Source organism: Mycobacterium sp. IDUB_36, assembly GCF_055419225.1.
Map to the genome: position 1 here is coordinate 3,625,494 of NZ_JBVAXH010000001.1, position 101,860 is coordinate 3,727,353.

Consider the following 101,860-nt stretch of genomic DNA (forward strand, 5'->3'; position numbering starts at 1 on the left):
ACCGCACTGGCAGCGGACTGGACCGCACTGTTGGCTGGAATCGGTCTGTAACCTCAGCAAAAGAAATCGGGCCCCGAGCATCGCTCGGGGCCCGATTTCTTTGGTGGAATACGGCTCAGCTAATCGGGACCATCTCCACATCTGCTTCACAGGATGGCGGCGCGCCATTCAGGAAAGCCGTCTGACCCATTCATTGTCCGGCGGTTTCGACGTATTGGACACGCGTATGAGAAAAACCCGAGCCGTTGTCAACCCATCCGCGCGGGTGGTTCCTACGAATCCAACATGAACTGAGAGATTCTTAGTGTAAGTTCAGCATGAATTTAGTCCACAGAACGGGGAGGGGGGACGTCATGGAAGCGATTTCACGTCCGTACGTCATGGCGGCAGCTGCGGTGGCGGTGACGAGTCTGGTGGCTATCACACCGCTGGCCGATGAGGCGGCGACCTTGACGGCACAGCTGCCGATCAAGCAGATGGAGGCGCAGCTCGTTGACTTGGGGGAGTCAATCTTCAACGTGCCGCTCAACCTGCTGTACGACGTCATCAACATTCCGGCCAACGAGCTGTACGCCACCCAGTTCTTCACCGACAACCTGTTCATGGCCGGCCCCTGGTTCGTGGTCGGACCGACCAACCTGTGGGGTGTGGACCCGGGCGACCCGACCCACTTCATGTCGGTGACGAACTTCCTGCTGCCGTTTCCGGAGCTGAGCGGCATGAACAACTCCGAACTCGACTTCGACGGAGGACTCGGCCAGCAGATCTGGGGCTACGTCGCCACCCAGCTGCCGTTCAACGGCGGGTGTGACGAGGTCGCGTGCATGCCCTTCGAACCGGCCAGCCCCATCACCGGCATCTCGGGAGCCGACTTCTTCCTCTGGCTGAACTCGATCTTGAGCGGCCAGACGCACTTCGGGCTGTTCGACAACTGGTTCAACCCGCTCGGAGCCGACGGCTCGTACTACTTCGACCCCAGCGCTCCCGGCAGCATCGAGCCCTCGAACCCGATTCCTGGCGGTCTTCCTGACTCGGCGGTGACCACCGGTAACGTCAGTGACTTCTTCGGGTGGTCCCACTACGGCACCTCGGGTGTCCTCGACGGCTCCGGCGGTCTGTTAGGCGGCGAAGGCATTCCGGGCACCACCGGCATCGATGGCACGGGCGACGGGGTCTACGTGCCTTGGGTCGGAGAAACTTTCAAGCCTGATCTGTTGCAACCGTTCGAGAACTACTGGCAGCACCTGCTGGATGCCCCGTCCACCGCCGGTTTGGGCGGCACCGGCATCGACCCGATTTACGGCGACTGGACGGAGATCATGCAGACGTTCCAGTCGTTCCAGGCCGGGCTGGTGATGTTCGACCCGTTCACCCCGGGCAGTCCGTTCTGCCCCGGTGACTGCTCGGATGTTGTCAACGGCCACATGGACATCCCGGATCTGATCAAGCAGATCAACGACATGACGCCCGGTGGCAACCCAGTGATCAACGAGTGGCTGGCGCAGTTTGCGGCCGGGCCGGCCGGCGGATCCGGAGGTGATGCCGGCGCGAACTACCCGACGATGGAAGGGATTCTGCGCTCGATTGCGTTGCTGCAGGACAAGGGTTTCTGGGACTTCGACAACCCGGCCTACCCGGACCAGAACGTGCCGGGCTTCCCCGACTTGAGCGAGGCGGCGCCGCAGTTCGAGCAGTTCTGGACCTCGCTCGGCTTCGACGTCCACGACAACACGCCGTTGACGGCCGCAGAATTGGCAACTGCGTTCAGCCCCGAGCAACTCACGGAGCAGTTCAACACGTTGTTGGCCGGTTTCAGCCCGGAGCAGCTGACGGCCGACTTGGCCGCGCTGGGTACTGCGTTCGATCCGACCCAGATCACCGCCGACTTCACCGCGCTGCTGGCCTCGATCGGCCTGTAAGCGGGCAGTCAACAGTCGGCCCCCGAGCTCAGGCTCGGGGGCCGATCTGCGTTTGGTGTTCTGTCGTCTACTTTTTCATCCCCGCGCGCATGACGCGGTCCCACATGCGGTCGGTCAGCAGCTGTCGCGCGAAGACCGAGGCTTTGCCCGAGGCGCCGACGACGTAGCGTGGTTTCGGGTTTCGCATCTCGGCGGTGCGAACCACGAGGCGTGCGACGGTGTCGGCGTCGATCATCAGCCCGCGAGCCTGGGCCAGCCCATGGGTGGTCGCAGCATAGCGGCGCTTGAACACACCGTACGGGTCATCCTCGGCGTAGGTCGGCGGCGCCGAATCAAGTTGAGATTGGACGAAATTGGTGCGAACCCCGGTGGGGTCGATGAGCACCACGCGCACACCGAACGGCGCCACTTCGGCGCCCAACGACAGCGACAACGCCTCGACGCCGTATTTGACGACGTGATAGGCGCCGGCGCCGGGGCTGGTGAATCGTCCGCCGGTGCTGCCGATCGTGATGATCCGGCCCGCACCCGCAGCGCGCATCCCGGGCAGGACGAGCTGCGACAAGTGAAGGGTCGCAACGACGTTCGTCTCGAACAAGGCCCGCAGGTCGTCGAGAGCCACCTGCTCGAGCGGCGAGGGCAGCGGGTAACCAGCGCTGTTGACCAGCACGTCGACGCCGCCGGCGGCATCGCGGATCTCGTCGACGAGGGCGGCCACGGCTTCTTCGTCGGTGACGTCGAGTGCCCGGGCTTGCAAACCGCGCGACGACAACTCGTCGAGGGCTTGCGGGTTGCGCCCGGCCGCATAGACGAGGTAGCCCCGCTCGTGCAACCGGTACGCCGTCGCCTCGCCGATTCCGCTGGTGGCCCCCGTGATCAGGGCCGTCGGCTTCTTCGTCATCGCGCCAGCCTAGCCCGTCGATCGACGCGAATGAGCTTGGACCCGTCGGCTTTTGGGCCGGTCGGCGGCTCAGAGCCCGAGGAAGTCCAGCGGGTTGGTCAGCAGAGTGCTCAGGTTAGTCAGCAGATCGCCACCGAGCAGCGACGTGATGTCGGTCGCGGCGTTGGCCCCGAACAGCGAGCTCAATTCTGTTGTCGCCCAAGTACTCAGGTCTCCGAAGATCCCGCTCAGATCCGTGTTCGCTCCGGCGGCGTCGGCGAGCGTGCCGGCGGCGGCCAACGCTGCCGCAGCGTCCGGCGTCGTGGAACCCGCTATCAGCCCGGACACGTCGGGTAGATACGGATACATGTCGGGCAGGTCCGACGAGGGAAGCAGGCCCAGGTCGACCTGCGCGGCGATGAGGCCCTGCTGCCAACCGAGCTGCAGGTCGGCGGAGACGTCGGCCCAGTCGATGTTGGGCATCGAGGTCCAGTCCGCGGGCGTCAGCACATCCGCGGGTCCGGTCCGGTCGTAGCCGAGGTCGATGAGCACCCGCATGGCCGGCTGCATCAGGTCGGCCATCGGCTTGCCGATGAAGGGGAGGCCCCGCAGTCCGTCCAGAATCGGCAGATTCTGGGTGGGGATCAGGAAATAGTCGATGTTGCCGTCTTCGAGTGCGGTCGGCAGTTGCACCGCATCTTTGATGGAACCGAAATCGAAGGTGGTGGGCCAGCCGGGGAGGAACGCCGGGTGCAGGTTGACGAAGCCCGCCATGGCGTTGGCGGTGGCCAGGAAGTTCAGCGGGTACTGGGGGAAGTCCGAACTCCCGCTGTACTCGATCGAGTAGACCGCGGTGTCGTACGGGGTGTCGGCGGGAGTAGCCGGGAACGGAATGCCGGCCAGGAAGGGCAACCGCTCCAAAAAGCCACCGTTGGGATTGTTCAGGTTTTCGAAGAGGACGAAGCTCAGCTGGTCATCGCCAGGCCGTTCGCCGACGGGCAGCGCGTTGAGATTGATCATCTCCTGAGTCGCGATGCTGGTGCTCTCGGAGTAGCCGAACACCACGACGTGGTCGTCGGCATCCAGGAGGTGATCACGGATGCCCTGGTCAAGCTGCGCGACACCCTGTGTCAGAACGAGCTGGTAGTTCGCGCCGAGTTCCACGGGTTGAACGACCGGCAGGTAACCGGGGTAGGTCGGTTGCCCGTCGAACAGCGGCGGATCCGGGCTGATGAACAGCTTCATCACCCCGTCGATGTACGACGGCAACGGATCGGGGGAGGCGGCGTAGCCCATCAGTAGGGCGGTGTCGTCCGCCGCGGCCGTGGCTGGATCGAGAAGCGCCGGCATCTCGACAAGCGCAGCGCTTGCACCGATCAGCAAGCCGGCACTGAGCCAGCGCTTACCGCTTCGTGTCATGAATAGTCCCCCGACTTTTGTGAATCCGGCTGCAGCGTCATTCAGTGGTTCGACGTGTCCGCCGGCAACGTATTGCTCAGCAACGAAGTCAGTTTAGGGGGCTGGCAGGAAATTCTCAGAGTGATGGCAGGAAATTCCCAAAATAACCGGCAAGATCGTCGGCGAATCCAGGCAGGAATGTCAGCAGCGTAGGCGCCAGCGGATTGTCCGACGCGGTCAATGCCTCGACGAGCGCGTTGGCCGACGTCGTCGCATCCGCCGTCGCGAGAGCGACAGATGCCGGGTCATGGGACGACAGGGCACCTGCGAACAGGCCGTCGACATCCGGCACATACGGGTACAGATCGACAAGATCGGATTTCGACAACACACCCACGTCGACCAAGGCGGCCATGATGCCCTGATTGGCCCCCGCGAGCAGGTAGGCGTCGACCGCGGTCGCGTCGAAGTCCGGCGTGGCTGTGCTCGCCGGCGTGACGACGTCCGCGGCGCTGGTGTAGTCGTAGCCCAGGTCGATCAGGACCCGCATGTCCGGCTGAATCAAATCTGCCATGGTGTTGCCACCCAAGTCGCGGCTCAGGTCCAGCAGCGGCAGGTTCTGCGTCGGGATCAGGTAGTAATCGGTGTTCACATCGGCGCTCGAAACCGGTTGCAGCACAGCGTTGTTCAGCGACGCGAAGTCGAAACTCGAGGGGTAGCCGGGCAGCAGCAACGGATGCAGTTCGACGAACCCGGCCATGGCGTTCTCGTCGGCGAGCAGATTCGATGAGTATTCGGGATAGTCCGAGCTGGCGCTGTACTGGACCGTGTAGATGGTGACGTCGTACGGCGTGCTCGCTGGGGTTGCGGGAAACGGCGTTCCGGCCAGTTCCGGGAAGCGTTCCAGGTAACCGCCATTGGGGTTGTTGAGATTCTCCAGCAAGACGAAACTCAGGTTGTCCTGGTTCGGGTTTCCCTCCTCGCCCAGGTTGATCAGTTCCTGGGTGGCGATGCTGCTGCTCTCGGAATAACCCCAGACGACCACGTGGTCGCCGGAAGACGACAGGTGGTCTTGGATGGCCTGGTCCAGCAGCGGCGCACCTTGTGTCAATACCGTCCCGTAGTCGGCGCCCTCAGGAGTGGACACCACGACCGGTGCATATCCGGGATACACCGGCTGGTCGGGAAAGTACGGCGACTTCGGATCGATGAACACGCTCATCACCTGGTCCACGTAGGACTGCATCGGGGTGGGTGTCTCGGCGTACCCCAGGATCAGGGCAGTGTCGGCAGCATCGTCTGCATAGCTCAGCGCGGGATCCACCAGCGACGAGAGTTCCATCAGCCCAGCGCTCGCACCGACCAGCAAGCCGGCGCCGAGCCAGCGCACGCCGCGTCGTTTCATGAAATCCCCCGATTGTCGTGAATCCATCTGCGCAATAAAAGATTTTGCGAAGTCTGCGTCTGTCGTTGACGCTGGAATTGCCCTTATTCTGCCTTCCCGAGTCCCTGAGATTCTACTTATTTGCCATATTTGCGCGTGTGAATTTTTGGTATTTGTCATGGCTTTCCTATGACACCGCTCTGTTCGCTCGCACCTGCTCGACTAGGCGGTTAGGGTCGTTGGCATGGGGATCCCGACGCCGGCTGACGACCGGGCGGCTGTGGTCACCGGCGCGTCGTCAGGCATCGGGGAAGCCATCGCCGTCGAACTCGCCCGGCGGGGCCACCAATTGGTGCTGGTCGCGCGCCGCGCCGATCGACTTCATGCGTTGGCTGCCCGGGTGAATCAGAAGGCGCATGTGCTGCCGGCGGACCTTGCCGACAGTGCCGACCGCGCCGCGTTGTTCGAGCGCGTCGCCGAGTTGGGCCTGGTGCCGGACATTCTGGTCAACAACGCCGGTGTCTCGGTGTGTGCACCGATTGCGAAGACGCTTCCCGAACAGCAACTCAATCTGGTGGAAGTGGATGTCGCCGCCGTGGTGGATCTGTGCAGCAGGTTCCTGCCGGGCATGATCGAACGTGATTGCGGTGCCATCCTGAACGTGTCGTCGCTGGCGGGCTTTCTGCCGGTGCCGGGCCAGGCCGCCTACGCCGCAGCCAAGGCCTTCGTGCTGTCTTACACCGAAGGACTGCGTGGCGAGTTGCGGGGGACCGGGGTCACGGCAACCGCCTTGTGTCCGGGTCCGGTGGCGACGGGCTTCGATGACGCCGCGGGGTTCGCGTTCGGGGAACGGGCGGCCGTGTTGCCCGGATTCATGTGGAAGTCGGCCGAAGCGGTCGCGCGGGCGGGCCTCGACGGCTTGGCCGCCGACAAATGCCGCGTTGTCCCGGGCCGGGTCAATCAGATCGTTGCGACGTGCAGTCGATTCGCACCGCACGACCGGCTGCTGCCACTGCTCGCCCGACGGGCGCGAGCCAAGAAGCTCAATTGACGACCTGGCCCGTCCGGCCGATATACGGATTATTGGACACGTGAAGGTTCCCGCCAACTGGAAAGATAGGCTGACGCGGTGCTAGAGGTGATCGAAAAGGGCAGCATCAGCGAGGCGCATCCGGTGCCGCTGTTGTTCGTTCACGGCGCCTGGCATGCCGCGTGGTGCTGGGACGAGAATTTTCTCAGCTATTTCGGCGACAAGGGTTACCGCGCAGTGGCGGTGAGCTTTCGCGGGCACGGCGAGAGCACCAGTGACAAACCACTGCGCGCGTGTTCGGTCGCCGACTATGTCGACGACGTCCGCTCGGTCGCCGAGCAACTGCCGAGCCCGCCGGTGATCATCGGTCACTCCATGGGCGGTCTCATCGTCCAGAAATATCTCGAGCAGTACAGTGCGCCTGCCAGTGTGCTGATGTCGTCCATCCCGCCGCGGGGCAACCTCGGAAACGCCCTGCGCTGGCTGCGGCAGCGGCCGGCGGATTTCGTGAAAATGACGGTCACCGGCAAGGCGTTGCCCTACATCAACCCGCCGGAATTGGCTCGGGAGCGGTTCTTTTCGGCCCACACGCCCGAGGCCGACGTGCGGAAGTACGCGGCACGGATGCAGGAAGACAGCTCGCGCATCGGCATCGACGGTTTGCTGCTGCGGCTGCCCCGGCCCAAGCGGGTGTCGACGCCGATCCTGGTGCTGGGAGCCGAGGAGGACGGCGCCCACAGCCGCGCGGAGGTGGTCGCAACCGCCCGTGCCTACGGGACCCAGGCGGAGTTCTTTCCCAACATGGGGCACAACATGATGCTCGAACCGGGTTGGGCCGCCGTCGCGGAGCGCATCGACGGCTGGCTCGTCTCGCGAGGGCTCTGACTTTCTTCGCTACGCGCTTTTGTCGGGAACCAATTCCAGCGGAAGGTGTTCCAGCCCGCGCATTGTCGGGTTGTCGAGGTAGCGGTACTCGCCGGCCAGCCGGATCTCCGAAACCCTTGGCAGCAGTTGGGAAAACACCCGGGCGCCTTCCAGCCGCGTCAGCGGCACCCCCAGGCAGTAGTGCACACCGCCGCCGAATGCCAGGTGGTCGGTCGGATTGCGGTCCAGGTCGAAGGTGTCCGGGTCGGGGTAGTGGCGCGGATCGCGGTTGGCGGCGGCGAACAGCAGCAGAACTCGCGCTCCGGCCGGGATCGTGTTGGCGCCGACGGTGTAATCCCTTGTCGCCGTGCGGTAGAACCCCTGCACAGGCGAACCCATGCGCAGCTGCTCCTCGACCGCGGCGGGAATCAGCTCGGGGTGGGCGCGCAGCCGGGCGTACAGCTCGGGTCGCTGGGCCAGCGTCAGTAGCAACCCGGACAACATGTTCGTTGTCGTCTCGCTGCCGGCGCCGATCAACATGGCGGCGCTCCAGAAGATTTCGTCGTCGGTGAGCACGTCGTCGGCATCGGCCGGAGTCATCATCGAGATGAGGTCGTCGCCGGGGTTGCGACGACGCTGCGCGATCAGCGGGTCCAGGCTGCGGTGCATCGCCGCGGTCGCCGTGGCCGAGCGTGCCGACAGTCGCATGCCGTGCGGGGTCAGGGGCGCGAATGCACCCGCGACCATGTCGTCCGACCATGCGACGAACTGCGGCTGGTCTTCGGACGGGATGCCCAGCATCCGGGCGATCAGCCGGGTGGGAAGCGGTTTGGCGAGTCCGTTGACCGCCTCGGTGTGGCGCGCGGCGATCACGTTGTCCACGAGTTCGTCGGCGACCTCGTTGATGTTGGTCTGCCAGGCCGCCATCGCCCGCGCGGTGAAGGCGCGGGAGACGAACTTACGCAGTCGGGTGTGGGCCGGCGGATCCGCGGCGTTCATCGACGGCAGGTAGACCCGGAATCGGCTTTGGCTTTCGGCCGACGACAGCTCTTCGTTGTCGCGCAACGCCTTTCGCACATCGTCGTAGCCCGCGATGATCCAGATGCCGCGTTTGCGGTTGTACCAGACATTGGGGACGTCGTCGCCGGAGAGCAACGTCTGGTAGCCCGGGTACGGATCGTGCATGATCGCGGCCGAGAACGGGTCGAACTTGGTGGCGGGCGCGGTCTTTCGGCCGGTCAGCGAATAGCCGTACGAGGTGGCTTTGTCTCTGGCCACGCCGAGCGCGCCGTCGACACCGACCTTCATCAGGCTGGCGCGAAATCGCAGCCTGCGACCCAGCGTCATGCGGACAAACCCCTTCGTGAAGACCTACCGACGCAAAGGCAATCGCCCGGAAGGACTTCAGTCCTTCGTGAGATGGTATGCGCGGTAGTCGATTTCGCCGCGCTCGAGGTCGTTGTAGAACCACGAACCGTCAACCACGGCAAACTCGCGGCCAAACTTCCGCAGGAAGGCCGGCAGGCGAGTGTTGATGATCTCGTTCGACCGGGCCGAGTTCTTCTGCAGTCCGCGCAGAACCTCGTCGTTGATGACCCGCGACGACACCTGGCGCAGACCGGAGTTGGCCATATCCGATTCCCACCCCGCGAAGTTGTCGCGGTTGCGGAAGTCCACGTGCAGGAAGTGCCCGCCGGGCCGCAGCACGCGCCTGACCTCGCTGAGGAAGCGGTCGAAGTGCGGGTAGATGTGCGAGGCCTCGACATTGATGACTGCGTCGAAGGACTCATCCGGGAACGGCAGGTTCTCGGCGTCGCCGTGCACGAAGCTCAGCCCCGGCACCTTGTGCCGCTCGTTGCAGAATTTGACTCCCGCCGCGTTGAAGTCGAGTCCGGTGTAGGAGGCCGGCTTCAGGGTGCGGGACAGGTAGGAGGCGCCGCCGCCGTGGCCGGAGCTGCACTCCAGGACCTTCTTGCCGGCGAGGTCGACGCCGTCCTGGGTCGCGGTCTGGTGGTAGAGCTGGATGCTGTACCGGTTGGGCTCGTCGGCCTCGTCGAGAGGCAGACCCAGTGGGGGTTCTTCCTCATAGCCCCAGTTCAGGAACTGTACGTCGTCCTGATTGTTCAACCGCTTGGTCATCAGGGGGTACCAGTACCGGAAGAGCTTCTTGTACGTCGCCGTCGAACCGATGCGGTAGACGAGACTTGCGCCGACGTTGTCCAATGAAGGGCTACGAACCATGCAGGAAGTATCGCACAGTGTCGGGTGTGCTTGTTGTGGCATGCCTTTTTCAGGTCGTACGCACCGGTGACCGCCGTCAGCTGGTCGCCGCGGGTCAGTTGCCGTTCCCGCAAGTTCAGCTAATGCGTTGCGCGAGAACGCTTTTAAGCTGCGGCCGCCGGGGTGGGCGCTTGCGCGCGCCGAGGCTCACCACGGTAGCGCGACGGTTGGCCGTCGATCTTGCACAACCGCCAGATCAGTTGCGCGAACGGGTTCATCAAACCGACGCCCTCGCACAGCAGCCGCACGTCGCCGTACATGTCGCGTAGCGCCTGACGCGACTCCGGCGCGTCGAAGAAGACTTCTTTGCGCACCGCGCGCGGGATGTCGAACTTCGAGAAGAACCCGCGCGATGGGACGACGATCGCGTGGCCCAGTACCCGCATGACGATCGGCACGTACAGCGACAATACGAATCGGCTCCGCCGGGCCATCCGCGGCACCCGCTTGCTCAGGAACTGGTCGGCGAAGGAGATGTGCCGGGCCTCTTCGGCCACGTGGATGGCCATCACCTTCTCCATCAGCGGGTGCGGTGACCAGTCCTCGCGCAGCATGCTCTTTTGCATGTGGTGGATCGGCAGCTCACCGGCAAGGACTCCGAAGAAGAAGGTGCCGGGCAGCGGTCCGGCGTAGAGCGGGATTGCCGGGGAGATCCACCGCAGCCATCGGGGCATACCGGCGGCATTGACACCGATCCGGTTCACCAACTCCTGGAACATCATCGCGTGATTGCACTCTTCGATGGATTCGTGCACGCAGTAGCGGTATTCGGGGGATCCGTTGGGCACCCAGAACGTGTAGTACATCAGGCCGCGGATGAGGATGCTCTCCAGCTGCAGCGAGACCTTCGCGGTGTTGGCCTGGTGCCACAGGCCGACCTCGATCTGCTTCTCCAGCGGCAGGTCGCGGTACCAGGAATGACCGCCCAGCGGATTGCTCGCCGGCAGGACCCAGCGCGGGTCGTCGGACCGCACGGAAAATTCCGGGTCGTCCCAGTCGATGTCTGTGTACGGGTTGAAGTGACGGCGAACCGACGCTTCAGACAGCGTGTTCAGCGCTTCGCAGTATTCGACGTCATCACTGACGTCCATGTTGCGCCGCCACCGCGTGAGCATGCGAGTCCACGCCAGGAAGAGCAACAAGTTCGCCAGTAGTACAGCACCCAGCACGAGTGTGACCGGCAAACCGAGGCCTCCCTCCGGCTCTGCTCAGCATGCGGATTTCTGCACATGCGCATTTCGGGCACAGTTGGGTTTGGACCTTACCGGGTGAGAGTGAAAGACCTGATACGGAACGGCCTCATTCTCGTGACTATCTGTCTAGTCCCCGGGCGGCCCAACCCAATCCTTGGTTGTGCCCCGAACAGCCAAGATCCATTGAACAGTACACAGTCCCTGTCCGCCTCTCGACCCTTCGGCTGCAAACGCTACGGGATGGGGCCCCCGATATCGCGGAAGCAGCCCGCCGCTGGCGTCCTCCGACGGGACCATCACCCCGGAACAGGCCGAATAGGACCGCGTTATTGGACGTCGATCCAACCGTGGCAACTGGGATCCATTCGACTACGTGCGTTGTCATTTCACCCGTAGGTGCAGCACAAGGTACGTTTAGTGCTTATGGGCGAGGAGCAATTCGATGTCATCATCGTGGGGGCGGGATTCGGCGGAATCGGCGCCGCGATCCAGCTGAGCAGCCTGGGTTACGAGAACATCCTGATCGTCGACCGGGAAGACGACCTCGGCGGGACGTGGCACGTCAACCACTACCCGGGCCTGGCCGTCGACCAGCCGTCACCGACGTTCTCCTACCGCTTCGAGCCGAACCCGTACTGGTCGCGGATGTACGCGCCGGGTTCGGAGCTCAAGACCTACGCGGTGAACGTAGCCGATAAATACGACGTCCGGCGTTTCATGCGGTTCAACACCGCCGTCGAGGGGGCCCGCTGGGACGAGGACGCTCAGCTGTGGCGGTTGGCGCTGGCCGGCGGCGAGACGCTGAGCACGCAATACCTGATCGCGGCCACCGGGTTCCTATGCCAGCCGAAGGTGCCCGACATTCCCGGCATCGACACGTTCGACGGCCGCATCGTCCACACCGCTGTCTGGGACGACGACTTTTCGGCCGCCGGTCGCCGGGCCGCTGTGATCGGGACCGGTTCCACCGGCGTGCAGGTCGTTCCGGAGCTGGCGAAAGAAGTCGCCGAGCTGACCGTGTACCAGCGCACCCCGATCTGGGTGCTGCCGAAATTCGACATGAAGTTCTTCCCGTTGCTACAACGGCTTTTCGCCAAGATACCGGCAACCCAGCGCGCCCTGCGCTGGTACACCGACGCGATTCTGGAATTCTCCATGGTGATCACGATGTGGAAGTTCCGGTACTTCAAGGTCTTCAACAAAGGCATCTCGCAGTTCTCCAGGCTGTACCGGTTGCTGCTCGTGCGTAACCGGGAGCTGTCCCGAAAGCTGGACCCCGACTTCGACTTCGGCTGCAAGCGGCCGACCATCTCCAACGACTTTTATCGGGCGTTCACCAAATCGCACGTTCACCTGGAGACCAACGGGATCGACCGGATCGAACCGGACGGAATCGTCGCCAACGATGGCACCAAGCGGCTGATCGACACCTTGGTCCTGGCAACGGGATTCGATGTCTGGGAGGCCAACCTGCCGGCTATCGAGGTGATCGGACGCGACGGCAAGAACCTCGGGAAATGGTGGCGCGAAACGCAATTCCAGGCCTACCAAGGCATTTCGATGCCTGGCTTCCCGAACTTCCTGTCGATGGCCAGCCCGTACGCCTGGGTGGGTCTGTCGTGGTTCAACACCGTCGAATACCAGATGAAGCACATGGAACGGCTTTTCGGTGAGATGCAGCGTCGCGACGCCCGGACCTTCGAGGTCACCGAAGACGCCAACGCGCGCTTCCTGGACCGGATGATCTCGCTGATGAAGGACTCCGCGTTCGAACTCGGCAGCTGCGTCGGCTCGCGGTCCTACTGGTTCCGGAACCACACCGGTAAGGGCGAAGCGCCGCTGTTCCGTCCGACCTCGGTGCGTAGTGCGGTGAAGGAGCAGGAGACCTTCCCGATCTCGGACTACGCGATCGCCTGAGCGGCGGTCAGTCTTTGATGAACTGGTAGATGCGGTATTCCGCGTCGCCGTTCTCGATCACGTTGTAGATCCCGGTACCCGGCACGCCGGCGAAGTGGCGGCCGAACGGGCGGAACCACTTCGGGAGCTGGGCGCTGATCAGGTCGAGCTTCTGCTGCGCGCTCGCGTCCAGCGACCGGATCACGCCGTCGTTGATCACCCGCTTGGACACCTGACGCAGCGGCATCGCGTCGAGGGCGCCTTCCCAGGCCGGGAACTCGGCCCGGCCGCGGAAGTCGGCGTAGAGCAGGCTGCCGCCCGGCTTCAGCACCCGGTTGACCTCGGACAGGAACTTCTCCAAGTTCGGATAGGCATGCGATGCCTCGACATTCACCACCGCGTCAAAGCTGTTGTCCGGGAACGGAAGATCTTCGGCATTGCCGTGCACGAAGTTCAGACCGGGCAGGTTGTGATGGGAGTTGCAGTAGGCGATGCCGTCCGGGTTGTAGTCCAGCCCGGTGTATTCGGCCGGGGAGAACGCGCGCACGATGTAGGACGCCCCACCGCCGTGGCCGCAGCTGCACTCCAGCACCTTCTTGCCGGCCAGGTCGATCTGCGAGGCAACCTGGTTGTACAGGTTGGTCGAGTAGCGCGTGGCCGCGTCGGCGTCCTCGAGCGGCAGGTTCAGCGGCGGGTCGCCCTCGTAGCCGTAGTTGAGGAAGGTGACGTCCTGGGTGTTGAGCCGACGGGTCAGGAAGGGGTACCAGATCTTGTTCATGAAGGCCTTGTAGCCCCGGTACCCGATGTCGGTGACGCGGTCCTTAGTCGTTGGCATGCCGGGAAGTATGCCAGGCCAGCGTTCGAGTCAGCTGCTGTGGTCGGCGACCGAGACCGAGCCGCGATCGCTGTCGGCGGCGTCGGTGCGGCGGAAGACCACCGCGCGGGCGCCCTTGCCCGGGGCGATCGCCACGCCGCGAAAGTTGCGGCTTTCGTCGGGAGCGTCGGTCGAGGTGAAACGGAACTCACGCAGCAGAGTCCGCAGCGTGATGTCCATTTCCATGTGTGCGAAAGACGCTCCCACGCAACGGTTTATCCCGCCGCCGAAGGGCACCCAACGGAATGACGGCGGCGGGCCGCCGAGGAAACGATCCGGGTTGAACGCCTCGGGGTCGGTGTAGTTGGTGTCCGACTCGTGAGCGAGCTGGAAGTCGATCATGATCGCGGTGTCGGGGGGCAGAACCCAATCGCCGACGCGGACCGTGGTCTTGGTGGTGCGCAGCGAGGCCGCAATGGTGGGGCGGACGCGCTGAATCTCGTAGATGGTCGCCTGCCTCAGGTCGGATCCACCGGCGTCGACTTCCTCGGTGAGTCGCTTCAGGACGTCGGGGTGGCGCCGCAACCGCTCGATGGCCCACGCCAATTGGGAGGCGGTGGTCTCGTGGCCGGCCGCGACCAGGGTGAGCAGCTCGTCGGCGATGTGGCGATCGGAGATCGGCTGGCCGTCTTCGTAGCGAGCCTGCATCAGCAACGCGAGCATGTCGCCGCGACCGTCGAGCGAGGTCTCCGCGCGCGCCTCGGCGAGGAGTTCGTCGATCACCGCGTCGAATCGCCGGCGAAAACCTGCCAGCTTGCTGCCCGGACTCCAGGAGCCGTACTCGCGTCGCACGACGGGCGGCATCCGCTGCATCAGAGAGCCCAGCGTGATCAACGACGGGATGACAGCTTTGAGTTCGTCCAGCGCGTCGGCGCGCTCGCCGAAGGTGGCCCGCATGATCGCGTTGAGCGTCAGCCGGGTCATCGTTTCGAGCGTCTCGAACTCCTGACCCTCCGGCCAATCGGCGGTCTCGCGAAGCACCTCCTGCTCGACGATGCTCTCGTAGTTCTTCACCCGCTTACCGGAGAAGTTGGGCAGCACCAACTTTCGCCGCTCCGAGTGCTCCTTGCCGAGCAGGCTGAAGGTCGAACCGGGCCCGAAAGCCTGACCCAGCACCTTGGTCGGGCGTTCGATCAGGTCGAAGCTGGTGCTGTAGACGTCTTTGACGATGTCGCGGTCGTGGATCACGATCGTCTTGCCGAAGATCGGCAGTTTGATGGTGAACGGGCCGCCATAGTGCCGGCTGAGCCTGGGCGCGACGGAGTACTGCAACGAGGTCAGAAACAGCACGCTCTGGACGATCATGGGCAACGGCAGCGCGGGCGGCAGCCGCACCGGATCGGTGGTTGCCGTTGCCATGTTCCCCCCGTTGTCCTTCTGTCCCAGCAGATTTCAGCGTGCTGAGACGCTGTTAGTCCTTGGTGAACAAGTACACGCGGTAGGTGTACTCGCCCTCGCGCAGCGCACCGTTGAAGGCCCAGTCGGTCATGTCGCTGGCGTAACGGGCGAAGGCGCGGCTGACCGCCGAGCCGTGGTGCTGGCTGATCCGCTCCTGCTTACGCGGGCCGTTCAACTCGTTGCCGCGCAGCACATTGTGGTCGATGATCGCTTCCGACACCTGCCGCAGCCCCGAGTTGGCCCGGTCCGACTCCCATTTGGCTACCTCGGAGCGCGGACGGAAGTCGGTGTAGAGGAAATGGCCGCCGGGCTTGAGTACGCGCTTCACTTCGCTGAAGAACTTCGGCACGTCGGGATACAGATGCGAGGCCTCGACGTTGACCAGCGCGTCGAAAGACTCGTCGGCGAACGGCAGCGCCAGGGCATTGCCTTCGACGAAATCCAGGTTGGGCACGTGGTGCCGGTTCTTGGCGAACTCGACGCCGGCCGGGTTCAGATCGAGCCCGGTGTAGGAGGCCGGGTGCTGGGTGCGCACCAGATATGAGGCCCCGCCGCCGTGGCCGCTGCTGCACTCCAGCACCTTCTTGCCGGCCAGGTCCACCTGGGTCGCGGTGCGATGGTAGAGCTGGATGAAGAACCGGTGCGGTTCGTCGGCCGCGTCGAGCGGAATGCCCATCGCGGGGTCTTCTTCATATCCGTAGTTGAAGAACAACCAGTCGTCGCCGCCGAGCAGCTTGGTCTGGGTGGCGAACCGGTCCTTGGCGTTCGACTGGAAAATCAACCGGAACATGAAGGGATTGATCACCAGTCGGTGCACCAGTGGGCGACGGGTCAGGCGGTTCGCGGTGGCCATCGCGGAAGTATGACAGACGAACGAACCCCAGGAACAACACGGCTGGGACCAGGTGCCGACGGCCCCGTGACCGGATGGCAGGATCTCCCGGAGAATTAGTGGCTCAGGGCTATTGCCGCAGCTGAGAGCCCCCGTGATGGCTGTGGCATTTCTTAGTCAAAGCTTGGAGTAATCACCTGACGCCACGTAGCGGGCCCATGGTTTACTCGTCCCACGGGTCGCTTACGTATCGAAGCGCCACAGGCGTTCGGGACGGGGCAACGAATGGCGTTCGCTGCAGTACTGAGGCGGCTGTGGGTTCCGCTGATTGTGCTGGCGGTCATCGGAGGTGCTGGTTTCACCGTGTCGCGGATCCGCGCAGCCTCGGGTTCCAACAAGTACTCGCCTTACGCCAGTTCCGATGTCGACAACATCGCCCAGCTTCGGCAAAAGACGTTGACATACGAGGTTTTCGGCCCACCTGGTACGGCGGCGGATATCAGTTATCTTGGTGTCAATTCCGACCTGCGACTCGTCCAAGCGGCCCGACTACCCTGGTCACTACAGATCACGACGCGCAGCGCGGCCGTCGTAGCCAATCTGGTGGCCCAGAGTGACGGCAACAACTTGGGCTGTCGGATCATGGTGGACGGTCACGTCAAAGCCGAGAGGATCTCGAACGAATTGAAGGCCTTCACCTTCTGCCGGGTCAACGGCGCATGACCAGCCATCACCTAAAGCAGGAACCTGCCGTCGGCACTTTCGTGGCCCGCGTCGTCCGGCGGCTCGCGGTGCCCGTCATCCTGGGTTGGCTGCTGATCAGCGCGTTCTTCAGCATCGCGGTGCCGCCGCTGGAGCAGGTCGCCCGTGAGCACGCGGTGTCGCTCGGCGTCCACGACGCCCCCTCGGTCAAAGCGATGGCGCGGATCGGCAAGGACTTCAAAGAGTCCGACTCCGATGCGATGGCGATGATCGTCCTCGAAGGCAACCAACCGCTCGGCGACGCCGCGCACCGCTACTACCAACAGATCATCACCCGGCTCAAAGCCGATCACGCCGACGTGCAGCACATCCAGGACTTCTGGAGCGACCCGCTGACAGCGGCGGGGGCCCAGAGCTCCGACGGCAAGGCCGCCTACGTGCAGCTGAACCTGGTCGGCAACCAGGGTGAGACGTCGTCGAACAATTCGGTCGCCGGGGTACGCAAGGTCGTCGACAGCGTCCCCGCGCCGCCGGGTGTGAAGGCCTATGTCACCGGGCCGGCCGCCATCGCGGCCGACGGGAACACCAGCGGCGACAAGACGGTCGTGAAGATCATGGTCACCACCGTCGTGGTGATCTTCCTGATGTTGCTGGTCGTATACCGCTCGGTCATCACGGTGGCGCTGTTGCTGGCGATGGTCGGCGTCGAATTGGCCGCTGCCCGCGGCATTGTCGCGTTCCTGGCGCAGATCGACGTCATCCGGCTCTCGACGTTCGCCACCAACATGCTGGTCTCCCTGGCGATCGCGGCAGGCACCGACTACGGCATCTTCTTCATCGGTCGCTATCACGAGGCGCGGCACGCCGGGCAGGACCGCGAGACGGCGTACTTCACCGCGTATCGCGGTGTGGCACACGTGGTTCTGGCGTCGGGACTGACGATCGCGGGCGCGACGCTGTGCCTCAGCTTTGCCCGTCTTCCGGTGTTCCAGACCCTCGGCGCGCCGTGCGCGGTCGGCATGCTGGTCGCGGTCGCCGTGGCGTTGACGCTGGTTCCGGCGGTGATCGCGGTGGGCAGCCGGTTCGGTCTGCTGGAGCCCAAACGGCTGCACAGTGTGCGCGGCTGGCGGCGGGTGGGCACCGCAGTGGTGCGTTGGCCGGCGCCCATTCTTGCGGCGACCCTGGCGATCACCATGGTCGGCCTGCTGGCCCTGCCGGGTTACAAAGTCAGCTACATCGACCGCGACTACATTCCGGACGACACCCCGGGCAATGTCGGCATGGCCGCCGCCGAACGGCACTTCTCGCAGGCACGGATGATGCCGGAAGTCCTGATGATCGAATCCGATCACGACATGCGCAACTCGGCCGACTTCCTGGTGCTGGACAAACTGGCCAAAGCCATCTTCCGGGTCGAGGGCATCGCCCGGGTTCAGAGTGTCACCCGGCCACAAGGCACGCCGCTGGAACACACATCGATCCCGTTCCTGCTCAGCATGCAGAACGCCGGCCAGCTGCAGAACCTGCAGGTGGCCAAGGGCCGACTCGATGACATGTCGACGCTGACCGACCAGCTGGGCGGCACGATCACCGCGTTGGAGCGGGTCAACGTCCTGATGAACCAGCTGGTCGGCACTACCCATCACATCGCCGGTGTCACCAAGGACACCCTGGCCATCACCAACGAGGTGCGCGACAACATCGCCGACTTCGACGACACTTTCCGGCCGCTGCGCAGCTATTTCTACGCCGACACACACTGCTACAACATCCCGACGTGCTGGGGGATCCGGTCTGCCTACAACGCCACGGACGGCATCGACAAGCTCAGCGAGAAGCTGGGCGAATTGGTCAAAGACGTCGACAGCGTCGACGTGGTGGTGCCGCAACTCGTCGCTTTGCTGCCGCCGCAGATCGCGGCGATGAAGAGCCTGCGCACCATGGTGCTCACCATGCACAGCACGATGTCGGGGATCTTCGACCAGGCCAACGAGCTCAGCAACGATGCGACTGCGATGGGCAAGGACTTCGACGACGCGAAGACCGGTGACTCGTTCTATCTGCCGCACGAGGTCTTCGCCAACCCCGACTTCCAGCGCGTCGAGCGCCTGTTCCTGTCACCGGACGGCAAGGCTGCGCGGTTCATGATCTCGCACAAGGGCGATCCCGCGACGAGCGAGGGAATGTCGCGCATCAGTGCGATCCGGACAGCTGCCTACGAGTCGCTGAAGGGCACCGCGCTGGAGGACGCGAAGGTCTACATCTCCGGCACCGCAGCCACTTTCAAGGATCTGCGCGAAGCGTCCAACTACGACTTCATGATCGCCGGGATTTCGTCGCTGTGCATGATCTTCATCATCATGCTGCTGATCACCCGCAGTCTGGTGGCCGCGCTGGTGATCGTCGGGACCGTCGCGTTGTCGCTGGCCGCCTCATTCGGCATGTCGGTTCTGTTGTGGCAGTACATCATCGGAGTCAAACTGCATTGGCTCACCATGGTGATGTCGGTGATCATCCTGCTCGCCGTCGGATCCGACTACAACCTGCTGCTGGTTGCCCGCTTCAAAGAGGAGATCGGCGCCGGCCTCAAGACCGGCATCATCCGGGCGATGGGCGGCACCGGCAGGGTCGTGACGGCGGCGGGTCTGGTGTTCGCCTTCACGATGGCGTCGATGTTGGTCAGCGACAACCTCGCGGTGGGTCAGGTGGGCACGACCATCGGGCTCGGCCTGCTGTTCGACACCTTGATCGTGCGGTCGTTCCTGATGCCGTCGATCGCGGCGTTGTTGGGCCGCTGGTTCTGGTGGCCGATGAACGTCGCGTCGCGGCCGCCGCGGATTCGGCGTCGACCGGTGACAGTGGGCGACCCTGACGCCACCGGGCCGTTGCCGGCCGGCGGCCACGGTTCGGCCGGCACGTACGAGCCCGCGGTACGCCGCTAAGGCCGTTTCAGGCGGCCAGACCGACGCGAGCGTGCCGCCCACTCGCGGTTGTCCGCGCCAGCGTCGAACTCGGCAACGCTCGCGGCAAACTCAACCGCTCAGCGGAACGCCTCGTCGATGATCTCCTGCTGCTCGACGGCGTGCACCTTCGACGAGCCCGACGACGGCGCTGACATCGCGCGACGCGAAATCCGTTTGATGCCAACCAGTTTGTCGTCGAACAACTCCGGCAGCTCGAGACCGAACCGCGGCCACGCGCCCTGGTTGGCCGGCTCCTCCTGCACCCAGAAGTACTGGTCGACGTTCGGGTAGCGATCCAGCGTCTCCTGGAGGCGGTGGAACGGCAGCGGAGCGAGCTGCTCGATGCGCACGATCGCGACGTCGTCCCGGTTGTCCTTGGCCTTGCGGGCGGCGAGCTCGTAGTAGATCTTGCCGCTGGTCAACAGGATTCGCGTCGCCTTATTGCGGTCGCCGATGCCCTCGTCGTAGGTCGGCTCCTCGAGCACCGAATGGAACCTGTCCTCGGTGAAGGCCCGGATGTCGCTGACCGCGGCCTTGTTGCGCAGCATCGACTTCGGGGTGAACACGATCAGCGGACGCTGCACCCCGTCGAGGGCGTGCCGGCGCAGCAGGTGGAAATAGTTGGCCGGAGTCGACGGCACCGCAATCGTCATCGATCCCTCGGCCCACAGCTGTAGGAAGCGCTCGATACGGCCCGAGGTGTGGTCGGGCCCCTGGCCTTCGTGGCCGTGCGGCAGCAGCAGCACCACGCTGGACAGCTGGCCCCACTTGGCCTCACCCGAGCTGATGAATTCGTCGATGATCGACTGGGCGCCGTTGACGAAGTCGCCGAACTGCCCCTCCCACAACACCAATGCGTCCGGGTTGCCGACGGTATAGCCGTACTCGAAACCCACTGCGGCGTACTCCGACAGCGGTGAGTCGAACACCATGAACTTGCCGCCGGTCGGGTTGCCGTCCTTGTCGATGGTCAGCAGCTGCAGCGGGGTGAACTCCTCGCCGGTCTGACGGTCGATGATCACCGAATGCCGTTGGGAGAAGGTGCCGCGGCGGGTGTCCTGCCCGGACAACCGCACCAGCTTGCCCTCGGCCACCAGCGTGCCCAGCGCCAGCAGTTCGCCGAAGGCCCAGTCGATCTTGCCTTCGTAGGCCATTTCGCGGCGCTTCTCCAGCACCGGGGTCACGCGCGGGTGGGCGGCGAATTCCTCTGGCAGCGCCAGGAATGCGTCGCCGATGCGCGCCAGCAATGCCTTGTCGACCGCGGTGTCCAGACCGGCCGCGAGCATCTGGTTGGACTCCACCGACATGCTGGCCTGCACGCCGTGCTTCTCCAGTTCGCGGACGTCGTTGAAGACCCGCTCGAGTTGGCCCTGGTAGTCGCGCAGCGCGTCCTCGGCCTCTTTCATCGAGATGTCGCCACGGCCGATCAGCGCTTCGGTGTAGGTCTTGCGGACACCGCGTTTGACGTCGACGACGTCGTACATGTACGGGTTCGTCATCGACGGGTCGTCGCCCTCATTGTGCCCGCGGCGGCGGTAGCACAGCATGTCGATGATGACGTCCTTCTTGAACTTCTGCCGGAAGTCGACGGCCAGCTTGGCCACCCAGACGCAGGCCTCCGGGTCGTCGCCGTTGACGTGAAAGATCGGCGCGCCAATCATTTTCGCGACATCGGTGCAGTACTCGCTGGACCGCGAGTACTCCGGCGCGGTGGTGAAGCCGATCTGGTTGTTGACGATGATGTGAATCGTGCCGCCGACCCGGTAACCGGGCAGCTTCGCCAGGTTCAGGGTCTCGGCGACCACGCCCTGACCGGCGAAGGCGGCGTCGCCGTGCAGCATCATCGGCACCACGGAGTTGCCGCGTTCGCCCTCGCCCTTGTCGAGCAGATCCTGCTTGGCGCGGACCAGGCCCTCCAGCACCGGGTCGACGGCCTCCAAGTGCGACGGGTTCGCCGTCAGCGACACCTGAATGTCGTTCTCGCCGAACATCTGGATGTACACGCCGGTTGCGCCGAGGTGGTACTTGACGTCGCCGGAGCCGTGCGCCTGGGCGGGGTTGAGGTTGCCTTCGAACTCGCTGAAGATCTGCGAGTAGGGCTTGCCGACGATGTTGGCCAGCACGTTCAGCCGGCCGCGGTGCGGCATGCCGATGACGACCTCGTCGAGGCCGTGCTCGGCGCACTGGTCGATCGCCGCGTCCATCAGCGGGATGGTGCTCTCGGCGCCCTCGAGTGAGAACCGTTTCTGCCCAACATATTTGGTCTGCAGAAACGTCTCGAAGGCCTCGGCGGCGTTCAGCTTGCTCAGAATGTACTTCTGCTGCGCCACAGTGGGTTTGACATGCTTGGTCTCGACGCGTTCTTCCAGCCAACGCTGCTGTTCGGGGTCGAGGATGTGGGTGTACTCGACGCCGATGTGCCGGCAGTAGGCGTCGCGCAGCAGGCCCAGGATGTCGCGCAGCTTCTTGTTCTCCGAGCCGCCGAAGCCGTTGACCTTGAACACCCGGTCGAGGTCCCACAGGGTCAGGCCGTGGGTCACCACCTCGAGGTCGGGGTGGCTGCGGAACCTCGTGTTGTCCAGGCGAAGTGGGTCGATGTCGGCCATCAGATGCCCGCGGTTGCGGTAGGCCGCGATCAACTCCATCACGCGGGCGTTCTTGTCGACGATCGTGTCGGGGTTGTCGGTGCTCCACCGGATCGGCAGGTACGGCACACCCATCTCGCGGAACAGCTCGTCCCAGAAGCCGTCGGCGAGCAGCAGTTCGTGAATGGTGCGCAGGAAGTCGCCCGACTCCGCGCCCTGGATGATGCGGTGGTCGTAGGTCGACGTCAGGGTGATCAGCTTGCCGATCCCCAACTCCGCGATCCGCTCGGCGCTGGCGCCCTGGAACTCGGCGGGGTATTCCATCGCGCCCACGCCGATGATCGCGCCCTGACCGGCCATCAGTCGCGGCACCGAGTGCACGGTGCCGATGGTGCCGGGGTTGGTCAGCGAAATCGTCACGCCGGCAAAGTCTTCGGCGGTCAGCTTGCCGTCGCGGGCCCGCCGGACGATGTCCTCGTAGGCCGCGACGAACTGACCGAAACTCATCGCCTCACACCGCTTGATGCCGGCGACCACCAGCGATCGCTTGCCGTCCTTGCCCTGCAGGTCGATGGCCAGACCCAAGTTGATGTGGGCGGGGGTCACCGCGTTCGGCTTGCCGTCGATCTCGGCGTAGTGCCGGTTCAGATTCGGGAAGCTCTTGAGCGCCTGCACCAGGGCATAACCCAGGATGTGGGTGAATGACACCTTGCCGCCGCGGGTGCGTTTCAGCTGGTTGTTGATCACCACGCGGTTGTCGATCATCAGCTTGGCCGGGATGGCCCGAACGCTGGTCGCCGTCGGGAGCTCCAGCGACTGCGACATGTTCTTCACGACCGCTGCGGCCGCTCCCCGCAGTATCTGATTCTCGTCGCCTTCGGCGGGCGGCGGACCGGACGGCTTGGCGACCGGCTTCGGGGCTTCGGCGGCCGGCGGGGTGGCCGGTTTCGGGGCGGTGGCTGCGCCGTTGCCGGACGCGGCGGGAACGGACCCTGCCTGCGGGGGAGTGACCGCGGGTGGGGGAGCTGCGGCAGGCGGCGGCGGCGGCTTGACCGGCTTCACTTCGGCGGGCGCATCGCCGCTCGGGTCGGGGTTGTAGTCGACCAGGAAGTCGTGCCAGCTCGCATCGACCGAGGACGGGTCGTCACGGAATTTGCGGTACATCTCCTCGACCAACCACTCGTTCTGGCCGAATGGTGAACTCGTACTGCTCACAGCAGCTGCTCGCCTCGATTCCTCTGTCCGGAAAGCGCTCTCCCACGCTTGTCATTGGCCCCATAAAGGCTAACCCTTCAGCGGCGATCCGCCATGTGAGTTCGATCAGCGCCCAGCTCAGCGCGCGTCGGACGCCGACGGCAGCAGGTGCAGGGTGACCGGCCACTTCGCCGGTGGCGTTCCGAAGGCCTGGCGCGCGTTCTGGACGATCGTCCTACCCGCCAGCCGGTTGCCCACGGCGCCGATGCCGGCGCCGATCCCGACCGGCAGGACCTTGCCGAAGAGCAGCGCGCTGCGACGCAAGGTGAACCGCCGGACCGCCCGCTTGAGCAGACGCGAGTTCAGCTGCGACAGAGCCGGCATCGGGAGTGATGCCATCCCCTCCGACAGCCACGCCCCGCTGGTGCGGCCGCCGCCGATCAGTTCGGACATGGCGTGCTTGCTGTCGTCGCCGACCAACACCGAGAGCACCAGCGTGCGTCGTCGTTCCCGGTCGTCGGTCGAGATTCCGTACACCGACGCGACCGCCAGCGCGTAAAACGCCGTTGCCTCCAGGAACACCGCCGTCTCACCGGCGGACGCCGACAGCGCCGCCAGCGTGCCCAGCCCCGGCAGCACCGCCGCCGAACCGACGGCCGCGCCAGTGGCGGTCACGGCGGTGACGTAACGCTTCTCCAGCTTCGCGACGACCGCAGCCGGGCTGGCGTCGGGGTCGGCACGGCGTAGCCGCTCCACATAGGCGGCCGCGGCAGGTCCCTGGATGCGGGAACTGCGCTCGATGATGCTGGCCAGCGCCCGCGCCGACCTCTTGGGCTTGCCGTCGGTGGTTGCGGGCAGCGACTCGGCCGATGACCGTTTCCGTCGGACGCGCATGGATGCCTCCGGGTCGTGGTGGACCCGGTTCGTCCCCGGGCCGCTGTGCAGCCCGCGTCGTCACCCGGCGGCAGAAGTGCATTCCCCGGGGTCCTTCGCGGGCCGTGACGTTATCTCAGGCTAGCGCCGGCATCAGACGACGTGGGGCCACCCGTCCCTTCATATAGCCCGTTAGGAATAATCCGCAGCAGACAGGTGTGAGGACAACCGCGGATTCGCTCCGGTCGAAGAGATCGACCTGGACGATCCGCCGAACACAACGGACAGCCGATGGCCTACCAACTCACGGCACTGGGTATCTCGGTGCTGGCGCTGCTCCGCGGGCGCCCGATGCACGGCTACGAGATGGTCCAGACGCTGGTCGAGCGGCATGCGGACCGCATTGTGAAGGTTCGCCCCGGGTCGCTGTATCACGTGGTTGACCGTCTCACCGACGAAAAGCTGATCCGCCGTGCGGGTACGGCACGGGACGGCAAACGGCCCGAGCGGGCCATTTACGAGATCACCGACGCCGGTGCCGAAGCGCTGGCCGATCGGGTCGGTGAACTCATCGCGGTGCCGGCGCACGAGTTTCCCCAGTTCGCGGTTGCCCTCGCGGAGATCGATACCCTGGACGACGACGCCGCGGCGAATGCGGTGGAAGACCGTGTCGGGGCGCTGGAGTCCCGCGCCGCCGAAATCATGGCGCTGCGGGACGCCGGCATCACCCCCGCCGGATATCTGGTGGCATTCGACTACCTGCTGGCAACCACGCGGGCCGAACTGGCTTGGCTGCGAGGATTCGCCGACTCGATGCGATCCGGTCGGTCGCGGCCACGAACGGACGGGGTGCGGATATGACCACGGCGACTGCGGGTCGGCGGCCGGGTGGTGAACCGGCGTGGAACCATGCCGACGAGGTGAAGCCGTGGAACGCGCTGTGGGCCATGATGGTCGGCTTCTTCATGATCCTGCTGGACTCGACGATCGTCGCGGTCGCCAACCCCAGCATCATGGTCAAGCTCGGCACCGGCTACGACACCGTCATCTGGGTGACCAGTGCCTACCTGCTGGCCTACGCCGTCCCGCTGCTGGTGGCCGGTCGGCTCGGGGACCGGTTCGGTCCGAAGAACCTGTACCTGATCGGTTTGACAGTCTTCACCGCCGCATCGCTGTGGTGCGGACTGTCCGGCACCATCGGGATGCTCATCACCGCGCGGGTGGCCCAGGGCATCGGCGCCGCGGTGATGAGCCCGCAGACGCTGTCGCTGATCACCCGGATCTTCCCGCAGCAGGGCCGCGGGGTGGCGATGAGCGTGTGGGGCGCCACCGCCGGAGTGGCCACGCTGGTCGGGCCGCTGGCCGGCGGCGTGCTGGTGGACGCGATGGGCTGGGCGTGGATCTTCTTCGTCAACGTGCCGATCGGCCTCATCGGGCTGGGGTTGGCCTACTGGTTGGTGCCGGAACTGCCCACCCAGAAGCACCGCTTCGACCTGATCGGGGTGGCCCTGTCCGGGGTGGGGATGTTCCTGATCGTGTTCTCCCTGCAGGAGGGCCAGTCCCACCACTGGGCGCCGTGGATCTGGGCGGTGCTGGTCGCCGGGATCGGGTTCATGACAGCGTTCGTCTACTGGCAGTCGATCAGCCACTACGAGCCGCTGATCCCGCTGGAGATCTTCCGCTTCCGCGACTTCGGCCTGTGCAATGCCGCGGCGGTGGTCATCGCGTTCGCGGCCACCGGGATGATCCTGCCGCTGATGTTCTACGCCCAGGCGGTGTGCGGATTGTCGCCCACCCGAGCGGCGTTGTTGACCGCGCCGATGGCGATCACCAGCGGCATGCTGGCACCGGTCGGCGGGAAGCTGGTCGACCTGGTCCACCCACGCCCGGTGGTCGGATTCGGGTTCTCCTGTCTGGCAATCGGTCTCACCTGGCTGTCGATCGTGATGAGGCCGACCACCCCGATCTGGGAATTGGTGCTGCCGTTCTTCGTCCTGGGTATGGCGATGGCTTTCATCTGGGCGCCGATCACCGCGACGGCGACCCGCAATCTGCCGCCGCAGTTCGCCGGCGCCAGCTCGGGGGTGTTCAACGCGACCCGTCAGGTGGGCGCCGTGCTGGGCAGCGCGGGGATGGCGTCGTTCATGACGTCGCGCATCACCGCCGAGCTGGGGCCGATGTCCGACGGCGGATCAGGCCCGCCGGCCGGCGGCGGCCTGGAGCTGCCGGAGTTCCTGCACGTGCCGTTCGCCGCCGCGATGTCGCAGTCGATGCTGCTGCCGGCGTTCGTCGCATTGTTCGGGATCGGTGCGGCGATCTTCCTGGTCGGATCCGACGGGGAGACGTGGGACGGCGAAGCGCCGGCCGACGAAACCGTGACGGGCGGTCCGGGCGCGCCGACTCGTCGGGTTCGGGTACGGCCCAGCACTCCGGAAGGCTTCGCCAGCGGTTTCGACGGCTACCGGGAGGGCTTCGACGATGACGACGACTACGTCGAGTACACGCTGACCCCGCCGCGGCCCGCGGTGCCGCGACCGGCCGAGCGTCCCGCTCCGCCGCAGGCCCGGGGGCGCGCCGTCGAGCCGCTCACCGAGCCGCTGGCCACCCATCGGGAGCCGCCCCGGGCGGCGCCGGTCGAGAGCTGGCACAGCGCGCCGGTCGAGTCGTGGCACAGTCTGCTCGACGACACGACCGCGACCACCGAGATCGAGGCGATCAGGGATGCCCCCAGCGGTGCTCGCTACGAGGACGACCAGCGCTTCGGTCCGGTCGAGGAATTCCCGCCGCTGGAGCGTCGCGCCGTCGAGCCCCGGGAGCCGTTTTTCGACGACATCATCGACACCTACGGCGGGGCGCCTTCTCCGAGTGACGGGCGCAACGGCCAGCACCGTCCACCGCCCAGCCGGCGACCCCGCCCCGATCCCGACCAGGGCCCGCGACGGCGCTAGGCAGCACCGTCGGGTGTCGTCAGCGCCAGGAAGGCGCCGAGTTCCACCAGGCCACTCGGCGCGGTGGGCAGATACTCGGTGAGCGCGGCCGCGCGCACGACGACCGCGGTGTACTGCGCTCGGCTGATCGCGACATTGAGCCGATTTCGGTTGAGCAGGAACGGGATTCCGCGCGGGATGTCGTCCACGGACGACGCGGTCATCGAGACGATCGCCACCGGCGCTTCGGCGCCCTGGAACTTGTCGACGGTCCCGACCCGCACATCGCCGAGCCCTGCGTCGGCCAGGTGCCGACGCAGCAACACCACCTGAGCGTTGTACGGCGCCAGGACCAGCACGTCGGTGGGCGTCAGGGGGCGGGTGCCGCGCTCGGTAGTCCACGCCCGGCCGACCAGGGTCTGAATCAGGTCGACGATGGCGTCGGCTTCCTCGGGACTCTCGGTCGAGTTGCCCTCATGATCAACGCGGAGCACCTGTAGCCCCGGCAGGTGTCCGTCGAGCCGGCGTGCCGCGGTGACCTCGGTGAACGGCTGCAACCGGCCCTCGTAGGCCAGTGCCGAGACCGGGGCGCACACCGCGGGATGCATGCGACGCGAACGGTCCAGGAAGTAGCCGCGTTCGGCGGGCAGGGTGCGGTGTTGTTCGACCAGCCAGCCCAGCGCGGAGCCGTCGACCGGTTCAGGGTGCGTGCCTTGGCTGACCTGCGGCAGCTGCTGTGGGTCGCCGAGCAGCAGCAGGTTGGCGGCCGCGGCGGCCACCGCGATGGTGTTGGCGAGACAGAACTGGCCGGCCTCGTCGATGACCAGTAGGTCCAGACTGCCCGGCGGAACACGGCCCGGGTTGGCGAAGTCCCACGCCGTCCCGCCGATCACGCATCCCCCCGATCCGCCTGTGCCGCTGATGAATCCGGCATACTCGCTGTCGTTGATCTGCTGCCAGTCGACGTCGCCGCGGTCGGCCTTCTTCTTGGCGACCCGCGCCGGGTCGATGCCGGCGTCGATGGTGCCCTGCAGCAGGTTCTCCACCACGGCGTGTGACTGCGCGACCACGCCGATGCGCCAGCCGGATTCGGCGACGAGCCGGGCGATCACGTGCGCGGCTGTGTAGGTCTTGCCGGTGCCCGGCGGCCCGTGCACCGCGAGGTAGGACGAGTCGAGGTCGGCTACGGCGGCGGCGATGTCGTCGATGGCGTTGCCGCGTCGCGGAAGGCCGGCGCCGCTGCGCGTCCGGGGCGGGCGGCGCAGCAGGATGTCCATCGCCGCGGTCCGGGGGAGCTGTGGCAGTGCCGCGGCGACGTCGACCGCGGCGCGTTCGATGGCCTCGCGCAGCGGCTTCTTGCCAATCGGCGCGCCTGGAGTGAGCGCGAACGGGAGGTCGTGAAAGGTGCTGCCGTCAGGGGGAGTTCGCTCGCAGATGATGACCTCGGTCGGCACGCTCGGATCGTTGACCTCGACCACCTCGGCCCGGCCGGTCGCGCGTCGATCGGGATCGTCGGTCAGGCCGGACGGCGCCGGTGGGTCGTAGAGGGCGTAGACGTCCGCACCGAGAACCCCACGGGCCAGCTCGCCGGTCAACTGCACCCGTCGCTGCAATTTCTGCGCGCGCGGTGGCTTGTGCCAGTCGACCGCAACCTTCGCCTGGTCGACGATGAAAACGTCTGCCTCGTCCGACCATTCGTCGACCGGATAGTTCAGCCGATTGAAGTGTGCCCACCAGAATGGCTTGTCCTCGCGGCGGTGATAGCCGCGTGCGGCCGCGACCAGGGCGACCACCGTCTGCTCGGCGGTCCGGTCGGGACTCGCCGCAACCCCGGAGAACCGCTCGAGCGTCGCCGCGAGATCGTCCGCTTCGTCGACGGAGCCGCCCTCGGCAACCGGTTGCGCCCCAAGCGGAGTCACGCCGCTCTCGAAGGCGCGCAGCAACAGCCAATCGCGCAGCTCGCGGGTCGATTGGCAGTCGTACCGGTTGTACTCTTCGATCCGCCGGAGCGCGGCTGACGCGGCGTCGAGCTCACCGTTGACGCGCAACTCGCTGTATCGCGCGTACTGGGTGATCGAGTCGGTCGCCGTCGTGACATCACCTGACCGTGACTGCGAACCCATGTACAGCGGCTCCAGCGCTTTCAGGCTCAAAGATTCGGAGCCGGTCCGAATGCTCTTGCGCACAATCGGATACAGGTCGACCAGCGTGCCGCTGCGCAGCAGGTCGTCGACCTCGTCCTCGCCGACGCCGTGGCGCCCGGCCAACCGCAGCAGCGCCGTCTTCTCGTAGGCGGCGTAGTGGTAGATGTGCATGTTCGGATATCGCTTGCGCCGCTTGGCCACCAGCGCGAGAAAGTCGATCAGAGCTTGCCGCTCGTCGGGCCGGTCGTGTGCCCACAGCGGGTGGAACTTTCCTGCCTTTCCGCCCTCGAGGACGCCGAACAGATACTCCAGGCCCCAGTCGACGCCGTCGGCGGTCCACAGCGGGTCGCCCTCGAAGTCGAAGAACAGGTCACCCTCGTTCGGGTTGGGCAGCAGGGTCAGCGGTTGCGGGTCGGCCACCTCGAATTGCGGTGTGCCGCTCTCGCGTTGGCGGACCTGCAGGCCGGCCTGGGCGATCATGGCGGCCAGCGAGCGATTGGACACGTTGGCCACCGGGCCGTCGTGAGCTGCCAACTCGGCGACCGTCGTGATGCCGGCCTCGAGCAACTTCGCGCGCTGGGTGACCCGCAGGCCCGCGACCAGCAACAGATCGTCGGCCGCGCGTACCTGCTCCTCGCAGGCCGGGCAGCGGAAGCAGGCCCGCACGCTCACGTCGTCCCAGCTCACCGGGGAGCCTTGGGCGAGGTGCTCGTCGAGAAGGCGCTGCAATCGTGCGCGCTGTTCGCGATACACCGGGATCAACTCGTCGACCTGGTAGGTGACCACGGAGCCGTTGCCGAGAATCAGTTCGGCTTCCGGGTGTACCGCAATTCCGGCCTGGCTCAACGTGTCTGCGTAGGCGGCGAGCTGAAGAAGCGCGGTGACTTTGGCGGATCGGGCCAGCTTGGTGTCGGAGACCTGGTACATCCCGTCGCGGCGCACCAGGAAGTCGGCGAACCCGACGAAGCGCCCGTCGAACATCGCGGCCTGGTAGACGACGGCGGCGCCGCGCTCGATGGCCCGCCGGGTCTGGTCGGCCGCCGCGGTGACGTTGTCGACGGTGAACGGCACCGGCCGGCCGATGACCGCGACCTCGCTGTGCTCGTCGCGAAGCTGATCGAGGCGGCGTTGCTCATGCTCGTCACCGAGAGTCGCGGTGCGATCGAGTAAGTCATCGGTGACCGTGACGCGTTGACCCCGACCGAGTTTCGCGTCGAACTCCCGCAGCAGGGCGTATTCACAGCGCGCGGCTGATGCGAGATCCGACGCACTGTAGATGACGCTGTCGCGTGCCATGAACACAGCAGCCACTGTAGGCGGCGATACCGACAAATCAGCCGGCGTTGGCGATCAATTCCACCCCGTTGCCGTTCCAGCGGAACTTCACCACGCTGGGCAGGCCGATGCCACCGGAATAGCTCAGCGCGACCGTGTCACCGGTGCACTGCGAGTTGTCGAGGCCGTTGAAGCCGTAGGTGTCCGGCACGCCCTGCGGTGGAATCAACTTGCCCAGGTGGAACAGCACGGCTCTGGTGTTGGGGCTCTCGGCGTTGGTGTTGGCCTTCACGATGACCGCGGACAGCTGCGCGCACTGGTTGAAGTTTCCGGCCAGCGGCTCGGGGCTCCACGGCTGCTGGCTGCGCGGGTCGTGCGGCAATTCGGACACCCCGCGGGCGATGGCGGGATCGGCGAGGTTCACCGCACACGGATCGACGGGTCCGGCGCTGTTCGGGGGAGCGGCGGTCGCCGACGAGGGCGCCGGCGCCACCGTCGAGTGGGGTGTCGTGGCGGCATGGGTGGTGGGCTCCGGAGTCTTGGCGACGGTCGAATCCCCTGATCCGCACCCACTCAGGGTTACGGCGAGCAGTGCGGCAGCGGCCGGCCCGGTCAGGTAGCCCAGGCCGCCCGAACTGCACAGTCGTGTCCACACAACGCCGCACGGTACCTCGACCTGCCCGGTCGACGCGGCAGGCGTGGCCGAGCGACGGCAGAACACGCCGTAAACTTTTTCCCGACATGGACGCCCCGCATGATGACACCGTGACCTTCGCCGACCTGCAGATTCACCCCTCGGTGCTGCAGGCGCTCTCTGACGTCGGCTACGAGTCGCCGTCAGCCATCCAGGCAGCGACGATTCCGGCCCTGATGAACGGCTCGGACGTGGTCGGGCTGGCGCAGACCGGCACCGGCAAGACGGCGGCGTTCGCGGTCCCGATCCTGTCGAAGATCGACACCGCCAGCAAGGTCACCCAGGCGCTGGTTTTGGCGCCGACACGCGAGTTGGCGCTGCAGGTGGCCGAGGCCTTCAGCCGGTACGGCACGCACCTGCCGCAGATCAACGTGCTGCCGATCTACGGCGGGGCGTCGTACACGACACAGCTGGCCGGGCTGAAGCGCGGCGCGCAGGTGGTGGTCGGCACGCCGGGCCGGGTGATCGACCACCTCGAGCGCGGGACGCTGGACCTGTCCCGGGTGGACTACCTGGTGCTCGACGAGGCCGACGAGATGCTCACGATGGGCTTCGCCGAAGAAGTCGAACGGATCCTGGCCGAGACGCCGGAATACAAACAGGTGGCGCTGTTCTCCGCGACGATGCCCCCGGCGATCCGCAAACTCAGCAACAAGTATCTGCACGACCCGATCGAGGTCAAGGTGGCGGCGAAAACCGCCACGGCGGAGAACATTTCGCAGCGCTACATCCAGGTGGCCGGGCCGCGCAAGATGGACGCGCTGACCCGGGTCCTCGAGGTCGAGCCGTTCGAGGCGATGATCGTCTTCGTCCGCACCAAGCAGGCCACCGAGGAGGTCGCCGAAAAGTTGCGTGCGCGTGGGTTTTCCGCGTCGGCGATCAACGGTGACATCCCGCAGGCCGTGCGCGAGCGGACGATTGCCGCGCTGAAAGAGGGCGGCGCCAAAGGTATCGACATCCTGGTCGCCACCGACGTCGCGGCCCGCGGGCTGGACGTCGAGCGGATCTCGCACGTGGTGAACTACGACATTCCGCACGACAATGAGTCCTATGTGCACCGGATCGGGCGTACGGGTCGGGCGGGCCGGTCGGGATCGGCGCTGTTGTTCGTGTCTCCACGGGAACGTCATCTGCTCAAGTCGATCGAGAAGACGACCCGCCAGAAGCTCACCGAAGTCCAACTGCCCAGCGTCGACGACGTCAACGCTCAGCGGGTGGCCAAGTTCGCCGACTCGATCACCGACAGTCTCAGCTCGCCTGGCATCGAGCTGTTCCGCCGTCTGGTCGCGGATTACGAACGCGAGCACGATGTTCCGATGGCCGACATCGCGGCGGCGCTGGCCCTGCAGTCGCGAAACGGCGAAGCGTTCCTATTGGCGCCCGAGCCGCCGCCGGAACGCCGGTCGCGCGAACATGAGGACCGGCCGGCGCGCGCCCCCCGGGGCCCCGGCGAGGGGCCGAAGAAGGGTCTTGCCACCTATCGGATCGCGGTCGGCAAACGGCACAAGGTGGGGCCGGGCTCGATCGTCGGCGCCATTGCCAACGAAGGCGGCCTGCACCGAAGCGATTTCGGCCACATCACCATCAAGCCGGACTTCTCGCTGGTGGAACTGCCTGCCAAGCTGTCCCGCGAGACACTGAAAAAGCTGGAGAAGACCCGCATTTCGGGTGTGCTGATCAACCTGCAGCCCGATCGGGCTCCGGACAAGGGTCGCCGCGAGGCTCGCGGCGCCCCGCGGCGGGAACACAAGGGATGACCGATACCGACACCGCGGATCAGGGCGGACTCGAACAGGTCTCAGGACCGGATCGAATCGCGTCGCTGACCGGTGTCCGTGCCCTCGCCGCGACCCTGGTGGTGGGCACCCACGCGGCGTACGCGACCGGGAAGTACAGCCACGGTTACTTCGGTCTGTTGTGTTCTCGAATGGAGATGGGCGTCCCCATCTTCTTCGTACTGTCCGGCTATTTGCTGTTCCGGCCGTGGGTCAAGGCGGCGGTGACGGGGGCGCCGGATCCCTCGGTCGCCCGCTACGCCAGGCACCGGGTGCGTCGCATCATGCCGGCCCACGTCGTGACGGTGTTGGTCGCCTTTGTCATCTACCACTTCCGGCACGCCATGCCGAACAACGGGCACAGCTGGTTTGGATTGCTGCGCAACCTCACGCTGACCCAGATCTACACGTTCAACTACATGCGGGCCTACATCCATCAAGGTCTCACCCAGTTGTGGAGCCTGGCGGTGGAAGTTTCGTTCTACGTAGCCCTTCCGCTGTTGGCTTACCTGCTGATGGTGGTGCTGTGCCGACGGCAGTGGCGGCCGAAGCTGTTGCTGGGGGGCATCGCCGCACTGGCACTGATCTCGCCGGGTTGGCTGGTCGGCACACACCTGTTGACGTCGGTGTTCAGCGGGACCCGCCTGTGGCTGCCCACCTACCTGATCTGGTTTCTGGCCGGCATGGCGCTGACGGTGCTCGAGGCGATGGGTGTGCGCGTATACGGATTTGTCGTGTTGCCGCTGGCCGTTATCTGCTACCTCATCGCGTCGACGCCCCTGGCGGGCGATCCAACCACCTCGCCGCTCGGATTGTCGCAGGCGATCTGGAAAGCGATCTTGTATGCGGTGATCTCAGCGCTGACGGTGGCACCGTTGGCGCTGGGCAACCGCGGGTTTTACGCTCGACTGCTGGCAAGCCGGCCGGTGGTGTGGTTGGGCGAGATCTCCTATGAAATATTTCTCATCCATTTGATAGTCATGGATTTCGCCATGGTCTACGTCATGCGCGACCACGTCTACACCGGATCGATGGTGGGGCTGTTCTTCGTGACCATGCTGGTCACCATTCCGCTGGCCTGGCTGCTGCACCGATTCACCCGCGTGCGCGACTGACCTTGTCCGCGGGTACCACGACCGGGGCCACGAATTCGGTCAGCATCGCCCGCTCGTCGTCCTCGTCGCGGCCGGGAAAAATCAGCAGTGACGTGATCGCGCGGACCAGCCATCGTCCGCGGCCGGCGACGTTGGCCGGATGGTCGTCGCCCAGCGAGGTGACGAATGCGTTGGCCAGCGCGGTAATCACGTCGGACTGCTCGGCCATTTCGGCGCCCAGTGGGCCCGACGTGGTGGCGAACCAGGCTGACAGCGCAGGGCTTTGGCGAACCAGCCGAAGCGTGGTGATGATGCCGACGACAAGTCGCTCCTGCGGATCGCTGATGTCGTCGACGTCAATCGACTCGGCGAGTCGATGGGTTTCGCGGGCCACGTAGGCGCTGCGCAGTGCTTCGCGGTTCTCGAAGTAGCGGTACAGCGTCGCGCGGGAACAGCCTGCGGCTTTGGCGATTTCGTTCATACCCACCGAGCCCGGGTCCTGGCGGGTGAACAGATCCTCGGCGGCATCGAGGATGCGGTCGGCCGCGACTTCACCGCGGCGCTCGGCGAGCCAGTCGCTGGCCGACATCTAGGGCGTGACCCGGAACGGTACCGACAATGGGCGTCGCACGTAGCTGCCGCCAGCCCAGACGATGCCGTCCTCGTCGACCTCGAAATCGGGGCAGCGGAAGAGCAACTCGGTCAGTGCGACTCGTGACTGCATCCGGGCGGCGGCGGCCCCGAGGCAGTGATGCGCGCCATGGCTGAAGGTCAGCAGATTGCGCGGGTGCCGCTCGACGTCGAGTTCGCCTGCGTTCGGGCCGAATTGACGTTCATCGCGGTTGCCGGAGCCGTAGACCAGCAGCACGCGCCGACCCGCCGGGATGGTGGTGTCTTCGATCGTCACATCGCGGGTCACCGTGCGGGCCAGCGCCTGCGCCGGCGCGGTCAGCCGCAGGAATTCGTCGACCGAGCCCGGGACCAGGTCCGGGTTGTCGGCCAGCAGACGCCGCTGATCGGGTCGCTGATGCAGCAGCTGCACGGCCCCGCCCAACATGCCGGTGGTGGTGTCGTTTCCGCCGGTGATCATCGTGAAGACGAACGCGAGGATGGACAGCGTGCCGGCGATGTCACCATCAGCGCCGACACCAGCGGCGACGAGATGCGAAACGGTGTCGTCCTCGGGTGTGACCCGCCGGCGTTCGATCAGCTCGCCGAAGTAGGCCATCATCGATCCGACCGCTTCACCCACGCTCTCCAGCGCGGCCGCGATACCACCTTCGGCGGTGTTGGCCGCGACGATGGCTTCGGTCCAACCGTCGAATTGGCCACGGTCTTCCGCCGGAACGCCGAGGTAATGCGCCACCACCATCGACGGCAGGGGCTTGAACAGTTCGGTGACGATATCGCCTCCGCCGTCGGCGATCAGCCGGCCGAGGCGTTCGACGACGAAGTCGCGGACCTTGGGCTCGACCGCCTCCACCTGTCGCGGGGTGAACCCGCGGGCGACCAGTTTGCGAAACTCGGTGTGCACCGGCGGATCCTGCATCACCATCGGCGGGTTGTCCTGCAGCCCAATCATTTCCAGGTCGCCGTAATTGATCGTCAGGCCTTGCGCCGAGGAGAACGTCTCGTGGTCCTTTGCCGCCGCCCAGATGTCCGCGTGCCGGGACAGCACGTAGTAGTCGTCCTCGGGCTTGTGCGGCGGCACCACGTGGTGCACCGGGTCGTGGTCGCGGAGCGCCCGGTACATCGGCCAGGGCTCCGCCCACGTCGCAGCGGTGGCCAGCTGAAACCGAGGCGAGTGAGACAAAGTCGTCGTCATGTCTTATTGCTACGACAGATAAAGTGATATGTCAACAGCCGCTGCTGCCGTCACCGTCCCGCTGGGTGCTGGTGTCGAAGGATCTCCAGATGACAACCGATGGCGCGCAACGAAATTCGCTCTGCCACCGGAATTGCGCTGTTACCCGGACTCGGCCTGCCGGGTCAAGTCGCCCATGGTGACGATGCCGCGCAATACCTGCGCAGTGAGTGTGGCCTGATCGGCAGCGAGGTGTTCGGACAGGTTGGCGTTCAGTGCCAACGTCGCGAGGCCGTGCGACGCTGACCATCCCGCCAAGACCAGGCCTTCGACGCCCTCGTCGGTGGCAGCTCCGGGGCGATGCGCCTCGAGGCTGGCCCTGGCGCTGCCGTACATCACGTCGAAGGCGGCAGCCTTGGCGGCAACCAGATCCGGGTCGTCCCTGCGGTAGAGGTTGGGGCGGAACATCACCTCGAAGTAGCCGCGGTGCGTGAGCGCGAAGGCAACGTAGTTTTCGCCGCCTCGAACAAAGCCGTCGGGGCCCTGCGCGCCGGCACCGATCATCTGGGCGGCGAGGCGAAATCCCTCGGTGGCCACCGCGGTGAAAATGCCCGCCTTGTCGCCGAACTTGTAGGCCAACGCGGCATGCGACACCCCGGCACGACGCGCGATGCGACGCATGCTCACCGAGGCAACCCCCACGGTTTCCACTTCTTCGACAGCACCGTCGATACCTGCGCGACCGAGTTGCCCGTGGTGGTAGCGCTTCGCGGGTCCTCCGGTCACAGCGACTCAGTCTACTCCCGATCTAACCATTGATAAGTTCTCCGCCGTGACGCAGAATGGTCGACAGTAGATATCTATCCACCGGTAAGAATGCAGGCCAGGGGACTCTGATGGGCAATGAATACGCGATCACCACGACGGACGGACGGAACTCAGCCCTGCTCGCTCGGTGGGCCGGAATCCTCGGTGTGCTCATCCCAGCCGTCGCGATTCCGATCTATCCGATTTGGTTCTTCCCCTCGACCCAGACATCCGGCGCCGAGATCGCGCTCTGGGCTTCGGCCCACCGTGACCGTTTGGTCGTCACGCAACTGCTCTACACCTTGGGCGTCGGACTCTGGCTGGTCTTCGGCGCGGCGGTATGGACGCATCTTCGAAACCGACTGCCGACCGGGTCACCGCTCGCAGCTGGATTCGGCGTCGGTTTCGTTGGTCTCGTCACGTTGATCCTCGGCGGATTCACAGTTTTCGACGTCCAGATATACCGGCCTCGCAGCCCCGAACTGTCAACGCTTCTCTACGATCTCGCGTTCGCGATGTTGGCGATGTCCGGAATTCCTGCTGCCGTTGCGTTGGGTTGTTTCGCGACAGCGGTCTATCGCCACCACGTGATGCGAAGATCTACCGCACACATCGCGGTCGTCGCTGCGGTCGCGCACGCCTTGCTTCTCGTCGCGTTCATTGCCCCAACCGGTCCGCTGTCTCTTCAGGGTTTCCTTGTCATCTGGGGAATTCCGCTCCTGTTGTTCGCGTGGATTGGTCACACCGCCAGTGCGCTCACGGCCGGGACAACGGTAGAGAGCTGAGACGGGATTCGTCTACACAACCGGCGCAGGTTCGGGATGAAGACCAAGCCAGTTGACACGCAAAGCTTCTCGCGATCGCTGCCCTAGGTTCTGAGGCATTCGCATCCGAGGGTGTGATCACGGTGATGCGGGGTATCCACACCGGTATGAAAGATATGACGCAGCAGTTCATTGCTGCCCTCGACGACTTGCACCGACACCGCGACGTCGATGGCCTGGTAGCCCTCTTCGGAGACGAGGCGACGCTCGACAAAGCCGGGATGCCGCATGGTGAACAGGGGAAGGACGGCGCGAAAACTTTCTGGGAGCAGTACCGCGACGTGTTCGGCGTCATCGACGCATCGTTTCGACACCAGTTCGACAGTGACGAGATCGCCTTCTTGGAGTGGACGTCGAAGGGCACGCTGAGCAACGGCACCGCGATCAGCTACGACGGTGTCAGCGTCCTCGAGTCACACAGCGACACCATCGACGCGTTCCGCACCTACTACGACACAGCCGCGTTCCTGAAGGAGCAAGGCGCCATCAAGACTTGACCCATGCCAGCGCCCACCGACCTCGCACCCGCGTTTGACAACCGGTCGGTCGGGGGTTTGCTTGGCTCAGTTGAAAATGCAGCTGGCCTGGGGGCGCCGTCGAGAAATCTGTTGCGGCACAGAGGAACTTGTGACACTGCCCAGTTTCTGACCTGGCTCTCCTGGCATCGAATGCTTCCGCACATGTCAATCACTGCTTGTTACCGATCCCCGATCGCCGAACCAATGCGGAACTGTGTGACAGGTCCGAAATCACTGTGTCACAACGACCTTCGTTGGAGCAGGTCGTGAATGACGCAGTCACGGTCTCGGCCCGGGGTAGTCGAACCGTGACCGTGGTCAGCATCAGCGGTGAAGTCGACATCAGCAACCTCGACGACGTCTCCGCCTTCGTCACCCGCTCCGTTTTACTGGGCAACCCATTGCTGCTGGATCTCAGCGGCGTGACGTTCTTTGCGGTGCAGGGAATTTCCGTGCTGTTCGCCGCTCAAGACGCCTGCCGTCGAACCGGAATCCCGTGGGCCCTGGTCGCCGGCGACGTAGTCCAGCAGATGCTGCGATACAGCCAACAGAGAAGCGCTCTGCCCATCGCGCGCTCGATGCCCGCGGCGATGGCATACTTCGCCCACCTCGCGTACATGCCGACTGGTCCGCGAACGTCACCTCGGCATCACCCGCCGCCGCACCGGAACTCCACGACTCCGGTGGGCGTCCACCGCCGATGGGGTCCACGAATGTAGGGCTCGGGACTGGGTCAGGCGGGTGTGGCGCCTTTGATAAAGACTTCGACGGCCGCATCTGCGGCTTGTTCAGGTGTCAGTTGCCCGGTCACCGCGAGCACCAAAGCGCGGCCGACGAGTGCGTCATACATGGCGAAGAGCGCTCCATCGGGCAAATCGGCCCGCAACTCGTCGTTGCGTATGCCGCGTTCGATGGCCTCGCGCACCGGCGCGATGGCGCGTTCGTGCGGCGGGTGCTCGGAATGTGCGTCGTTCCGGCTGACCACCGCGGCGTACTTGGCTCCGGTGCGCAGGAAGACGTGAGTGATGCGGGCGATGGCCCGGTCAGCGGGGAGGGTGGCGAGATCGGCTGCGTCGAGGGCATTGAGCAGTTCGGTGACGCCGACATCCTGAACCCCGCGGATGAGCGACTCACGGGTAGGGAAGTGTCGGTACAGGGTGGCTCGTCCGACGCGGGCCTCCTCGGCGATGTCGCTCATCGCCGCGTCGGTTTTACGGCCTAGTACCCGTCCCGCGGCGTCGAGGATCGCACGTTTGGTGCGCTCGGTTGCGTCTTCGCGGGCCATGTTTCTCATCCTACGTCTCATAGTGAGACATTCCTGTCTCGACGCTGATAGTTGCGTCCAGCCGGACGTCGAGGCGCCGAGAACTATTTGGCTCATGATGAGACATTAATGTCTCATCATGATGTACGCTGATCTCGAAGGGCGAAAGCCGCGACGCAACGACGTCAATCTGTTGACTATGAGGAGAAGCAGTGACTACCCACGACGCACAGTTCGCCGGGAAGCGGGTTCTGGTTACCGGCGGAACCCGAGGCATGGGTGAGGCCATCACCCGGCGACTGGCCTTGGCAGGCGCCGCAGTGTTCGTCGCAGCCCGCGATGGTGCTCCAAAAGATCTGCCCGCGATGGCATTTCGCGTCGACCTGTCCACCGCCGAGGGAGTCTCCCAGCTGGCGGAGCAGGTTACCGACGCCGCCGGCGGCGTCGACGTGCTGATCAACGTCGCCGGCGCAGCCGGGGCACTGGCCACGGCACTGGCCACCTCCGACGACAACTGGCGCGACACCCTGGACCTCAACCTGCTGAGCGCCGTACGCCTGGACCGTGCGCTGGTCCCTGGCATGATCGCGCAAGGCTCGGGTGTCGTCGTGCATGTCTCCTCGGTCCTGAGCCGTCAACCCCGAACCGGCCAGGCCGCCTACGCCGCCGCCAAAGCCGCACTCAATGTCTACAGTCGCCAGCTCGCCACCGAAGTCGGCCCCGCCGGCGTGCGTGTCGTCTGCGTCGTGCCGGGCATGATCGACACCCCTGGATCATCGGCGTTCTTGCAGAAGATGGCCGACCAGCAAGGTATTGACGTCGCACAACTCCAAGCCGGCCTGGCCGACGAACTCGGCCCCTTAGGCCGGGCCGGGGCACCGGAGGACGTCGCCGAACTGGTTGCATTCCTGATCTCACCCAACGCCAGCTTTCTCACCGGCGCTCAGTTCCGCATCGACGGTGGACTCCTCACCGCCGTCTGACAGACACCCTGTTTACGATGCCCGGCCAGCCCGGGAGTCGAACCGGCCTCGCGCACTCATCGAAAATCCATATGTCGTGCCGGGCGGTGCCTCATCAGCCGGTTGAGCAGGGACGGTGCCTACCGGACGTGCAGCGGAGGGGGCGCTGGCCGACCGCGCACGGCAACTTCCACCATGCCGTCCAGCGGCGCGGTCATTAGGCTCGGGGCTACTCCCGCCGAAGGTGAATCTGACACGCATGCAACCGATTAACGACCACACCGGCCCACGGCTGCCCGCCCGCGGGATCGTGCTCGGTGCGAGCACAGTGTTGGCGCTGACGGCGGGATTCGTCAACGCCGTCGCGTTGCTCATCTTCGCGCTGCCGGTCGGTAATCTCACCGCGGTCACCACCCAGCTCGGAATGAAGACCGCCAACCCCTGGCTCTACGAAGGGCACGTGCTGTTGGCGGTGCTGACCGGATTCTTTCTCGGCGCCCTGGCGGCCGGTGTGGTCTTACCCGCGGAGCCGATCATGGCGGGGATCCGACCAGCGGCGGTCCTGGTGGGCGAGGCTGTCCTGCTGCTCCTGGCCACGGCCGCGGTAGAGGACACGTTCGTCCGGGACATCCTCGACGGCACAGGTGTTGAGACCCAAGCGGTTCAGGCTCTCTTCGCAGCCTCGGCGCTGGGCCTGCAGAACGGACTGACATCGAGCTTCCGCGAAATGGCGGTACGCACCACCCACTTCACCGGAACAGTGACCGACCTGGGCCTGATGATCGGACGCAGCCGCGTCAAGAAGATCGATCCGTGGAAAGCCTGGACGTTAGGACTGACGCTGCTGCTGTTCTTGGTAGGCGGCGCGGCCGGACTGGTGGCCGGAGCCCGGTGGGGCGGTTACGCATTGGTGGCTCCGGCCCTGTTATGTGTCACCGTGGCCGCCGGTAGCGCTATGTGGGTTGACGTGGGCCGCGCGGTTGCTGGGCTCGGCACGCGCCGGGAGTCCGTGCAGGCTTAGTGCGGCGTCGCGCCCGGCGACTGAACAGCGGGATCAGCGTGCGGCTCGACGCGGGACCGCCGCGACGACTCTTTGCCAGCTTGCGGCGATGATGCACACGTCGCCGATCCGCGCGATTGCCGCCGCTTCACAGTGCCCGCAGTCGCACTCGCTCGGATGCGTGAGCAATTCGTCGATGACCCGCCGTGCGAGCGTCTTGGTCACGGGTTCGCCGGCGGACTGGGCGACATTGAAGCAGTCGATTGCGATCAGGTTGTCGGCGTCGGCCATCCGCATGCTTGCCAGTGTGCGGGGGGGATGCGGCCCGCGCCAGCAGCGACACCTACCAAACTGCTGGCAGCTGCTGTGCGGCCGCTTCCAGCGTGCACGCCGTCACCCTCGCGCTCGATGACGCCGCCGTGTTCGCGGCGTGCTTTCCGCACCGCTGACCCACCCGCCGCCGCCCGCCGAAGTTTGCGTAATCGGACTCGTGCGGTTTCGCTTAAAATTTGCCCATGGCGCAGACGCCGGGTTTTCGGGTAAAGGTGCTGGCTAATGGGCTGCATCAGCTCGCCCGGGCGTGCGAGAAGCTCAGCGGAGAGCTGGCCGCGGAGGCCGCGCCGCCGTCGATGTCGGTATCGGGGTGGCAGTCGAGCGCGAAGACGGCGCGGGTACTGGCCGAGCGCGTGGGCCAAGACGTATCGGCGGTCGCGACGCACATCGAGAAGCGGGCGGCGTGGTTCAACGCCGCCGGTACGGCGATCACGAACCACGAAGCCCGCAGCGCCGACCGCATACGTCGGGTCGGGCGCTGATGGCCGCGACAACGGGATTTCCGACGCTGTCGCAGCTGCGGGCGTCCGACTACTCCTACTTCGGCCAGTTGGGGGGTTACCTGCACAAGATTTCACCGAAGGTGCAGGGCGCCGTCGATCAGTTCGCCAAGGACGTGCAGCACCCCGGTGGCGCCGAGTGGGAAGGCAGAGCCGCCGACGCGGCCATCGCGGCCGCCGGTTCCGACGTGTCGAGGGTGCGTCCCTTCACCTGGAGTTGGGACGACGTGGCGGGTTCGACCCAACGTTGGCAGGGTGAACTGGAAGCCGGGACCCGCAGCGCACTGGACGCGGTTCACGACGCCGAGAGCGACGGCTTCGAAGTCGGCGAGGACTACACGGTCCGCGATACCTACGAGGCCGAAACCGAAGAGGAATACGAAGAGCGACTCGAGCAGGCCGAGGCGCATGCCGGTTTGATCGGTCACCGCGTGACGATGCTCGTCGGCAACGAACACCGCATCAACGGTGAGCTGCGGGCGATGTCGGCTGGATGGGGGATGCTGGATTTCAAAGAAAGTCCGGGCGCCGGCGGGCTGGGCGACGATCCCGGCGAGCACGATCCCACCATCGTCGGACCGGGAACCGACCCGACCCAAGAGAACCAGACCGGCTCGCCCTACGACCTGGGCGTGACGATTCCGGGGACGGGCATCGTGATCACCGGCGACCCCGAGACCGGCCACCCGCAGCTGCACATCCCGGGGACACAGTGGAACGGCGACAACCCGTTTCCGGTTCCCGACGGTCAACGACCGTTGCCCACCGGCACCGCGGTCGGACCCGACGGCCGGCAGTATGCGTTCTACAGCGTCAAGCCCTACGGTCCGGGGACCGACCCGAGTGCCTTCATCGCACCGGAGTCGCACGTGCAAGACCTTGCCGACCCGACCCGCGATCTCGGGCCGCTGCAGGGAACGATGCTCAATTCCGGTCAACGGGTGGGTATTTCGCAAGCCAGCGGTGTCTATGACCCGAAGACCAACCGGATGGTCATCGTCGGCAACATCGGGGCCGACGGACAGCGCGCGTTGTGGCAGTCCGATCCGATCAAACCCGGTGACGCGCCGAACGCATGGATGAACAACATGCATCAGACCGGCACCTTCACCAACGTCGGCGCCGGCGACCGGGAAAACCAGATCGTGGGTCTGCCCCAAGGCGGTTATCTGCTCACCAGCGCCAGCAACGGGCAGCCGGTGGTCGGCCTGACCGCCGCCACCCCGGACGGTCTGCTCGGCGCCGCACCTCAATCCCTCACTCCCGCATCGATTCCCAGCGGCCCGGGCATGCAAGCAGGCGTACCGTACGGACCGACCGTCACCAAGATCGACGTCCTGCCCAACGGGCAGGAACAAGTCACGCTGCGGACCAGTACCTGGCCGGCCCCGGAAGGCTGGCCGACCGGACCCGGTGCCCCGCCGGTGCCCTACCATCCCCGCACCTACACCTCGACATTCGACATCAACCCTTGACCAGGAGAACGCGATGAACACCGCCGCAGTGAGCCCGATGCGTATGTTGACCGCCGCCGTCGTCGGCGCGGCGCTGAGCCTGCTGGGCTGCGGGCAGCGCGCGGCCGCCCTGCCGCCCGGGTTCCCCGACCTCGACAGCTTCGCGCCGGTTGCGGTCGACGACTACATCGCGACTGGACCCAAAGGCCCGGGACGATTCGTGGCCTTCTCGACCCCCTACAACATCCAGTGCGGGTTCACCGCCACCGTCGATCCGTTACCGGCCGGCAAGTCCCAAGCCGTCCATTGCGAGGGCGACATTCCGGGCGTCGCGTCAGGTCCGTCGATCACCGAATCGTGCGCGTCGGGCGTCGTCAATTCCATGGGCGCGGCGGGCTTTCGGGTCGAACGACAGCTCAGCGGCTGTCCCGTCGGTTCGTTCAACGCCGGCGCACCGCTGGGCGTCGGGCAGAAGCTGACGTACCAAAATGTCACGTGCGCAGTCGGAGGCGACGGTTTGGTCGCCTGCCTGGACAGCAGCCTCGGACAACACGGCTTCGCGCTCCAACCGTCGGGAAACGTGACGTTCTAGACGCCGACACCGGGATTCAGCAGACCCTGCGGGTCGAGCGCGTCCTTGATGCGGCGATTGAGCGCCATCGCCTCCGGGCCGAGGTAGCCGTCCAGCCATGGTCGCTTGAGCCGGCCGACGCCGTGCTCGCCGGTGATCGTGCCGCCCAGATCCAGCGCGAGGTCCATGATCTCGCCGTAGGCCAACTGGGCGCGCTCGGTCATCGCGACGTCGTCGGGGTCGTAGACGATCAGCGGGTGGGTGTTGCCGTCGCCCGCGTGTGCGATCACCGCGATCAACAGGTCACGCTGCTCAGCGATGCGGGCGATCCCGCCGACCAGATCGGCCAGTGCGGGCACCGGCACGCCGACGTCCTCGAGAAGCAGCGGTCCCTTGTCCTCGACAGCCGGGATGGCGAACCGTCGGGCGGCGATGAACGCCTCGCTCTCGGCGGGGTCGTCGGTCGAAAACACTTCTGTCGCGCCGTATTCGGCGAAAGTCGCAGCCATGAGTTCGGCGTCTTCACTGCCCGCGCTGCCGCGTTCGTCGGATGCGGCGACCAGCATGGCGGCGGCGGTGCGGTCCAAGCCCATCCGCAGTTTGTCCTCGACGGCGTTGATGCTGGCCGCGTCCATGAATTCCAGCATCGCCGGGCGCAACCGTGACGTGACCCCGAGTACGGCGTTCGCGGCGGCTTCGACCGACGCGAAATAGGCCACCACCGTCGCCAACGGCTGCTGGGCCGGCACCAGTCGCAGCGTCACCTCGGTGATCACACCGAGCGCACCCTCGCTGCCGACGAACAGCTTGGTCAGGCTCAGTCCGGCAACGTCTTTCAGGCGCGGGCCGCCGAGTCGGACGGCGGTCCCGTCGGCCAGCACCACCTGCACACCGAGTACGTAGTCGGTGGTCACGCCGTACTTGACGCAGCACAATCCGCCGGCGTTGGTCGCGATGTTGCCGCCGATACTGCAGATCTCCCACGAGGACGGGTCCGGCGGGTACCACAGGCCGTACTCCGCGACGGTCTTCTTGACCTCGGCATTGAGCAGTCCGGGCTGACAGACCGCGGTGCGGGTGACCGGGTCGACCACGATGTCGCGCATCTTCTCGGTCGACAGCACGATGCCGCCGTCGATCGCGGTGGCGCCACCGGACAGGCCGGTGCCCATCCCGCGGGTCACCACCGGGACCTGGTGGGCGGTGGCCCAGCGCAGCACGGTCTGCACTTCTTCGGTGCGCAGCGTCCGCACGACAGCCAGGGGTTTTCCCGCCGTCGGGTCTAGGGCACGGTCCTGCCGGTAACCCTCGGTGATCGCGGGATCGGTGACGACCATTCCCTCGGGCAGCTCGGCGATCAGGCCGGCCAGCGCATCTGCGGCCATGGGGGCGATCCTACGGACACCCGTCGCGACGCTCGTGCACAGTGGAGCGGTGAACTTCGCCCACCCACGTACCGGTGTGTCGTTCGGCTCGCCGGTGCCGCCGGGTAGCGGTTGGCCGGGCGATCTTGCGACCGCTCGCACGGCGGCCGCGGCGACCCCGGCGCAGGTGGTCGAGCTGGCCCGGGCCGCCGGTTCGCTCGAGCGGCTCGACGCTGAGATCTCGGTGTGCCGGGCCTGCCCGCGGCTGGTCGAATGGCGCGAGGAGTCCGCCCTGACCAAGCGGAAGTCGTTCGCCGACCAGCCGTATTGGGGCCGGCCGGTCCCGGGCTGGGGAGACGCCAATCCGCGCATCATCGTCATGGGCCTGGCCCCGGCGGCCAACGGCGCCAACCGGACCGGCCGGGTGTTCACCGGTGACCGGTCCGGCGATTTCCTGTACGCGGCGCTGCATCGAGCCGGCCTGGCCAATTCGCCGATCGCCGTCGACGCCGCGGACGGCTTGCAGCTCAACGACATTCGGGTGGTGGCCGCGGTGAGATGCGCGCCGCCCGCCAACGCCCCCACCCCTGCCGAGCGTTCGACCTGCGCGCCGTGGCTGGATGCCGAGTGGCGTCTGGTCGGCGCCGACACCCGGGTGATCGTGGCGCTGGGCGGATTCGGCTGGCGGTCTGCGCTGGACATGGTTCGCGCCGGCGGTGGGCAGGTGCCCCGGCCGCAGCCGAAGTTCGGTCACGCCGCGACCGCGACCCTGCGGGCGGCCCACGGCGAGGTGGTCTTGTTGGGCTGTTACCACCCCAGCCAGCAGAACACCTTCACCGGCAAGCTGACCCCTGCGATGCTCGACGACATCTTCGCCACCGCGAAGAAGGAGGCGGGCCTGCGCTGACTCCGGCGCGGGAACGAACGGCAGACGGAAGGCGTTGACCCCCTCATGCGGCTTTCTGTCCTCGATCTCATCCCCGTCCGCACCGACCAGACCACCGCGGACGCGCTGGCCGCCACGGTTCGTCTGGCGCAGACCGCCGACCACCTGGGTTTCACCCGCTACTGGGTCGCCGAACACCACAACATGCCGTCGGTCGCTGCCACCAGCCCGCCGGTGGTGCTGGCCTATCTCGCGGCGCAGACCAGCCAAGTTCGGCTGGGCTCCGGCGGCGTGATGCTGCCCAACCACGCGCCGCTGGCGGTAGCCGAGCAGTTCGCACTGCTGGAGGCAGCCGCCCCGGGGCGCATCGACCTCGGCATCGGCCGAGCGCCCGGCTCGGATCAGGTGACGTCGGTACTGCTGCGCGGGGCCGCGGGCCGCGACGACCGCGACATCGACCAGTTCCCGAATTACCTCGACCACGTGCGCGCGATGATGAGCGCCACGGGCGTGCCGGTGCAGCTGCGCGACGGTGACTACATCCTCAAAGCCACCCCGGCGGCGGCCGGCGAGCCGCGGCTGTGGCTGCTCGGGTCGTCGATGTATTCGGCGCAACTGGCCGCCGCGAAGGGCTTGCCCTACGTATTCGCCCATCACTTCTCCGGTCAGGGCACCGAGGAGGCACTCGAGCTCTACCGGTCGCAGTTCGTCCCCAGCGAGCTGACGTCCGAGCCGGTGACCTTCCTGACCGTCAACGCCGCGGTCGCCGAAACCCGGGACGAGGCAATGGCTTTGATGCTGCCGAACCTGCACATGATGGCCCGGTTGCGGACCGGTCAGCCGCTGGGCCCCGTCGAACTCGTCGAAGATGTCCGCGGCGCACAACTCACGCCGCAGCAGCAGCACATCGTCGACAGCGGTCTGGAGCGAGCCGTCGTCGGGTCTCCCGCCGAGGCCGCCGAACAGATCAACGCGCTGGCGCAACGTTTCGGCGTCGATGAAGTGATGGTGCACCCGGTTGCCTCGGCGCATCGCGGCACCGATCCAGCGACTGCCCCCGCTCGCGAGACGACGCTGGAGCTGCTGGCCAAGGAGCTGTTCTGAGCGGAACTAGGCGGACTTGAGCCGGACGACCGGAATGGGTCGCGTCGTCTTGGCTTGATACGCCTCGTAGCGGTTGCTGTTCTTCTTGTTGACGATCTCCCAGAGCCGTTTGTAGTCCGCGTCCTCCGGCAGCACCGGTTGTGCGGTGACACGGAAACGCTTTGGCCCGACATTGATCTCGACGCTCGGGTTGGCTTTCAAATTGTGATACCAGCCCGGAGCTTTGGGATCGCCGCCCTTGGACGCGACGACCAGGTAGTCGTCGCCGTCGCGGGCGTAGCTCAGCGCCGCGGTGCGCGGTTTGCCGGTCTTGGCGCCGACGGTGTGCAGCAACAGGCTGGGCACCAGCAGCAGGTGGTGCCCGATCCAGCCATTGGTCTTCTGGTAGACGATGTCGTGGACTCGAACGATGTTCGGAAGCAAGGTCTGTTCGAACGGAATGGCCATGCGACCAGTATCAGCCCGCGGCGTCGAGCTGCGCCAGCGCGTCCCGCAGGATCCGGCCGGTCGACTCGCGATCGGGGTCGCGGCGTAGTAAGAGCCCCTTGGCGACCGACAGTTTGTCGCCGTTGCGCCGCGGCAGCACGTGCAGATGGATGTGGAAGACCGTCTGGAAGGCGGCCTGGCCGTCGTTGATCCCGATGTTGGTGGCGTCGGCCAACTCGGTCGAGCGGACCGCCTTGGCGATCCGTTGCCCGACGGTCGCCATGCCGGCCAGCGTCTCCGGGGGCGTGTCCGTCAGGTCCACCGAGTGCTGTTTGGGCACCACCAGGGTGTGGCCGCGGGTGAACGGGCGGATGTCGAGGAAGGCCAGAAAGTGATCGTCTTCGCAGATCCGGATGGCCGGGGCCTGGCCGGCGACGATCGCACAGAACACACAGGACATGTCGTCACGGTAGCGGTCCGCCGGGGTGGCCGAGTGAGTAGTCTGCCTCGACGTGGACGCAACAGAGCTGGCCTTCGCGGGTGCCGCCGAACAGGCGAGGATGCTGGCCGCGGCCACCATCACCGCGCCGGCGTTGCTCGAGGTCTATCTGGAACGCATCGCGCGGCTGGACCCCCAGTTGCGGAGCTTCCGGGTGGTGCTGGCCGAGTCCGCGCGCCGGGAGGCGCTGGAGGCGCAGCGGCGCCTCGACGCGGGCGAGCGGCTGCCGCTGCTGGGTGTGCCGGTTGCGATCAAGGACGACAACGACGTCGCCGGTGAACTCACGACCTGCGGCAGCAGCGCGGTCACGACGCCGGCGACGCACGACGCGGAGGTGGTCCGCCGACTGCGCACGGCGGGTGCGGTGATCCTCGGCAAAACCGCCGTGCCGGAACTGATGATCTTTCCGTTCACCGAGACGGTGACGTTCGGCGCTACCCGCAACCCGTGGGACACCGCGCTGTCGCCGGGCGGTAGCAGCGGCGGCAGTGGGGCCGCGGTGGCCGCAGGCCTGGCGCCGCTGGCGCTGGGCTCCGACGGTGGCGGCTCGATCCGCATCCCGTCCGGCTGGTGCGGGCTGTTCGGGATCAAACCGCAGCGCGACCGGGTCTCGCTGGCGCCGCACGACGACGCCTGGTGTGGGTTGTCCGTCAACGGGCCGCTCGCTCGCACAGTGGAAGACGCCGCGCTGTTCCTGGACGTGACGACGACGCTGCCCGCTCCGGACGGAGGCTTCGTCGCCGCTGCCGCCAAGCCACCGGGTCGGTTGCGAATTGCGTTGAGCACCAAGGTTCCACCGCCACTGATCGCCCGAATCGGCAAGGAGCAGCGAGCGGCGGTCGATGCGGCCGGCGCACTGTTGCGCGACCTCGGTCACGACGTCGTGCGCCGCGACCCGGACTATCCGCCGTCGGCGGTGTACGGCCACTTCCTGCCTCGTTATTTCCGGGGCATCTACAACGACGCCCGCACGATGCTGCTGCAGGACCGGCTCGAGAAGCGGACCCGCAACATGGCGCGCATCGGGTCGCTGATCCCCGAGGGGCGAATGGCGAAGATCCGCGCCGCGGAATCCGTTGTGGCCGATCGGATTCAATCGATCTTCGACGACGTCGACGTGGTCCTGACGCCCGGTAACGTGACCGGGCCGTCCCGCATCGGTGCCTATCAACGGCTCGGCGGCATCTCGACCCTGCTGGCCGTGTCGCAGCGGGTGCCCTTCTTCGAGCTGTGGAATCTCACCGGTCAGCCCGCCGCGTCGGTGCCGTGGGGGCTCGACGACAACGGGATTCCGGTATCGATCCAACTGGTCGGCCGCCCGAACGACGAGGCGACGCTAATGTCGCTGGGCGCACAGATCGAGGCCGCCCGGCCGTGGGCGCAGCGCCGCCCGCCGGTGTCATGACGGCGCGATGACCCGCCAGGCCTGTAGCTTCTGGCCGGCCCGCATCGCGCGCGCGGGACTGGTCGAGGGTAGGAGTTCACAGTCGACTGCGGCGTCGACCAGTCGTTCGTAAAGCTGTTGCGCCGCGGTGCCGTTGAAGTACACCCGCTCGATCGACGGGTAGTCGGTGAATAGTCGACCGAAGTCGTTGGCCACCACACTCTTCGGTTCGATCTTGGCGTCGGCGCTACCCTGCCGTCGGCAGCTGTGCAGGACGTCCCACAGCGCCACTCCCACCGATTGCAGTGCAGCCAAACGGGTTTCGTAGGACGCTGAGGGGTCGAAACCGAACAGCTCGCCGGTGATCGGCCAGAACGCATTGCGTGGATTGCCGTAGTACTGGCCGCTGGACAGGGACAGCACGCTGGGGAATGACCCCAGGATCAGCAACGTGGCGCGGCCGTCGATGACCGGCGGGAATCCCTGCAGCAGCGGTGTGACCATCGGATACCCATGATGCCCTGCCGCGTTATAGCTTGACCACGTGACGGACACCGAGATCGACAAGCTGCTCGATGGCCTCGACGGCGACGCGCGTACCGAGCGGGCCGAACTGGTCGAGTGGCTGCTGGAGCAGGGCATCACCGCCGAGGAGATCCGCACCTCGCCGGTGCCGATGCTGGTGGCGTCGCGGCGGCTGATCGGTGACGACGGCAATTACGTCTCGACGCGCGAGATCAGTGAGGCCAACGGTATCGACATCGAACTCCTGCAACGTGTGCAGCGCGCGATCGGGTTGGTACGGGTCGACGACCCCGACGCGGCGATTCATCTGCGCGCCGACGGCGCCGCGGCCGCGCACGCCAAGGACTTCCTCGACCTCGGTATCGACCCCGATCAGATCGTGCAGGTGGTTCGCGTTCTCGCGGAGGGACTTTCACACGCCGCGGAGGTGATGCGCTATACGGGGCTGTCGGCCATCATGCGTCCCGGTGCGACTGAACTCCAGATCGCCCAGGCGTCGCAAGCACTGGTTGGGCATTTGGCGCCGTTGCTGGGCCCGATGATTCAAGACATGTTGTTGATGCAGTTGCGGCATCAGATGGAGACCGAAGCCGTCAATGCCAGCGAGCGCGCGGCCGGGGCTCCGCTGCCCGGCGCGCGACAGATCTGCGTCGCATTCGCCGACCTGGTCGGATTCACCCGGTTGGGCGAAGAGGTGCCGGCCGAGGAACTCGGAAAGCTGGCCAGTCGGCTCGCCGACCTGGCCCGCGATGTAGCCGTGCCACCGGTTCGATTCATCAAGACGATCGGTGACGAGGTGATGTTTGTCTGCACCGAACCGGCGCCGCTGCTGGACGCGATCATCAAGCTCGTCGACATCACCGACGGCGACGACAACTTCCCGCGGCTACGAGCGGGCCTGGCCTCCGGGTCGGCGGTGAGCCGGGCCGGTGACTGGTTCGGCAGCCCGGTGAACACCGCCAGCCGGGTCACCGCCGCGGCGCGACCGGGAACGGTGCTGGTCGCCGAGTCGGTTCACGACGAACTCGGCGACGACGCCGGCTTCAGCTGGTCGTTCGCCGGCGCGCGGCGGCTCAAAGGCATCAAAGGTGAGACGAAGCTGTTCCGCGCTCGCCGCGGCGACGCCGAGGACTGATTTCGCCGCGAGTGAAAAGCCTGTGACAACGGTTGTAACGCTGTAATCATGTAAGCATGAGACAACATCATGGACATGGGCGGCGGCACGGTCGCCCCGGCGGCTGGCAGCAGGCCGGCCAACCCGAAGCGGGCGACGCGGCCGACTGGTTCGCCGGTCGACTCCCCGACACCTGGTTCGACGGCGACCCGACCGTCGTCGTCGACCGCGAGGAGATCACCGTCATCGGCACACTGCCGGACGCGGACGGCGCGGAGAGCGCCGAGAGCGCAGCCCACGCCGAGGGCCGGGCCTCGCGTTTCCGCGAGGAGACACGCTCCGAGCGGATGAACATCGCCGACGAGGCGCAGAGCCGCTATGGCCGCAAGGTGTCCTGGGGTGTGGAGGTGGCCGGCGAGCCGGTGCTGTTCACCCACATCGCAGTCCCTGTGATGACGCGGCTGAAGCAGCCGGAGCGTCAGGTCCTCGACACCCTGGTCGACGCGGGCGTCGCACGGTCCCGGTCCGACGCGCTGGCCTGGTCGGTCAAGCTGGTCGGCGAGCACACCGAGGAATGGCTGGCCAAACTGCGCGACGCGATGTCCGCGGTCGACGACCTGCGGGCCGAAGGCCCTGAGCTCTAGGCCTGGGTCATCCGGTAGTAGGCGCCACGGCGGGCCAGCAGCTCGCCGTGGTCGCCTTGCTCGATGATCTTGCCTGACTCCATCACCAGGATCACGTCGGCGTCGCGGATCGTCGAAAGACGATGAGCGATAATGAAACTCGTGCGATCGCGGCGAAGCTCGTGAGTGGCCTTGGCGATCAGCAACTCGGTGCGGGTGTCCACCGAACTCGTCGCCTCGTCCAGCACCAGCAACTGCGGCCGGGCCAGGAACGCCCGCGCAATCGTGATCAACTGCCGTTCCCCGGCGCTGATGTTGCTCCCGCCGTCGTTCACCTGGGTGTCGTAGCCGTTCGGCAGCGTGTGGACGAACCGGTCCACGTGGGCCGCTGTGGCCGCCTCGATGACCTCGTCGTCGCTGGCGTCGGGCCGCCCGTAGGCGATGTTCTGCGCGATCGTGCCGCTGAACAGCCAGGCGTCCTGCAGCACCATCCCGATACGTGACCGCAGCGAATGCCGACTGATCGTGGTGATGTCGACGCCGTCGACCAGGATCCGTCCGGCGTCGACCTCGTAGAACCGCATCAGCAGATTCACCAGCGTCGTCTTGCCCACCCCGGTCGGGCCGACGATGGCGACGGTGCTGCCCGGTTCGGCGACGAACGACAGGTCGTCGATCACCGAAACACCGGGCTGGTAGCCGAAGCTGACATGCTCGAATTCCACCCGGCCCGAGGAGCCGTCGCCGACGGGCAACGGCAGTGTTTCGGAACGGTCCGGCGATTCCTCGACCTCGTCGAGCAACTCGAACACCCGCTCTGCGCTGGCCACCCCGGACTGCAGCGTGTTGTACATCGAGGCAACCTGATTCAGCGGCGCATAGAACTGCCGCACGTATTGAATGAACGCCTGGATGCTGCCGACGGTGATCTGCCCGGTCGCCACCTGGATGCCGCCGACGACCGCGACGGCGACATAGCTGAGATTGCCGATGAACGTGGTGGCCGGCCCCACCATCCCCGAGATCAGCTGGGCGCCGAAGCTCGCCTGGTACATGTCGTCGTTCAGCCGGCGGAACTCGTCTTCGATCCGTGCGCGCTGGCCGAACGTCCGCACCAGGGTGAAACCGCTGTAGCTCTCCTCGATGTGGGCGTTGAGGCGCCCGGTGTTGGTCCACTGGGCGACGAACAGTCGCTGGGAACGCCGCGCGATAGCGCGGGTCACCACGACCGACAGCGGCACGGTCAGCAGAGCGAGACCGGTCAGCAGCGGCGAGATGCTGAGCATCATCAGCAGCACTGTCGCGACGGTGAGCACGGCGCTCAGCAGTTGGGTGATGGTCATCGACAGCGACGTCTGCAGATTGTCGATGTCGTTGGTGACTCTGCTGAGCACCTCGCCGCGCTGCCGGGTGTCGAAGTATGCCAACGGAAGTCGATGCAGCTTGTCCTCGACCTGCGTGCGCAGCGCCTGCAGCGAGCGTCGCACGGTCACGTTGAGCAGCCGGGCCTGCGTGTAAATCATCACTGCGGCAACCAGATACATGCCCAGCGCCAATGCCAGCGTGCGGGCGATCGCCCCGAAGTCGACACCGTGGCCGGGGATCACGTGCATCCCGGAGAGCAGGTCGGCGAAAGCGTTGTCGCCGCGCGCCCGCGCCGCGGCGACCGCCTGGTCCTTGGTGAGGCCCGCGGGCAGGCGCCGACCGATCACGCCGTTGAAGAGCAGATCGGTGGCGTGACCCAGGATGCGCGGCACCACGACACCGATCACCGTGCCCAGGACGCTCAGAACCATCACCGCGGCAGCCGTGTACCGTTGCGGCGCAAGCAACGTCACCAGGCGCACGGTCGAGCCCGCGAAGTCTCGTGGCCGCATGGCCGGGGGAGCGGCGGTCCGCTTCGTCGCTGACGTCACCGCGGGCCACCCACTTCGGCGTCCAGCGCCTGCGACTCGGCGAACTCCCGGTAGGTCGGCGAATCCCCGAGCAGCGACTCATGCGTGCCGGTCTCGAGCAGCTGACCGTCCTCGATGACGATCACCTGGTCGGCGTCGATGATGGTCGAAATACGTTGCGCTACAACGATCACTGTCGCATCCGGTGTGATCTCGGCCAACCTGGCCCGCACCAGCGCGTCGGTGTGGACATCGAGTGCGGAGAACGCGTCGTCGAACACGTAGATCGCCGGGCGTCGGATCACCGCGCGGGCGATCGCCAGGCGCTGCCGCTGCCCGCCGGAGAAGTTGATCCCACCCTGGGCGACGCGCATCTGCAGGCCGTCGGGATGCGCCCGGACAAAGTCGTCAGCGGCGGCGACGCGCAGTGCTTCCCAGATCTCGTCCTCGCTGGCTTCTGCTCTGCCGTAGCGCAGATTGTCGGCGACTGTCCCGGAGAACAAGTAGCTGCGCTGGGGTACCAGGCCGATGGTCGACCACAACTCTTCGACGTCGCGGTCGCGTACGTCGATGCCGCCGACCTGGACGGTTCCCTCTGTCGCGTCGTAGAGCCGGCAGATCAGCGCCACCAGCGTCGACTTCCCTGAACCGGTGCTGCCGATGACGGCGGTAGTGGATCCGGGCCGTGCGCTGAGCGAGATATCGTGCAGCACAGCACGATCCGCGCCCGGAAAGCGGAACGCCGCGTGGTCGAGCCGGACCAGTCCCCGCGCATCGGGCGACGGGTGCAGGGGAGTGTCCGGGTTGCCGACCGACGGGGTCGTCGACAACACCTGGGTGATCCGTTCGGCGCAGACCGCGGCCCGCGGCAACACCATGATCGTCATCGTCGCCATCACCACGGCCATCAGGATCTGGGCGAAGTAGACCAGGAACGCGATCAACGAGCCGACCTGCATCTGGCCGCGGTCAATTCGTAAGCCGCCGAACCAGATCAGCGCCACGCTGGAGAAGTTGATCGTCAGCGTGGTCACCGGCAACAGCAACGCCTGCCAATTGCCGGCGTCCTGCGTCGTCGTCGACAGTGCGACGTTGGCCTCGTCGAACCGCTGGCGTTCGAACGGTTCGCGCGCGAAGGCGCGCACCACCCGCACACCGGACAACTGCTCGCGCATGACCCGGTTGATGTTGTCGATGAGCCGCTGCATGCTGCGAAACAGCGGCAGGGTCTTGCCGATGATCCAATAGTTGGCCACCACCAGCACCGGGACGCTGACCACCAGCAGCCATGACAGCCCGGCGTCTTGATGGATGGCCATTGCGATTCCGCCGACGCACATGATCGGCGCGGCCACCAGCACCGTGCAGCCCATCTGCACCAGGAACTGGATCTGGCGAACGTCGTTGGTGGTGCGGGTCAGCAGCGTCGCTGCGCCGAACCGGGAGGTTTCGTGTTCGGAGAAGGTCGTGACGTGGTGGAACATCGCCGCGCGGAGGTCGCGACCGAAGCCCATTCCGGCGCGGGAACCGAAGTACACCGCACCCACCGCGCACAGCACCTGCAGCGCCGTCACAGCGAACATCAGGCCACCGAGTCGGACGATCGCGGCGCTGTCGCCCTTGGCGATCCCGTCGTCGATGATCGTGGCGTTCACTGTCGGCAGGTACAGCGAGGCGAGGGTGCTGACCAACTGCAATGCCATCACCGCCGCGACCGGCCATCGGTACGGCCGCACGAACTGGCGCAGCAGTGCCACGAGCATCTGGTAACTGTTGCATACAAGAAAGCACAGCTCACCGCGTGTGCGATGGTTGCCCAAAGGTGGTGCCGCTACAGTGCATCCTGTGCGGCATAACCTGGCGGTGCTCGCCCTGGCGGCGGCGGCTCTGATACCGATGGCGTCCGCGTGTTCTGATTCCGGCTCCAACCAATCCCAGGCTCCCGGGTCGACGGCACCCTCGTCCGGCAACGGAAGCCACGGACCGTCGTTTCCGCAGTGCGGCGGCGTCAGCGACGAGACAGTGAACAAGTTGACGCAGATCAACGGGCTGGTCAACACCGCCAAGAACTCGGTGGGCTGCCAGTGGCTGGCCGGCGGAGGGATCCTCGGCCCGCACTTCTCCTTCTCCTGGTACCGCGGCAGCCCGATCGGCCGCGAGCGCAAGACCGAGGAACTGTCCCGCTCCAGCGTGGAGGACATCAACATCAGCGGTCACGGGGGATTCATCGCCGTCGGAAACGACCCCCAACTGGGTGATTCGCTGTGCGAGGTGGGGATCCAATTCAACGACGACTTCTTCGAATGGTCGGTGAACTTCAACCAGAAGCCGTTCCCCGACGCCTGCAACATCGCCAAAGAGCTGGCGCGTCAGACGATTGCGAACGGCAAATGAGCAACGGCATGCGTCGTCGAATTATGGTGAGTGTGGCCGTGCTGGCCACCGCGTTGTCCATGTCGACCGGCTGCACCAAATCGGTCGGCGGTACAGCGGAGAAAGCGGGCGCCGGCGACACCCAGCGCAACAACAATTCCGAACAGCAGTACCCGAACCTGCAAAAGGAATGCGAAGTCCTGACCACCGACGTGCTCGCGAAGACCGTGGGCGCCGACCCACAGGACATCCAGAGCACCTTCGTCGGCGCGATCTGCCGCTGGCAGGCGGCCAATCCCGGAGGTCTGATCGACATCACCCGGTTGTGGTTCGAGCAGGGCAGCCTGGCCAACGAACGCAAGGTCGCCGAATTCCTGAAGTACAAGATCGAGAACAAGACGATCGCCGGCGTGGCATCGATCGTGATGAAGCCCGACGATCCGAACGGCGCGTGCGGTGTGGCCAGCGACGCCGCCGGTGTGGTCGGGTGGTGGGTCAACCCGCAGGTGCCGGGGATAGACGCGTGTGCGCAGGCCCTCAAGCTAATGGAGCTCACGCTCTCCACCAATTCCTGATCTCGAACTCCGAACGCTCGGTGCGCTGGTTAACCGCGCCGTCGCATCGGTTTTCGCGTCTCATATGCGGATATCGCCACCAAAGCGGTTGAGAGAGTTAATTTTAATTGACCCGCGAAAGGGTTACCGGCCAATACTTGCGGCCTATACGATCGACGAATGTCTGAAACACCCTCACACGAGCCATCGTCCGCTCCGGCGGACGTCACCGAGTCGGTCGCCGCACCGACGCCCGCGCCCGCAGCGACAACGACGACGACGCCCGTGGCGCGCCCGTCGAAGTTCGCCAAGTGGGGCACGGTGGCGGCCCTGGTGCTGGCGATCCTTGCCGTCGCGGGTGCCGCTTATGGGTATTTCTTCCCGAACGAGAGCGCGGCGGCCGCTGGAAAGTACAGCGACAGCCAGCGCAACGACGCCAAGAAGCACATCTGTGAGACCTTCAAGATCGTTGACCGCGCAGTCGTCCGCAACTCACACCTGAAGAACCCGGACAACGGCGGACCGATCGGTGCGCTGTCGGTCGCGACGGCCCAGCGGTTCGCGTTCTACGACGGCGGCGCCTTCCTCAAGGATCAGGTCGCCGCGGAGCCTGCGACTCCCAAAGACCTGGCGGAGAACTCCACCTCGCTGGGAACTCAACTCCAACAGCTCAGCATCGGCTACCTCGCCGGCGCACAGGACTTCGCCCAGGACGAGCTGCGGCAGAACCTCGACGACAAGATCAAGAAGATCGTCGAGATCTGCAAGTAAACCTTCGACGCCGCGGTCAGCGCGGCACGTGAAAATCGGCTAGCTGGGCGGACCCGAGTTCGAGGTCCGCCCAGTTGCCGTTTACCCGCAGCACGGCCATTGCCGACGTGGGGTATTTCGTCGAGATGCGTTCGGCGGCATCGGTGTTCGCGGTGGCTGGATCGGCCAATCCGAGCGCCAGCTGCGTCATGGTGGGCTCGTGTCCGATCACCAGCAGAGCAGACACGTCGGCACCGACGCCGTTGATCCGGCCGATCACTGTGCCCGGCGTGGCGTCGTAGAGCCGTTCGTCGTAGTCGACCGGACCGTCAATGCCGGTGCGCGCCAACGTCTCACGGGTGCGGGTCGCTGTCGAGCACAGCACCGCGTCGATCGGGGGCAGGTTGGCGCGGAGCCAGTCGCCGGCCAGGCCGGCTTCGCGTCTACCGCGCGGCGCCAACGGTCGGTCGTGGTCGGCGACGCCGTCGGGGTAGGCCGATTTGGCGTGCCGCAGCAACACCAGGATGCGGTCGTGGTCGCTCATCCGGTCGACGTTACCCGGCCCGACCGCGAGACCGGTGTGGCTGACGTGACACCTGCGTATCGGTGAGGTTCGGTCGCCTCGATGCACGCCGGACCTGCCGATCGACGTCCCGGACTTGTCGGCGGCCCGTCCTAAACTTCGCGGTGGCCTCCTCACCACGGCCGCACACCAGCAGAAAGGACGGGATGGCAATGCGATTCGTGCATACTGCCGACTGGCAACTCGGCATGACCCGTCACTTCCTCGCCGGCGAGGCCCAGCCGCGTTACTCGGCGGCCCGGCGCGATGCGGTGGCCGGGCTCGGTCCGCTGGCGGCCGGGGCGGGCGCGGAGTTCGTCGTGGTTTCCGGTGACGTTTTCGAGGACAACCAGTTGGACCCGACCGTCATCAGCCAGTCGCTGGAAGCCATGCGCGCCATCAGGATTCCCGTCTACCTGTTGCCCGGCAACCACGACCCGCTGAACGCGGCATCGGTCTACACCAGTGCATTGTTTACCGCCGAACGCCCAGCCAACGTCCGAGTGCTCGATCGCCCGGGCGTCCACGAGGTCCGGCCCGGCGTGCAGATCGTGGCGGCGCCGTGGAAGTCGAAGGCGCCGACCACCGACCTGGTTGCCGACGTGCTGGCCGACTTACCGAACGACGGAGTCATCCGCGTTCTGGTCGCCCACGGTGGTGTCGACGCGCTCGACCCCGATCCCACCAAGCCGTCGCTGATCCGGCTTGCCGGGGTGGAAGATGCGCTGTCGCGCGGTGTGATTCACTACGTGGCGCTCGGCGACAAGCACTCGCTGACCGACGTCGGCGGCACCGGACGCATCTGGTACTCGGGCTCACCGGAGGTCACCAACTACGACGATGTCGAGGCAGATCCCGGCCATGTGCTGATTGTCGACCTCGACGAGGACGTTGCCCAGCATCCGGTGACGGTCGATGCCACGCGCGTGGGCCGGTGGCGGTTCAGCACGCTGAACCGCCACGTCGACAACAGTCGCGATATCGCCGATCTGGACATGAACCTCGACCTGATGCCGGACAAGGACCGAACTGTGTTGCGGCTGGCCCTGATCGGCTCGTTGACCGTTACCGACCGCGCCGGGCTGGACGCCTGCCTGGACAAGTACTCCCGGTTGTTCGCCTCGTTGCGGGTGTGGGACAGCCACAGTGACCTCGCAGTGCTGCCGGCCGACGGCGAATTCAGCGACCTGGGGATAGGCGGATTCGCCGCCGCTGCGGTCGAGGAGCTGGTTGAGGTCGCCCGCGCGGGCGACGCGCAGACCGCGGGTGACGCGCAGGCGGCACTCGCCTTGTTGTTGCGGCTGACCGATCACGGTCAGCAGGGTCGGGGTGCGGCATGAAATTGCATCGGCTGGTCTTGAAGAACTACCGCGGTATCGCCTACCGCGAGATCGACTTTCCGGACCACGGGGTGGTCGTGGTGTCCGGCGCCAACGAGATCGGTAAGTCGTCGATGGTCGAGGCGCTCGACCTGCTGCTGGAATCCAGGGACCGGTCGAACAAGAAGGAAGTCAAACAGGTCAAGCCGACGCACGCCGACGTCGGCGCGGAGGTGACCGCCGAGATCAGCGCGGGCGCTTACCGTTTCGTGTATCACAAGCGGTTCCACAAGAAGTGCGAGACGCAGCTGACGGTCCTGGAGCCGCGCCGCGAACAGCACAGCGGCGACGAGGCGCACGACCGGGTGCAGGCCATGTTGGCCGAGACCGTCGACACCGGATTGTGGCATGCCCAAAAGGTTCTGCAGTCCGCGTCGACCGATGCGGTGAATCTGTCCGGCTGCGATGCGCTGACCCGGGCGCTCGACGTCGCCGCCGGGGATACGGCAGCGCTCTCGGGCACTGAGCCGTTGCTGATCGAACGGATCGACAGCGAGTACGCCCGCTACTTCACCCCGACCGGCCGTCCCACCGGCGAATGGACGGTGGCGATCAAGGCGCTGGAGGCGGCCGATCAGGATGTCGACCGATGCCTCGCGGCCGTCGCCGAGGTCGAGGAGCGGGTGCAGCGGCATGCCGCGCTGTCGGTGGAGCTGACCGGGCTGACCGAGCAGCAGGTGTTCGCCGTATCCCGGCGGTCTGCGGCGCAGGCCGCCGCGGATGCCATCGCCCGGTTGGTCGAACAGCTGCGTGAGGCCGAGCTGGTCGCCGCGGCCGCGACCGCGACCAGCGCCGCGTCGACCGCCGCCCACGCCGAACGGGCCAGGCTACTCGCCGAGAACGGTGCGCGCGCAACCACAATCGCCGCGCTGGAAGCCGAGGCAGGCAAGGCCGCCGAAGCGCAGGCACTGGCCCGCGACGTGACGGTCGAGGCCGACGCGGCCGTCGAGAGTGCCGACCAGAGTCTGGTCGCCGCCCGGCAACGCGCCGAGACCGCGCGGCAGCTCGTCGACAACCTCGCCCGCCGCGAGCAGACGCAGCGACTGACCACCAAGCTCGCGAAAATCGATGCCGCGCTGCGCGAACGGGACGAGATCGGCCAGGAGCTCTCGACCATCACCGTGACCGATGAGCTGTTGCGGAAGATCGAACAGGCCGCTGCCGCCGTCGAGCGCACCGAAAGTCAGCTCGAATTGGTGTCGGCAACAGTCGAGTTCGTCGCCGCCACCGATATCGAACTGCTCGTCGGTGATCAACGTGTATCGCTGTCGGCCGGCCACAGCTGGTCGACAGTCGCGAACGCCGAGACCGAGGTCGCGATCCCCGGACTTGTGACCGCCCGCGTAACGCCCGGCGCGTCCGCACTCGACATCCATGAGAAGCACGCTGTCGCCGTGGAGAAGCTCGCGGCGTTGCTGGCGGCGGGCCATGTCGCTGACCTGACCGCTGCCCGCGAGGCCGAACTGCGCCGCCGCGAACTGCAGGGCTCGCAGGACCAGCTCACCGCGACGCTGGCCGGGCTGTCCGGTGACGACGACATCGAGCAGTTGCGCTCTCAGCTCGCGGAATTAGAAGCCCAGCCGGCGGTTCCCGACGATGTGGATGCCGGCGCCGCGCGCGCCGAACTCCTCGAGGCGGTCGCGGCCCGCGCCCAGGCCGAGGTGGACTGTGAGACGCACCGCAAGGTAGCGGCGCTGGCGGTGAAGAAGCTGAACGACATCACCGCGCAGGCAACCCGCGTGCAGGACAAGCTGGTCACCCAACGGGCTGAGCTGGTCACCGTCGCGGATCGGCTGGCCGAACAGCGGGCCGCCGTGCCCGATGAGCAGTTGGCCGCCACCGTCGACGCCCATACTGCCGCGGCGCAGGCCGCCGCCGCCGGCGTTGCCGAGCTGGCCGAAAAGCTGGCCGCGCAGGCGCCCGAGGTGGTGGCCGCCGAGCTCGCCGAAGCCGTCGAGGCGGCCGAGGCGATCCGTGCGCGTCGCGATGAGGTTCAGCGCAGTCTGCACGAGATCGCCGCGCAGCTCTCGGTATTCGAGACCGAGGGCCGTAAGGGCAAGCTCGACGCCGCCGAGACCACCCGCGAGCACGCCCGCGGGCAGCACGACCGGGTCGGTCATCGAGCACGTGCGGTGCAGATGCTGCGCGAGGTGATGACACGGCACCGCGATATCACGAAGCTGCGTTACGTCGAGCCGTTCCGCGCCGAGCTGCAGCGCCTCGGCAAGCCGGTCTTCGGGCCGAGCTTCGAGGTCGACATCAACAGCGACCTGTGCATCCGCACCCGCACCCTCGACGGCCGGACCGTGCCGTACGAGTCGCTGTCCGGTGGAGCCAAGGAGCAGCTCGGCATTCTGGCCCGGCTGGCCGGCGCGGCACTGGTCGCCAAGGAAGACGCTGTCCCGATCCTGATCGACGATGCGCTCGGCTTCACCGATCCCGAGCGGCTGGTGAGGATGGCCGCGGTGCTGGACACTCTGGCCGAACGTGGGCAGGTCATCGTCTTGACCTGCACACCGGCACGATACGACGGCGTCAAGGATGCGCAGCGAATCGAGTTGTGCGCGTAAGGTCAGCGCATGAATCCGATCGCGGTGTAGTCCAGATCGGCCAGCCCGGCCGCACCGAAGTTGGCCAGCGAGCTGTTGACCGCGATGTTGCCGGGGGACTGCACCAGCGGCAGGCTGAATCCCTCGGCCCAGACCAGCTTGTCGACCTCATTGGCCAGCACCCGGGCCTTGTCCGGGTCCAGCTCCTCGAGGGTTTGCTCGATCTTCGCGTCGATCTCGGCGCTGCCGATCTTGCCGAAGTTGCTCTCGCCGCCGGATGCGTAGATCTGCGTCAACGCCGATAGTGGGAAAGCATCACCCATCCAACCGAATTGGGCGATGTCGAACGCGCCGACATTGATGTAATTGGTGAAGAAGCCGCTGCCGGCCTTGGCCATCAGTTCGAGCTTGACGCCGATCGCGGCGAGGCTGTGCTGCGCGATCAGGCCGAACTGCCGGGTGGTCTGCGCGTCGTAGTACAGGTCGCGCACGACGAGTTGCTTGCCGTCCTTCTCGCGGACTCGACCGTTGAGTTTCCAGCCCAGCGCATCGAGGTCACGTCTGGCCTTCTCCGGGTCGTAGGCCACCGCAGCGCTGTTGTCCTGGTAGCCCTGTTGTCCCTCGACGTAGATGTGGTTGTTCAGCGCGGCCGGATGGCTGTTGAGCCCGTGCTGGCTGACCGCGGCGATGCTCTGGCGGTCGATGCCCTCGGCGACCGCGCGGCGCAACCGCGGATCGGCCAGGATCGAGCCGTTCGCGCCGTTGAAGGTGAAGTGGTACCAGCTCGGCGTCGGCGCCCGCCGAATCGAGATGCCCTTGGTGCGCCGGGCGATCGTCATCTGATCCAATCCGGCCAGCCCGGTCGCGTCGATCGCCTTGTTCTGCAGCGCCGGCAAGCGGGCGGCATCGTCGAGCACCAGGAATGTGATCCGGTCCAGCCGGGGGCGCTCGCCCCACCATTTGGAGTTGCGGGTCAACACAATTCGCTGCTTGGTTCGATCAAGCTCGGAGACGACGAACGGACCCGCCGACGGACCCGGCCCGGACAGCTGGGCCTTGTTGAACGCATCCGGGGTCGCGGTCATGCTCTTGGGCAGCAGCATCGTGTTGCCGGAGAACATGCCGCGCCATTCCGCGTAGGGCTTGGCGAAGGTGATCACCGCCTGGCGGTCGTCGACGCCCCGGTCGACCGACTTGACCCGCTCGCTGCCATTGGTGCCCGCGATCGCGAAGTTCTTGTCGGCTCCGCTGGTGGCGTGGATCTGACTGGCGATGTCCTCCCAGCTGAGCGGCGTGCCGTCGGACCAGATCGCCCTCGGGTTGATCGTGTAGGTGACCACCTGCGGGTTGGTGCCGGTGAGTTCGACGCTGCTGAAGTATTCGGTGTTGACCGTGGTCGAGCCGTTCGGCCCGATCACGAAGGCGCGCGGCATGGTGGCTTTCAGCATGCTGGCCACGTCGGCGGAATTGCCGTCGATGTTCAAAGTGTTGAAGTTGGAGGGAAATTCGGAGAGGCCGAGTCGCAGGTCGCCGCCATTGCGCAGCGTCGCCGGGTTCTGCGGATTGATGTCGCTGGTCGCGCCGACGGCGGTGGCGGGACCGCCGGGCAGGTAGTCGCCGCCCGACGAGCAGCCGGCCACCACGAGGACGGCGAACGCCAATGCCAGCGCGCGCTTGAACCGCATCGTCGTCATCAGGCTACCCATGGGCCGAGTCCGGTTGCGGCACAGCGGCCAACAGGCGCTGGGTGTACTCGTGCTGCGGATGGCTGAATATTTCCTCGCTGTCACCCTGTTCGACGATCGCGCCGCGTAACATCACCACGACCCGATGGGCCATGTGCTTCACCACCGAAAGATTATGTGAGACAAACAAGTAGGACAGACTGAGCTCCTGCTGTAGATCCAGCAGCAAATTCAGGATGCCCGCCTGAATCGACACGTCGAGCGCAGAGACCGGTTCGTCGAGGGCGAGGATCTTGGGCCGCAGCGCCAGCGCCCGGGCGATCCCGATGCGCTGCTTCTGTCCACCCGAGAATTCCGACGGGTAACGGCTGGCGTCGGCATGCCGCAGGCCGACGGTGTCGAGTAGCTCGGCGACCCTGGTCTGGGTGTCGGCGTTCGTGAAGCCGTTGGCGCGCAGGGGTTCCGCCAGCAGATCGAAGACCGGTAACCGCGGGTCCAAGGCCGCCGCCGGGTCCTGGAAGATCACCTGGATGTCGCGGCGCAGCTCCCGGCGGCTCGCCGAGGTCAGGGTTGCCACGTCGGACCCCAGTACCTCGATCGAACCCGATTGCGGAGCAACCAGTTCGAGGATCTCGTGCAGTGTCGTCGATTTACCCGACCCCGATTCGCCGACGATCGCCAGCGTGCGGCCCTGCGGTAGTTCGAAACTGATGCCGTCGACCGCGCGGACTTCGCCGACGTTACGGCGGAACAGCAACCCCTTCGTCAAGGGATAGGTCTTGACCAGATCCCGAACGCGGACGACGACCGTTCGTTCGTCGGCCGGGGCCGCTTCGGGCGTCGTACTGACCCCGTAGACCTCCGCTGCGCTGCGCCCGGCGACGTGTTCGGTGCGAATGCAGGCCGCAGTATGGTCGGCGGCCACCGACACGAGTTCTGGCTCCGCGGTGCGGCATTCGTCGACGACGAGCGGGCAGCGCGGTCCGAACGGGCACCCCGGCTCCAGGGCCGTCAACGACGGGGGAGCGCCCGGGATCGGCACCAGCCGGGTGCCCTGCGGGGCGTCCAGCCGCGGTACCGATCCCAGCAGCCCGGCGGTGTACGGCATCCGGCGATCGCGGTAGACGTCGTTGACCGCCGCGGATTCGACGATCCGCCCGGCGTACATCACCAGCGCGCGGTCTGCGAATTCGCCGACCACGCCGAGGTCGTGGGTGATCAGCAGCACCCCGGCGCCGGTCACATCCCGCGCTGTTTTCAGCACCTCGAGGATCTGCGCCTGAACGGTGACATCGAGGGCAGTGGTCGGCTCGTCGCAGATCAGCAGATCGGGATCGTTGGCGATCGCGATCGCGATCACCACTCGCTGGCGTTCACCACCGGACAGCTCGTGCGGAAATGCCTTGGCGCGCTTGTCGGGTTGCTGGATGCCGACCAACTCGAGCAACTCGACCGCGCGCCGACGGGCATCGCGCTTTGCGGTGCGTGGCTGATGTACCTCGATCGCCTCGGCGATCTGGTCGCCGACCGTGTAGACCGGCGTCAGGGCCGACATCGGGTCCTGGAACACCATGCCGATCGTGTTGCCGCGAAAGCGCGACATGGCTTGATCCGGTAATCCGATCAACTCGGTGCCCTGCAACCGGACCGATCCCCGGACATCGGCATACTCCGGGAGCAGCGACACCGCCGCCATCGCCGCGGTGGACTTGCCCGACCCGGATTCGCCGACGAGGGCCACCACCTCGCCGGCGTCGACGTGGAAGTCGATGCCGCGCACCGCCTTCAGCGGCGGACCCTCAGTGGGGAAGCTGACCGCCAGGTTTCGCACGTCGAGCAACCGGCTCACGGGCGGCCGCCCCGCGGTACCGAACTCGAGGGATCGAGGGCGTCACGCAGACCGTCACCGGTCACGTTGGCGCACACCAGGATCAGCACCAGCACCCCGGCGGGGAACAGGAAAACCCACGGGAACGTCGTCGCCGACTGGGTGCCGTCGGCGATCAGCGTTCCCAGCGACACATCCGGAGGCTGGATACCGAAACCCAGGAAGCTCAAACCGGTCTCGGCCAGGATCGCCACGGCGACGTTCAACGCCGTGTCGATGATCAGGATCGAGGCCACATTCGGCACCACATGGTGGACGATGATCCGCCAATTCGGCACACCCATATACCGTGCGGCACGGATGAATTCGCGCTCGCGCAAACTCATCGTCATGCCGCGGACCATGCGGGAGCTGACCATCCAGCCGAAGCCGGCCAGCAGCAGCACCAGCACGATGACGTTGCCGGAACTCTTGGTGCGCGGCGTCAGGATCATGATCAACAGGAACGCCGGCACCACCAGCATGAGGTCGACGAACCACATCAGCACGCGGTCCCGCCAGCCGCCGAAGTACCCGGAGATGGAGCCGACCGTCGCCGCGATGCCGGTGGAGATCAGCGCCACGCACACCGCGATCAGCATCGACTTCTGCATGCCCCGCAATGTCTGGGCCAGCAGGTCTTGGCCGAGGGCGTTGGTGCCCATCCAGTGCCGGGCGTTCGGCGACTGCAGCAGCGCATCGAAATCCAGATCGCTGAAGGAGTACGGCAGAAACGACGGCAGCGTGTAGCAGCCGACGAACAGCACCAGCAATACCAGCAGCGACGCCACCGCCGATCGGCGGCGCAGGAAGCGGCGCAGCACCAGCGTGCGCCGCGAGACGAATTCCGGGGTGATCGTCGCGGTCATGACACCCGAACCCGGGGATCGAGCGCGGCGTAGATGAAGTCGGACAGCAATCCGGCCAGCAACACCACCGCGCCGGCGAACACGGTGATCGCCGCGACGATGTTGGCGTCCTGGGTCGCGACTCCCTGCACCATCCATTCGCCCATGCCGTGCCAGCCGAAGATCTTCTCGACGAACACCGCGCCGGTCACCAATCCGGCAACACCGTAGGCGAACAGCGTCGCCAGCGGGATCAGGGCGGTGCGCAGTCCGTGTTTGATCAGGGCGCGACGGCGGGTCAGCCCTTTGGCGCGCGCGGTCCGGATGAAGTCCTGACCGAGCACGTCCAGCATCGCGTTGCGCTGGTAGCGGCTGAATCCGGCGGCAGTGCCGAGCGTCAGGGTGAGCGTTGGTAAAGCCAAGTGCTGCAACCGATCCACGAACCGGCTCGTCGCGCCGTCGATCAGGGCGGGCGAGGTTTCCCCGGTGTACTGGAACAGCTGCCAACCCAACGCCCAGTTCACCCGCAACGCTCCGAGGATCAACAGATTGGCGATCACGAACGTCGGCGCCGACAACACCAGCAGAGCCAGCATCGTGATGGTGCGGTCACTGATCCGGTACTGCCGGATCGCCCCCCAGGCGCCGAGCGCGACACCGATGAGGGTCCCGGCGACTGAGCCGATCAGTAGCAGCCGAAGGCTGACACCGATGCGTCGCCACAGTTCGCCGGAGACCGGCTGCCCGGTGATGGTGGCGCCGAAGTCGCCGCGCACCGCGTGCGAGGCCCAGTCCGCGTAGCGCAGCGGGATCGGCTTGTTCAGCCCGAGCTGCGCGGCCTTGGCGTCGATCACCGCCTGCGGCGGGCGGGGGCTGCGCTGCATCAGGCTTTCCAGCGGCGAGAACGCCACCGCCGTGAGGCAGAAGGTCAGGAACGACGCCAATGCCAGCAGCACTACGTAGTTGAGCACGCGACGTGCCAGGAAGCGGGTCATGGCTACCGGCCTCGCCCCTGTCGCATTCGCACAGACTAGGAGACGTGCGGCCGCTCGGCGCAGGCAACATTGCGATCGGAGTGATTCGGATCGGTGAACCGACGGCCGTCGAGTCGTAACGTCGGATCAATGACTGTGACCGACAGCTATCTGGCCAACAACGCGGAATACGCGAAGTCCTTCGACGGGCCGTTGCCGCTGCCGCCGAGCAAGCACGTCGCGGTGTTGGCCTGCATGGATGCCCGCATCGACGTCTATCGCGCCCTCGGCATCAACGAGGGGGAGTCGCATGTCATCCGCAACGCCGGCGGCGTCGTCACCGATGACGCGATCCGGTCGCTGGCCATCAGCCAGCGCCTGCTCGGCACCACCGAGATCATCCTGATCCACCACACCGACTGCGGCATGCTGACGTTCACCGACGACGACTTCAAGCGCACGATCCAGGACGAGACCGGGGTCAAGCCGCCGTGGTCGGCCGAGGCGTTCAGCGATCTCGCCGAGGACGTCCGGCAGTCGCTGCAGCGCATCGAGAACAGCCCGTTCGTCACCAAGCACACGTCGGTTCGCGGCTTCATCTTCGACGTCGCCACCGGCAAGCTCGACGAGGTCACGCTCTAGGGCTCTGACGCTTTCATCGCGCCGAACGTGTAATCACGTCGGAGAATCGGCCGGAATCTCGCCGTGAATGCACGTTCGGCGACGCTGGTTGCGCCGGGTGTGCCATCGAGCGATGCCGGGTGTGCCATGGAGCCCCACCCGCCCCTGCCGTCACTGAGCTGGACACGGCTTCTCTTCCGTTTCGTCAGCGCCTTTGACATCGCCGGGCCGTTTGTCGCTCAGAGGTGGGCACATCGAACCCCCAAGCTCCTGCCGAACATCACGATTTCGTTGACAACCCGCGCGGTCGGCTGGTTTCATACTCGGTAATGTCTGTAATCCTGACCAAATCAACCAACTTTACCGAAGATAGGGAGGGTTGATGACGAGCCAAGAAGCACCCGCAGCCGGGCAATACGAGTTGAGCCATCTGCGGTCGCTCGAGGCCGAGGCGATCCACATCATCCGTGAGGTGGCGGCCGAATTCGAGCGCCCGGTGTTGCTGTTCTCCGGCGGCAAAGACTCGATCGTGATGCTGCAGCTGGCCATCAGGGCGTTTCGGCCCGGTCGTCTGCCGTTCCCGGTGATGCACGTCGACACCGGCCACAACTTCGACGAGGTGATCGCGACGCGCGACGAACTGGTCGCCGAAACCGGCGTGCGGATGGTCGTCGCGAAGGTGCAGGACGACATCGACGCCGGCCGGGTCGTCGAGACCATTCCATCGCGCAACCCGCTGCAGACGGTGACGCTGCTGCGAGCCATCCGGGAGAACAACTTCGACGCCGCGTTCGGCGGCGCCCGGCGCGACGAGGAGAAGGCTCGCGCCAAGGAGCGGGTGTTCAGCTTCCGTGACGAGTTCGGGCAGTGGGACCCCAAGGCGCAGCGGCCCGAGCTGTGGAACATCTACAACGGCCGGCACCACAAGGGTGAGCACATCCGGGTGTTCCCGCTGTCCAACTGGACCGAGTTCGACATCTGGTCCTACATCGGCGCCGAGAAGATCAAGCTCCCGTCGATCTATTACGCCCACCGGCGAAAAGTCTTCTCGCGCGACGGCATGCTGCTCGCGGTCGACCGGCACCTGCAGCCGCGCCCCGACGAGGAGATCGTCGAGAAGACGGTCCGGTTCCGCACCGTCGGCGATGTCACGTGCACCGGCTGCGTGGAATCCGAGGCGGCCACCGTCACCGAAGTCGTTGCCGAGACGGCGGTTTCGCGGCTGACCGAACGTGGCGCCACCCGGGCCGACGATCGGATCTCCGAGGCCGGCATGGAAGATCGCAAGAGGCAGGGGTATTTCTGATGGCGACGCTGCTGCGCATCGCAACCGCCGGCTCAGTCGACGACGGCAAGTCGACGCTGATCGGGCGACTGCTCTACGACTCCAAGGCCGTCATGGACGACCAGTGGGCGTCCGTGGAGCGCACCTCCAAGGACCGCGGTCACGAGTACACCGACCTGTCGCTGGTCACCGACGGCCTGCGCGCCGAGCGGGAACAAGGCATCACCATCGACGTCGCCTACCGCTACTTCGCAACGCCCAAGCGCAAATTCATCATCGCCGACACTCCGGGGCACATCCAGTACACCCGCAACATGGTGACCGGAGCATCCACCGCCCAGCTGGCCATTGTGCTGGTCGACGCCCGGCACGGTCTGCTGGAGCAGTCCCGCCGGCACACCTTCCTGGCGTCGCTGCTGGGCATCGAGCACATCGTGCTCGCCGTCAACAAGATGGACCTCATCGACTGGGACAAAGCGACTTTCGAGGCGATTCGCGACGAATTCCACGCCTTCGCCACCCGCCTCGACGTCCAGGACGTGCTCACCATCCCGATGTCGGCGCTGCACGGCGACAACGTGGTCACCAAGTCGCGGCACACCCCGTGGTACGACGGGCCCGCGCTGCTGTCGCATCTGGAGGAGGTTTATGTCGCGGCTGATCGTAACCTCGTCGACGTCCGATTCCCGGTGCAATACGTCATCCGCCCGCAGACCCGCGAGCACCAGGACCACCGCAGCTACGCCGGCACGGTCTCCAGCGGTGTGATGCGCCCGGGTGACGACGTCGTCGTGCTGCCGACCGGCAAGCCCACCCGCATCACCGCCATCGAGGGTCCCAACGGCCCAGTGCCCGAGGCCTTTCCGCCGATGGCCGTCTCGGTCAGTCTGTCTGACAACATCGACATATCCCGCGGCGACATGATCGCCCGGCCCGCGAACGCCCCCCGGGTCGCCCAGGAATTCGATGCGACGGTGTGCTGGATGGCCGATGCCGAGGCACTGGCACCCGGGCGCGACTACCTGATCAAGCACACCACCCGGACCACCCGGGTCAAGGTCACCGCACTGGACTACCGGCTCGACGTCAACACGCTGCGTCGTGACAAAGACGCAACGGCGTTGCAGCTCAACGAACTCGGCCGCATCTCGCTGCGTTCGCAAGTTCCGTTGCTACTCGACGAATACACCCGCAACGCCAGCACCGGTTCCTTCATCCTGATCGATCCCAACACCAACGGCACCGTCGCCGCGGGCATGGTGCTGCGCGAAGCCGCCCCGCTGTCGGCGAGTCCCAACACGGTTCGGCATGCCTCTTTGGTGACGGCCAGAGATCGGCTCACCCGCGGCCGTACCCTCTGGTTCACCGGTCTGTCGGCTTCGGGCAAGTCCTCGGTGGCGATGCTGGTCGAGCGCAAGCTGCTCGAAATGGGCGTTCCCGCTTTCGTTCTCGACGGCGACAACCTGCGACACGGGTTGAATGCCGACTTGGGTTTCAGCATGGCCGACCGGGCCGAGAACCTGCGCCGGCTGGCGCACGTAGCGGCGCTCATCGCGGACTCCGGACAGACCGTGCTGGTGCCGGCGATCAGTCCGCTGGCGGAGCATCGCGAGCTGGCGCGGGGAGTGCACGCCGCTACGGGCCTGGATTTCGTTGAGGTGTTCTGCGACACCCCGCTGGAGGACTGCGAGCGGCGCGACCCCAAAGGCCTCTACGCTAAAGCGCGGGCGGGTGAGATCACGCACTTCACCGGGATCGACAGCCCATACCAGCGACCGAAGAATCCGGACCTGCGACTCACGCCGGATCGCAGTCTTGATGACATGGCGCAGCAAGTCGTCGAGCTGATCGAGGGGCGGAATTGAGCGACCACGGTGACGAGAACGATCACGAGCTGGCCGCGCGACTGGCCACCGAAGCGGGCCAGCTGCTGCTGACGGTGCGCGACGAACTCGCCGACGCGACCGAAGCGGACCGAAAAGCGGCGGGGGACAAGCGCTCCCACGACTACTTGATGGAAGCGCTGGCGCGGGACCGCCCGGACGACGCGGTGCTGTCCGAGGAAGGCGTCGACGATCCGGTTCGGTTGTCCGCACAGCGGGTGTGGATCGTCGACCCGCTGGACGGCACCCGGGAGTTCTCCGAACTCGGTCGCCACGACTGGGCGGTGCACGTCGCGCTCTGGCAGTCCGGCGCGCTGGTGGCTGGTGCGGTGGCGCTGCCCGCCCAGGGCGTCACGTTGTCCACGCCCGATCCGGTTCCGCCACCGGTGTTTTCGGGCCAACCACGGATTGTGGTCTCGCGCACCCGGCCACCGGAGATCGCGCTCACGGTGCGCGAACAACTGAACGGCACGTTGGTGCCGATGGGCTCGGCCGGCGCGAAGGTGGCCGCGGTGGTCCAAGGGCTGGCCGACGTGTACGTCCACGCCGGCGGACAGTACGAATGGGATTCCGCGGCTCCGGTCGCGGTGGCCCGCGCCGCCGGGCTGCACACCTCGCGCATCGACGGATCGCCGTTGGAGTACAACCGCGCCGATCCGAACCTGCCCGACCTGATCGTGTGTCGTCCGGAATACGCCGACGCGGTGCTCGCGATTACCGGCTGATCCGCTACCGGTGGGACAATCTCATTCCATGCGGATGTCGGCGAAGGCGGAGTACGCGGTGCGGGCGATGGTGGAAATGGCCACCCTCGACGACGGCGTGCGAGTGACCACCGACGAACTGGCCAACGCGCAGGGAATTCCGCCACAGTTTCTCGTCGACATCCTCTCCGCGCTGCGAAGCGACCACCTGGTGCGCAGCCATCGCGGCCGCGACGGCGGATACGAATTGTCCCGTCCCGGAACCGAAATCAGCATCGCCGACGTACTGCGGTGTATCGATGGGCCGCTGGCCAGCGTTCGCGACATCGGGCTCGGCGATCTGCCGTACTCCGGGGCCACCGCTGCACTGACCGACGTCTGGCGGGCGTTGCGGGCCAGCATGCGGGCGGTGTTGGAGGAGACCAGCCTGGCCGACGTCGCGTCCGGTGCGCTGCCCGACCACGTCGCCCGGATGGCCGACGACTACCGCGCTCAGGAAACGCGCCGCCGCGGTCCCCGTAGCGCCAGCTAACCGCCCGAGCCGTAGGGCCGGGTGAGGATCTCCAGGTAGTGACCGGCGGGGTCGCGGAAGTAGACCCCGCGTCCGCCGTCGTTGGTGTTGAACTCGCCGGGCCGCCGCCCGGAAGGGTCGGCCCAATGCGGCAGGCCGCGCGAGGAGATCTTGCCGTAAATCGCGTCGAAGTCTGCCTCGGAGACCAGAAACGCGTAGTGCTGCGAGACGATCTCCCGGTCTTCGGGAACATCCGAGTAGTCCAGGCTCGCGCCGTGCTCGAGGGTGACGACCAGGAATGGACCGAACGGCTGCGGGCTCGGTAAACCGAAGAGCTCGCTGACGAACTCGGCGGACTTCCGCTTGTCGTGCGCGGCGACGATGGTGTGATTGAACGCGATCGACATCGTGCCGCCAATTTACCCGGCCGTCGATCGCGGCGAGCCTGTGTTGTTGCCGCGTCGATGACGCTGCGCCGACGGCTGCGTGCCAGAATCGCGTTCGTGCGGGTAGCGATGACCATGCCGGTGATGGAGCCGGACTTGGACGCCGAAATGCTGCGCGACTGGGCCCGCACGATCGACCAGGGCCCGTTCTCGTCGTTGTGCTGGGGCGAGCGGATGGCGTTCGACAACCCGGAAACCTTGACGCTGATGGGCGCTTTGGCGGCCTGGACCGAGCGCGTTCGGTTGGTGACCACGGTGATCGTCCCCCAGTTGCACGATCCGGTGATGCTGGCCAAGGCGCTGGCGACCGGCGACATGATGTGCAATGGGCGGTTGACCGTCGGTCTGGGCGTCGGTGGCCGCGTCGAGGATTACCTGGCGGTGGGCGCCGACCCGGACACCCAGACGATCCGCGGGATGGCCGAGCGGGTCGCCGTCATGAAACGGGTGTGGGCCGGGGAGAAGGTCACCGAGTCGGTGCTGCCGGTGGGGCCCGCTGCGGTTCAGCCGGGCGGTCCGCCGCTGCTGGTCGGGACGATTGGCCCCAAGACGCTGCGCAGCGCCGCGGCGTGGGCGCAGGGCCTGGCCGGCACCACGCTGGACCTCGACGTCACCAAGCAGAACGAGCTGTTCGACGTCGCGCGTGAGGCCTGGGCCCGGGCCGACAAGCCCACGCCGTTGTTGGCCACCTCGTTCTGGTTTGCGCTGGGATCCGCCGACGACGCCCGGCAGCAGGTGCACACTCACCTTCGCCGTTACATGAACTGGATACCGGTCGAGTACGTCGACGCGATGGCACCAACCACAGGCTTCGCCGGAAGTGAGGACGACTTGATCGAAGTGCTGCGCGCATTCGAAGCTATCGGCACCGACGAAATCCAGCTCATTCCAACCAGTTCCGACCTCGATCAGCTCCGTCGGGCGGCGGAGATCGCGAGCGCATTCGATGCCTGAGCGCAACGTGCTGGGTGGCCCCCTGGAACCGTGCGGCAGCGAACCCCTCACCGGGTTCTATCGCGACGGCTGCTGCTCGACCGGACCGGAGGACATCGGCCGGCACACGATCTGCGCGGTGGTGACCGCCGAATTCCTGGAGCACCAACGGGCCATCGGCAACGACCTCTCAACACCCATGCCGCAGTTCAGATTTCCCGGCCTGGTACCGGGTGATCGGTGGTGCGTGACCGCGAACAACTGGCTGCTGGCCTACCGCGAAGGCTTCGCCGCCCCGGTGGTCCTGGCATCCACCCACGAGCGGACGCTCGACATCGTGCCGCTGAAGGCATTGCGGGAGCATGCCGTTGACGTGCCCGATGATCTGGGCGGTCTGTAGCGACTGCCGTGCCCGGACGTCGTATGACGCCGATCAGGCGAAGAGTTGCATCAACTGCTCGACGGCGTCGTCGGCCACCCGTCCACGCTGCTGGAGTTGGAGGATGCAGTAGACCGTGAGGTCGACAGAGCCGTAGATGTGGAACGCGATCATCGCCAGGTGTGAGAGTTGCTCGCTGGTCATCCGTTCCGGGTGGGCGAGGTCGCGGACATAGACGATGTCGGCCTCCAGCACCTGATTGCCCGGCGTGTAGACGTTGTCGTCGAACACCGTCGGCGCGATCGCCCACCGCTTGATGTCGGGGATCGAGTGCGGCATGAAACCTTGTGATCGCAGCTCGTTGTCCACGTCGCCGAATGTTGGCTGCCCCTGGTAGAGCGGGACAAAAGACACCTCGGTGTGTATCGCCACGGCGCCGGCGAGCCGCTGCCGACCGTTCTGAAACACCATCAGTTCCGAACCCTGAGCGTCGATCTTGAGTAGGTCGAAGTCGTCGATGTCGAGGTCGTCGAGACGATGCGTCTGTACGTCGTGGCGCTCGACGACCGCTGCAAGGTCCAGGAACGGCGTGAACAACTGGAGCTGATTGTGGTCGGGGGTGAGCAGACTGGTCATGCCCGACGACTTGGTGATCGTCAGTCGATGCTCGCGGCCGTCGGCGACGACTTCCGGTCGATATTTCTCCAGCGGCCCTTTGCGCTGCTCGAGCACTGCAAGCGCACCCTGCTGCGGCTCGAATCCTGTCACCGTGCACAAGCCGTAACCGAGCATTTCCTTGTACGGCGGATCTCCGTCGATGGGGTTGGCGCCGATGTCGATGATGCTGGTGGGCCGGGAACAGCGCACCAAGTCGCGAAGGAGAAGCGCGGAGGTCATGTGCGGATAATTGCACGGGTGTCGCGCGACGGCGAGAGGGCGAAATAGAATGCAGAGAATGAAGCACGTAATGACCGGAGCGCTGATCGCTGCCGCGCTACTGACCGCGCCGATCGGGCATGCCAATCCTGACCCGCACAAACCCGACCTAGGGGCCCACTACTGCCCGGGGGGCGGAACGCAGGACATGATGTCGCCCGCAGAGCCGTCCTGCGACGGTGTGCCCTACGACGACGGCTCCTACTGGCGCGCGATCAACCGGGGCGCCCCGGGAACGGCCGCCCTGGTCGTCGTGCAGTGCGTCAAGCCGGCACCCACCGGGCTGTTCGCCCCAGCGAACCAGGGCCCGGTGCCGGCACCTCCCGGAAGCTGCCAGTAGCGGGCAGACATCACCGTGGACGGCGGCTCGGTCCCGACGGTGTGAGCATTGGGTGGCGCGGCGAAAGCGTTCTCCCGCATCAGGTTTCGCTACGTCCGAGCACTGCCCCCGCTGCACATCGCGGCTGGAATGCCACCAAGCGCCGGGCGAGACGCACAGCGGGTTCACAGCTGCTCAACGGGCGGCGCTGATGGTGACGGGTTAGCGTTGAGCCAACCGACCAGCATCAGGAGGCCCACCATGAGCAACTACCTGGTCACCATCGAGTTCGACGACGGGCAGCGGGCGATCACGCAGTACTCGTCACCGTCGGACGTGAGGACCAAACTCGCTGAGATCATCGAGGATCTGACCGACGAGCACGGCATCGAGCACTTCCGCAGCGTGACGGTCACGCAGGCGCCCGTCACACTGGCGGCCTGACACCAACGGCCGGACGAGGCCGGGCGATTCAGCCTTCGCAGGCGACGCCGTCACCGTCACGGTCGAGCTTGCTGCGGTAGTCCGGGTCGCCTTTGGGAATGTTGTAGCGGCCGTCGGCGTGCGCTTGCTTGCAGTTGTCATACGGTCCGCCGGCGTATGCGGCGGGCGCGACCGCAGCCGCTCCGACAATGCCCAAGGCCGCAGTGGCAGCGACCAGCAACGTACGAATCACGGAATGTCCCCCAGATGTCGAGCCCGAGTTGCGGGCCGAATGTATCCGCCCGAGGCGCGATTGGCGGCCGAATCGGCGAAACGAACCCTTTGCGTGGCGGACCATTAGCGCGACTGATCTGCTCTGCGGTCATGCGGCCAGGCACGCATTCGAAGCCTGTGAATCGGCGAGGTGGCCGGAAAAGCGATTGACCTGCTAGAACTCTGGTGCCCCCGGCAGGATTCGAACCTGCGGCCTTCTGCTCCGGAGGCAGACGCTCTATCCCCTGAGCTACGGGGGCGCACGCGAAAACTGCTGCGCCAACGGGCCACGACAGACTAACGCATCACAGCGTCCGGCCGAGCATCGGAATGGATTCGAAGCCAGCGGACCTCAGACCATAGGATGGCCTGCGTGAATCCCGCCGATCTGGCCGAGCTGCTGAAGGTCACCGCCACCGCGGTGCTGACCCAGCATGCGCTCGACATCACCGCGCTGCCCGCGGTGATCGCCGTCGAGCGACCACGCAACCCAGAACACGGCGATTACGCCAGCAACTTGGCGCTGCAGGTCGCCAAGAAAGTCGGCGCCAACCCCCGCGAACTGGCCGGATGGCTCGCCGACGCGCTGTCGCAGGCCGACGGGATCTCGTCGGCGGAGGTTGCCGGGCCGGGCTTCATCAACCTGCGGCTGGACGCCTCGGCGCAGGGCTTGATCGTCAACAACGTGATCGACGCCGGCCACCGCTACGGCCACGGCGACGCCGAGGCCGGCCACAAGATCAACCTCGAGTTCGTCTCGGCCAACCCGACCGGCCCGATCCACATCGGCGGTACCCGCTGGGCCGCCGTCGGTGACGCGCTGGGCCGGCTGCTCACCACCCAGGGCGCCGACGTGGTCCGCGAGTACTACTTCAACGACCACGGCACTCAGATCGACCGGTTCGCCAACTCGCTGATCGCCGCGGCCAAGGGCGAGCCCACACCCGAAGACGGTTACGCGGGCAACTACATCGCCGACATCGCCGCGCAGATCCTGCAGCAGGTGCCCGACGTGTTGGGCCAGCCCGACGCCGAGCAGCACGAGACGTTCCGGCGCATCGGTGTCGACCTGATGTTCGCCCACATCAAGAAGTCACTGCACGACTTCGGCACCGACTTCGACGTCTACACCCACGAAGACTCGATGCACACCAGCGGCCGCGTAGACCAGGCGATCGAGCGGTTGCGCGAAAACGGCAACATCTACGAGAAGGACGGCGCAACCTGGTTGCGCACCAGCGCCTTCGGTGATGACAAAGATCGCGTGGTGATCAAGAGCGACGGCAATCACGCCTACATCGCCGGCGATCTCGCCTACTACCTGGACAAGCGCAGCCGCGGATTCGACCTGTGCATCTATATGCTCGGCGCCGACCATCACGGCTACATCTCCCGGTTGAAGGCGGCCGCCGAAGCATTCGGTGACAACCCCGGCACTGTCGAAGTGCTGATCGGTCAGATGGTCAACCTGGTCCGCGACGGGCAGCCGATGAAGATGAGCAAGCGGGCCGGCACCGTGATCACCCTGGACGACCTGGTCGAGGCGATCGGCGTCGACGCCGCCCGCTACAGCCTGATCCGCTCCTCGGTGGACACCCCGATCGACATCGACCTGGCGCTGTGGTCGTCGGCGTCCAGCGAAAACCCGGTCTACTACGTGCAATACGCGCACGCGCGGCTCTCCGCGCTGGCCCGCAACGCCGCCGAACTCGGTCTGATCCCCGATACCGCCCACCTCGACGTGCTTACCCACGACAAAGAGGGTGCGCTGATCCGCAACCTCGGTGAATTCCCCCGGGTGCTGAAAACTGCTGCCGCACTGCGCGAACCGCACCGGGTCTGCCGCTACCTCGAAGACCTGGCGGGCGACTATCACCGGTTCTACGACGCGTGCCGGGTACTGCCGCAGGGCGACGAAGAACCGAACGAACTGCACATTGCGCGGCTGGCGCTGTGCCAAGCGACCCGTCAGGTCATCGCCAACGGCCTCGCCATCCTCGGTGTCACCGCTCCGGAGCGGATGTGAACGCGCACCCAGCCGGCCCCCGTCACGCCGAGGAGTTCCACCACTCAGGTGTGCCGCCGCGACCGGAATCCGCCGAAGAGCTTCTGCGCCTGGCGCCGAATGTATGGCCGCGTAACGCCGTTCGCGGTGAGGACGGCGTCGTCAGCATCGCCGGTGTCTCCCTGCAGTCGTTGGCCCAGGACTACGGCACCCCGTTGTTCGTGATCGACGAGAACGATTTCCGGTCACGCTGCCGCGAGATCGCGGCCGCCTTCGGTGGCGGCGCCAACGTGCACTATGCCGGAAAAGCCTTCCTGTCCAGTGAGATCGCCCGCTGGATCGACGAGGAGGGTTTGTCGCTGGACGTCTGCACCGGCGGCGAGATGGCAGTTGCGCTGCACGCCGACTTTCCGCCCGAGCGAATCGCACTGCACGGCAACAACAAATCGGTCGCCGAACTCACCACCGCCGTCAAGACCGGGATCAAGAAGGTCGTTGTCGACTCGATGATCGAGATCGAGCGCCTGGATGCCATCGCCGGTGACGCGGGTGTGGTGCAGGACGTGCTGGTCCGCGTCACGGTCGGGGTGGAAGCGCATACCCACGAATTCATCTCCACCGCGCACGAAGACCAGAAGTTCGGGCTGTCGCTGGCCAACGGCGCCGCGATGGCCGCGATCCGTCGGGTGTTCGCCGCCGACCACCTCCGACTGGTGGGCCTGCACAGCCACATCGGCTCGCAGATCTTCGACGTCGGCGGTTTCGAGATCGCTGCCCACCGGGTGATCGGGCTGCTGCGCGACGTGGTCGCCGAGTTCGGCGTCGACAAGACAGCGCAGATCTCCAGCGTCGACCTCGGTGGGGGCCTTGGCATCTCGTACTTACCCAACGACGACCCACCACCGGTGAGCGAACTCGCCGACAAACTCAGCGACATCGTCCGTCACGAGTCCGCGGCGGTGGGCCTGCCGGCGCCCCGGTTGGTCGTCGAACCCGGCCGCGCGATCGCCGGCCCCGGAACCATCACGCTCTACGAGGTCGGCACCGTCAAGGATGTCGGCGTCAGCGCCACGGCGAATCGCCGCTACGTCAGCATCGACGGCGGCATGAGCGACAACATCCGTACCTCGCTCTACGACGCGGACTACGACGTGCGGCTGGTGTCACGCACCTCGGATGCTGGACCGATACTCGGCCGTGTCGTCGGAAAGCATTGCGAGAGCGGCGATATCGTGGTGCGTGATGCTTGGGTGCCGGACGACATCGAGCCCGGCGACCTGGTCGCGGTCGCGGCAACCGGTGCCTACTGCTATTCGCTGTCGAGTCGATACAACTTGATCGGCCGCCCCGCCGTGGTGGCCGTGCGCGACGGAGCGTCCCGTCTGATCCTGCGCCGGGAGACGGTCGACGATCTGCTGAGTCTGGAAGTGAGGTGAGCCGTGAGTGACGCGGAAAAGCCGGTCGGTGTAGCGGTATTGGGGCTGGGCAATGTGGGCAGTGAGGTCGTCCGCATCATCGAGGAGAGCGCCGACGACCTCGCCGCCCGCGTCGGTGCACCGCTGGTGCTGCGCGGCATCGGGGTACGCCGGGTGGCCGACGATCGTGGTGTGCCGGCCGATCTGCTGACCGACGACATCGACGCGCTGGTCTCCCGCGACGACGTCGACATCGTCGTCGAGGTGATGGGGCCGGTCGAGCCGTCCCGCAAGGCGATCCTGTCGGCTCTGGAGCACGGCAAGTCTGTGGTGACGGCTAACAAGGCGCTGCTCTCGGTGGCCACCGGCGAGCTGGCGCAGGCGGCCGAAAAGGCCCGGGTGGACCTGTATTTCGAAGCTGCGGTGGCCGGCGCCATTCCGGTGATCCGTCCGTTGACCCAGTCCCTGGCCGGCGACACGGTGCAGCGGGTGGCCGGCATCGTCAACGGAACCACCAACTACATCCTGTCCGAAATGGACAGCACCGGTGCCGGTTACGAGAAGGCTTTGGCCGACGCGGGCGCGCTGGGCTACGCGGAAGCGGACCCGACCGCCGACGTGGAGGGTTTCGACGCCGCGGCGAAAGCCGCGATCCTGGCGTCGATCGCTTTCCACACCCGGGTGACCGCCGACGACGTCTACCGCGAGGGAATCACCAAGATCAGCCCGGAGGACTTCGCCTCCGCGCGGGCGCTCGGGTGCACGATCAAGCTGTTGTCGATCTGTGAACGGATCACCGACGACGATGGGCAGCAGCGGGTTTCGGCCCGGGTGTATCCCGCGCTGGTGCCGCTGAAGCACCCGCTGGCCACCGTCAACGGTGCATTCAATGCCGTGGTCGTCGAGGCCGAAGCCGCCGGCCGGCTGATGTTCTACGGACAGGGTGCCGGCGGTAAGCCGACCGCGTCGGCAGTCGCCGGCGACCTGGTGATGGCGGCCCGCAACCGGGTGCTGGGCAGCCGGGCGCCCAAGGAATCGAAGTATGCCCAGTTGTCGGTCGCCCCGATGGGGGTGATCCAGACCCGTTACTACGTCAGCATGGACGTCGCCGACAAACCCGGTGTATTGGCAACCGTCGCAGCGGAATTCGCCAAGCGGGAAGTCAGCATCGCCGAAGTCCGTCAGGAAGGCGTCGTCGGCGAGGGTGGTCAGCGGATCGGGGCCCGCGTCGTGGTGGTCACCCATACCGCGACCGACGCCGCGCTGTCCGAAACCGTCGATGCGCTGGCCGAACTCGACGTGGTGCAGGGTGTGGCCAGCGTCCTGCGGCTGGAAGGAACCAACACATGACCCCGTCCAAGACCGCCGTTCATCACCAGTGGCCGGGATTGATCGAGGCCTACCGGGACCGCTTGCCGGTCGGCGACAACTGGGTGCCGGTCACGCTGCTCGAGGGCGGCACTCCGCTGATCGCTGCGACGCGACTCTCGGCCGAGATCGGCTGCACCGTGCACCTGAAGGTCGAAGGCCTCAACCCCACCGGCTCGTTCAAGGACCGGGGCATGACGATGGCCGTCACCGATGCGGTGGCCCGCGGCCAGCAGGCGGTGCTGTGCGCATCGACCGGCAACACGTCCGCCTCGGCCGCGGCCTACGCCGCCCGCGCCGGCATCACCTGCGCGGTGCTGATCCCGCAGGGCAAGATCGCGATGGGCAAGCTTGCACAGGCCGTCATGCACGGCGCCAAGATCATCCAGGTCGACGGCAACTTCGACGACTGCCTCGAGGTGGCCCGCAAGATCGTGGCCGACTTCCCGACGATCGCACTGGTCAACTCAGTCAACCCAGTCCGCATCGAGGGCCAGAAGACCGCGGCGTTCGAAATCGTCGACGTGCTGGGCCGCGCGCCCGACGTTCACGCGCTGCCGGTGGGCAACGCGGGCAACATCACCGCGTACTGGAAGGGCTACACCGAGTATCACGCCGACGGGGTCATCGACTCGCTGCCGCGCATGCTCGGCACCCAGGCCGCCGGCGCGGCGCCGCTGGTCTCCGGTGAACCGGTGAAAAACCCGGAGACCATCGCCACCGCGATCCGGATCGGGTCGCCCGCGTCCTGGGGGCCGGCCGTCGCGGCTCAGGAGCAGTCCAACGGGCGCTTCCTGGCCGCCACCGACGAGGAAATCCTGGCCGCCTACCACCTGATCGCAGCCACCGAAGGCGTCTTCGTGGAGCCGGCGTCGGCGGCCAGCGTCGCCGGCCTGCTCAAGTCGGTCGCCGACGGCTGGGTCAAGCCGGGCTCGACCGTGGTGTGCACGGTGACCGGCAACGGTCTCAAGGACCCCGACACCGCGCTGCGCGACATGCCGACAGTGGAGCCCGTCCCGGTCGACCCGGTCGCCGTCGTCGCCAAACTGGGGCTGGCGTAGTGCTGGCTTCCGGGCTGCTGGGCAGTTCGGTAGTTCCGGCCTCCAGCGCCAATCTCGGTCCTGGCTTCGACAGCCTCGGGCTGGCGCTGAGCCGCTACGACGAGATCACGGTCGAGACAACCGATTCCGAGTTGGTCATCGAGGTCGAGGGGGAGGGTGCCGGCGAGCTCATGCTCGACGAGGGCCATCTGGTCGTGCGCGCCGTCCAGCACGGATTACAGGCCGCCGGAGTCAGTGCCGCCGGCTTGAAAGTCCGTTGCCGCAACGCAATTCCTCACTCGCGCGGCCTCGGCTCGTCGGCTGCCGCCGTGGTCGGTGGCCTGGCCGCGGTCAACGGCCTTCTCGCGCAAGCGGGGTTGACGCCGTTGAGTCAGAGCCAGCTGATCCAGCTGTCGTCGGAATTCGAGGGACATCCCGACAACGCGGCCGCCGCGGTCCTGGGTGGCGCCGTCGTGTCGTGGACCGACAACGGCGCCGGAGCGCCGGCATACTCCGCCGCACAGGTGCGCCTGCACCCCGACATCCGGCTCTTCCCCGCGATCCCGACGCACCGTTCGTCGACCGTGGAGGCGCGGGTGCTGCTTCCGACCGAGGTCAGTCACGAGGACGCCCGTTTCAACGTGAGCCGCGCCGCGTTGCTGGTGGTGGCGCTGACCGAGCGCCCGGACCTACTGATGGCCGCCACCGAGGACGTACTGCACCAGCCACACCGCGCGCCCGCCATGCCGGCGTCAGGGGAATACCTGCAGCTCCTGCGCCGTTGTGGCGTGGCAGCTGTGCTGTCCGGCGCCGGTCCTGCGGTGATAGCGCTGACGACGGCACCCCAACTACCCGCCGAGGTGCTCGAATACGCCGCTGCAAACGGTTTCGCGGTCACCGAGATGGCGGTCGGCGACGGGGTCCGTTGGAGTTCCGGAGTGGCTGTCCCCAGCTAGCGTCGCCAGACGCGGCGAAGAGGCTTCTTGCTTCCGGCATCGAAGCACGTTATCCTCGGATCCGTCCAGCAATCGCAGTCAGCTGCATCATGCGCAGACATTGCGCGAACACTAGGACGAATACCAAATTCTTCTCGTGGACGATGGTTAGCCATACACATCGCCAATCTTGGCAATCACCGTTTCAGAGTCGACCTTTGGCAGCACTCGGCGAATTTGCTGAGCGCAACGAACCCCTCGCTTGATTCGATCAGTGAGGGAGAGAAAGGAAATCCGTGACCGATACGGACCTCGTTACGGCTGGCGACAGCACCGAAAATGACAAGCTGTCGGACCCCGTGACTCCAGAAGTTTCCAGCGAGAGCGCCGCCCCTGCAAAGGTGTCCGACGGCTCGCTGGCCACCATGGTGCTTCCCGAACTGCGCGCCCTGGCCAGCCGGTCCGGCGTCAAGGGCACCTCGGGAATGCGCAAGAGCGAACTGATCGCTGCGATCCGCGAATCCCGTCAGAGCGGCCAGTCCAACGGCGCAGCGACCAACGGCGGCGGGTCGGACAACCACGACCTCAAGACCACCCAGGCGCCCGTCGAACCCGCCGCGGAGAACAGCGCCAAGCACGACGACGCTCGTGACAGGCCGTTCGACCACCCGGATGCGGACCAGCACAAGCGGGCCCAGCAGAACGACAACAAGCAGCAGAACGACAACAAGCAACAGAACGACGACAAGCAACAGAACAACAACAAGCAGCAGAACGGCAATAACAAGCCCGCCCGCGACCAGCAGGACAACAAGTCCGAGGACCGCGACTCAGGCGGCGACCAGCAGAATTCCGGTGGCCAGCAGAACCGTGGCAACCAGAACCAGAACCAGCAGGACGACGACGGAGACGGACGTGGCGGTCGCCGCGGACGCCGATTCCGCGAGCGTCGCCGCCGCGGCGATCGTCCCGACGGTGGTGGCGGGGGCGGTAACGACACCGAACTGCGTGACGACGACGTCGTCCAGCCGGTGGCCGGCATCCTTGATGTCCTGGACAACTACGCCTTCGTCCGCACCTCCGGCTACCTGGCCGGCCCGCACGACGTCTACGTCTCGATGAACATGGTGCGCAAGAACGGGTTACGCCGCGGCGACGCGGTGACCGGCGCGGTGCGGGTGCCCAAAGACGGCGAACAGCCCAACCAGCGGCAGAAGTTCAACCCGCTGGTGCGACTGGACACCGTCAACGGCGGCCCGGTCGAAAATGCCAAGAACCGGCCCGATTTCACGAAGCTGACGCCGTTGTACCCCAACCAGCGCCTGCGCCTGGAGACCACCGGCGACCGGCTGACCACCCGCATCATCGACCTGATCATGCCGATCGGTAAGGGACAGCGCGCGCTGATCGTGTCGCCGCCCAAGGCCGGTAAGACCACGATCCTGCAGGACATCGCCAACGCGATCACCAAGAACAACCCGGAATGTCACCTCATGGTCGTGCTCGTCGACGAGCGGCCCGAGGAGGTCACCGACATGACGCGTTCGGTCAAGGGCGAGGTCATCGCCTCGACCTTCGACCGGCCGCCGACGGATCACACCGCGGTTGCCGAGCTCGCGATCGAGCGGGCCAAGCGACTTGTCGAACAGGGCAAAGACGTTGTGGTGCTACTGGACTCGATCACCCGACTGGGCCGCGCGTACAACAACGCGTCGCCGGCCTCGGGCCGCATCCTGTCCGGTGGTGTCGACTCGACCGCGCTCTACCCGCCGAAGCGTTTCCTCGGCGCGGCCCGCAACATCGAGCAAGGCGGGTCGTTGACGATCATCGCCACCGCGATGGTCGAGACCGGATCCACCGGTGACACAGTCATTTTCGAGGAGTTCAAGGGCACGGGTAACGCCGAGCTCAAGCTCGACCGCAAGATCTCCGAACGCCGGGTGTTCCCCGCCGTCGACGTCAACCCGTCGGGTACCCGCAAGGACGAGCTGCTGCTCTCGCCGGACGAGTTCTCGGTGGTCCACAAGCTGCGTCGCGTGCTGTCCGGTCTGGACTCTCACCAGGCCATCGATCTGCTGATGTCGCAGCTGCGGAAGACCAAGAACAACTACGAGTTCCTGGTTCAGGTGTCCAAGACGACACCCGGCATGGACAACGACTAAATCGGTTAGCACACCGCCGCGGGCGGCCGACATGGCCGTCTTGCGTTTCTACCGTTGATGCGACGGTAACCTGCGCCTTGTCGGAAACCGACGGGGAAAGCGGTGAATCGTGGCGGACACTGTTCAACAACTGTTGCGCACGCGCAGTGGCGACTCCACGCCGGCGGTCAAACACGAAGACCGGGTCTGGACCTGGCGTGAGCACCTCGCCGACGCGTCGGCGTCTGCCGCCACCCTGATCGGCATCGCCGACCCCGAGCGCCCACTGCACGTCGGCGCGCTTCTGGGCAACACGCCCGACATGCTCACCGCGATGGCGGCCGCCGCGCTCGGCGGCTACGTGCTGTGCGGCATCAACGACACCCGTCGCGGCGCGGCGCTGGCCAAAGACATCATCCGGGCCGACTGTCAGATTCTGCTCACCCATCCCGCCCACCGCGCGCTGCTCGACGGCCTGGATCTGCCCGGCGTTCGGGTGATCGACGTCAGCAGCGACGAGTGGTCGCACCAGCTCGCGTCGGCCGGACCGCTGGTGCCGCACAAAGAGGTCGTTCCGACCGACACGCTGATGATGATCTTCACCTCAGGCACCAGCGGCGAACCCAAAGCCGTTCAGGTCACTCATCTGACCGTTATCTTCGCCGGCGCCAACCTGATTGGCCGCTTCGACGTCGAATCCTCCGGCGTCTGTTACCTTTCCATGCCGCTGTTCCACTCCAACGCGCTGCTGGCCGGGTGGAGCGTGGCGGTCGGGTCGGGGGCGGCGATGGTGCCGGCCACCTTCTCGGCGTCGCGGCTGCTGGCCGACCTCCGCCGGTACGGCGCCACCTACATGAACTACGTCGGCAAGCCGCTGGCCTACGTGCTGGCCACCCCCGAACAACCCAACGACGCGGACAACCCGCTGCGGGTGGCCTTCGGCAACGAGGCGAGCGACCGCGACATCGCGGAATTCAGCCGGCGTTTCGACTGCAAAGTGTGGGACGGCTTCGGCTCGACCGAAGGCGCGATCATCATCACTCGCGAAGACGGCTGCCCGCCCGGTTCGCTGGGACAGGGCTTTCCGGGCGTCGGTGTCTACAACCCCGACACACTCGCCGAATGCGCGGTCGCGGAATTCGACGACGACGGCACTCTGGTCAACCCCGACGCTGCGATCGGCGAACTGGTCAACACCACCGGCGCGGGATTGTTCGCGGGCTACTACAAGGACCAGGACGCCACCGACGCGCGGTTGCGCAACGGCATGTTCTGGTCCGGCGACCTTGCTTACCGCGACGCCGACGGCTGGATCTACTTCGCCGGGCGCAGCGGCGACTGGCTGCGCGTCGACGGCGAGAACATGACCACCGCGCCCATCGAGCGCATCCTTCAGCGGCTGCCCGCAGTCAGCCAGGTCGCCGTCTACGCGGTGCCCGACCCGCAGGTGGGCGACCACGTGATGGCCGCGCTGGTACTGGTCGACGGCGCCGAACTGTCGCCGTCCGCGTTCAGCGAGTTCCTGGCCGGCCAGCCGGATCTCTCGCCGAAAGCCTGGCCGAGGCACGTCTGGATCACCGAGAAGTTGCCGACGACCGCCACCAACAAGATCCTCAAACGCCAGCTCAGCGCGCACGGCAGTACGCCGCCCGGCGGCCTGCTGTGGACCCGGGCCGGCCGCGACACCAGCTACACCGTCGCCGATCGTTCTGCGAAAGTCCAGGTCAGCTCCTCCTAGCCCCGGGAATGCACGAGCGCGGGCGCGCGTTTAGGGGCATAGCGGCTGAGCTGGCATAATCAACAGCCGACGTTCAGGTTCCGGTTCACGTCCGATCTTCAGCACGATCTGGCGACCCGGCGACCGACTAGTGAAGAGGACACCATGAAAGCTGACATCCACCCCGCCTACGGCGAGACCACTGTGGTCTGCGGTTGCGGAAACACGTTCCAGACCCGCAGCACCAAAGCGAGCGGCCACATCGTGGTCGAGGTCTGCTCGCAGTGCCACCCCTTCTACACCGGCAAGCAGAAGATCCTGGACAGCGGTGGCCGCGTTGCCCGCTTCGAGCGCCGCTACGGCAAGCGCAAGGCCGGCGCCGAGCAGGAAGCTTCGGCCGACAAGTAGCACGATCGACGCCCGGACTGCCGCGATCATCGCGCAGGACGGGCGTCGATTCATGTGTAGGAGAGTTCTTCCGAGGAGGTGAGCATGGCGAAGGCCCCGCAGGCGATTGACACGCTGGTGGCCGAGCATGCCGACCTCGAGCGCCAACTGTCCGACCCTGAGCTGCACAGCGACGCGGCGAACGCGCGCAAGGTGGGCCGCCGGTTCGCACAGCTGGCCCCGATCGTGGCGACTCACCGTCAGCTCACCTCGGCACGCGGCGACTTGGAGACCGCGCGCGAACTCGCCGTCGACGATGCCTCTTTCGCCGACGAGGTCACCGAACTCGTAGCGCGGGTCGACGATCTGGAGACCAAGCTCTCCGACATGCTGGCCCCGCGCGATCCGCACGATGCCGACGATGTGGTGCTCGAGGTCAAATCCGGTGAGGGCGGCGAAGAATCGGCGCTGTTCGCCGCGGACCTGGCCAGGATGTACATCCGTTACGCGGAGCGGCACGGCTGGACCGTGACGGTGCTGGACGAGACCTACTCCGACCTGGGCGGCTACAAGGACGCCACGCTGACGATCGGGAGCAAAGGCGATTCGGCGGACGGCGTGTGGTCGCGGTTGAAGTTCGAGGGCGGCGTGCACCGCGTGCAGCGCGTTCCGGTCACCGAATCCCAAGGCCGCGTGCATACTTCGGCGGCCGGTGTGCTGGTGTACCCCGAGCCCGAAGAAGTGGGCGAGGTGCAGATCGACGAATCGGATCTGCGGATCGACGTCTACCGGTCGTCCGGTAAGGGCGGACAGGGTGTCAACACCACCGACTCCGCGGTGCGAATTACCCACCTGCCCACCGGAATCGTGGTCACCTGCCAAAACGAGCGGTCACAGCTGCAGAACAAGGCTCGGGCGTTGCAGGTGCTCGCGGCCCGGCTGCAGGCGCTGGCCGAGGAGCAGGCCCAAGCCGACGCGTCGGCCGACCGGGCCAGTCAGATCCGCACGGTCGACCGCAGCGAACGGATCCGCACCTACAACTTCCCGGAGAACCGGGTCACGGATCACCGAATCGGTTACAAGGCACACAACCTCGACCAGCTGCTCGACGGTGACGTCGACGCACTGTTCGACGCGCTGGCCGCCGCCGACAAGCAAGCCCGGCTGCAGCAGGCATGAAAACCCGCCTGCGTTGCGCGATCGATTCGGCGACAACGCTGCTCGCGGAAGCCGGCATCGATTCGGCACGCTTCGATGCCGAGGAGTTGGCCGCGCACCTGGCCGGCACCGAGCGCGGACGTCTGGCGATGCTCACCGCACCCGATGAGGCCTTCTTCGAGCACTACCGGCACTCGGTGGCCGCCCGGTCACGCCGAGTTCCGCTGCAACACCTGACCGGTACAGCCGCGTTCGGACCGTTGACACTGACCGTCGGGCCCGGTGTGTTCATTCCGCGCCCGGAGACCGAAGCGATGCTGGAATGGGCGACCGCGCAGCAGCTTCCGGAGTCGGCAACAATCGTCGACCTGTGCACCGGTTCAGGCGCGCTGGCGCTCGGGCTGGCGCGGCACCGGCCCTCGGCTCGCGTGGTCGGGGTCGACGACTCCGAAGACGCCCTCGGCTACGCCCGCACGAATGCCGCCGGCACCACGGTGGAGCTGCTGCACGCGGACGTCACTGCGCCCGGCGTGCTGAGCCAGTTCGACGGACAGGTCGATCTGCTGGTGTCCAACCCGCCTTATGTTCCGGAGGGCGCAGACCTCGAACCCGAGGTGCTCGAGCACGATCCCGCCCACGCCGTGTTCGGCGGCCAGGACGGGATGGTGGTGATCGCCGCCCTCGTCGGGCTGGCCGGGCGGCTGCTGCGCCCCGGTGGACTGTTCGCCGTCGAGCACGACGACACCACGTCGGGGTCGACGGTCGAATCCCTTTCCAAGACAGCCTCTTTCGAGGACATCACACCACGCGTCGATCTCACCGGCCGACCGCGATTCGTCACCGCCCGCCGGATCGGGGGAGGCAATGACTGACACGTTCGACTGCACCGATCCTGAACAGCGTTCGCGCGCAATCACATCGGCGGCAGCCGCAGTGAAGAACGGCGGTCTGGTGGTGCTCCCGACCGACACCGTCTACGGCGTCGGAGCCGATGCGTTCAACGGCACGGCGGTGGCCGCGCTGCTGGCCGCCAAAGGTCGTGGCCGTGACATGCCGGTGCCGGTTCTGGTCGGGTCATGGCACACCATCGACGGCCTGGCCATGTCGGTGTCCACCTCGATGCGCAACTTGGTTCGGGCGTTCTGGCCCGGCGCGCTGAGCCTGGTGGTCCGCCAAGCGCCATCGGTGCAATGGGATCTCGGCGACGCGCGCGGCACGGTGATGCTGCGGATGCCGCTGCACCCGGTCGCCATCGAATTACTGCGGGAGGTCGGGCCGATGGCGGTCTCCAGCGCGAACATCTCGGGGCGCCCGCCGGCGGTGGACGTCAACGACGCGCGCCAGCAGTTGGGCGACCTCGTCGACGTCTACCTCGACGGCGGACCCGCGGCCCAGCAATCCGCCTCGACCATTCTCGACTTGACCGGCCCCGAGCCGCGGATCCTGCGATCCGGCCCGGTCAGCGCCGATCGGATCGCCGAAGTCCTCGGCCTGGACGCCGAAAGCCTGACCGGCTGACCGATCGGGCAGCTCAGTTCGATCTCAGGGCAGTGCAGTACGGTTTTTCGGATGCTCAGCGGTGCCGACAACCCGGCCGGCGGTCTGCTCGCTCTGGCGGATCGCGGCGCCGGGGTCCCGTTGCGTGAGCTCGCCCTCGTCGGCCTGACCGCGGCGATCGTCACCTACTTCGCGACCGGGCCCGTCCGCAAGCTCGCGACCCGGCTCGGCGCAGTGGCTTACCCCCGCGAGCGTGATGTGCACGTACAGCCGACGCCGAGGATGGGCGGGCTGGCGATGTACATCGGTGTGGGCGCCGCGGTCTTCCTGGCATCGCAGCTGCCCGCGCTCACCCGTGGTTTCGTCTACTCCACGGGTATGCCCGCGGTGGTGCTGGCAGGCGGGCTGATCATGGGCATCGGCCTGATCGACGACCGCTGGGGCCTGGACGCGCTGACCAAGTTCGCCGGCCAGATCACCGCGGCCAGCGTGCTGGTCACCATGGGTGTCGCGTGGAGCGTTCTCTACATTCCGCTGGGCGGAGTCGGGACGATCGTGCTGGATCAGGTGTCGTCGATCCTGCTGACGCTCGCGCTGACCGTCTCGATCGTGAATGCGATGAACTTCGTGGACGGTCTCGACGGATTGGCCGCCGGGCTGGGAATCATCACGGCGCTGGCCATCTGCATGTTCTCCGTCGGACTGCTGCGCGATCACGGCGGCGATGTGCTGTTCTACCCGCCGGCGGTCATCTCGGTGGTGCTGGCCGGAGCCTGTCTGGGTTTCCTGCCGCACAACTTCCATCCGGCGAAGATCTTCATGGGCGATTCGGGTTCGATGCTGATCGGTCTCATGCTTGCCGCGGCGTCGACGACGGCCGCCGGACCCATCTCGCAGACCGCCTACGGTGCCCGCGATGTGTTTGCTCTGCTGTCACCGTTCTTGTTGGTCGTGGCGGTCATGTTCGTGCCGATGCTCGACTTGCTGCTGGCGATCGTGCGCCGGACCCGGGCCGGCCGAAGCGCATTCACTCCCGACAAAATGCATCTGCATCACCGCCTGCTGCAGATCGGTCATTCACACCGGCGCGTCGTGCTGATCATTTATCTGTGGGTCGGCATCGTCGCGTTCGGCACCGCAAGCACCATTTTCTTCAATCCGCGCGACACCGCCGCAGTCATGTTGGGGGCGATGGCGATTGCCGTTTTCGCGACGATTATCCCGCTTTTCCGACGCGCCTCCGACGTCTACGACGATGAGTAGTAGAGTCCTCGCCGATGTGGTACGGTGCTGGTAGAACCCGAATTGACCTCGCGGGTTGCCGGCCACCGGCAGTCGGAGTCAGCTCCGATCCTGCCGACTAACGACCGACAAAGGGGAGCTGTCCCTTGGGTGATGCGAGTGCAGCAAATGCGCTCCGATACGCTCAACGGGCCACGCAACGAGCAACAAGGCAACTCCCCCCGAACGAGGACTGAGGTGCTGCAGTGACTACACCAGCGCAAGACGCGCCGTTGGTGTTCCCCTCCGTTGCGTTTCGGCCAATTCGACTGTTCGTCATCTCGCTGGTGTTGACTGCCGCCGCGCTTGCCATCGCCGCCTCACTCGGCGCTCCGAAGGTCGGTGTCTTCTTCGGCGTAGGCCTCATGCTGGGTTTGCTCAACGCTCTCGGCGTGCAGCGGTCGGTGGAATCGATCACCGCGAACGCGCATCCCTTGAAGAAGAAGATGGCGTTGAATTCCGCCACCCGATTGCTGTTTATAACCACGGTCGGATTGGCTATTGCTTTCGTGTTCCGGCCGGCCGGGTTGGGTGTGGTCTTCGGGCTCGCGCTCTTCCAGGTGCTGCTGGTGCTGACGACGGCGTTGCCGGTTGTGAAGAAGCTGCGCGAGGGCACGGACATGGCGTTTGAAGGGACGGGAAACAGCGATGACTGAGGCGTTTCTGGCCGAGGGCGCGATCGAGGTCGGTCACCACAAGACCGCCGAGTGGTTCGGTTTCACCGTCAACGTCGACACCATCACGTCGTCCGCCATCGCGGCCGTCATCGTCATCGGTCTGGCGTTCTTCCTGCGGGCCAAGGTCACCTCGACCGGCGTTCCGGGCGGCGTGCAGCTGTTCTTCGAAGCGATCACGGTCCAGATGCGCAACCAGATCGAGAGCGCGATCGGCATGCGCATCGCGCCGTTCGTCTTGCCGCTCGCCGTCACGCTCTTCATCTACATCTTGATCTCCAACTGGCTGTCGGTACTGCCGCTGCAGTACACCGATCACGAGGGCAAGGCCACCGAGCTGCTCACGTCGGCGGCAGCGGACATCAACTACGTGCTGGCGCTGGCTCTGTTCGTGTTCGTCTGCTACCACGCGGCCGGCGTCTGGCGCCGGGGCATCATCGGACACCCGCTGGCCGTGCTGAAGGGTCACGTCGCGGTCCTCGCGCCGATCAACGTGGTGGAAGAGCTCGCGAAGCCGATCTCGTTGTCGCTCCGACTTTTCGGCAACATCTTCGCCGGTGGCATCCTGGTCGGGCTGATCGCGCTGTTCCCGCCGTACATCATGTGGGCGCCGAACGCGGTCTGGAAGACCTTCGATATGTTCGTCGGCGCTATTCAGGCCTTCATCTTCGCGCTGCTGACGATCTTGTACTTCAGTCAAGCGATGGAGCTGGAGGGGGAACACGAGTAACGCCGCACCACGATCTCTGGCTCCAACATCACGACGAACTTGGTAGACCGCTACCAAATATCAAGGAGGATAAGCAATGAACCCCACAATCGCTGCCGGCGCCCTCATTGGCGGCGGGTTGATCATGGCAGGTGGCGCGATCGGCGCCGGTATCGGTGACGGTGTCGCCGGTAACGCGCTGATCGCCGGCATCGCCCGCCAGCCCGAGGCACAGGGCCGCCTGTTCACACCGTTCTTCATCACGGTGGGTCTGGTCGAAGCCGCGTACTTCATCAACCTGGCCTTCATGGCGCTGTTCGTTTTCGCCACCCCGGTCAAGTAATCCGTCGATATGGGTGACATGAATGTTGTAGTCCTGGCTGCGGGCAGCCAGGCCGAGGGAAACTTCCTCGTGCCCAACGGCACCTTCGTCGTCGAGCTGGTCATCTTCTTGATCGTGCTCGGAGTGATCGGCGCCTTCGTGGTTCCGCCGATCTCGAAGGTGCTCAAAGAGCGCGACAACATGGTCACCAAGACGGCAGCTGACAACAAGAAATCGGCCGAGCAGTTCGCCGCTGCCGAGGAAGACTACGAAAAGGCGCTGGGCGCCGCTCGGGTCTCGGCATCGGCGGCTCGCGACGAGGCTCGGACAGAGGGCCGCAAGGTCATCGACGAAAAGCGCGGACGTGCCGAGGAGCAGGTGTCCTCGACGCTGCAAGACGCTTCCGAGCAACTCAAGCGGGAGGGTGATGCCGTGGCTGCGGATCTCCGGGCGCGAGTGGAGAGCATTTCCACCACGCTGGCGAGCCGCATCCTCGGCGTCGAGATCACCACCTCAGTCTCAGCGGCCTCCGCGACAGATTCGGAGCGGTAAGCGCGAAATGTCGACATTTATAGGGCAACTCGTCGGGTTCGCCGTCATCGTCGCGGTGATCTGGCGATTCGTGGTGCCGCCGGTGCGCAAGCTGATGGCGGACCAGCAGAACAGTGTGCGTCAGCAGCTGGCCGACTCCTCGGCCGCCGCCGATCGACTGGCGGAGGCCAGCCGCGCCCACACCAAGGCGAAGGAAGATGCCAACGCCGAGGCGCAGCGTCTGACCGAGGAAGCGCAGGCGGACGCCGAGCGCATCGGTGAGCAGCTCCGCGCCCAGGCCGACAGCGACGCCGAGCGAATCAAGCAGCAGGGCGTCAAGCAGGCCGAGTTGATGCGTTCACAGGTGATCCGTCAACTTCGCCAGGACATCGGTGCTGAATCCGTCCGGCGGGCAACCGAACTGGTGCGTGGCTACGTCGCCGAACCGGGTCAGCAGTCGGCCACCGTCGACCGTTTCCTGACTGATCTCGACGAGATGGCGACCTCCACCGCCGACGTCCAATACCCGGTGGCCAACAAGATGCGTTCGGCCAGCCGGCTGGCGCTGACGGGTCTGTTGGAGAAGTTCGACGGAATCGCCGACGGTCTCGACGACAAGGGATTGTCCACCCTCGCCGATGATTTGACGTCGGTTGCCGCGCTGCTGATTCGCGAGAGCGTGGTCACCCGTTACCTGACGCAGCCGGCCGAGGACGCCGCACCGCGCGTCCGGCTCGTCGAGCAACTCGTCTCGGGCAAGGTCGGCGACCCCGCCCTCGAGGTCCTCAAGGCGGCTGTCGCCGAACGTTGGTCAGCCGAAGGCGATTTCGTCGACGCCATCGAACTGGCGTCACGGCAGGCCTCGTTGATCCGTGCCGAGAAAGCGGAGCAGGTCGACGAGGTGGAGGACCAGTTGTTCCGGTTCACCCGCGTCCTCGACGCCGAGCCGCGACTCGCGATCCTGCTGGGCAACTACGAGGTCGCCGCGGATACGCGAGTTCAGTTGCTGCGCAACGTCCTCGGCGGCTCCGGTTCCGGTGTCAACGAGATCACGACCGATCTGCTTTCCAAGACGGTCGAGCTACTCCGCGGACAGCCGGCCGAAGTCGCCGTGCAGAACCTGGCCGAAGTAGCGGTGGCGCGACGCGGCGAAATCGTCGCGCAGGTGAACGCCGCGGCCGAACTCAGCGACGAGCAGTACTCCCGTCTCACCGAGGTGCTGAGCCGGATCTACGGCCATCCGGTCACAGCGCAGGTTTCCATCGACCCGGAGCTTCTCGGCGGGCTCGCAATCTCGGTCGGCGACGAGATCATCGACGGCACGCTGTCGTCGCGTCTGGCCGCGGCCCAAACCCAGTTGCCCGACTGACCCTTACACATCGACAAGCAGGAAGAACGAAAAGCCATGGCAGAGTTGACAATCTCGGCTGACGACATTCAGGGCGCGATCGAGGAGTACGTAAGCTCCTTCTCCTCCGACACCACCAAAGAAGAGGTGGGCACCGTCGTCGACACCGGTGACGGTATCGCGCACGTCGAGGGTCTGCCGTCGGTGATGACCCAGGAGCTCCTGGAGTTCTCCGGTGGCGTTCTCGGTGTCGCGCTGAACCTCGACGAGCACAGCGTCGGCGCGGTCATCCTGGGTGACTCCGAGAAGCTGGCGGAGGGTCAGCAGGTCAAGCGCACCGGCGAGGTCCTCTCGGTGCCGGTCGGCGACGAGTTCCTGGGACGGGTGGTCAACCCGCTCGGTGAGCCGATCGACGGCCAGGGCGACATCAAGGCGGAGACCCGCCGTGCGTTGGAGATTCAGGCTCCGTCGGTGGTGCAGCGGCAGAGCGTCTCCGAGCCGCTGCAGACCGGCATCAAGGCCATCGACGCCATGACGCCGATCGGTCGTGGCCAGCGCCAGTTGATCATCGGCGACCGCAAGACCGGCAAGACCGCGGTGTGTGTCGACACGATCCTGAACCAGCGCGAGAACTGGGAGAGCGGCGACGAGAAGAAGCAGGTCCGCTGCGTCTACGTGGCCATCGGCCAGAAGGGCACCACGATCGCGTCCGTGCGTCGCGCCCTCGACGAAGGTGGCGCGATGGACTACACCACCATCGTCGCGGCGCCGGCCTCCGATGCCGCAGGGTTCAAATGGCTTGCGCCGTACACCGGTTCGGCCATCGCCCAGCACTGGATGTACAACGGCAAGCACGTCCTGATCGTCTTCGACGACCTGAGCAAGCAGGCCGAGGCCTACCGCGCCATCTCGCTGCTGCTGCGTCGTCCGCCGGGTCGCGAGGCCTACCCGGGTGACGTGTTCTACCTGCACTCGCGGTTGCTCGAGCGTTGCGCCAAGCTGTCCGACGAGCTCGGCGGCGGTTCGTTGACCGGCCTCCCGGTGATCGAGACCAAGGCCAACGACATCTCGGCCTACATCCCGACCAACGTCATCTCGATCACCGACGGCCAGGTGTTCCTCGAGTCCGACTTGTTCAACCAGGGTGTGCGACCGGCGATCAACGTCGGTGTGTCGGTGTCGCGTGTCGGTGGTGCCGCGCAGATCAAGGCCATGAAAGAGGTGGCCGGTTCATTGCGGCTGGACCTCTCGCAGTTCCGTGAGCTGGAGTCGTTCGCGGCGTTCGCCTCCGACCTGGACGCGACGTCGAAGGCGCAGCTGGATCGCGGTGAGCGTTTGGTGGAGCTGCTCAAGCAGCCGCAGTACCGGCCGTCACCCGTTGAGGAGCAGGTCATCTCGATCTTCCTCGGCACCGGTGGCCACCTCGACTCCGTCCCGGCCGAGGACGTGCACCGGTTCGAGACCGAATTCCTCGACCACATCCGCGGCGCCAAGGACGGAATCCTGTCCGACATCAAGGAATCGCAGAAGCTCAGCGAAGAGACCGAGAAGAAGCTGGTCGACGCGATCAAGGAGTTCAAGAAGGGCTTCGCGGCCACGGGCGGTGGGTCGGTAGTGCCCGACGAGCACGTCGAGGCGCTCGACGAAGACAAGGTTGAGAAAGAAGCAGTGCAGGTCCACAAGCCGGCACCGCCGGAGCAGAAGAAGTAATCGAAAATGGCTGCCACACTTCGCGAACTGCGGGGTCGCATACGTTCCGCCGGGTCGATCAAGAAGATCACCAAGGCCCAGGAGATGATTGCGACTTCGCGCATCGGCAAGGCGCAGGCCCGGCTTCGAGAGGCCCGGCCCTACACCGACGAGATCACCCGCGTGCTCACCACGCTCGCATCGGAGGCCGCGCTCGACCATCCGCTGTTGGTCGAGAAGTCCTCGCCGAAACGGGCCGGCGTGCTGGTCGTCTCGTCAGATCGAGGGCTGTGCGGCGCCTACAACTCCAGCGCCTTTCGCAGGGCCGAGGAGCTCTTCTCGCGGTTGCGCGAGGACGGCAAGAAGCCGGTGCTCTACACGGTTGGCCGTAAAGCGCAGGGTTACTTCAAGTTCCGCAACTGGGAAATCAGCGAGTCGTGGACCGGCTTCTCGGAGCGGCCCAGCTACGAGAATGCCGCAGAGGTGGCCGACACTCTGGTGAGTGCGTTCATGGCCGGGGCCGGCGACGACGAGGAGTCATCGGACGAAGCCGGCGTCGACGAGTTGCACATCGTCTACACCGAATTCAAATCGATGATGTCGCAGTCGGTCGGAGCGCACCGGATGGCTCCGATGAACGTGGAATACGTCGAGGACGACGACGAGCCCAAGACGTTGTACTCCTTCGAACCGGACGCAACGACGCTCTTCGACGCGTTGCTGCCGCGCTACGTGGCGACCCGCGTCTACACGGCACTGCTCGAGTCCGCCGCGTCTGAGCTCGCTTCCCGCCAGCGGGCGATGAAGTCGGCCAGTGACAACGCCGACGACTTGATCAAGTCGCTCACGCTGGAGGCGAACCGCGAGCGGCAGGCTCAGATCACCCAGGAAATCAGCGAAATCGTCGGTGGCGCAAACGCGCTCGCCGACGCTCAATAGGCCCCATCAGGAAGCGAAGAGGATATGGCTGCTACCACCAAACAGGCTGAGAAGTCGACGAACTCGAAGGGCGGCGACACCAACGGCCGCGTGGTGCGGATCACCGGGCCCGTTGTCGACGTCGAATTCCCGCGCGGCTCCGTGCCGGCGTTGTTCAACGCTCTGCACGCCGAGATCACCTACGAGGACCTGGCGAAGACGCTGACCCTGGAGGTCGCGCAGCACCTCGGTGACAACCTGGTGCGCGCCATCTCGATGCAACCGACCGACGGGCTGGTCCGCGGCGTCGAGGTGACCGACACCGGAAAGGCGATCTCCGTTCCGGTCGGCGACGGTGTCAAGGGCCACGTGTTCAACGCCCTGGGCGACTGCCTGGACGAGCCGGGTTACGGAGAAGACTTCGACCACTGGGCGATTCACCGCAAGCCGCCGCCCTTCGACGAGCTCGAGCCGCGCACCGAGATGCTCGAGACGGGTCTGAAGGTCGTCGACCTGCTGACGCCCTACGTGCGTGGTGGAAAGATCGCCCTGTTCGGTGGTGCCGGTGTCGGTAAGACCGTTCTGATCCAGGAGATGATCAACCGTATCGCCCGAAACTTCGGTGGTACTTCGGTTTTCGCCGGCGTCGGGGAGCGCACCCGTGAGGGCAACGACCTCTGGGTCGAGCTGGCGGACGCCGACGTGCTCAAGGACACCGCGTTGGTGTTCGGTCAGATGGACGAGCCGCCCGGCACGCGTATGCGGGTCGCGTTGTCGGCCCTGACGATGGCCGAGTTCTTCCGCGACGAGCAGGGCCAGGACGTGCTGCTGTTCATCGACAACATTTTCCGGTTCACCCAGGCCGGTTCCGAGGTCTCGACGCTGCTCGGCCGGATGCCCTCGGCGGTGGGCTACCAGCCCACGCTGGCCGACGAGATGGGTGAGTTGCAGGAGCGGATCACCTCGACCCGAGGCAAGTCGATCACCTCGATGCAGGCCGTGTACGTGCCCGCCGACGACTACACCGACCCCGCGCCGGCAACGACGTTCGCCCACCTGGACGCCACCACCGAGCTTTCGCGAAATGTGTTCTCCAAGGGCATCTTCCCGGCGGTGGACCCGCTGGCGTCGAGCTCCACCATCCTGGACCCCGCGATCGTCGGGGACGAGCACTACCGGGTTGCCCAAGAAGTGATCCGAATCCTGCAGCGCTACAAGGACCTTCAGGACATCATCGCGATTCTGGGTATCGACGAGCTGTCCGAAGAGGACAAGCAGCAGGTCAACCGGGCCCGTCGCATCGAGCGGTTCCTGTCGCAGAACATGATGGCGGCCGAGCAGTTCACCGGTCAGCCGGGATCGACCGTTCCGCTGAAGGAGACCATCGAGGCGTTCGACAAGCTGGCCAAGGGCGAATTCGACCACATCCCCGAGCAGGCGTTCTTCCTGATCGGCGGGCTGGACGACTTGGCCAAGAAGGCCGAAAGCTTCGGCGCCAAGCTGTGATGTGTTGTCGCCGGCGAGAGTTGAGCGTGGAAGGGCAGGTGTGAGATGGCAACGCTGAATGTGGATATCGTTGCCGTCGATCGGAAGATCTGGTCGGGTGAGGCGTCGTTCCTGTTCACCCGTACCACGGTGGGGGAGATCGGGATTCTGCCCAGTCACATCCCGCTGGTCGCGCAACTGGTCGACGACGCCATGGTTCGTGTCGAGCGTGAGGGCGAAGACGATCTGCGGGTCGCGATCGAGGGCGGCTTCCTGTCGGTGACCGAGGAGAGCGTCAGCATTCTGGCCGAGTCTGCGCAATTCGAATCGGAGATCGACGAGGCTGCGGCCAAAGAGGATTCGGAGTCAGACGACCCGCGCATCGCGGCCAGGGGACGCGGCAGACTGCGCGCCGTCGGCGCACTCGACTGACGGGTCGCTACAGTGAGCGCGCTCATGACGGTCATGGCCGCGCTCGTCGCTGTGCTGGCTGTCGCGGTCGGCGCGTTGAGCTACCGGTTGTGGAAGCTGCGCCAAGGCGGGACGGCAGCCATCATGCGGGATATTCCGGCGGTCGGCGGCCACGGTTGGCGGCACGGTGTAATCCGTTACCGTGGAAGCGATGCCGCTTTTTATCGACTCTCGAGCGTCCGATTGTGGCCGGACCGCCAAATCAACAGGCGCGGGGTCGAGGTCGTCTCGCGGCGCCCGCCACGGGGCGATGAATTCGACATCATGACCGAAGAGATCATCGTGCTGGAGCTGCGCGACACCACGCAGGATCGCAAGACGGACTACGAAATCGCGCTGGACCGAGGGGCTTTGACTGCGTTTCAGTCGTGGCTGGAATCGCGTCCATCGCCGCGGGCACGGCGCCGGAGCCTCTGACCGGCTAGTTGCCGCGCCCACCACCCGGCCGCCACAGCACGTCGCCGTCCGGGTTGACCACTCGGCACAGGATGAACAACAGGTCGGACAAGCGATTCAGGTACTTCGCCGGCAGTGGATTGACATCTGTCGGATGCTCGTCGATCGCGTCCCAAGCGGACCGCTCGGCGCGACGGGCGACCGTGCGCGCGACGTGCAACAGCGCCGACAGCGGTGAACCGCCGGGCAGCACAAACGAAGTCAGCGGCGGCAGGGCTTCGTTGAACTCATCGCACCACTTTTCGAGGCGGTCGACGTACTCCTGGGTGATGCGCAACGGTGGGTGTTCCGGATTTTCGACCACCGGTGTCGAGAGGTCGGCGCCCGCGTCGAACAAATCGTTCTGAATCTGTCGCAGCACGTCGGCCACCCGCTGATCCGGGGCGCCCAGGGCGATCGCCGTGCCGATCGCCGCGTTGGCCTCGTCGCAGTCGGCGTATGCCACCAGTCGGGTGTCGTTCTTGGAGACCCGGGAGAAGTCGCTCAAACCGGTCGTTCCGTCGTCACCGGTCCGGGTGTAGATACGCGTCAGGTGAACGGCCATGACACGAACGTACCTAGCCGACTGACAGGGCGAAACTGCTTCACTAAACTGGCCCGCGTGGCAGAGCGTTTCGTAGTGACCGGTGGAAGCCGGTTGGCAGGCGAAGTCGCTGTTGGGGGCGCCAAGAACAGCGTCCTCAAACTGATGTCCGCGGCGCTGCTGGCCGAAGGCACCAGCACGATCACCAACTGCCCCGACATCCTCGATGTGCCGTTGATGGCCGAGGTGTTGCGCGGTCTGGGCGCCAATGTCGAGCTCGACGGCGCGACCGTGCGGATCACCTCACCGGACGAACTGAAATACGACGCCGACTTCGCAGCGGTACGCCAGTTCCGCGCGTCGGTCTGCGTGCTCGGCCCGTTGGTGGGGCGATGCAAGCGCGCCAAAGTCGCGCTGCCCGGCGGGGACGCGATCGGTTCACGCCCGCTCGACATGCACCAGGCCGGGCTGCGGCAGCTCGGCGCGGTCTGCAATATCGAGCACGGTTGCGTTGTGGCGCAGGCGGATTCGTTGCACGGCGCGGAGATTCAGCTCGAATTCCCCTCGGTCGGGGCAACCGAGAACATCTTGATGGCCGCGGTCCTGGCCGAAGGCGTCACGACGATCCACAATGCGGCCCGCGAGCCCGACGTGGTCGATCTGTGCACGATGCTCAACCAGATGGGTGCGCACGTCGAGGGTGCCGGATCGCCGACGATGACGATCACCGGCGTCCCGCGGCTGTACCCGACCGAACACCGGGTGATCGGCGACCGGATTGTCGCCGCGACCTGGGGCATCGCCGCAGCGATGACCCGCGGCGACGTCACCGTCACCGGCGTGGACCCGGCACACCTGCAGGTGGTGCTGCACAAGTTGCACGACGTCGGCGCCACCGTGACTCAGACGCCGGACAGCTTCCGGGTCACCCAGTACGAGCGTCCGAAGGCCGTCAACGTCGCGACCTTGCCTTATCCGGGCTTTCCGACGGACCTGCAGCCGATGGCGATCGCGCTGGCCTCGATCGCCGACGGCACCTCGATGATCACCGAGAATGTGTTCGAGGCTCGATTCCGGTTCGTCGAGGAGATGATCCGCCTGGGCGCCGATGCCCGCGCCGACGGGCATCACGCGGTCGTGCGCGGTCTTCCGCAGCTGTCCAGTGCGCCGGTGTGGTCCTCCGACATCCGCGCCGGCGCTGGCCTGGTGCTGGCCGGCCTGGTCGCCGACGGGGACACCGAGGTGCACGACGTCTTCCACATCGACCGCGGCTATCCGCTGTTCGTGGAGAACCTGGTGAGTCTCGGCGCGGAGATCGAGAGGGTAGAGTAGGTCGGTAAGTAGTCCGCACGCCTGCTGAAGAGCAGGAGATGGTGCAGTTTGACGGCGCTTTTGCGATGGAGTACAGTTGCAGGGTTGCCCGAAAACGGGTGTTGTTTGAGAACTCAATAGTGTGTTTGGTGGTTTTGTTTTTGTTGTTGTTTTTTGGCCATGCTTTCTGACTT

General features: G+C 66.0%; 94 protein-coding genes and 1 tRNA gene (1 of these 95 running past the window's edge). 61 read left to right on the forward strand and 34 right to left on the reverse strand.

What is annotated here, in order from left to right; all coding sequences use genetic code 11:
• Positions 1–51 carry the final stretch of a hypothetical protein gene (locus ACZYW1_RS17900; protein WP_463787517.1) on the forward strand. It extends 1,428 nt beyond the left edge of the window, so only the last 51 of its 1,479 coding nucleotides appear in the window; its start codon lies off the left edge, out of view; the stop codon is at positions 49–51.
• Between the two features lie 302 nt (positions 52–353).
• Positions 354–1,919 (forward strand): hypothetical protein, encoded by a 1,566-nt coding sequence (locus ACZYW1_RS17905; RefSeq protein ID WP_463787518.1) that lies wholly within the window; start codon positions 354–356, stop codon positions 1,917–1,919.
• A 67-nt stretch (positions 1,920–1,986) separates the two neighbouring features.
• Here ACZYW1_RS17905 and ACZYW1_RS17910 read toward each other — a convergent pair whose 3' ends face one another.
• The 3 genes from ACZYW1_RS17910 to ACZYW1_RS17920 all read right to left on the reverse strand — a co-directional run bounded on the left by ACZYW1_RS17910 (position 1,987) and on the right by ACZYW1_RS17920 (position 5,629).
• Complete coding sequence (locus tag ACZYW1_RS17910; protein WP_463787519.1) at positions 1,987–2,820, reverse strand: SDR family NAD(P)-dependent oxidoreductase; 834 nt, start codon at positions 2,818–2,820, stop codon at positions 1,987–1,989.
• 69 nt (positions 2,821–2,889) lie between these two features.
• Complete coding sequence (locus ACZYW1_RS17915) at positions 2,890–4,218, reverse strand: PE-PPE domain-containing protein (RefSeq protein ID WP_463787520.1); 1,329 nt, start codon at positions 4,216–4,218, stop codon at positions 2,890–2,892.
• Positions 4,219–4,333: 115 nt separating this feature from the next.
• The gene (locus ACZYW1_RS17920) at positions 4,334–5,629 is read right to left on the reverse strand and encodes a PE-PPE domain-containing protein (protein ID WP_463787521.1); all 1,296 of its coding nucleotides are present in this window, start codon (positions 5,627–5,629) and stop codon (positions 4,334–4,336) included.
• Positions 5,630–5,825: 196 nt separating this feature from the next.
• On the opposite strand from ACZYW1_RS17920, the gene ACZYW1_RS17925 reads away from it, so the two are divergent.
• Together ACZYW1_RS17925 and ACZYW1_RS17930 are read left to right on the forward strand one after the other, a co-directional pair.
• Positions 5,826–6,632 carry an SDR family NAD(P)-dependent oxidoreductase gene (locus tag ACZYW1_RS17925; protein WP_463787522.1) on the forward strand — a complete coding sequence of 269 codons (807 nt, stop codon included), beginning with the start codon at positions 5,826–5,828 and terminating at the stop codon, positions 6,630–6,632.
• Between the two features lie 78 nt (positions 6,633–6,710).
• Complete coding sequence (locus ACZYW1_RS17930) at positions 6,711–7,496, forward strand: alpha/beta hydrolase (protein WP_463787523.1); 786 nt, start codon at positions 6,711–6,713, stop codon at positions 7,494–7,496.
• A 9-nt stretch (positions 7,497–7,505) separates the two neighbouring features.
• On the opposite strand, the gene ACZYW1_RS17935 is transcribed toward ACZYW1_RS17930, so the two are convergent.
• From ACZYW1_RS17935 to ACZYW1_RS17945, 3 genes are all read right to left on the reverse strand, one after another.
• Positions 7,506–8,822 carry a cytochrome P450 gene (locus ACZYW1_RS17935; RefSeq protein WP_463787524.1) on the reverse strand — a complete coding sequence of 439 codons (1,317 nt, stop codon included), beginning with the start codon at positions 8,820–8,822 and terminating at the stop codon, positions 7,506–7,508.
• Between the two features lie 57 nt (positions 8,823–8,879).
• The gene (locus ACZYW1_RS17940; RefSeq protein WP_463787526.1) at positions 8,880–9,716 is read right to left on the reverse strand and encodes a phthiotriol/phenolphthiotriol dimycocerosates methyltransferase; all 837 of its coding nucleotides are present in this window, start codon (positions 9,714–9,716) and stop codon (positions 8,880–8,882) included.
• A gap of 143 nt (positions 9,717–9,859) precedes the next feature.
• On the reverse strand, positions 9,860–10,885 hold the full coding sequence (locus ACZYW1_RS17945; protein WP_463787885.1) for an AurF N-oxygenase family protein: 1,026 nt from the start codon (positions 10,883–10,885) through the stop codon (positions 9,860–9,862).
• 486 nt (positions 10,886–11,371) lie between these two features.
• Between ACZYW1_RS17945 and ACZYW1_RS17950 the strand changes: the two genes are divergently transcribed.
• Positions 11,372–12,865 carry a flavin-containing monooxygenase gene (locus ACZYW1_RS17950; RefSeq protein WP_463787527.1) on the forward strand — a complete coding sequence of 498 codons (1,494 nt, stop codon included), beginning with the start codon at positions 11,372–11,374 and terminating at the stop codon, positions 12,863–12,865.
• A 7-nt stretch (positions 12,866–12,872) separates the two neighbouring features.
• Here ACZYW1_RS17950 and ACZYW1_RS17955 read toward each other — a convergent pair whose 3' ends face one another.
• The 3 genes from ACZYW1_RS17955 to ACZYW1_RS17965 are packed head-to-tail and all read right to left on the reverse strand — an operon-like array spanning position 12,873 to position 15,969.
• Entirely contained in the window at positions 12,873–13,679 is an 807-nt protein-coding gene (locus ACZYW1_RS17955) for a phthiotriol/phenolphthiotriol dimycocerosates methyltransferase (protein ID WP_463787528.1), read from the reverse strand.
• A gap of 30 nt (positions 13,680–13,709) precedes the next feature.
• Complete coding sequence (locus ACZYW1_RS17960) at positions 13,710–15,077, reverse strand: cytochrome P450 (RefSeq protein WP_463787529.1); 1,368 nt, start codon at positions 15,075–15,077, stop codon at positions 13,710–13,712.
• Between the two features lie 52 nt (positions 15,078–15,129).
• Positions 15,130–15,969, reverse strand: a complete 840-nt coding sequence (locus tag ACZYW1_RS17965; RefSeq protein ID WP_463787530.1) for a phthiotriol/phenolphthiotriol dimycocerosates methyltransferase — start codon at positions 15,967–15,969, stop codon at positions 15,130–15,132.
• Between the two features lie 264 nt (positions 15,970–16,233).
• On the opposite strand from ACZYW1_RS17965, the gene ACZYW1_RS17970 reads away from it, so the two are divergent.
• Both ACZYW1_RS17970 and ACZYW1_RS17975 read left to right on the forward strand, forming a co-directional pair.
• Entirely contained in the window at positions 16,234–16,671 is a 438-nt protein-coding gene (locus ACZYW1_RS17970; protein WP_463787531.1) for an MmpS family transport accessory protein, read from the forward strand.
• Positions 16,668–19,592: an MMPL/RND family transporter gene (locus ACZYW1_RS17975; protein WP_463787532.1), complete on the forward strand. Its 2,925-nt coding sequence runs from the start codon at positions 16,668–16,670 to the stop codon at positions 19,590–19,592. The genes ACZYW1_RS17970 and ACZYW1_RS17975 overlap by 4 nt, the downstream gene beginning before the upstream one ends.
• A gap of 98 nt (positions 19,593–19,690) precedes the next feature.
• Here the strand turns inward: ACZYW1_RS17975 and ACZYW1_RS17980 are convergent, their stop codons facing one another.
• Positions 19,691–23,413, reverse strand: coding sequence for a multifunctional oxoglutarate decarboxylase/oxoglutarate dehydrogenase thiamine pyrophosphate-binding subunit/dihydrolipoyllysine-residue succinyltransferase subunit (locus ACZYW1_RS17980; RefSeq protein ID WP_463787533.1), 3,723 nt, complete (start codon positions 23,411–23,413; stop codon positions 19,691–19,693).
• A gap of 117 nt (positions 23,414–23,530) precedes the next feature.
• On the reverse strand, positions 23,531–24,286 hold the full coding sequence (locus ACZYW1_RS17985; protein WP_463787534.1) for a hypothetical protein: 756 nt from the start codon (positions 24,284–24,286) through the stop codon (positions 23,531–23,533).
• Positions 24,287–24,556: 270 nt separating this feature from the next.
• On the opposite strand from ACZYW1_RS17985, the gene ACZYW1_RS17990 reads away from it, so the two are divergent.
• Both ACZYW1_RS17990 and ACZYW1_RS17995 read left to right on the forward strand, forming a co-directional pair.
• Positions 24,557–25,126 carry a PadR family transcriptional regulator gene (locus ACZYW1_RS17990; protein ID WP_463787535.1) on the forward strand — a complete coding sequence of 190 codons (570 nt, stop codon included), beginning with the start codon at positions 24,557–24,559 and terminating at the stop codon, positions 25,124–25,126.
• On the forward strand, positions 25,123–27,213 hold the full coding sequence (locus tag ACZYW1_RS17995) for an MFS transporter (protein WP_463787536.1): 2,091 nt from the start codon (positions 25,123–25,125) through the stop codon (positions 27,211–27,213). Before ACZYW1_RS17990 ends, ACZYW1_RS17995 begins: the two co-directional genes overlap by 4 nt.
• Here the strand turns inward: ACZYW1_RS17995 and ACZYW1_RS18000 are convergent.
• Both ACZYW1_RS18000 and ACZYW1_RS18005 read right to left on the reverse strand, forming a co-directional pair.
• The gene (locus ACZYW1_RS18000; protein WP_463787537.1) at positions 27,210–30,638 is read right to left on the reverse strand and encodes a TM0106 family RecB-like putative nuclease; all 3,429 of its coding nucleotides are present in this window, start codon (positions 30,636–30,638) and stop codon (positions 27,210–27,212) included. The two genes, ACZYW1_RS17995 and ACZYW1_RS18000, sit on opposite strands and share 4 nt — an antisense overlap.
• A gap of 31 nt (positions 30,639–30,669) precedes the next feature.
• A complete protein-coding gene (locus ACZYW1_RS18005) occupies positions 30,670–31,254 on the reverse strand; it encodes an LppP/LprE family lipoprotein (RefSeq protein ID WP_463787886.1) in 585 nt (194 codons plus the stop codon).
• Between the two features lie 98 nt (positions 31,255–31,352).
• Here ACZYW1_RS18005 and ACZYW1_RS18010 point away from each other — a divergent pair, with 98 nt between their 5' ends.
• Complete coding sequence (locus ACZYW1_RS18010; RefSeq protein WP_463787538.1) at positions 31,353–33,062, forward strand: DEAD/DEAH box helicase; 1,710 nt, start codon at positions 31,353–31,355, stop codon at positions 33,060–33,062.
• Entirely contained in the window at positions 33,059–34,195 is a 1,137-nt protein-coding gene (locus tag ACZYW1_RS18015) for an acyltransferase family protein (RefSeq protein ID WP_463787539.1), read from the forward strand. The genes ACZYW1_RS18010 and ACZYW1_RS18015 overlap by 4 nt, the downstream gene beginning before the upstream one ends.
• Here the strand turns inward: ACZYW1_RS18015 and ACZYW1_RS18020 are convergent.
• The 3 genes from ACZYW1_RS18020 to ACZYW1_RS18030 form a co-directional block, all read right to left on the reverse strand.
• Positions 34,176–34,763, reverse strand: a complete 588-nt coding sequence (locus ACZYW1_RS18020; protein ID WP_463787540.1) for a TetR/AcrR family transcriptional regulator — start codon at positions 34,761–34,763, stop codon at positions 34,176–34,178. The genes ACZYW1_RS18015 and ACZYW1_RS18020 overlap by 20 nt on opposite strands.
• A complete protein-coding gene (locus ACZYW1_RS18025) occupies positions 34,764–35,999 on the reverse strand; it encodes a cytochrome P450 (RefSeq protein WP_463787541.1) in 1,236 nt (411 codons plus the stop codon).
• Positions 36,000–36,140: 141 nt separating this feature from the next.
• The gene (locus tag ACZYW1_RS18030) at positions 36,141–36,764 is read right to left on the reverse strand and encodes a TetR/AcrR family transcriptional regulator (protein WP_463787542.1); all 624 of its coding nucleotides are present in this window, start codon (positions 36,762–36,764) and stop codon (positions 36,141–36,143) included.
• 110 nt (positions 36,765–36,874) lie between these two features.
• Here ACZYW1_RS18030 and ACZYW1_RS18035 point away from each other — a divergent pair, with 110 nt between their 5' ends.
• The 3 genes from ACZYW1_RS18035 to ACZYW1_RS18045 all read left to right on the forward strand — a co-directional run bounded on the left by ACZYW1_RS18035 (position 36,875) and on the right by ACZYW1_RS18045 (position 38,846).
• Positions 36,875–37,570 carry a hypothetical protein gene (locus ACZYW1_RS18035; RefSeq protein ID WP_463787543.1) on the forward strand — a complete coding sequence of 232 codons (696 nt, stop codon included), beginning with the start codon at positions 36,875–36,877 and terminating at the stop codon, positions 37,568–37,570.
• Positions 37,571–37,716: 146 nt separating this feature from the next.
• Positions 37,717–38,106, forward strand: a complete 390-nt coding sequence (locus ACZYW1_RS18040) for a nuclear transport factor 2 family protein (protein ID WP_463787544.1) — start codon at positions 37,717–37,719, stop codon at positions 38,104–38,106.
• Positions 38,107–38,393: 287 nt separating this feature from the next.
• Positions 38,394–38,846 (forward strand): STAS domain-containing protein, encoded by a 453-nt coding sequence (locus ACZYW1_RS18045; RefSeq protein WP_463787545.1) that lies wholly within the window; start codon positions 38,394–38,396, stop codon positions 38,844–38,846.
• A 14-nt stretch (positions 38,847–38,860) separates the two neighbouring features.
• Here ACZYW1_RS18045 and ACZYW1_RS18050 read toward each other — a convergent pair whose 3' ends face one another.
• A complete protein-coding gene (locus ACZYW1_RS18050) occupies positions 38,861–39,412 on the reverse strand; it encodes a TetR/AcrR family transcriptional regulator (RefSeq protein ID WP_463787546.1) in 552 nt (183 codons plus the stop codon).
• 191 nt (positions 39,413–39,603) lie between these two features.
• On the opposite strand from ACZYW1_RS18050, the gene ACZYW1_RS18055 reads away from it, so the two are divergent.
• Both ACZYW1_RS18055 and ACZYW1_RS18060 read left to right on the forward strand, forming a co-directional pair.
• Positions 39,604–40,374: an oxidoreductase gene (locus tag ACZYW1_RS18055; protein WP_463787547.1), complete on the forward strand. Its 771-nt coding sequence runs from the start codon at positions 39,604–39,606 to the stop codon at positions 40,372–40,374.
• 238 nt (positions 40,375–40,612) lie between these two features.
• Positions 40,613–41,374, forward strand: a complete 762-nt coding sequence (locus ACZYW1_RS18060) for a DUF1275 family protein (protein ID WP_463787548.1) — start codon at positions 40,613–40,615, stop codon at positions 41,372–41,374.
• A gap of 33 nt (positions 41,375–41,407) precedes the next feature.
• Here the strand turns inward: ACZYW1_RS18060 and ACZYW1_RS18065 are convergent, their stop codons facing one another.
• On the reverse strand, positions 41,408–41,644 hold the full coding sequence (locus tag ACZYW1_RS18065; protein ID WP_463787549.1) for a hypothetical protein: 237 nt from the start codon (positions 41,642–41,644) through the stop codon (positions 41,408–41,410).
• Positions 41,645–41,868: 224 nt separating this feature from the next.
• Between ACZYW1_RS18065 and ACZYW1_RS18070 the strand changes: the two genes are divergently transcribed.
• The 3 genes from ACZYW1_RS18070 to ACZYW1_RS18080 are packed head-to-tail and all read left to right on the forward strand — an operon-like array spanning position 41,869 to position 44,232.
• The gene (locus tag ACZYW1_RS18070; protein WP_463787550.1) at positions 41,869–42,168 is read left to right on the forward strand and encodes a hypothetical protein; all 300 of its coding nucleotides are present in this window, start codon (positions 41,869–41,871) and stop codon (positions 42,166–42,168) included.
• The gene (locus tag ACZYW1_RS18075; protein ID WP_463787551.1) at positions 42,168–43,661 is read left to right on the forward strand and encodes a hypothetical protein; all 1,494 of its coding nucleotides are present in this window, start codon (positions 42,168–42,170) and stop codon (positions 43,659–43,661) included. Before ACZYW1_RS18070 ends, ACZYW1_RS18075 begins: the two co-directional genes overlap by 1 nt.
• 13 nt (positions 43,662–43,674) lie before the next feature.
• On the forward strand, positions 43,675–44,232 hold the full coding sequence (locus ACZYW1_RS18080; protein WP_463787553.1) for a hypothetical protein: 558 nt from the start codon (positions 43,675–43,677) through the stop codon (positions 44,230–44,232).
• Here ACZYW1_RS18080 and ACZYW1_RS18085 read toward each other — a convergent pair.
• Positions 44,229–45,596 (reverse strand): FAD-binding oxidoreductase, encoded by a 1,368-nt coding sequence (locus ACZYW1_RS18085; RefSeq protein WP_463787554.1) that lies wholly within the window; start codon positions 45,594–45,596, stop codon positions 44,229–44,231. The genes ACZYW1_RS18080 and ACZYW1_RS18085 overlap by 4 nt on opposite strands.
• A gap of 49 nt (positions 45,597–45,645) precedes the next feature.
• Here ACZYW1_RS18085 and ACZYW1_RS18090 point away from each other — a divergent pair, with 49 nt between their 5' ends.
• On the forward strand, positions 45,646–46,482 hold the full coding sequence (locus tag ACZYW1_RS18090) for a uracil-DNA glycosylase (RefSeq protein ID WP_463787555.1): 837 nt from the start codon (positions 45,646–45,648) through the stop codon (positions 46,480–46,482).
• A gap of 45 nt (positions 46,483–46,527) precedes the next feature.
• Positions 46,528–47,565: an LLM class flavin-dependent oxidoreductase gene (locus tag ACZYW1_RS18095; protein ID WP_463787556.1), complete on the forward strand. Its 1,038-nt coding sequence runs from the start codon at positions 46,528–46,530 to the stop codon at positions 47,563–47,565.
• 6 nt (positions 47,566–47,571) lie between these two features.
• On the opposite strand, the gene ACZYW1_RS18100 is transcribed toward ACZYW1_RS18095, so the two are convergent.
• Entirely contained in the window at positions 47,572–48,012 is a 441-nt protein-coding gene (locus tag ACZYW1_RS18100; RefSeq protein ID WP_463787557.1) for a nitroreductase family deazaflavin-dependent oxidoreductase, read from the reverse strand.
• 10 nt (positions 48,013–48,022) lie between these two features.
• Positions 48,023–48,451, reverse strand: a complete 429-nt coding sequence (locus ACZYW1_RS18105) for an HIT family protein (protein ID WP_463787558.1) — start codon at positions 48,449–48,451, stop codon at positions 48,023–48,025.
• A gap of 52 nt (positions 48,452–48,503) precedes the next feature.
• Between ACZYW1_RS18105 and ACZYW1_RS18110 the strand changes: the two genes are divergently transcribed.
• On the forward strand, positions 48,504–49,895 hold the full coding sequence (locus ACZYW1_RS18110) for an amidase (protein ID WP_463787559.1): 1,392 nt from the start codon (positions 48,504–48,506) through the stop codon (positions 49,893–49,895).
• Here ACZYW1_RS18110 and ACZYW1_RS18115 read toward each other — a convergent pair.
• Complete coding sequence (locus ACZYW1_RS18115; protein ID WP_463787560.1) at positions 49,890–50,378, reverse strand: DNA-deoxyinosine glycosylase; 489 nt, start codon at positions 50,376–50,378, stop codon at positions 49,890–49,892. The genes ACZYW1_RS18110 and ACZYW1_RS18115 overlap by 6 nt on opposite strands.
• 40 nt (positions 50,379–50,418) lie before the next feature.
• Here ACZYW1_RS18115 and ACZYW1_RS18120 point away from each other — a divergent pair, with 40 nt between their 5' ends.
• Entirely contained in the window at positions 50,419–51,534 is a 1,116-nt protein-coding gene (locus tag ACZYW1_RS18120; RefSeq protein ID WP_463787562.1) for an adenylate cyclase regulatory domain-containing protein, read from the forward strand.
• 56 nt (positions 51,535–51,590) lie between these two features.
• Complete coding sequence (locus tag ACZYW1_RS18125) at positions 51,591–52,157, forward strand: hypothetical protein (RefSeq protein ID WP_463787563.1); 567 nt, start codon at positions 51,591–51,593, stop codon at positions 52,155–52,157.
• Here the strand turns inward: ACZYW1_RS18125 and ACZYW1_RS18130 are convergent.
• Positions 52,154–54,013, reverse strand: a complete 1,860-nt coding sequence (locus tag ACZYW1_RS18130) for an ABC transporter ATP-binding protein (RefSeq protein ID WP_463787887.1) — start codon at positions 54,011–54,013, stop codon at positions 52,154–52,156. The genes ACZYW1_RS18125 and ACZYW1_RS18130 overlap by 4 nt on opposite strands.
• 35 nt (positions 54,014–54,048) lie before the next feature.
• Positions 54,049–55,794, reverse strand: coding sequence for an ABC transporter ATP-binding protein (locus ACZYW1_RS18135; protein WP_463787564.1), 1,746 nt, complete (start codon positions 55,792–55,794; stop codon positions 54,049–54,051).
• 133 nt (positions 55,795–55,927) lie between these two features.
• On the opposite strand from ACZYW1_RS18135, the gene ACZYW1_RS18140 reads away from it, so the two are divergent.
• The 3 genes from ACZYW1_RS18140 to ACZYW1_RS18150 all read left to right on the forward strand — a co-directional run bounded on the left by ACZYW1_RS18140 (position 55,928) and on the right by ACZYW1_RS18150 (position 57,729).
• Positions 55,928–56,425 (forward strand): DUF3558 domain-containing protein, encoded by a 498-nt coding sequence (locus ACZYW1_RS18140; RefSeq protein WP_463787888.1) that lies wholly within the window; start codon positions 55,928–55,930, stop codon positions 56,423–56,425.
• Between the two features lie 23 nt (positions 56,426–56,448).
• Positions 56,449–56,979: a DUF3558 domain-containing protein gene (locus ACZYW1_RS18145; protein WP_463787889.1), complete on the forward strand. Its 531-nt coding sequence runs from the start codon at positions 56,449–56,451 to the stop codon at positions 56,977–56,979.
• 159 nt (positions 56,980–57,138) lie between these two features.
• The gene (locus tag ACZYW1_RS18150) at positions 57,139–57,729 is read left to right on the forward strand and encodes a hypothetical protein (protein WP_463787565.1); all 591 of its coding nucleotides are present in this window, start codon (positions 57,139–57,141) and stop codon (positions 57,727–57,729) included.
• 16 nt (positions 57,730–57,745) lie between these two features.
• Here the strand turns inward: ACZYW1_RS18150 and ACZYW1_RS18155 are convergent, their stop codons facing one another.
• Complete coding sequence (locus tag ACZYW1_RS18155; protein WP_463787566.1) at positions 57,746–58,252, reverse strand: SixA phosphatase family protein; 507 nt, start codon at positions 58,250–58,252, stop codon at positions 57,746–57,748.
• A gap of 191 nt (positions 58,253–58,443) precedes the next feature.
• Here ACZYW1_RS18155 and ACZYW1_RS18160 point away from each other — a divergent pair, with 191 nt between their 5' ends.
• Positions 58,444–59,610: a metallophosphoesterase family protein gene (locus ACZYW1_RS18160; RefSeq protein WP_463787890.1), complete on the forward strand. Its 1,167-nt coding sequence runs from the start codon at positions 58,444–58,446 to the stop codon at positions 59,608–59,610.
• Positions 59,607–62,219 carry an AAA family ATPase gene (locus tag ACZYW1_RS18165; RefSeq protein ID WP_463787567.1) on the forward strand — a complete coding sequence of 871 codons (2,613 nt, stop codon included), beginning with the start codon at positions 59,607–59,609 and terminating at the stop codon, positions 62,217–62,219. The genes ACZYW1_RS18160 and ACZYW1_RS18165 overlap by 4 nt, the downstream gene beginning before the upstream one ends.
• Before the next feature lie 2 nt (positions 62,220–62,221).
• Here ACZYW1_RS18165 and ACZYW1_RS18170 read toward each other — a convergent pair whose 3' ends face one another.
• The 4 genes from ACZYW1_RS18170 to ACZYW1_RS18185 are packed head-to-tail and all read right to left on the reverse strand — an operon-like array spanning position 62,222 to position 67,593.
• On the reverse strand, positions 62,222–63,892 hold the full coding sequence (locus tag ACZYW1_RS18170) for an ABC transporter family substrate-binding protein (protein ID WP_463787568.1): 1,671 nt from the start codon (positions 63,890–63,892) through the stop codon (positions 62,222–62,224).
• 4 nt (positions 63,893–63,896) lie between these two features.
• Positions 63,897–65,732 (reverse strand): dipeptide ABC transporter ATP-binding protein, encoded by a 1,836-nt coding sequence (locus ACZYW1_RS18175; protein ID WP_463787569.1) that lies wholly within the window; start codon positions 65,730–65,732, stop codon positions 63,897–63,899.
• Positions 65,729–66,619: an ABC transporter permease gene (locus ACZYW1_RS18180; RefSeq protein WP_463787570.1), complete on the reverse strand. Its 891-nt coding sequence runs from the start codon at positions 66,617–66,619 to the stop codon at positions 65,729–65,731. Before ACZYW1_RS18180 ends, ACZYW1_RS18175 begins: the two co-directional genes overlap by 4 nt.
• On the reverse strand, positions 66,616–67,593 hold the full coding sequence (locus ACZYW1_RS18185) for an ABC transporter permease (protein WP_463787571.1): 978 nt from the start codon (positions 67,591–67,593) through the stop codon (positions 66,616–66,618). The genes ACZYW1_RS18180 and ACZYW1_RS18185 overlap by 4 nt, the downstream gene beginning before the upstream one ends.
• A 129-nt stretch (positions 67,594–67,722) precedes the next feature.
• On the opposite strand from ACZYW1_RS18185, the gene ACZYW1_RS18190 reads away from it, so the two are divergent.
• From ACZYW1_RS18190 to ACZYW1_RS18210, 5 genes are all read left to right on the forward strand, one after another.
• Positions 67,723–68,214 carry a beta-class carbonic anhydrase gene (locus tag ACZYW1_RS18190; RefSeq protein ID WP_463787572.1) on the forward strand — a complete coding sequence of 164 codons (492 nt, stop codon included), beginning with the start codon at positions 67,723–67,725 and terminating at the stop codon, positions 68,212–68,214.
• A gap of 361 nt (positions 68,215–68,575) precedes the next feature.
• Positions 68,576–69,499 (forward strand): sulfate adenylyltransferase subunit CysD, encoded by a 924-nt coding sequence (gene cysD, locus ACZYW1_RS18195; RefSeq protein WP_463787573.1) that lies wholly within the window; start codon positions 68,576–68,578, stop codon positions 69,497–69,499.
• Entirely contained in the window at positions 69,499–71,343 is a 1,845-nt protein-coding gene (gene cysC / locus ACZYW1_RS18200; RefSeq protein WP_463787574.1) for an adenylyl-sulfate kinase, read from the forward strand. Before cysD ends, cysC begins: the two co-directional genes overlap by 1 nt.
• A complete protein-coding gene (locus tag ACZYW1_RS18205) occupies positions 71,340–72,086 on the forward strand; it encodes a 3'(2'),5'-bisphosphate nucleotidase CysQ (protein WP_463787575.1) in 747 nt (248 codons plus the stop codon). The genes cysC and ACZYW1_RS18205 overlap by 4 nt, the downstream gene beginning before the upstream one ends.
• Before the next feature lie 28 nt (positions 72,087–72,114).
• The gene (locus ACZYW1_RS18210; protein ID WP_463787576.1) at positions 72,115–72,597 is read left to right on the forward strand and encodes an Rrf2 family transcriptional regulator; all 483 of its coding nucleotides are present in this window, start codon (positions 72,115–72,117) and stop codon (positions 72,595–72,597) included.
• Here ACZYW1_RS18210 and ACZYW1_RS18215 read toward each other — a convergent pair.
• Positions 72,594–72,983, reverse strand: coding sequence for a VOC family protein (locus ACZYW1_RS18215; RefSeq protein ID WP_463787577.1), 390 nt, complete (start codon positions 72,981–72,983; stop codon positions 72,594–72,596). The two genes, ACZYW1_RS18210 and ACZYW1_RS18215, sit on opposite strands and share 4 nt — an antisense overlap.
• Positions 72,984–73,091: 108 nt before the next feature.
• Here ACZYW1_RS18215 and ACZYW1_RS18220 point away from each other — a divergent pair, with 108 nt between their 5' ends.
• The gene (locus tag ACZYW1_RS18220; RefSeq protein WP_463787891.1) at positions 73,092–73,976 is read left to right on the forward strand and encodes an LLM class flavin-dependent oxidoreductase; all 885 of its coding nucleotides are present in this window, start codon (positions 73,092–73,094) and stop codon (positions 73,974–73,976) included.
• Positions 73,969–74,355 (forward strand): DUF2237 family protein, encoded by a 387-nt coding sequence (locus ACZYW1_RS18225; RefSeq protein WP_463787579.1) that lies wholly within the window; start codon positions 73,969–73,971, stop codon positions 74,353–74,355. Before ACZYW1_RS18220 ends, ACZYW1_RS18225 begins: the two co-directional genes overlap by 8 nt.
• Before the next feature lie 33 nt (positions 74,356–74,388).
• On the opposite strand, the gene ACZYW1_RS18230 is transcribed toward ACZYW1_RS18225, so the two are convergent.
• Positions 74,389–75,231: an FkbM family methyltransferase gene (locus ACZYW1_RS18230; protein WP_463787580.1), complete on the reverse strand. Its 843-nt coding sequence runs from the start codon at positions 75,229–75,231 to the stop codon at positions 74,389–74,391.
• Positions 75,232–75,289: 58 nt separating this feature from the next.
• Between ACZYW1_RS18230 and ACZYW1_RS18235 the strand changes: the two genes are divergently transcribed.
• Both ACZYW1_RS18235 and ACZYW1_RS18240 read left to right on the forward strand, forming a co-directional pair.
• The gene (locus ACZYW1_RS18235; RefSeq protein WP_463787581.1) at positions 75,290–75,610 is read left to right on the forward strand and encodes a hypothetical protein; all 321 of its coding nucleotides are present in this window, start codon (positions 75,290–75,292) and stop codon (positions 75,608–75,610) included.
• 240 nt (positions 75,611–75,850) lie between these two features.
• Entirely contained in the window at positions 75,851–76,033 is a 183-nt protein-coding gene (locus tag ACZYW1_RS18240) for a hypothetical protein (RefSeq protein ID WP_463787582.1), read from the forward strand.
• A gap of 28 nt (positions 76,034–76,061) precedes the next feature.
• On the opposite strand, the gene ACZYW1_RS18245 is transcribed toward ACZYW1_RS18240, so the two are convergent.
• Positions 76,062–76,229 carry an excalibur calcium-binding domain-containing protein gene (locus ACZYW1_RS18245; protein WP_463787892.1) on the reverse strand — a complete coding sequence of 56 codons (168 nt, stop codon included), beginning with the start codon at positions 76,227–76,229 and terminating at the stop codon, positions 76,062–76,064.
• 240 nt (positions 76,230–76,469) lie between these two features.
• Positions 76,470–76,545, reverse strand: a tRNA-Arg gene (locus ACZYW1_RS18250).
• Positions 76,546–76,658: 113 nt separating this feature from the next.
• Here ACZYW1_RS18250 and argS point away from each other — a divergent pair.
• The 22 genes from argS to ACZYW1_RS18360 all read left to right on the forward strand — a co-directional run bounded on the left by argS (position 76,659) and on the right by ACZYW1_RS18360 (position 99,793).
• Positions 76,659–78,311 carry an arginine--tRNA ligase gene (gene argS, locus ACZYW1_RS18255; protein ID WP_463787583.1) on the forward strand — a complete coding sequence of 551 codons (1,653 nt, stop codon included), beginning with the start codon at positions 76,659–76,661 and terminating at the stop codon, positions 78,309–78,311.
• Between the two features lie 50 nt (positions 78,312–78,361).
• Positions 78,362–79,726 carry a diaminopimelate decarboxylase gene (gene lysA / locus ACZYW1_RS18260; RefSeq protein WP_463787893.1) on the forward strand — a complete coding sequence of 455 codons (1,365 nt, stop codon included), beginning with the start codon at positions 78,362–78,364 and terminating at the stop codon, positions 79,724–79,726.
• 3 nt (positions 79,727–79,729) lie between these two features.
• Positions 79,730–81,055: a homoserine dehydrogenase gene (locus ACZYW1_RS18265; RefSeq protein ID WP_463787584.1), complete on the forward strand. Its 1,326-nt coding sequence runs from the start codon at positions 79,730–79,732 to the stop codon at positions 81,053–81,055.
• On the forward strand, positions 81,052–82,134 hold the full coding sequence (thrC, locus tag ACZYW1_RS18270; RefSeq protein WP_463787585.1) for a threonine synthase: 1,083 nt from the start codon (positions 81,052–81,054) through the stop codon (positions 82,132–82,134). Before ACZYW1_RS18265 ends, thrC begins: the two co-directional genes overlap by 4 nt.
• Positions 82,134–83,069 carry a homoserine kinase gene (gene thrB, locus ACZYW1_RS18275; protein WP_463787586.1) on the forward strand — a complete coding sequence of 312 codons (936 nt, stop codon included), beginning with the start codon at positions 82,134–82,136 and terminating at the stop codon, positions 83,067–83,069. The genes thrC and thrB overlap by 1 nt, the downstream gene beginning before the upstream one ends.
• 275 nt (positions 83,070–83,344) lie before the next feature.
• Positions 83,345–85,210 (forward strand): transcription termination factor Rho, encoded by a 1,866-nt coding sequence (rho, locus tag ACZYW1_RS18280; protein WP_463787587.1) that lies wholly within the window; start codon positions 83,345–83,347, stop codon positions 85,208–85,210.
• A gap of 109 nt (positions 85,211–85,319) precedes the next feature.
• Positions 85,320–86,927 (forward strand): fatty-acid--CoA ligase FadD1, encoded by a 1,608-nt coding sequence (gene fadD1 / locus ACZYW1_RS18285; RefSeq protein WP_463787588.1) that lies wholly within the window; start codon positions 85,320–85,322, stop codon positions 86,925–86,927.
• Between the two features lie 144 nt (positions 86,928–87,071).
• The gene (gene rpmE, locus ACZYW1_RS18290; protein WP_463787589.1) at positions 87,072–87,314 is read left to right on the forward strand and encodes a 50S ribosomal protein L31; all 243 of its coding nucleotides are present in this window, start codon (positions 87,072–87,074) and stop codon (positions 87,312–87,314) included.
• Positions 87,315–87,398: 84 nt separating this feature from the next.
• Positions 87,399–88,472: a peptide chain release factor 1 gene (gene prfA, locus ACZYW1_RS18295; protein ID WP_463787590.1), complete on the forward strand. Its 1,074-nt coding sequence runs from the start codon at positions 87,399–87,401 to the stop codon at positions 88,470–88,472.
• Complete coding sequence (prmC, locus tag ACZYW1_RS18300) at positions 88,469–89,323, forward strand: peptide chain release factor N(5)-glutamine methyltransferase (RefSeq protein WP_463787591.1); 855 nt, start codon at positions 88,469–88,471, stop codon at positions 89,321–89,323. The genes prfA and prmC overlap by 4 nt, the downstream gene beginning before the upstream one ends.
• A complete protein-coding gene (locus ACZYW1_RS18305; protein WP_463787593.1) occupies positions 89,316–89,969 on the forward strand; it encodes an L-threonylcarbamoyladenylate synthase in 654 nt (217 codons plus the stop codon). The genes prmC and ACZYW1_RS18305 overlap by 8 nt, the downstream gene beginning before the upstream one ends.
• Positions 89,970–90,020: 51 nt before the next feature.
• Complete coding sequence (locus ACZYW1_RS18310) at positions 90,021–91,211, forward strand: glycosyltransferase family 4 protein (RefSeq protein ID WP_463787594.1); 1,191 nt, start codon at positions 90,021–90,023, stop codon at positions 91,209–91,211.
• Between the two features lie 224 nt (positions 91,212–91,435).
• Positions 91,436–91,885, forward strand: coding sequence for an ATP synthase subunit I (locus ACZYW1_RS18315; RefSeq protein WP_463787595.1), 450 nt, complete (start codon positions 91,436–91,438; stop codon positions 91,883–91,885).
• Positions 91,878–92,633, forward strand: coding sequence for a F0F1 ATP synthase subunit A (atpB, locus tag ACZYW1_RS18320; protein ID WP_463787597.1), 756 nt, complete (start codon positions 91,878–91,880; stop codon positions 92,631–92,633). The genes ACZYW1_RS18315 and atpB overlap by 8 nt, the downstream gene beginning before the upstream one ends.
• Before the next feature lie 76 nt (positions 92,634–92,709).
• Positions 92,710–92,955, forward strand: a complete 246-nt coding sequence (locus tag ACZYW1_RS18325) for a F0F1 ATP synthase subunit C (RefSeq protein WP_293003802.1) — start codon at positions 92,710–92,712, stop codon at positions 92,953–92,955.
• Between the two features lie 9 nt (positions 92,956–92,964).
• Positions 92,965–93,486: a F0F1 ATP synthase subunit B gene (locus ACZYW1_RS18330; RefSeq protein WP_463787598.1), complete on the forward strand. Its 522-nt coding sequence runs from the start codon at positions 92,965–92,967 to the stop codon at positions 93,484–93,486.
• A gap of 7 nt (positions 93,487–93,493) precedes the next feature.
• The gene (locus ACZYW1_RS18335; RefSeq protein ID WP_463787599.1) at positions 93,494–94,834 is read left to right on the forward strand and encodes a F0F1 ATP synthase subunit B/delta; all 1,341 of its coding nucleotides are present in this window, start codon (positions 93,494–93,496) and stop codon (positions 94,832–94,834) included.
• A 36-nt stretch (positions 94,835–94,870) separates the two neighbouring features.
• Positions 94,871–96,523, forward strand: coding sequence for a F0F1 ATP synthase subunit alpha (gene atpA, locus ACZYW1_RS18340; protein ID WP_463787600.1), 1,653 nt, complete (start codon positions 94,871–94,873; stop codon positions 96,521–96,523).
• 6 nt (positions 96,524–96,529) lie between these two features.
• A complete protein-coding gene (locus ACZYW1_RS18345; protein ID WP_463787601.1) occupies positions 96,530–97,441 on the forward strand; it encodes a F0F1 ATP synthase subunit gamma in 912 nt (303 codons plus the stop codon).
• Positions 97,442–97,465: 24 nt separating this feature from the next.
• Positions 97,466–98,926: a F0F1 ATP synthase subunit beta gene (gene atpD / locus ACZYW1_RS18350; RefSeq protein ID WP_463787602.1), complete on the forward strand. Its 1,461-nt coding sequence runs from the start codon at positions 97,466–97,468 to the stop codon at positions 98,924–98,926.
• Positions 98,927–98,971: 45 nt separating this feature from the next.
• Positions 98,972–99,337 (forward strand): F0F1 ATP synthase subunit epsilon, encoded by a 366-nt coding sequence (locus ACZYW1_RS18355; RefSeq protein WP_293003814.1) that lies wholly within the window; start codon positions 98,972–98,974, stop codon positions 99,335–99,337.
• Between the two features lie 24 nt (positions 99,338–99,361).
• Complete coding sequence (locus ACZYW1_RS18360) at positions 99,362–99,793, forward strand: DUF2550 domain-containing protein (RefSeq protein ID WP_463787603.1); 432 nt, start codon at positions 99,362–99,364, stop codon at positions 99,791–99,793.
• Positions 99,794–99,797: 4 nt separating this feature from the next.
• Here ACZYW1_RS18360 and ACZYW1_RS18365 read toward each other — a convergent pair whose 3' ends face one another.
• Positions 99,798–100,376: a cob(I)yrinic acid a,c-diamide adenosyltransferase gene (locus tag ACZYW1_RS18365; protein ID WP_463787604.1), complete on the reverse strand. Its 579-nt coding sequence runs from the start codon at positions 100,374–100,376 to the stop codon at positions 99,798–99,800.
• Positions 100,377–100,433: 57 nt separating this feature from the next.
• On the opposite strand from ACZYW1_RS18365, the gene murA reads away from it, so the two are divergent.
• On the forward strand, positions 100,434–101,687 hold the full coding sequence (gene murA / locus ACZYW1_RS18370) for a UDP-N-acetylglucosamine 1-carboxyvinyltransferase (RefSeq protein ID WP_463787605.1): 1,254 nt from the start codon (positions 100,434–100,436) through the stop codon (positions 101,685–101,687).
• Positions 101,688–101,860: the final 173 nt, after the last annotated feature.

Excerpts from the sequence above, each read along its gene's own strand:
- ACZYW1_RS18015 (WP_463787539.1), top strand. The coding sequence starts at position 33,059 with ATGACCGATACCGACACCGCGGATCAGGGCGGACTCGAACAGGTCTCA.
- ACZYW1_RS18080 (WP_463787553.1), top strand. The coding sequence starts at position 43,675 with ATGAACACCGCCGCAGTGAGCCCGATGCGTATGTTGACCGCCGCCGTC.
- ACZYW1_RS18215 (WP_463787577.1), bottom strand. The coding sequence starts at position 72,983 with ATGTCGATCGCGTTCAATCACACCATCGTCGCCGCGCACGACAAGCGG.
- ACZYW1_RS18210 (WP_463787576.1), top strand. The coding sequence starts at position 72,115 with ATGCGGATGTCGGCGAAGGCGGAGTACGCGGTGCGGGCGATGGTGGAA.
- ACZYW1_RS18035 (WP_463787543.1), top strand. The coding sequence starts at position 36,875 with ATGGGCAATGAATACGCGATCACCACGACGGACGGACGGAACTCAGCC.
- ACZYW1_RS18235 (WP_463787581.1), top strand. The coding sequence starts at position 75,290 with ATGAAGCACGTAATGACCGGAGCGCTGATCGCTGCCGCGCTACTGACC.
- ACZYW1_RS17905 (WP_463787518.1), top strand. The coding sequence starts at position 354 with ATGGAAGCGATTTCACGTCCGTACGTCATGGCGGCAGCTGCGGTGGCG.
- ACZYW1_RS18355 (WP_293003814.1), top strand. The coding sequence starts at position 98,972 with ATGGCAACGCTGAATGTGGATATCGTTGCCGTCGATCGGAAGATCTGG.
- ACZYW1_RS18020 (WP_463787540.1), bottom strand. The coding sequence starts at position 34,763 with ATGTCGGCCAGCGACTGGCTCGCCGAGCGCCGCGGTGAAGTCGCGGCC.
- ACZYW1_RS18050 (WP_463787546.1), bottom strand. The coding sequence starts at position 39,412 with ATGGCCCGCGAAGACGCAACCGAGCGCACCAAACGTGCGATCCTCGAC.
- ACZYW1_RS18165 (WP_463787567.1), top strand. The coding sequence starts at position 59,607 with ATGAAATTGCATCGGCTGGTCTTGAAGAACTACCGCGGTATCGCCTAC.
- ACZYW1_RS17910 (WP_463787519.1), bottom strand. The coding sequence starts at position 2,820 with ATGACGAAGAAGCCGACGGCCCTGATCACGGGGGCCACCAGCGGAATC.
- ACZYW1_RS18070 (WP_463787550.1), top strand. The coding sequence starts at position 41,869 with ATGGCGCAGACGCCGGGTTTTCGGGTAAAGGTGCTGGCTAATGGGCTG.
- ACZYW1_RS18160 (WP_463787890.1), top strand. The coding sequence starts at position 58,444 with ATGCGATTCGTGCATACTGCCGACTGGCAACTCGGCATGACCCGTCAC.
- ACZYW1_RS17985 (WP_463787534.1), bottom strand. The coding sequence starts at position 24,286 with ATGCGCGTCCGACGGAAACGGTCATCGGCCGAGTCGCTGCCCGCAACC.
- ACZYW1_RS18155 (WP_463787566.1), bottom strand. The coding sequence starts at position 58,252 with ATGAGCGACCACGACCGCATCCTGGTGTTGCTGCGGCACGCCAAATCG.
- ACZYW1_RS18180 (WP_463787570.1), bottom strand. The coding sequence starts at position 66,619 with ATGACCGCGACGATCACCCCGGAATTCGTCTCGCGGCGCACGCTGGTG.
- ACZYW1_RS17950 (WP_463787527.1), top strand. The coding sequence starts at position 11,372 with ATGGGCGAGGAGCAATTCGATGTCATCATCGTGGGGGCGGGATTCGGC.
- ACZYW1_RS18125 (WP_463787563.1), top strand. The coding sequence starts at position 51,591 with ATGAGACAACATCATGGACATGGGCGGCGGCACGGTCGCCCCGGCGGC.
- rpmE (WP_463787589.1), top strand. The coding sequence starts at position 87,072 with ATGAAAGCTGACATCCACCCCGCCTACGGCGAGACCACTGTGGTCTGC.
- ACZYW1_RS18225 (WP_463787579.1), top strand. The coding sequence starts at position 73,969 with ATGCCTGAGCGCAACGTGCTGGGTGGCCCCCTGGAACCGTGCGGCAGC.
- ACZYW1_RS18060 (WP_463787548.1), top strand. The coding sequence starts at position 40,613 with ATGCAACCGATTAACGACCACACCGGCCCACGGCTGCCCGCCCGCGGG.
- ACZYW1_RS18190 (WP_463787572.1), top strand. The coding sequence starts at position 67,723 with ATGACTGTGACCGACAGCTATCTGGCCAACAACGCGGAATACGCGAAG.
- ACZYW1_RS18040 (WP_463787544.1), top strand. The coding sequence starts at position 37,717 with ATGAAAGATATGACGCAGCAGTTCATTGCTGCCCTCGACGACTTGCAC.
- ACZYW1_RS18310 (WP_463787594.1), top strand. The coding sequence starts at position 90,021 with ATGCTCAGCGGTGCCGACAACCCGGCCGGCGGTCTGCTCGCTCTGGCG.
- thrC (WP_463787585.1), top strand. The coding sequence starts at position 81,052 with ATGACCCCGTCCAAGACCGCCGTTCATCACCAGTGGCCGGGATTGATC.
- cysD (WP_463787573.1), top strand. The coding sequence starts at position 68,576 with ATGACGAGCCAAGAAGCACCCGCAGCCGGGCAATACGAGTTGAGCCAT.
- cysC (WP_463787574.1), top strand. The coding sequence starts at position 69,499 with ATGGCGACGCTGCTGCGCATCGCAACCGCCGGCTCAGTCGACGACGGC.
- ACZYW1_RS18105 (WP_463787558.1), bottom strand. The coding sequence starts at position 48,451 with ATGTCCTGTGTGTTCTGTGCGATCGTCGCCGGCCAGGCCCCGGCCATC.
- ACZYW1_RS18220 (WP_463787891.1), top strand. The coding sequence starts at position 73,092 with ATGACCATGCCGGTGATGGAGCCGGACTTGGACGCCGAAATGCTGCGC.
- ACZYW1_RS17935 (WP_463787524.1), bottom strand. The coding sequence starts at position 8,822 with ATGACGCTGGGTCGCAGGCTGCGATTTCGCGCCAGCCTGATGAAGGTC.
- ACZYW1_RS18240 (WP_463787582.1), top strand. The coding sequence starts at position 75,851 with ATGAGCAACTACCTGGTCACCATCGAGTTCGACGACGGGCAGCGGGCG.
- ACZYW1_RS18140 (WP_463787888.1), top strand. The coding sequence starts at position 55,928 with ATGGCGTCCGCGTGTTCTGATTCCGGCTCCAACCAATCCCAGGCTCCC.
- ACZYW1_RS18145 (WP_463787889.1), top strand. The coding sequence starts at position 56,449 with ATGGTGAGTGTGGCCGTGCTGGCCACCGCGTTGTCCATGTCGACCGGC.
- ACZYW1_RS18085 (WP_463787554.1), bottom strand. The coding sequence starts at position 45,596 with ATGGCCGCAGATGCGCTGGCCGGCCTGATCGCCGAGCTGCCCGAGGGA.
- ACZYW1_RS18325 (WP_293003802.1), top strand. The coding sequence starts at position 92,710 with ATGAACCCCACAATCGCTGCCGGCGCCCTCATTGGCGGCGGGTTGATC.
- ACZYW1_RS17995 (WP_463787536.1), top strand. The coding sequence starts at position 25,123 with ATGACCACGGCGACTGCGGGTCGGCGGCCGGGTGGTGAACCGGCGTGG.
- ACZYW1_RS17960 (WP_463787529.1), bottom strand. The coding sequence starts at position 15,077 with ATGGCAACGGCAACCACCGATCCGGTGCGGCTGCCGCCCGCGCTGCCG.
- ACZYW1_RS18075 (WP_463787551.1), top strand. The coding sequence starts at position 42,168 with ATGGCCGCGACAACGGGATTTCCGACGCTGTCGCAGCTGCGGGCGTCC.
- ACZYW1_RS17975 (WP_463787532.1), top strand. The coding sequence starts at position 16,668 with ATGACCAGCCATCACCTAAAGCAGGAACCTGCCGTCGGCACTTTCGTG.
- atpD (WP_463787602.1), top strand. The coding sequence starts at position 97,466 with ATGGCTGCTACCACCAAACAGGCTGAGAAGTCGACGAACTCGAAGGGC.
- ACZYW1_RS18230 (WP_463787580.1), bottom strand. The coding sequence starts at position 75,231 with ATGACCTCCGCGCTTCTCCTTCGCGACTTGGTGCGCTGTTCCCGGCCC.
- ACZYW1_RS18335 (WP_463787599.1), top strand. The coding sequence starts at position 93,494 with ATGTCGACATTTATAGGGCAACTCGTCGGGTTCGCCGTCATCGTCGCG.
- ACZYW1_RS17940 (WP_463787526.1), bottom strand. The coding sequence starts at position 9,716 with ATGGTTCGTAGCCCTTCATTGGACAACGTCGGCGCAAGTCTCGTCTAC.
- ACZYW1_RS17965 (WP_463787530.1), bottom strand. The coding sequence starts at position 15,969 with ATGGCCACCGCGAACCGCCTGACCCGTCGCCCACTGGTGCACCGACTG.
- ACZYW1_RS18065 (WP_463787549.1), bottom strand. The coding sequence starts at position 41,644 with ATGGCCGACGCCGACAACCTGATCGCAATCGACTGCTTCAATGTCGCC.
- ACZYW1_RS18095 (WP_463787556.1), top strand. The coding sequence starts at position 46,528 with ATGCGGCTTTCTGTCCTCGATCTCATCCCCGTCCGCACCGACCAGACC.
- ACZYW1_RS17925 (WP_463787522.1), top strand. The coding sequence starts at position 5,826 with ATGGGGATCCCGACGCCGGCTGACGACCGGGCGGCTGTGGTCACCGGC.
- ACZYW1_RS17970 (WP_463787531.1), top strand. The coding sequence starts at position 16,234 with ATGGCGTTCGCTGCAGTACTGAGGCGGCTGTGGGTTCCGCTGATTGTG.
- ACZYW1_RS18170 (WP_463787568.1), bottom strand. The coding sequence starts at position 63,892 with ATGACGACGATGCGGTTCAAGCGCGCGCTGGCATTGGCGTTCGCCGTC.
- ACZYW1_RS17915 (WP_463787520.1), bottom strand. The coding sequence starts at position 4,218 with ATGACACGAAGCGGTAAGCGCTGGCTCAGTGCCGGCTTGCTGATCGGT.
- ACZYW1_RS18360 (WP_463787603.1), top strand. The coding sequence starts at position 99,362 with ATGACGGTCATGGCCGCGCTCGTCGCTGTGCTGGCTGTCGCGGTCGGC.
- ACZYW1_RS18115 (WP_463787560.1), bottom strand. The coding sequence starts at position 50,378 with ATGGTCACACCGCTGCTGCAGGGATTCCCGCCGGTCATCGACGGCCGC.
- ACZYW1_RS18365 (WP_463787604.1), bottom strand. The coding sequence starts at position 100,376 with ATGGCCGTTCACCTGACGCGTATCTACACCCGGACCGGTGACGACGGA.
- prmC (WP_463787591.1), top strand. The coding sequence starts at position 88,469 with ATGAAAACCCGCCTGCGTTGCGCGATCGATTCGGCGACAACGCTGCTC.
- ACZYW1_RS18305 (WP_463787593.1), top strand. The coding sequence starts at position 89,316 with ATGACTGACACGTTCGACTGCACCGATCCTGAACAGCGTTCGCGCGCA.
- ACZYW1_RS18135 (WP_463787564.1), bottom strand. The coding sequence starts at position 55,794 with ATGCTCGTGGCACTGCTGCGCCAGTTCGTGCGGCCGTACCGATGGCCG.
- ACZYW1_RS17990 (WP_463787535.1), top strand. The coding sequence starts at position 24,557 with ATGGCCTACCAACTCACGGCACTGGGTATCTCGGTGCTGGCGCTGCTC.
- ACZYW1_RS18025 (WP_463787541.1), bottom strand. The coding sequence starts at position 35,999 with ATGACGACGACTTTGTCTCACTCGCCTCGGTTTCAGCTGGCCACCGCT.
- ACZYW1_RS18130 (WP_463787887.1), bottom strand. The coding sequence starts at position 54,013 with ATGCGGCCACGAGACTTCGCGGGCTCGACCGTGCGCCTGGTGACGTTG.
- atpB (WP_463787597.1), top strand. The coding sequence starts at position 91,878 with ATGACTGAGGCGTTTCTGGCCGAGGGCGCGATCGAGGTCGGTCACCAC.
- ACZYW1_RS18185 (WP_463787571.1), bottom strand. The coding sequence starts at position 67,593 with ATGACCCGCTTCCTGGCACGTCGCGTGCTCAACTACGTAGTGCTGCTG.
- ACZYW1_RS17920 (WP_463787521.1), bottom strand. The coding sequence starts at position 5,629 with ATGGATTCACGACAATCGGGGGATTTCATGAAACGACGCGGCGTGCGC.
- ACZYW1_RS18100 (WP_463787557.1), bottom strand. The coding sequence starts at position 48,012 with ATGGCCATTCCGTTCGAACAGACCTTGCTTCCGAACATCGTTCGAGTC.
- ACZYW1_RS18150 (WP_463787565.1), top strand. The coding sequence starts at position 57,139 with ATGTCTGAAACACCCTCACACGAGCCATCGTCCGCTCCGGCGGACGTC.
- atpA (WP_463787600.1), top strand. The coding sequence starts at position 94,871 with ATGGCAGAGTTGACAATCTCGGCTGACGACATTCAGGGCGCGATCGAG.
- ACZYW1_RS17955 (WP_463787528.1), bottom strand. The coding sequence starts at position 13,679 with ATGCCAACGACTAAGGACCGCGTCACCGACATCGGGTACCGGGGCTAC.
- ACZYW1_RS18330 (WP_463787598.1), top strand. The coding sequence starts at position 92,965 with ATGGGTGACATGAATGTTGTAGTCCTGGCTGCGGGCAGCCAGGCCGAG.
- prfA (WP_463787590.1), top strand. The coding sequence starts at position 87,399 with ATGGCGAAGGCCCCGCAGGCGATTGACACGCTGGTGGCCGAGCATGCC.
- ACZYW1_RS18345 (WP_463787601.1), top strand. The coding sequence starts at position 96,530 with ATGGCTGCCACACTTCGCGAACTGCGGGGTCGCATACGTTCCGCCGGG.
- ACZYW1_RS18010 (WP_463787538.1), top strand. The coding sequence starts at position 31,353 with ATGGACGCCCCGCATGATGACACCGTGACCTTCGCCGACCTGCAGATT.